The organism is Rubellimicrobium sp. CFH 75288 (assembly GCF_009904055.1).
Taxonomy (GTDB): Bacteria; Pseudomonadota; Alphaproteobacteria; order Rhodobacterales; family Rhodobacteraceae; genus Rubellimicrobium.
The window spans coordinates 1-107,323 of the sequence record NZ_WYDP01000010.1 but is presented as its reverse complement, the minus strand read 5'-3'; the positions used below and the strand labels follow the sequence as shown (position 1 = coordinate 107,323).

Annotated in this window: 117 protein-coding genes and 1 tRNA gene (1 of these 118 cut by a window edge); 59 read left to right on the top strand and 59 right to left on the bottom strand. The window is 73.9% G+C overall.

What is annotated here, in order from left to right; genetic code table 11:
- Together GT358_RS10965 and GT358_RS10960 are read right to left on the bottom strand one after the other, a co-directional pair.
- Positions 1-531, bottom strand: the 5' end (the start) of a protein-coding gene (locus tag GT358_RS10965) for a peptide ABC transporter substrate-binding protein (protein ID WP_166582653.1). The gene continues 1,101 nt to the left of window position 1, outside the view; the window shows 531 of its 1,632 coding nt (coding positions 1-531); the start codon lies at positions 529-531; the stop codon falls past the left edge of the window.
- Between the two features lie 273 nt (positions 532-804).
- Positions 805-1,437, bottom strand: coding sequence for an SGNH/GDSL hydrolase family protein (locus GT358_RS10960; protein WP_166582652.1), 633 nt, complete (start codon positions 1,435-1,437; stop codon positions 805-807).
- Between the two features lie 123 nt (positions 1,438-1,560).
- On the opposite strand from GT358_RS10960, the gene GT358_RS10955 reads away from it, so the two are divergent.
- The 3 genes from GT358_RS10955 to GT358_RS10945 all read left to right on the top strand — a co-directional run bounded on the left by GT358_RS10955 (position 1,561) and on the right by GT358_RS10945 (position 3,357).
- The gene (locus tag GT358_RS10955; protein WP_166582651.1) at positions 1,561-2,448 is read left to right on the top strand and encodes a co-chaperone YbbN; all 888 of its coding nucleotides are present in this window, start codon (positions 1,561-1,563) and stop codon (positions 2,446-2,448) included.
- A 40-nt stretch (positions 2,449-2,488) separates the two neighbouring features.
- Positions 2,489-3,130, top strand: a complete 642-nt coding sequence (locus GT358_RS10950; RefSeq protein ID WP_166582650.1) for an LON peptidase substrate-binding domain-containing protein — start codon at positions 2,489-2,491, stop codon at positions 3,128-3,130.
- 74 nt (positions 3,131-3,204) lie between these two features.
- Positions 3,205-3,357 (top strand): Trm112 family protein, encoded by a 153-nt coding sequence (locus tag GT358_RS10945; protein ID WP_243730841.1) that lies wholly within the window; start codon positions 3,205-3,207, stop codon positions 3,355-3,357.
- A 359-nt stretch (positions 3,358-3,716) separates the two neighbouring features.
- On the opposite strand, the gene GT358_RS10940 is transcribed toward GT358_RS10945, so the two are convergent.
- Both GT358_RS10940 and GT358_RS10935 read right to left on the bottom strand, forming a co-directional pair.
- Positions 3,717-4,463 carry a response regulator gene (locus GT358_RS10940; protein WP_166582648.1) on the bottom strand — a complete coding sequence of 249 codons (747 nt, stop codon included), beginning with the start codon at positions 4,461-4,463 and terminating at the stop codon, positions 3,717-3,719.
- A complete protein-coding gene (locus GT358_RS10935; RefSeq protein WP_166582647.1) occupies positions 4,460-4,981 on the bottom strand; it encodes a MarR family winged helix-turn-helix transcriptional regulator in 522 nt (173 codons plus the stop codon). Before GT358_RS10935 ends, GT358_RS10940 begins: the two co-directional genes overlap by 4 nt.
- 147 nt (positions 4,982-5,128) lie before the next feature.
- Here GT358_RS10935 and GT358_RS10930 point away from each other — a divergent pair, with 147 nt between their 5' ends.
- Positions 5,129-5,998 (top strand): branched-chain amino acid aminotransferase, encoded by an 870-nt coding sequence (locus tag GT358_RS10930; RefSeq protein ID WP_166582646.1) that lies wholly within the window; start codon positions 5,129-5,131, stop codon positions 5,996-5,998.
- Between the two features lies 1 nt (position 5,999).
- On the opposite strand, the gene GT358_RS10925 is transcribed toward GT358_RS10930, so the two are convergent.
- Together GT358_RS10925 and GT358_RS10920 are read right to left on the bottom strand one after the other, a co-directional pair.
- Positions 6,000-6,959, bottom strand: coding sequence for a DMT family transporter (locus GT358_RS10925; RefSeq protein ID WP_166582645.1), 960 nt, complete (start codon positions 6,957-6,959; stop codon positions 6,000-6,002).
- A 131-nt stretch (positions 6,960-7,090) separates the two neighbouring features.
- Complete coding sequence (locus GT358_RS10920; protein WP_166582644.1) at positions 7,091-7,285, bottom strand: hypothetical protein; 195 nt, start codon at positions 7,283-7,285, stop codon at positions 7,091-7,093.
- A gap of 387 nt (positions 7,286-7,672) precedes the next feature.
- Here GT358_RS10920 and GT358_RS10915 point away from each other — a divergent pair, with 387 nt between their 5' ends.
- From GT358_RS10915 to GT358_RS10885, 7 genes are all read left to right on the top strand, one after another.
- The gene (locus GT358_RS10915; protein WP_166582643.1) at positions 7,673-8,284 is read left to right on the top strand and encodes a ribonuclease D; all 612 of its coding nucleotides are present in this window, start codon (positions 7,673-7,675) and stop codon (positions 8,282-8,284) included.
- Entirely contained in the window at positions 8,274-9,260 is a 987-nt protein-coding gene (locus GT358_RS10910) for an SIS domain-containing protein (protein ID WP_243730834.1), read from the top strand. The genes GT358_RS10915 and GT358_RS10910 overlap by 11 nt, the downstream gene beginning before the upstream one ends.
- Positions 9,261-9,309: 49 nt before the next feature.
- Complete coding sequence (locus GT358_RS10905) at positions 9,310-9,975, top strand: hypothetical protein (protein ID WP_166582642.1); 666 nt, start codon at positions 9,310-9,312, stop codon at positions 9,973-9,975.
- A 38-nt stretch (positions 9,976-10,013) separates the two neighbouring features.
- Complete coding sequence (locus tag GT358_RS10900) at positions 10,014-10,490, top strand: LptA/OstA family protein (RefSeq protein WP_166582641.1); 477 nt, start codon at positions 10,014-10,016, stop codon at positions 10,488-10,490.
- Between the two features lie 80 nt (positions 10,491-10,570).
- Positions 10,571-11,368 carry an LPS export ABC transporter ATP-binding protein gene (lptB, locus tag GT358_RS10895; RefSeq protein ID WP_166582682.1) on the top strand — a complete coding sequence of 266 codons (798 nt, stop codon included), beginning with the start codon at positions 10,571-10,573 and terminating at the stop codon, positions 11,366-11,368.
- A gap of 187 nt (positions 11,369-11,555) precedes the next feature.
- The gene (gene hpf, locus GT358_RS10890) at positions 11,556-12,185 is read left to right on the top strand and encodes a ribosome hibernation-promoting factor, HPF/YfiA family (RefSeq protein ID WP_166582640.1); all 630 of its coding nucleotides are present in this window, start codon (positions 11,556-11,558) and stop codon (positions 12,183-12,185) included.
- Between the two features lie 11 nt (positions 12,186-12,196).
- Positions 12,197-12,661: a PTS sugar transporter subunit IIA gene (locus GT358_RS10885; RefSeq protein WP_166582681.1), complete on the top strand. Its 465-nt coding sequence runs from the start codon at positions 12,197-12,199 to the stop codon at positions 12,659-12,661.
- Between the two features lie 46 nt (positions 12,662-12,707).
- Here GT358_RS10885 and GT358_RS10880 read toward each other — a convergent pair whose 3' ends face one another.
- From GT358_RS10880 to GT358_RS10865, 4 genes are all read right to left on the bottom strand, one after another.
- On the bottom strand, positions 12,708-14,189 hold the full coding sequence (locus GT358_RS10880) for a nodulation protein NodH (protein WP_166582639.1): 1,482 nt from the start codon (positions 14,187-14,189) through the stop codon (positions 12,708-12,710).
- A gap of 6 nt (positions 14,190-14,195) precedes the next feature.
- Positions 14,196-15,902 carry a beta-1,6-N-acetylglucosaminyltransferase gene (locus GT358_RS10875; RefSeq protein WP_166582680.1) on the bottom strand — a complete coding sequence of 569 codons (1,707 nt, stop codon included), beginning with the start codon at positions 15,900-15,902 and terminating at the stop codon, positions 14,196-14,198.
- 86 nt (positions 15,903-15,988) lie between these two features.
- Positions 15,989-16,975, bottom strand: coding sequence for a glycosyltransferase family 2 protein (locus GT358_RS10870; RefSeq protein ID WP_208103480.1), 987 nt, complete (start codon positions 16,973-16,975; stop codon positions 15,989-15,991).
- A 152-nt stretch (positions 16,976-17,127) separates the two neighbouring features.
- Complete coding sequence (locus GT358_RS10865) at positions 17,128-18,156, bottom strand: glycosyltransferase family 2 protein (RefSeq protein ID WP_166582637.1); 1,029 nt, start codon at positions 18,154-18,156, stop codon at positions 17,128-17,130.
- An 87-nt stretch (positions 18,157-18,243) separates the two neighbouring features.
- Between GT358_RS10865 and GT358_RS10860 the strand changes: the two genes are divergently transcribed.
- The 5 genes from GT358_RS10860 to GT358_RS10840 all read left to right on the top strand — a co-directional run bounded on the left by GT358_RS10860 (position 18,244) and on the right by GT358_RS10840 (position 22,815).
- A complete protein-coding gene (locus tag GT358_RS10860; protein WP_166582636.1) occupies positions 18,244-18,849 on the top strand; it encodes a glutathione S-transferase in 606 nt (201 codons plus the stop codon).
- A 7-nt stretch (positions 18,850-18,856) separates the two neighbouring features.
- On the top strand, positions 18,857-20,284 hold the full coding sequence (locus GT358_RS10855; RefSeq protein ID WP_256371820.1) for an MFS transporter: 1,428 nt from the start codon (positions 18,857-18,859) through the stop codon (positions 20,282-20,284).
- Positions 20,254-21,189, top strand: coding sequence for a penicillin-insensitive murein endopeptidase (gene mepA, locus GT358_RS10850; protein ID WP_166582635.1), 936 nt, complete (start codon positions 20,254-20,256; stop codon positions 21,187-21,189). Before GT358_RS10855 ends, mepA begins: the two co-directional genes overlap by 31 nt.
- A gap of 4 nt (positions 21,190-21,193) precedes the next feature.
- Complete coding sequence (locus tag GT358_RS10845; protein WP_166582634.1) at positions 21,194-22,102, top strand: esterase-like activity of phytase family protein; 909 nt, start codon at positions 21,194-21,196, stop codon at positions 22,100-22,102.
- A gap of 83 nt (positions 22,103-22,185) precedes the next feature.
- Positions 22,186-22,815, top strand: a complete 630-nt coding sequence (locus GT358_RS10840; protein WP_166582633.1) for a queuosine precursor transporter — start codon at positions 22,186-22,188, stop codon at positions 22,813-22,815.
- A 256-nt stretch (positions 22,816-23,071) separates the two neighbouring features.
- Here GT358_RS10840 and GT358_RS10835 read toward each other — a convergent pair whose 3' ends face one another.
- On the bottom strand, positions 23,072-24,958 hold the full coding sequence (locus GT358_RS10835) for a hypothetical protein (protein ID WP_166582551.1): 1,887 nt from the start codon (positions 24,956-24,958) through the stop codon (positions 23,072-23,074).
- A gap of 51 nt (positions 24,959-25,009) precedes the next feature.
- On the opposite strand from GT358_RS10835, the gene arfB reads away from it, so the two are divergent.
- Both arfB and GT358_RS10825 read left to right on the top strand, forming a co-directional pair.
- A complete protein-coding gene (gene arfB, locus GT358_RS10830) occupies positions 25,010-25,447 on the top strand; it encodes an alternative ribosome rescue aminoacyl-tRNA hydrolase ArfB (RefSeq protein ID WP_166582632.1) in 438 nt (145 codons plus the stop codon).
- A 281-nt stretch (positions 25,448-25,728) separates the two neighbouring features.
- Positions 25,729-26,094: a septal ring lytic transglycosylase RlpA family protein gene (locus tag GT358_RS10825; protein WP_243730840.1), complete on the top strand. Its 366-nt coding sequence runs from the start codon at positions 25,729-25,731 to the stop codon at positions 26,092-26,094.
- 7 nt (positions 26,095-26,101) lie between these two features.
- Here the strand turns inward: GT358_RS10825 and pncB are convergent, their stop codons facing one another.
- The 8 genes from pncB to mutM form a co-directional block, all read right to left on the bottom strand.
- Positions 26,102-27,391 (bottom strand): nicotinate phosphoribosyltransferase, encoded by a 1,290-nt coding sequence (gene pncB, locus GT358_RS10820; protein WP_166582630.1) that lies wholly within the window; start codon positions 27,389-27,391, stop codon positions 26,102-26,104.
- Positions 27,392-27,395: 4 nt separating this feature from the next.
- Positions 27,396-27,998 carry a bifunctional nicotinamidase/pyrazinamidase gene (gene pncA, locus GT358_RS10815; protein WP_166582629.1) on the bottom strand — a complete coding sequence of 201 codons (603 nt, stop codon included), beginning with the start codon at positions 27,996-27,998 and terminating at the stop codon, positions 27,396-27,398.
- 71 nt (positions 27,999-28,069) lie between these two features.
- The gene (gyrB, locus tag GT358_RS10810; protein ID WP_166582628.1) at positions 28,070-30,508 is read right to left on the bottom strand and encodes a DNA topoisomerase (ATP-hydrolyzing) subunit B; all 2,439 of its coding nucleotides are present in this window, start codon (positions 30,506-30,508) and stop codon (positions 28,070-28,072) included.
- Between the two features lie 180 nt (positions 30,509-30,688).
- On the bottom strand, positions 30,689-31,798 hold the full coding sequence (gene recF, locus GT358_RS10805; protein WP_166582627.1) for a DNA replication/repair protein RecF: 1,110 nt from the start codon (positions 31,796-31,798) through the stop codon (positions 30,689-30,691).
- A complete protein-coding gene (dnaN, locus tag GT358_RS10800) occupies positions 31,795-32,913 on the bottom strand; it encodes a DNA polymerase III subunit beta (RefSeq protein WP_166582626.1) in 1,119 nt (372 codons plus the stop codon). The genes recF and dnaN overlap by 4 nt, the downstream gene beginning before the upstream one ends.
- Positions 32,914-32,978: 65 nt before the next feature.
- The gene (dnaA, locus tag GT358_RS10795) at positions 32,979-34,442 is read right to left on the bottom strand and encodes a chromosomal replication initiator protein DnaA (RefSeq protein ID WP_243730833.1); all 1,464 of its coding nucleotides are present in this window, start codon (positions 34,440-34,442) and stop codon (positions 32,979-32,981) included.
- A 588-nt stretch (positions 34,443-35,030) separates the two neighbouring features.
- A complete protein-coding gene (gene rpsT / locus GT358_RS10790; protein WP_166582625.1) occupies positions 35,031-35,312 on the bottom strand; it encodes a 30S ribosomal protein S20 in 282 nt (93 codons plus the stop codon).
- Positions 35,313-35,395: 83 nt separating this feature from the next.
- On the bottom strand, positions 35,396-36,250 hold the full coding sequence (gene mutM, locus GT358_RS10785; RefSeq protein WP_166582624.1) for a bifunctional DNA-formamidopyrimidine glycosylase/DNA-(apurinic or apyrimidinic site) lyase: 855 nt from the start codon (positions 36,248-36,250) through the stop codon (positions 35,396-35,398).
- Between the two features lie 117 nt (positions 36,251-36,367).
- Here mutM and GT358_RS10780 point away from each other — a divergent pair, with 117 nt between their 5' ends.
- Entirely contained in the window at positions 36,368-37,150 is a 783-nt protein-coding gene (locus tag GT358_RS10780; protein WP_166582623.1) for a class I SAM-dependent methyltransferase, read from the top strand.
- 1 nt (position 37,151) lies between these two features.
- Positions 37,152-38,684 carry a 2-polyprenylphenol 6-hydroxylase gene (gene ubiB, locus GT358_RS10775; RefSeq protein WP_166582622.1) on the top strand — a complete coding sequence of 511 codons (1,533 nt, stop codon included), beginning with the start codon at positions 37,152-37,154 and terminating at the stop codon, positions 38,682-38,684.
- Between the two features lie 6 nt (positions 38,685-38,690).
- Here ubiB and GT358_RS10770 read toward each other — a convergent pair whose 3' ends face one another.
- Both GT358_RS10770 and GT358_RS10765 read right to left on the bottom strand, forming a co-directional pair.
- Positions 38,691-39,332: a flagellar hook capping FlgD N-terminal domain-containing protein gene (locus tag GT358_RS10770; RefSeq protein ID WP_166582621.1), complete on the bottom strand. Its 642-nt coding sequence runs from the start codon at positions 39,330-39,332 to the stop codon at positions 38,691-38,693.
- Between the two features lie 3 nt (positions 39,333-39,335).
- Positions 39,336-39,626: a hypothetical protein gene (locus GT358_RS10765; RefSeq protein ID WP_166582620.1), complete on the bottom strand. Its 291-nt coding sequence runs from the start codon at positions 39,624-39,626 to the stop codon at positions 39,336-39,338.
- An 803-nt stretch (positions 39,627-40,429) separates the two neighbouring features.
- On the opposite strand from GT358_RS10765, the gene GT358_RS10760 reads away from it, so the two are divergent.
- From GT358_RS10760 to GT358_RS10735, 6 genes are all read left to right on the top strand, one after another.
- Positions 40,430-40,708 (top strand): rod-binding protein, encoded by a 279-nt coding sequence (locus GT358_RS10760; RefSeq protein WP_166582619.1) that lies wholly within the window; start codon positions 40,430-40,432, stop codon positions 40,706-40,708.
- Positions 40,698-41,021, top strand: a complete 324-nt coding sequence (locus GT358_RS10755) for a flagellar protein FlgN (protein WP_166582618.1) — start codon at positions 40,698-40,700, stop codon at positions 41,019-41,021. The genes GT358_RS10760 and GT358_RS10755 overlap by 11 nt, the downstream gene beginning before the upstream one ends.
- Positions 41,022-41,220: 199 nt before the next feature.
- Entirely contained in the window at positions 41,221-42,513 is a 1,293-nt protein-coding gene (locus GT358_RS10750) for a flagellin (protein ID WP_166582617.1), read from the top strand.
- A 93-nt stretch (positions 42,514-42,606) separates the two neighbouring features.
- On the top strand, positions 42,607-42,987 hold the full coding sequence (flaF, locus tag GT358_RS10745) for a flagellar biosynthesis regulator FlaF (protein WP_371416272.1): 381 nt from the start codon (positions 42,607-42,609) through the stop codon (positions 42,985-42,987).
- Positions 42,984-43,391 carry a flagellar biosynthesis repressor FlbT gene (flbT, locus tag GT358_RS10740; RefSeq protein ID WP_166582615.1) on the top strand — a complete coding sequence of 136 codons (408 nt, stop codon included), beginning with the start codon at positions 42,984-42,986 and terminating at the stop codon, positions 43,389-43,391. The genes flaF and flbT overlap by 4 nt, the downstream gene beginning before the upstream one ends.
- Positions 43,388-44,170 carry a DUF1217 domain-containing protein gene (locus GT358_RS10735; RefSeq protein ID WP_166582614.1) on the top strand — a complete coding sequence of 261 codons (783 nt, stop codon included), beginning with the start codon at positions 43,388-43,390 and terminating at the stop codon, positions 44,168-44,170. The genes flbT and GT358_RS10735 overlap by 4 nt, the downstream gene beginning before the upstream one ends.
- Before the next feature lie 47 nt (positions 44,171-44,217).
- On the opposite strand, the gene GT358_RS10730 is transcribed toward GT358_RS10735, so the two are convergent.
- Positions 44,218-45,567, bottom strand: a complete 1,350-nt coding sequence (locus tag GT358_RS10730) for a FliI/YscN family ATPase (RefSeq protein WP_166582613.1) — start codon at positions 45,565-45,567, stop codon at positions 44,218-44,220.
- Positions 45,568-45,673: 106 nt separating this feature from the next.
- On the opposite strand from GT358_RS10730, the gene GT358_RS10725 reads away from it, so the two are divergent.
- The 9 genes from GT358_RS10725 to GT358_RS10685 are packed head-to-tail and all read left to right on the top strand — an operon-like array spanning position 45,674 to position 50,176.
- The gene (locus GT358_RS10725) at positions 45,674-46,042 is read left to right on the top strand and encodes a FlgB family protein (RefSeq protein WP_166582612.1); all 369 of its coding nucleotides are present in this window, start codon (positions 45,674-45,676) and stop codon (positions 46,040-46,042) included.
- Positions 46,043-46,045: 3 nt separating this feature from the next.
- Positions 46,046-46,423, top strand: coding sequence for a flagellar basal body rod protein FlgC (flgC, locus tag GT358_RS10720; RefSeq protein ID WP_166582611.1), 378 nt, complete (start codon positions 46,046-46,048; stop codon positions 46,421-46,423).
- Positions 46,424-46,440: 17 nt separating this feature from the next.
- On the top strand, positions 46,441-46,734 hold the full coding sequence (gene fliE / locus GT358_RS10715; protein WP_166582610.1) for a flagellar hook-basal body complex protein FliE: 294 nt from the start codon (positions 46,441-46,443) through the stop codon (positions 46,732-46,734).
- A gap of 4 nt (positions 46,735-46,738) precedes the next feature.
- Positions 46,739-47,017, top strand: coding sequence for a flagellar biosynthetic protein FliQ (locus GT358_RS10710; RefSeq protein ID WP_166582609.1), 279 nt, complete (start codon positions 46,739-46,741; stop codon positions 47,015-47,017).
- Positions 47,018-47,021: 4 nt separating this feature from the next.
- Positions 47,022-47,732 (top strand): flagellar hook-basal body complex protein, encoded by a 711-nt coding sequence (locus GT358_RS10705; RefSeq protein WP_166582608.1) that lies wholly within the window; start codon positions 47,022-47,024, stop codon positions 47,730-47,732.
- 10 nt (positions 47,733-47,742) lie between these two features.
- The gene (flgG, locus tag GT358_RS10700; protein ID WP_166582607.1) at positions 47,743-48,528 is read left to right on the top strand and encodes a flagellar basal-body rod protein FlgG; all 786 of its coding nucleotides are present in this window, start codon (positions 47,743-47,745) and stop codon (positions 48,526-48,528) included.
- Positions 48,525-48,944, top strand: coding sequence for a flagellar basal body P-ring formation chaperone FlgA (gene flgA / locus GT358_RS10695; protein WP_166582606.1), 420 nt, complete (start codon positions 48,525-48,527; stop codon positions 48,942-48,944). The genes flgG and flgA overlap by 4 nt, the downstream gene beginning before the upstream one ends.
- Before the next feature lie 19 nt (positions 48,945-48,963).
- Positions 48,964-49,674, top strand: coding sequence for a flagellar basal body L-ring protein FlgH (locus tag GT358_RS10690; RefSeq protein WP_166582605.1), 711 nt, complete (start codon positions 48,964-48,966; stop codon positions 49,672-49,674).
- A gap of 10 nt (positions 49,675-49,684) precedes the next feature.
- Positions 49,685-50,176 carry a flagellar basal body-associated protein FliL gene (locus tag GT358_RS10685; protein ID WP_166582604.1) on the top strand — a complete coding sequence of 164 codons (492 nt, stop codon included), beginning with the start codon at positions 49,685-49,687 and terminating at the stop codon, positions 50,174-50,176.
- Positions 50,177-50,192: 16 nt separating this feature from the next.
- Here GT358_RS10685 and GT358_RS10680 read toward each other — a convergent pair whose 3' ends face one another.
- The 10 genes from GT358_RS10680 to fliL form a co-directional block, all read right to left on the bottom strand.
- Positions 50,193-50,567 carry a hypothetical protein gene (locus GT358_RS10680; protein ID WP_166582603.1) on the bottom strand — a complete coding sequence of 125 codons (375 nt, stop codon included), beginning with the start codon at positions 50,565-50,567 and terminating at the stop codon, positions 50,193-50,195.
- On the bottom strand, positions 50,564-51,649 hold the full coding sequence (locus GT358_RS10675) for a flagellar biosynthesis protein FlhB (RefSeq protein ID WP_166582602.1): 1,086 nt from the start codon (positions 51,647-51,649) through the stop codon (positions 50,564-50,566). The genes GT358_RS10680 and GT358_RS10675 overlap by 4 nt, the downstream gene beginning before the upstream one ends.
- Positions 51,646-52,431 (bottom strand): flagellar biosynthetic protein FliR, encoded by a 786-nt coding sequence (locus tag GT358_RS10670; protein WP_166582601.1) that lies wholly within the window; start codon positions 52,429-52,431, stop codon positions 51,646-51,648. The genes GT358_RS10675 and GT358_RS10670 overlap by 4 nt, the downstream gene beginning before the upstream one ends.
- A 43-nt stretch (positions 52,432-52,474) precedes the next feature.
- The gene (locus GT358_RS10665; RefSeq protein ID WP_166582600.1) at positions 52,475-54,541 is read right to left on the bottom strand and encodes a flagellar biosynthesis protein FlhA; all 2,067 of its coding nucleotides are present in this window, start codon (positions 54,539-54,541) and stop codon (positions 52,475-52,477) included.
- A 4-nt stretch (positions 54,542-54,545) separates the two neighbouring features.
- The gene (locus GT358_RS10660) at positions 54,546-55,205 is read right to left on the bottom strand and encodes a lytic transglycosylase domain-containing protein (RefSeq protein WP_166582599.1); all 660 of its coding nucleotides are present in this window, start codon (positions 55,203-55,205) and stop codon (positions 54,546-54,548) included.
- 70 nt (positions 55,206-55,275) lie between these two features.
- Positions 55,276-57,252, bottom strand: coding sequence for a hypothetical protein (locus GT358_RS10655; RefSeq protein ID WP_166582598.1), 1,977 nt, complete (start codon positions 57,250-57,252; stop codon positions 55,276-55,278).
- Positions 57,249-58,115: a flagellar motor stator protein MotA gene (gene motA / locus GT358_RS10650; protein ID WP_166582597.1), complete on the bottom strand. Its 867-nt coding sequence runs from the start codon at positions 58,113-58,115 to the stop codon at positions 57,249-57,251. Before motA ends, GT358_RS10655 begins: the two co-directional genes overlap by 4 nt.
- 52 nt (positions 58,116-58,167) lie before the next feature.
- Positions 58,168-58,704, bottom strand: a complete 537-nt coding sequence (locus tag GT358_RS10645) for a MotE family protein (protein ID WP_166582596.1) — start codon at positions 58,702-58,704, stop codon at positions 58,168-58,170.
- Positions 58,701-59,057, bottom strand: a complete 357-nt coding sequence (locus GT358_RS10640; RefSeq protein WP_371416271.1) for a hypothetical protein — start codon at positions 59,055-59,057, stop codon at positions 58,701-58,703. Before GT358_RS10640 ends, GT358_RS10645 begins: the two co-directional genes overlap by 4 nt.
- 15 nt (positions 59,058-59,072) lie before the next feature.
- Positions 59,073-59,543 carry a flagellar basal body-associated protein FliL gene (gene fliL / locus GT358_RS10635; RefSeq protein WP_166582595.1) on the bottom strand — a complete coding sequence of 157 codons (471 nt, stop codon included), beginning with the start codon at positions 59,541-59,543 and terminating at the stop codon, positions 59,073-59,075.
- 123 nt (positions 59,544-59,666) lie between these two features.
- Between fliL and fliF the strand changes: the two genes are divergently transcribed.
- From fliF to fliP, 4 genes are read left to right on the top strand one after another with little or no spacing between them, the layout of a single operon-like run.
- Positions 59,667-61,175, top strand: coding sequence for a flagellar basal-body MS-ring/collar protein FliF (fliF, locus tag GT358_RS10630; RefSeq protein ID WP_166582594.1), 1,509 nt, complete (start codon positions 59,667-59,669; stop codon positions 61,173-61,175).
- 1 nt (position 61,176) lies between these two features.
- Positions 61,177-61,743 carry a hypothetical protein gene (locus tag GT358_RS10625; protein ID WP_166582593.1) on the top strand — a complete coding sequence of 189 codons (567 nt, stop codon included), beginning with the start codon at positions 61,177-61,179 and terminating at the stop codon, positions 61,741-61,743.
- Complete coding sequence (locus GT358_RS10620) at positions 61,736-62,005, top strand: FliM/FliN family flagellar motor C-terminal domain-containing protein (RefSeq protein WP_166582592.1); 270 nt, start codon at positions 61,736-61,738, stop codon at positions 62,003-62,005. Before GT358_RS10625 ends, GT358_RS10620 begins: the two co-directional genes overlap by 8 nt.
- A gap of 20 nt (positions 62,006-62,025) precedes the next feature.
- Positions 62,026-62,787 carry a flagellar type III secretion system pore protein FliP gene (gene fliP, locus GT358_RS10615; protein ID WP_166582676.1) on the top strand — a complete coding sequence of 254 codons (762 nt, stop codon included), beginning with the start codon at positions 62,026-62,028 and terminating at the stop codon, positions 62,785-62,787.
- Between the two features lie 160 nt (positions 62,788-62,947).
- Here the strand turns inward: fliP and GT358_RS10610 are convergent, their stop codons facing one another.
- The 12 genes from GT358_RS10610 to GT358_RS10555 form a co-directional block, all read right to left on the bottom strand.
- Positions 62,948-64,048 carry a flagellar basal body P-ring protein FlgI gene (locus GT358_RS10610; protein ID WP_166582591.1) on the bottom strand — a complete coding sequence of 367 codons (1,101 nt, stop codon included), beginning with the start codon at positions 64,046-64,048 and terminating at the stop codon, positions 62,948-62,950.
- Positions 64,045-65,040 carry a hypothetical protein gene (locus tag GT358_RS10605; protein WP_166582590.1) on the bottom strand — a complete coding sequence of 332 codons (996 nt, stop codon included), beginning with the start codon at positions 65,038-65,040 and terminating at the stop codon, positions 64,045-64,047. The genes GT358_RS10610 and GT358_RS10605 overlap by 4 nt, the downstream gene beginning before the upstream one ends.
- 39 nt (positions 65,041-65,079) lie before the next feature.
- Positions 65,080-66,507: a flagellar hook-associated protein FlgK gene (locus tag GT358_RS10600; protein WP_166582589.1), complete on the bottom strand. Its 1,428-nt coding sequence runs from the start codon at positions 66,505-66,507 to the stop codon at positions 65,080-65,082.
- 33 nt (positions 66,508-66,540) lie between these two features.
- Positions 66,541-67,845 carry a flagellar hook protein FlgE gene (locus GT358_RS10595; RefSeq protein WP_371416270.1) on the bottom strand — a complete coding sequence of 435 codons (1,305 nt, stop codon included), beginning with the start codon at positions 67,843-67,845 and terminating at the stop codon, positions 66,541-66,543.
- Between the two features lie 61 nt (positions 67,846-67,906).
- Positions 67,907-68,749, bottom strand: a complete 843-nt coding sequence (locus GT358_RS10590; RefSeq protein ID WP_166582587.1) for a flagellar motor protein MotB — start codon at positions 68,747-68,749, stop codon at positions 67,907-67,909.
- A 45-nt stretch (positions 68,750-68,794) separates the two neighbouring features.
- Positions 68,795-69,616 carry an FkbM family methyltransferase gene (locus GT358_RS10585; RefSeq protein WP_243730832.1) on the bottom strand — a complete coding sequence of 274 codons (822 nt, stop codon included), beginning with the start codon at positions 69,614-69,616 and terminating at the stop codon, positions 68,795-68,797.
- Positions 69,582-70,010 carry a DUF6165 family protein gene (locus GT358_RS10580; protein ID WP_166582586.1) on the bottom strand — a complete coding sequence of 143 codons (429 nt, stop codon included), beginning with the start codon at positions 70,008-70,010 and terminating at the stop codon, positions 69,582-69,584. Before GT358_RS10580 ends, GT358_RS10585 begins: the two co-directional genes overlap by 35 nt.
- Complete coding sequence (locus GT358_RS10575; RefSeq protein WP_166582585.1) at positions 70,007-71,380, bottom strand: tetratricopeptide repeat protein; 1,374 nt, start codon at positions 71,378-71,380, stop codon at positions 70,007-70,009. Before GT358_RS10575 ends, GT358_RS10580 begins: the two co-directional genes overlap by 4 nt.
- A 7-nt stretch (positions 71,381-71,387) precedes the next feature.
- A complete protein-coding gene (locus GT358_RS10570; protein WP_166582584.1) occupies positions 71,388-72,215 on the bottom strand; it encodes a hypothetical protein in 828 nt (275 codons plus the stop codon).
- Between the two features lie 85 nt (positions 72,216-72,300).
- A complete protein-coding gene (locus GT358_RS10565) occupies positions 72,301-73,488 on the bottom strand; it encodes a Gfo/Idh/MocA family protein (protein WP_371416269.1) in 1,188 nt (395 codons plus the stop codon).
- On the bottom strand, positions 73,485-74,273 hold the full coding sequence (locus tag GT358_RS10560) for a ThuA domain-containing protein (protein WP_166582583.1): 789 nt from the start codon (positions 74,271-74,273) through the stop codon (positions 73,485-73,487). Before GT358_RS10560 ends, GT358_RS10565 begins: the two co-directional genes overlap by 4 nt.
- Before the next feature lie 65 nt (positions 74,274-74,338).
- Positions 74,339-75,106: a sulfite exporter TauE/SafE family protein gene (locus GT358_RS10555; protein WP_166582582.1), complete on the bottom strand. Its 768-nt coding sequence runs from the start codon at positions 75,104-75,106 to the stop codon at positions 74,339-74,341.
- Positions 75,107-75,203: 97 nt separating this feature from the next.
- Here GT358_RS10555 and tal point away from each other — a divergent pair, with 97 nt between their 5' ends.
- On the top strand, positions 75,204-76,145 hold the full coding sequence (gene tal, locus GT358_RS10550) for a transaldolase (protein ID WP_166582581.1): 942 nt from the start codon (positions 75,204-75,206) through the stop codon (positions 76,143-76,145).
- A 52-nt stretch (positions 76,146-76,197) separates the two neighbouring features.
- On the opposite strand, the gene epmA is transcribed toward tal, so the two are convergent.
- Entirely contained in the window at positions 76,198-77,247 is a 1,050-nt protein-coding gene (gene epmA / locus GT358_RS10545) for an EF-P lysine aminoacylase EpmA (protein ID WP_166582580.1), read from the bottom strand.
- Here epmA and GT358_RS10540 point away from each other — a divergent pair.
- The 3 genes from GT358_RS10540 (at position 77,246) to efp (ending at position 78,919) form a co-directional block, all read left to right on the top strand.
- A complete protein-coding gene (locus tag GT358_RS10540; RefSeq protein WP_243730831.1) occupies positions 77,246-77,821 on the top strand; it encodes a DMT family transporter in 576 nt (191 codons plus the stop codon). The genes epmA and GT358_RS10540 overlap by 2 nt on opposite strands.
- Entirely contained in the window at positions 77,818-78,249 is a 432-nt protein-coding gene (locus GT358_RS10535; protein WP_166582579.1) for a DMT family transporter, read from the top strand. The genes GT358_RS10540 and GT358_RS10535 overlap by 4 nt, the downstream gene beginning before the upstream one ends.
- Positions 78,250-78,349: 100 nt before the next feature.
- Positions 78,350-78,919 carry an elongation factor P gene (efp, locus tag GT358_RS10530; RefSeq protein WP_166582578.1) on the top strand — a complete coding sequence of 190 codons (570 nt, stop codon included), beginning with the start codon at positions 78,350-78,352 and terminating at the stop codon, positions 78,917-78,919.
- Here efp and GT358_RS10525 read toward each other — a convergent pair.
- Entirely contained in the window at positions 78,895-79,935 is a 1,041-nt protein-coding gene (locus GT358_RS10525; RefSeq protein WP_166582577.1) for an NAD-dependent epimerase/dehydratase family protein, read from the bottom strand. The two genes, efp and GT358_RS10525, sit on opposite strands and share 25 nt — an antisense overlap.
- A 139-nt stretch (positions 79,936-80,074) precedes the next feature.
- Between GT358_RS10525 and GT358_RS10520 the strand changes: the two genes are divergently transcribed.
- Together GT358_RS10520 and GT358_RS10515 are read left to right on the top strand one after the other, a co-directional pair.
- Positions 80,075-80,830, top strand: a complete 756-nt coding sequence (locus GT358_RS10520; protein ID WP_208103466.1) for an SDR family oxidoreductase — start codon at positions 80,075-80,077, stop codon at positions 80,828-80,830.
- The gene (locus GT358_RS10515) at positions 80,827-81,762 is read left to right on the top strand and encodes an SDR family oxidoreductase (RefSeq protein WP_371416268.1); all 936 of its coding nucleotides are present in this window, start codon (positions 80,827-80,829) and stop codon (positions 81,760-81,762) included. Before GT358_RS10520 ends, GT358_RS10515 begins: the two co-directional genes overlap by 4 nt.
- On the opposite strand, the gene GT358_RS10510 is transcribed toward GT358_RS10515, so the two are convergent.
- The 3 genes from GT358_RS10510 to mnmD are packed head-to-tail and all read right to left on the bottom strand — an operon-like array spanning position 81,759 to position 84,240.
- Complete coding sequence (locus tag GT358_RS10510; protein ID WP_166582575.1) at positions 81,759-82,664, bottom strand: NAD(P)-dependent oxidoreductase; 906 nt, start codon at positions 82,662-82,664, stop codon at positions 81,759-81,761. The genes GT358_RS10515 and GT358_RS10510 overlap by 4 nt on opposite strands.
- The gene (locus tag GT358_RS10505) at positions 82,661-83,572 is read right to left on the bottom strand and encodes a DMT family transporter (RefSeq protein ID WP_371416267.1); all 912 of its coding nucleotides are present in this window, start codon (positions 83,570-83,572) and stop codon (positions 82,661-82,663) included. Before GT358_RS10505 ends, GT358_RS10510 begins: the two co-directional genes overlap by 4 nt.
- Entirely contained in the window at positions 83,569-84,240 is a 672-nt protein-coding gene (gene mnmD / locus GT358_RS10500; RefSeq protein WP_166582573.1) for a tRNA (5-methylaminomethyl-2-thiouridine)(34)-methyltransferase MnmD, read from the bottom strand. The genes GT358_RS10505 and mnmD overlap by 4 nt, the downstream gene beginning before the upstream one ends.
- Positions 84,241-84,318: 78 nt before the next feature.
- Between mnmD and GT358_RS10495 the strand changes: the two genes are divergently transcribed.
- Positions 84,319-85,326: an FAD-binding oxidoreductase gene (locus GT358_RS10495; RefSeq protein ID WP_166582572.1), complete on the top strand. Its 1,008-nt coding sequence runs from the start codon at positions 84,319-84,321 to the stop codon at positions 85,324-85,326.
- 23 nt (positions 85,327-85,349) lie between these two features.
- Here the strand turns inward: GT358_RS10495 and GT358_RS10490 are convergent, their stop codons facing one another.
- From GT358_RS10490 to rbfA, 5 genes are all read right to left on the bottom strand, one after another.
- The gene (locus GT358_RS10490) at positions 85,350-85,931 is read right to left on the bottom strand and encodes an N-acetyltransferase (RefSeq protein ID WP_166582571.1); all 582 of its coding nucleotides are present in this window, start codon (positions 85,929-85,931) and stop codon (positions 85,350-85,352) included.
- A 43-nt stretch (positions 85,932-85,974) separates the two neighbouring features.
- The gene (mobA, locus tag GT358_RS10485) at positions 85,975-86,571 is read right to left on the bottom strand and encodes a molybdenum cofactor guanylyltransferase MobA (RefSeq protein ID WP_166582570.1); all 597 of its coding nucleotides are present in this window, start codon (positions 86,569-86,571) and stop codon (positions 85,975-85,977) included.
- 6 nt (positions 86,572-86,577) lie between these two features.
- Positions 86,578-87,486 carry a tRNA pseudouridine(55) synthase TruB gene (truB, locus tag GT358_RS10480; protein ID WP_166582569.1) on the bottom strand — a complete coding sequence of 303 codons (909 nt, stop codon included), beginning with the start codon at positions 87,484-87,486 and terminating at the stop codon, positions 86,578-86,580.
- A gap of 73 nt (positions 87,487-87,559) precedes the next feature.
- The gene (locus GT358_RS10475) at positions 87,560-88,285 is read right to left on the bottom strand and encodes a phosphodiester glycosidase family protein (protein ID WP_243730837.1); all 726 of its coding nucleotides are present in this window, start codon (positions 88,283-88,285) and stop codon (positions 87,560-87,562) included.
- A gap of 68 nt (positions 88,286-88,353) precedes the next feature.
- Complete coding sequence (gene rbfA / locus GT358_RS10470) at positions 88,354-88,764, bottom strand: 30S ribosome-binding factor RbfA (protein WP_166582568.1); 411 nt, start codon at positions 88,762-88,764, stop codon at positions 88,354-88,356.
- 132 nt (positions 88,765-88,896) lie between these two features.
- On the opposite strand from rbfA, the gene dapB reads away from it, so the two are divergent.
- Positions 88,897-89,709, top strand: coding sequence for a 4-hydroxy-tetrahydrodipicolinate reductase (dapB, locus tag GT358_RS10465; protein ID WP_166582670.1), 813 nt, complete (start codon positions 88,897-88,899; stop codon positions 89,707-89,709).
- Positions 89,710-89,713: 4 nt separating this feature from the next.
- On the opposite strand, the gene GT358_RS16700 is transcribed toward dapB, so the two are convergent.
- Positions 89,714-89,872: a DUF1674 domain-containing protein gene (locus tag GT358_RS16700; protein ID WP_243730836.1), complete on the bottom strand. Its 159-nt coding sequence runs from the start codon at positions 89,870-89,872 to the stop codon at positions 89,714-89,716.
- Positions 89,873-90,059: 187 nt separating this feature from the next.
- Between GT358_RS16700 and GT358_RS10455 the strand changes: the two genes are divergently transcribed.
- The 9 genes from GT358_RS10455 to GT358_RS10415 all read left to right on the top strand — a co-directional run bounded on the left by GT358_RS10455 (position 90,060) and on the right by GT358_RS10415 (position 101,195).
- The gene (locus GT358_RS10455; RefSeq protein ID WP_166582566.1) at positions 90,060-91,499 is read left to right on the top strand and encodes an RsmB/NOP family class I SAM-dependent RNA methyltransferase; all 1,440 of its coding nucleotides are present in this window, start codon (positions 90,060-90,062) and stop codon (positions 91,497-91,499) included.
- Between the two features lie 43 nt (positions 91,500-91,542).
- A complete protein-coding gene (locus GT358_RS10450; protein WP_166582565.1) occupies positions 91,543-93,288 on the top strand; it encodes a heparinase II/III family protein in 1,746 nt (581 codons plus the stop codon).
- Complete coding sequence (gene purH / locus GT358_RS10445; protein WP_166582564.1) at positions 93,285-94,868, top strand: bifunctional phosphoribosylaminoimidazolecarboxamide formyltransferase/IMP cyclohydrolase; 1,584 nt, start codon at positions 93,285-93,287, stop codon at positions 94,866-94,868. The genes GT358_RS10450 and purH overlap by 4 nt, the downstream gene beginning before the upstream one ends.
- 1 nt (position 94,869) lies before the next feature.
- Entirely contained in the window at positions 94,870-95,454 is a 585-nt protein-coding gene (locus tag GT358_RS10440) for a signal peptidase II (protein ID WP_166582563.1), read from the top strand.
- A 76-nt stretch (positions 95,455-95,530) separates the two neighbouring features.
- The gene (locus GT358_RS10435; protein ID WP_166582562.1) at positions 95,531-95,716 is read left to right on the top strand and encodes a hypothetical protein; all 186 of its coding nucleotides are present in this window, start codon (positions 95,531-95,533) and stop codon (positions 95,714-95,716) included.
- A gap of 146 nt (positions 95,717-95,862) precedes the next feature.
- Positions 95,863-97,263 (top strand): M16 family metallopeptidase, encoded by a 1,401-nt coding sequence (locus tag GT358_RS10430; RefSeq protein WP_371416266.1) that lies wholly within the window; start codon positions 95,863-95,865, stop codon positions 97,261-97,263.
- On the top strand, positions 97,260-98,744 hold the full coding sequence (locus GT358_RS10425) for a pitrilysin family protein (protein ID WP_166582560.1): 1,485 nt from the start codon (positions 97,260-97,262) through the stop codon (positions 98,742-98,744). The genes GT358_RS10430 and GT358_RS10425 overlap by 4 nt, the downstream gene beginning before the upstream one ends.
- 43 nt (positions 98,745-98,787) lie before the next feature.
- Positions 98,788-100,620, top strand: coding sequence for a DNA mismatch repair endonuclease MutL (mutL, locus tag GT358_RS10420; RefSeq protein ID WP_166582559.1), 1,833 nt, complete (start codon positions 98,788-98,790; stop codon positions 100,618-100,620).
- 59 nt (positions 100,621-100,679) lie between these two features.
- Positions 100,680-101,195 (top strand): hypothetical protein, encoded by a 516-nt coding sequence (locus GT358_RS10415; protein WP_166582558.1) that lies wholly within the window; start codon positions 100,680-100,682, stop codon positions 101,193-101,195.
- Positions 101,196-101,205: 10 nt separating this feature from the next.
- Here the strand turns inward: GT358_RS10415 and GT358_RS10410 are convergent, their stop codons facing one another.
- Positions 101,206-101,787, bottom strand: coding sequence for a sigma-70 family RNA polymerase sigma factor (locus GT358_RS10410; RefSeq protein WP_166582557.1), 582 nt, complete (start codon positions 101,785-101,787; stop codon positions 101,206-101,208).
- 213 nt (positions 101,788-102,000) lie between these two features.
- Here GT358_RS10410 and GT358_RS10405 point away from each other — a divergent pair, with 213 nt between their 5' ends.
- Together GT358_RS10405 and GT358_RS10400 are read left to right on the top strand one after the other, a co-directional pair.
- Positions 102,001-102,336: a DUF3775 domain-containing protein gene (locus tag GT358_RS10405; RefSeq protein ID WP_166582556.1), complete on the top strand. Its 336-nt coding sequence runs from the start codon at positions 102,001-102,003 to the stop codon at positions 102,334-102,336.
- Between the two features lie 168 nt (positions 102,337-102,504).
- Positions 102,505-104,145, top strand: coding sequence for a peptidoglycan-binding protein (locus GT358_RS10400; RefSeq protein ID WP_166582555.1), 1,641 nt, complete (start codon positions 102,505-102,507; stop codon positions 104,143-104,145).
- Between the two features lie 48 nt (positions 104,146-104,193).
- Here GT358_RS10400 and GT358_RS10395 read toward each other — a convergent pair whose 3' ends face one another.
- The 3 genes from GT358_RS10395 to GT358_RS10385 all read right to left on the bottom strand — a co-directional run bounded on the left by GT358_RS10395 (position 104,194) and on the right by GT358_RS10385 (position 105,862).
- Entirely contained in the window at positions 104,194-105,447 is a 1,254-nt protein-coding gene (locus GT358_RS10395) for an ABC transporter substrate-binding protein (RefSeq protein WP_166582554.1), read from the bottom strand.
- 149 nt (positions 105,448-105,596) lie between these two features.
- Positions 105,597-105,722 (bottom strand): type B 50S ribosomal protein L36, encoded by a 126-nt coding sequence (gene ykgO / locus GT358_RS10390; RefSeq protein WP_166582553.1) that lies wholly within the window; start codon positions 105,720-105,722, stop codon positions 105,597-105,599.
- Between the two features lie 65 nt (positions 105,723-105,787).
- A tRNA-Val gene (locus tag GT358_RS10385) sits at positions 105,788-105,862 on the bottom strand.
- A gap of 230 nt (positions 105,863-106,092) precedes the next feature.
- Between GT358_RS10385 and GT358_RS10380 the strand changes: the two genes are divergently transcribed.
- Entirely contained in the window at positions 106,093-106,953 is an 861-nt protein-coding gene (locus tag GT358_RS10380; protein ID WP_166582552.1) for an N-formylglutamate amidohydrolase, read from the top strand.
- Positions 106,954-107,323: the final 370 nt, after the last annotated feature.

Below are 107,323 nucleotides of genomic sequence, written 5' to 3'. Positions count from 1 at the left end.
CAGGGGCGTGGTGATCCGCACCTCGAGCGTGTGGTCGTCGAGCGCGCGCACGCCCAGATCCTCCACCGGCCGGTCGCCGGTGATGACCTCGCTCACGTTCTCGAGCTGCATGAGCTCCATGTACCACGAATAGGGCGAGGCGAGTTCGGGGCTGGCCGCGCGCTGCCAGGCATAGACGAAGTCGTGGGCCGTCACCGGCGTGCCGTCCGACCAGGTCGCCTCGGGCCGCAGGCGGAAGGTGTAGGTCAGGCCGTCCTCGCTCACCTCCCATTCGGTGGCGACGCCGGGCTCGATGTTGCCCTCCGCGTCCTGGTTCAGCAGGCCCTCGAAGAGCTGGCGGGCGATGTGGCTGCCTTCCACGTCCTCCACGAGGCCGGGATCGATCGAGGGAAACTCGTCGAGGACCCGGTAGGTGAAGGTCTGGTTCTCCGCCAGCGGCTCGCCCGTGACCGGATGCGTCGCCTGCGCGAGCGCCCCGGTGGCGAGAAGCGCAGCCAGCGAGGCCGCGCCGATCAGGGTGCGAAAGGTCATGGGGGACTCCCTGTCTTGCGGCGGGGCCACTCCCTGTCCGGCCCCGCTCGGGTGGGAACGCGTCCGCCCCCTTCAACCGGGGGGCGAAACTGCGCGATCCTTCGTGGGGCGCGCGTCGCTTGGCAAGTCCAAAGGGTCGCGGAAGGCTCGTGACATCGCGGCACATCGCCGGTGCGGGACCCGCCGGGAGCGGCGGAGGGCCTCCGCCGCCCGTCCGGCCGGCGCGAAGGGGCAGGACGGGGCCGGGGCCCTGCCGCGCGCGGGCGGCAGCCTCTAGAGCGCGCGGATCGCGGCGGCCACGGTCTCGCCCAGCCGGCGATGGGCCTCGGCGTCGAAATGGATCGCGTCCACCGCGCTCGCCGCGATCGTGCGGCCCGCATCGAGAAACCCGCAGCCGCGCGCCTCGGCCAGCGCCCGGTAGAGGGGGGCGAGCGCGCGCGAGACGGCCTGGGCGCCCAGGAACTCGCCCGCGAAGGGGCCGCCCTCCAGAACCGGGGGCGGGCAGATCACCAGCACCCGGAAGCCGCCGTGGCGTGCCTGCATCTCGTCGCAGAGCGCGATGTCCAGAAGCGCGGCGATTCCGGCCGTGACGCGTTCGGGGCTGGGCGCGAAGCGGGCCTTGACGTCGTTGGTGCCGAGCATGATCGCCAGCGCGTCGAGGGGGCCGTGGCTCTCGAGGGCGATCCTGAGGCCGGTCCGTCCGTCCATGTGCGCCCCCATGACGGGGTCGGCGAACTGCGCCGTCCGTCCCGGCAGGCCCTCCTCCACCACCTCCCAGCCGGGCAGGGCGGCGGCCGCCACGCGGGGCCAGCGCGCCTCGGGCCCGAGGCGGCGGACCTCTCCCCGGGCGGACATGGGCGGGGTGCCGTGGGTGTTGCTGTCGCCGAAGCACAGGAGCACGGGCATGACGATCCTCCGCCAGGGGGCCTCGGCCCGAGGCTAGCGGCCGGCGGAGCCTCCCGGAAGGCCCCTTTCCCTTGCTACCGGCTCGGCCCATATAGGCGCGGAACCGGAAGGAGGTGCAGGGCGATGGCACAGGCGGCCGAGGCGCGGGACATCATCGACGGCACGGATGCGGGCTTCATGGCGGAGGTCGTGGAGGCCTCGCGCGCGGTCCCGGTGATCGTGGACTTCTGGGCCACCTGGTGCGGCCCCTGCCGCCAGCTCGGCCCCGCCCTCGAATCGGCGGTCCGCAAGCAGAAGGGCAAGGTGCGCCTCGTCAAGATCGACGTGGACAAGAACCCGGCCTTTGCCGCCCAGCTGCGCGTCCAGTCCATCCCGACGGTCTATGCCTTCTGGCAGGGCCAGCCCGTGGACGGCTTCCAAGGGGCGCTGCCGCCCTCGCAGGTGGAGCAGTTCGTGGGCAAGCTCGCCGCGCTGGCCGGGGACGGGGGACTCGGCGAGGCGCTGGACGCGGCCGAGGCGATGCTGGAGCAGGGCGCGGCCGTCGATGCGGCCGAGACCTTTGCCGCCATCCTGCGCGAGGAGCCGGAGAACCCCCGCGCCTATGCCGGCCTCGTGCGGGCCACGACCCTCGCGGGCGATTTCGACCAGGCGGAGGCGATCCTGAACGGGGCCCCCGCCTCCATCGCCACCAGGCCCGAGATGGAGGCGGCGCGGGCCCGGCTGGCGCTCGCGCGGCAGGCGAGCAAGGCAGGCCCCGTCGAGGAGCTGCGCGCCCGGGTCGAGCGCGACCCGTCCGATCACCAGGCCCGGTTCGATCTCGCCACCGCGCTGCATGCCCGCGGCGACGTGCAGGGGGCCGTGGACCAGCTTCTGGAGATCTTCCGCCGCGACCGCGAGTGGAACGACGGCGCCGCCAAGACCCAGCTTCTGCAGATCTTCGACAGCCTGCCGCCCAAGGACCCGATCGCGCTGGCGGGGCGGCGGCGGCTGTCGTCCCTGATCTTTGCCTGAGACACCTTTCTCTGCGGCGGCGGCGCCCTAGATCACCGCCATGCCCCTCCCTGCGGACCTGCCCGAGACGATTGCCGTCTTCCCCCTTCCGGGGGCGCTGCTGCTGCCGCGGGCGCGGCTGCCGCTCCACATCTTCGAGCCGCGCTATCTCGCCATGGTGGAGGATGCCCTCAAGACGCCGGCCCGCCTCATCGGCATGGTCCAGCCCTTCGATGCGCCAGACGGCCAGCGCCGGCTCCATGCGGTCGGCTGCGCCGGCCGGCTCACGGCCTTTTCGGAAACGGAGGACGGGCGCTACATGATCACGCTGTCGGGCGTCTCGCGCTTCCGCATCCTGCGCGAGGTGGAGGGGTTCACGCCCTACCGGCGCTGCGAGGTCTCCTGGGAGGGGTTCGAGCGCGACCGCGGCCCGGCCGAGCGCGATCCCGGCCTGGACCGGGCGCCCTTCCTGGAACTGCTCAACCGCTACTTCCAGTCGCAGGGCCTGTCCACCGACTGGGACGCCGTGCGCGAGGCCGAGGACGAGCTTCTGGTCAACTCGCTGTCGATGCTCTGCCCCTTCCCGCCCGAGGACAAGCAGGCCCTGCTCGAGGCGCCGACCCTGCCCACGCGGCGCGAGACGCTCGTGACGCTGATCGAGTTCGCGCTTCACGGCGGGCGCGAGGGGGAGATGATGCAATGACCGACTGGGACGGAGACGATCCCGCCGCCGAGGCCGCGGAGCCGGCGGGCGGATCGCGGGCCTTCGATCCGCGCATGCTGGAGGCGCTGGTCTGTCCCCAGACGCACGGTCCGCTGACCTTCGATCCCGCACGGCAGGAACTGGTGAGCCGGGCGGCCCATCTCGCCTTTCCGGTCCGCGACGGGATTCCCATCATGCTCCTGTCGGAGGCGCGCGCGCTCGACTGAGCGCGCGGTCCGTCCTCCCCCTGAGGGGCCTGAGGGTGCCGCCCCCGTGGGGGCGGGCGCGTTGCGACGCGCGGCGGCCGGGGATGTCCGCCTCCGCGCCGTGGACGAGCACCTGCGCAGCCAAGCGGCCCGGTGGGATGCGGCGGAACCTCGGGCATCTCGGGATGCCCCACCCCTGCAAAGAGCATGGGCGGCCGCCTGATCGTTGCAGGTCCCGCCCCGGTCGTCCGCGCCGCCCCTCCGGTCCGCCGGGACGGAAGGATCGGGCGCGTGGGGGCACCCTGCCACAGGGAGGTTAACGAAGCGTTACACCACCGCGCGGTGGTGTTGCGCCGCGCTGCGGCGGGGGGCTGAGGGTCTCAGTCGGGCAGGAGGCGGTAGCCCGCACCGCGGACGGTCTGGAGATAGCGCGGCTGGCGGGGGTCGGGCTCGATCTTGCGGCGCAGGCGCGTGATCTGGACATCCACGGCGCGCTCCTGCGCGAGGGTGGGCGCTCCGCGCAGAAGGCCCGTCGCCCCCCCTGCCGCCTCGACCAGCCGCGCGCGCGTCACCGTGGCGCCGGGCTCGGCCGCGAGCGCGCGCAGAAGCCCGGCCTCCGTCGCGGTCAGGCGCGGCGCCTCGCCCTCGTCGCTGCGCAGCTCGGCGCGGTCGGGATCGAAGCGGATGGCGCCCAGCCGCAGCACGCGCCCCCCGCCGCGCGGCGGCGGCGCGGGCGCGGCGCGGCGCAGGACGGCGCCGATGCGCAGGAGCAGCTCGCGCGGCTCGAAGGGCTTGGCGAGGTAGTCGTCCGCGCCCGCCTCGAGCCCGGCGATGCGGTCGCCCGTCTCGCCGCGCGCGGTCAGCAGCAGCACGGGCGTGCCCCATGTCGCGCGGATGTGGCGGCAGAGCGCGATGCCGTCCTCGCCCGGCATCATCACGTCGAGCACGACGAGATCGAAGGCCAGCCCCTCGAGCAGGCGCCGCGCCTGGGCGGCATCGCGCGCCGCCGTCACCAGAAGCCCCGACCGGCGCAGGAAGCGGCCAAGCAGCAGGCGGATGCGCTCGTCGTCGTCCACCATCAGAAGGTGCGGCGGCTCGCCCGAGGCGGTCTGGAGCGGCGCGGTCATCGGCCGGTGCGCCCCTCCCGCGCGGGACGGTCGCGCTCCTCCTCGAACAGGCGGCGCAGTTCGGGATCCATCATCGCCTCGAGCACCTGGCGGAAGCCCTGCACGGCCGCGGGCCCGGCGGCGCGGAAGGCCGCGCGCATCCGCTCGCGCTGGGCGTCCGACAGGGCGCGTTCGAGCGCCGCCCCCGCCTCGGTGAGGTGCAGGTGCCGCTCGCGCCGGTCCTCGCGGCCCACCTGCGCCTCCACGAGACCGTCCTGGACGAGGCGGCGCAGGACGCGGTTGAGCGATTGCTTGGTGACGCCGAGCAGCAGCAGGAGCCGCCCGACGGTCAGTCCCGGCGAGCGGGCGACGAAATGCAGCGCGCGGTGATGGGCGCGGCCGAGGTCGCGCTCGGCCAGGATGCGGTCGGGATCGGCGGTGAAGCCGCGATAGGCGAAGAACATCGCCTCGATGCCGCGGCGCAGCTGCTCGTCGGTCAGAAAGAGCAGCGCCTGGCCGCCGGTCGCGCGGTCGGGCATGGGCGCCTCCTGAACAGGGCCTGTCCGGGGCGAGGATAAGTCAGCCTCGTTGACATTCCAAGGGGGCAGGGCTAGTGCTGCCCCCCAGCGCGCAGGATCGTGTCGCCTCAGGCCGGCCATGCGCAACGAAGCCGGAGGGGGACGCGCATGGCCGGGGCCTACGACGATCGCGACGGGTGGATCTGGATGGACGGGCGGCTCGTGCCCTGGCGCGAGGCGCAGGTCCATGTGCTGACCCATGCGATGCATTATGCCTCGGCCGTGTTCGAGGGCGAGCGCTGCTATGGCGGGCGCATCTTCAAGGGCCCCGAGCACACGCTGCGCCTGATCCGGTCGGCCGAGCTTCTGGACATGGAGATCCCCTGGACGGCCGAGCAGATCGACGCGGCCAAGGACGAGATGCTGCGCGCCAACGGCTGGACGGATGCCTATGTGCGCGCGATCGCCTGGCGCGGCGCGGGCCCCGACATGGGGGTGAGCGCGCGGCGCAACCCCGTGCGGCTGGCGGTGGCGGGCTGGGAATGGGGCAATTATTACGGCGACGCCAAGCTGAAGGGCGCCAGGCTCGACGTGGCCAAGTGGAAGCGGCCCTCGCCCGAGACGATCCCCTCGGAGGCCAAGGCCGCGGGTCTCTACATGATCTGCACCATGAGCAAGCATGCGGCCGAGGCCAAGGGCTGCTCGGACGCGATGATGCTCGACTATCGCGGCTACGTGGCCGAGGCGACGGGGGCCAACATCTTCTTCGTCCGGGACGGCGAGGTGCACACGCCCCTGCCCGACTGCTTTCTCAACGGTCTGACGCGGCAGACGGTGATCGGCCTTCTGCGCGAGCGGCAGATCCGCGTGCACGAGCGCCATATCGAGCCCGCCGAACTCGAGGGGTTCGAGCAGTGCTGGCTGACCGGCACCGCGGCCGAGGTCACGCCGGTGGCCGAGATCGGGCCGTGGCGATTCGAGGTGGGCGCGCTCGCGCGCGAGATCATGGAGGCCTACGAGCGGCTCGTGCGGGCCTGACCTAGCCGCCGGGCGGCGTCAGCGGCTGGGTGCGGGCGCGGCGCAGGCCGAGCTGGCGCTCGCGCCAGATGATGAGCACGCCCGCGGCGATGACCAGCGCCGCTCCGGCGACCGTCGTGCCCGTCGGCAGCTCGCCGAAGATCCACCAGCCGATCGCGACCGCGAGCAGCATGGAGGCATAGTCGAACGGGGCGACGAGCCCCGCCTCGGCGTTGCGGTAGGCGGCCGTCAGCAGGATCTGCCCCAGCCCGCCCAGAAGCCCCGCGCAGACCAGAAGCAGCGCCTCGCGCGGGGCGGGCAGGACCCAGCCGAAGGGCAGGGTGAGAAGCGCCAGCACGGCGGAGGTGACCGAGAACCACCAGACGATGGCGGCCGTGCCCTCGGTCATCGTCAGGCGCCGCACGAAGACCTGCGCGAGCGCGGCAAAGACCGCGCCCATCAGCGTGACCACCGCGCCCAGCGCCTCGGCCGCGCCGGCGCCGGCCGACAGGCGGGGCCAGAGGACCACGAGCACCCCCGCCAGCCCCAGCGCGACCGCCCCCAGGCGCACCTTGCGCACCCGCTCGCCCAGGAACATCGCGCCGAACACCACCACGAGAAGCGGCGCGGCATAGCCCAGCGCCGTGACCTCGGGCAGAGGCAGAAGACCGAGCCCCGCAAAGCCCAGCCCCATCGCCAGCGTGCCCACGAAGGCGCGCCAGAAATGCCCCAGGGGATCGCGCGTGGCGAGCGCGCGCGGGAAGTCGCCGCGCCAGAGCAGCCAGACCAGGATCACCGGGGTGGCGAAGAAGGAGCGGAAGAAGACCGCCTGCCCCGCCGGGACATGCTCGCTCGTGGCCTTGATGAGCGCGGCCATGGCGGTGAACACCAGCACCGAGCCGAGCTTGAGCGCGATGCCGAGCAGCGGCCGTCCGGCCTGGGCGGCAGGGACCGGGGACGCGGCCGGCGGGTCCGAAGGCATGGAGGGCGCACCTCGACGGGATGGGACGGGACGGCCGTGGCCGCCTCCGCCCCCCGTCTAGCCCGGCAGGCCGCCGCCGCAAGCCCGCGCGGATGCAACCCCGCCCTGCCGCTGACGGGCGGGGCGTGCGGTCAGTTCGCCTCCTCGCGGCGGCCGCGCAGGAGCCGCAGGAGCGGGGCGAGCCGCCCTTCCGCCGGAGCGGCGGGCCGGCGCGCATGGAGCGTGCGCGTCGCCGGATGCCGCACGCCTTCCCGCTCCAGCCGCAGGAAGTGGCGCAGGCGCAGCGCCGCGTTCTCGGGGCCGGGATGGTCGATCGGATGACGCATGGGAGCCTCCCTCGTGCGTGGGACCTCCAATCTAGGCCGGATCGGCGCCGATTTCACCCCCGCGCGCAACGCCGGGGTCCGCCCGGCAGACCGCCGGAAGGGGCCGGCGGGCGTCCCGAACGGCAACCGCCGGAGAGCGAGGGGAACACTCTCCGGCGGGCCGGGCCGCGGAGGGGAAGCCACGGCCGGATGATCCGGTGCCCCGCTTCGGGACAGGCACAATGGGCACCGGCTGCGCAGGAAGAACGCGCCCCGCCCCCGCCGGTTCCGGGCGCGGCGGAATTTTCGAGGGGAGCGCGCCCGGACGGGGGGCGGATTGACCGGGGCAGGCCACCCCTGTAGGTCCGCCGGACGGCGCACGGCGCGCCGCGCGCGGGAGGGCCCGGCATGGCCAACCATCTGCATCGGGGCGATCTGCCCGAGGGGCTCGATCTGGGGCCCGCCGTGGCGATCGACTGCGAGACGATGGGTCTCAACCCCTGGCGCGACCGGCTCTGCCTTGTGCAGATGTCGGCCGGCGACGGGGAGTGCCACCTCGTGCAGGTCGCACCGGGCCAGCGGCGCGCGCCCCGTCTCGAGCGGCTGCTGGCCGATCGGGACGTGCTCAAGATCTTCCATTTCGGCCGCTTCGACATCGCCGCGCTGGATCACGCCTTCGGCGTGCTCGCGCAGCCGGTCTACTGCACCAAGATCGCCTCGCGCCTGGTGCGCACCTTCACCGACCGGCACGGGCTCAAGGACCTCCTGCGCGAGCTTCTGGGCATCGACATCTCCAAGCTCCAGCAGCAATCCGACTGGGGTGCGGAGACGCTGAGCCCCGCGCAGCTCGACTATGCGGCGGCGGACGTGCTGCATCTGCACCGGCTGCGCGAGGCGCTCGACGCGCTTCTGGCGCGGGAGGGGCGGACGGAACTCGCGCAGGCCTGTTTCGACTTCCTGCCCCACCGGGCGCGGCTCGACCTGGCCGGATGGCCGGAGGTGGACATCTTTGCCCACTGAGACCGCCGCCCCGGATCTGGCGCGCGCGCGCGCCACGGCCGCGCGGGTGATCCGCGAGGAGGGCGAGGCGCTGCGCCGCCTGGCCGACGCGCTGGACGAGGGCTTCGACCGTGCGGTGGCGCTCTGCCTCGGCGCGCAGGGGCGCGTGATCCTGTCGGGCATGGGCAAGTCGGGGCATGTCGCGCGCAAGATCGCGGCCACGCTCGCCTCGACGGGCACGCCCGCGCATTTCGTCCATCCCGCCGAGGCCAGCCATGGCGATCTGGGCATGATGCTGCGGGGCGACGTGGTGCTGTGCCTGTCCAATTCGGGCGAGACGCCGGAACTCGCCGATCTCGTGGCGCATACGCGCCGCTTCGGCATCCCGCTTCTGGCGGTGACCGCGCGGGCCGATTCGGCGCTGGGGCGCGCGGCGGATGCGGTGCTGGCGCTGCCCGCGGTGCCCGAAGCCTGCGGGGGCGGGTTCGTGCCCACCACCTCGACCACGATGATGCTCGCGCTGGGCGACGCGCTGGCCGTGGCGCTGATGGAGGCGCGGGCCTTCACGCCCGAGGCGTTCCGCCTGTTCCATCCGGGCGGCCGGCTGGGCGCGCGGCTGACGCGCGTGGCCGACCTGATGCATCGCGGCGACGCGGTCCCCCTGGTGGGGGAGGACGCGCCCATGGCCGAGGCGCTGCTGGTGATGAGCGGCCGGGGCTTCGGCGTCACCGGCGTGACCGATGCCGCCGGGCGGCTCTGCGGCGTCATCACCGACGGCGACCTCCGGCGCCACATGGCCGGCCTTCTGGAGCATCGCGCGGGCGAGGTGATGACGCGCCACCCCCGCACGATCGCGCCCGACGCCCTGGCCGAGGAGGCGGTGGGGGCCATGAACGCGCACCGCATCACCTGCCTCTTCGTCACCGATCCGGCCGAGCCGGACCGCGCGCTGGGCCTCGTGCATCTTCACGACTGCCTGCGCGCCGGCGCCGCCTGACATGCAGGAGGGGGAGGGCGCCCCCGGGGACCGCCCGCCGCGCGGAGGCGTGGGCGGGCCGCGCCCGGCGCCGCTGCGCATCCCCTTTCGCCGCCGCGCGCGCGTGGTCGCCTGGGCCAAGGTGGCGCTGCCGCTCGTGGCGCTGGGCCTGCTCTCGACGGTGTTCCTGCTGGCGCGCGGCCCCCGCGAGGGGGCGATCCCCTTCGGGCGGATCGAGGAGATCGCGCGCGAGCAGCGCATCGAGGCCCCGCGGCTGGCGGGGCTCGCACCCGACGGCACGGCCGTGGAGCTGTCCGCACGCCGCCTGAGCCCCGTGCCCGGCCGGCGCGACGTCTTCGTGCTGGAGGCCCCGGTCCTGCTGGCCGAGGGGGCCGACGGCAGCCGGGCGCGCGTGGCCGCCGCCCGCGGCGAGGCCGACGGGACGACGGGCCGGTTGCGGCTGACCAACGGGGTGCGGGCGACCGCCCGGGGGGCCGAAGGGGCCTGGAGCCTCTCGGCGCCCTCGGCCGAAGCCTCGCTGGAGACGGGCGAGCTGCGCCTGTCGGGGCCGGTCCGGGCCGAGGCGCCCTGGGGCCGGATCGAGGCGGGCGCGCTCGAGGTCGTGCGGGCGCCGGGCCGGCTGCTGTTCACGGATGGCGTGCGGCTGCTATATGTGCCCCGGAGCCGCCCCCCGCCGGGGGAGGCGCCAGACCCGTCCCGTCCGTCCGCACCCTGACGGACCCCGCCCGCGCCGCCTCCGACAGGATCCCCTCCATGGTCCGAGCCCTTCTCGCCCTTCTTCTGCTCCTTCCCCTGCCGGCTTTGGCCCAGCAGGTGGCGCTGGGGGCGCTGGCGCCCGACCCGGAGGCGCCGGTGGAGGTGGCGGCCGAGACGCTGGAAGTCGATCAGGAGACGGGATCGGCCGTGTTCGGCGGCGGCGTCGCCGTCTCGCAGGGAGGGTTGCGCCTGGCGGCCGAGGAGGTGGAGGTGGTCTATGCCGCCGCGACGGGCCGCATCGCCCGGCTTCTTGCGCGGGGCGGGGTGACGCTTGCCGCGCCGGATGCCGCGGCCGAGGCGCGCGAGGCGATCTACGACATCGACGCAGGCACGCTGCTGCTCGTGGGCGACGTGCTGCTCACGCAGGGGGGCAACGCGCTCGCCGCCGAGCGGATGGCGGTCGATCTGGCCGCCGGGACGGCGCGGCTCGAGGGCGGGGTGCGCACCATCCTGTCGCCCGGAGCGGCGCCGTGAGCCCGGCGGGCCCCGAGGGTGGAGCGGTCCGCGACCTGCGGGGTGCGGGGCCGGCGGCGGCGCGGCCGCCCCTCCAGCCCGTGGCCGCCGATCCGGGCCTGGTGCGGCGCGGGCTGTCCGTGCGGGGCCTGCGCAAGAGCTATCGCCGCCGGCCGGTGATCCGCGACGTGTCGGTGGACCTCTCCCCCGGCGAGGTGGTGGCGCTTCTGGGTCCCAACGGATCGGGCAAGACCACCTGCTTCTACGCCATCGCCGGGCTGGTGCCGCCCGAGGGCGGGCAGGTCGTGCTGGACGGCCACGACGTCACGGCGCTTCCCATGTATCGCCGCGCCCGGCTGGGGCTGGGCTATCTGCCGCAGGAGATGTCGATCTTCCGCGGCCTGTCGGTGGAGGACAACATCCTCGCCATCCTGGAGCTGTCCACCCCGCGCGAGGCGCGGCGCGTGCGGCTCGAGGCGCTTCTGGGCGAGTTCGGGCTGGCGCATCTGCGCGGGGCGCCGGCGCTGGCGCTCTCGGGGGGCGAGCGGCGGCGGGTCGAGATCGCGCGTTGTCTGGCCGCCAATCCGTCCTATGTCCTTCTGGACGAGCCCTTTGCCGGGGTGGACCCGATCGCCGTGGGCGAGATCCGGCATCTGGTCGAGGGGCTCAAGGGGCGGGGGATCGGCGTGCTCATCACGGACCACAACGTGCGCGAGACCCTCGGCCTCGTGGACCGGGCCTATATCCTCCATGACGGGCGGGTGCTGATGAGCGGCACGCCCGAGGAGGTGGTCCGCGACGAGACGGTGCGCCGCGTCTATCTGGGCCACGGCTTCGACGCGCCGCTGCCGGGCCTGTCCGCCGCGGCCGAGGCGCCGGCGGCGCGGCGGCGGCCGTGAGGGGCCGCGCGGGGGGAGCCGGACAGGGAGTCGTGCCGACGACACCCGGCCGGCCCGCCGGGGGGCACCGCGTTGACAGAGGGGGGCGGGGGCGCGAGAATCCGTCCTGCCGCCCCGGCTCCGGCAGCAGCCGGGGCCGATCCCGATCCGGCCGCCCCGGCGGCCGGACCTGATGCGAGGAGAGGACATGCGCATCGAAGTCAGCGGCAAGCAGATCGACATCGGTGAATCGCTCGCGGCCCATGTGACGCGCGAGCTGACGGAGACCGCGGGCAAGTATGCCGGCCGTCCGACCGATGCGCAGGTCACCTTCTCGCGCGATGCCCACCTCCTGTGCTGCGAGATCTTCGTGCACCTGTCCACGGGGCTTGTCGTCCAGGCCAGGGGGGCAGCCACCGAGATCTATGCCGCCTTCGAGGAGGCGCGCGAGCGCATGGCCAAGCAGCTGCGCCGCCACAAGCGCCGCCTGAAGGACCACCACAAGGAGCGCGTCCTGCCGGTGGACACGAGCCCGGCCTTTGCCGCCATCCTCGCCCCCTTCGCCGACGAGAGCGACGAGCCCGAGGCCCCGGGGGCCGACGGCACGGCCGCTGACGGCGCCCCGGCCATCATCGCCGAGACCGAGACTCGCGTCCCCTCGCTCACCGTGGGCGAGGCGGTCCTCCAGATGGAACTCGCCCATGCGCCGGTGCTGGTGTTCCGCAACGAGAAGGGCGGCGCCATCAACGTCGTCTATCGCCGCGAGGACGGCAACATCGGCTGGATCGATCCCCAGACGGAGGGCCGCGCCTCCAGCGGTGCGGGCGGGCGGGCATGACGGGCGGCGCGCTGCGACTCGACCGCATCCTGCGGCCGGACGGGGTGCGCGTGCAGTCCGCCGCCCCGTCCAAGCGGCGGCTGTTTGCGGACCTCGCCGAGATGGCCCAGTCCTGCTGGGGCCTCGATCCCGCCCGCGTGGCCGAGGCCTTGGCCGAGCGCGAGGCGCTGGGCCCCACCGGCGTGGGGCACGGCGTGGCGCTGCCGCATGCGCGCATCGACGGGCTCGACCGCGTCCGGGGTCTGTTCCTGCGGCTCGACCGGCCGCTCGACTTCGATGCGGTGGACCGCCTGCCGGTGGATCTGGTCTTCTGCCTGCTCGCCCCCGCCTCGGCCGGGGTGGAGCATCTGCGCGCGCTGGCCCTGGTCAGCCGGACCATGCGCAACCCCGCCATCTGCCAGAAGCTGCGCGCCAATTCGGACCCGGCGACGCTGCACACGATCCTGACCGAGGGGCCCACGGACTTGGCCGCCTGAGCGGCGGGTCCGACCCGGCCAGGCCCCCGGGCGGTCCGCGGCGCGTTCAGCCGGGCGGCCGCCAGCGGCCGAAGCCGAAGGCGGCATGGTCGCGCGCGCAGGCCTCCTCGGCGGCCTGTTCGAGGGCGGGATCGTGGATCTCGGCGAGGCGCCGCGCGAGCGGGTCCGGGTCGCGGAAGGGCGGCGGGTCGGCGGCCCCGAGCCGGCGGGCCAGCGCGGGCAGCGCCTCGGGCGCCTCCTCCTCGCGCAGCACGAGGTCGGGGGGCGCGATCTGGGCGAAGCCCTGGAGCGTGGCGATCTGGCTCGCCCAGGCGGGATCGGTGCGCAGCGCCGTCTGGCCGGACAGGTTGGCGCGGACGAACCGGAGAAAGGCGCCAAAGGCGGCGCGGTGGGCGGCGGCGTCCCAGCCGGGGGGCCAGCCCGCCTCCGGCAGCCGCACCCCTTCGGGCGGGATCGCCGCGCCCCAGAGCCGGACCAGCGCCTCGCGCAGCGGCGCGGCCCCGTCCGGCGCGAGCACGCGCGTGCAGAAGGCCGCATGGGCCCGGGCCAGGGGGTGGCGCAGGATCGTGACGCTGCGATGGCCGGGACGGGCAGCCTTCCACCGCGCCAGCGTGCGGTGGGTGAAGCCCTCGACCACGCGGCCTTCGGGGTCGAGCGCGGCCAGCCAGGCGAGCAGCGCCTCCTCCGGCCCTGCGGGGACGGGCATCGTCAGCAGCGGCAGGCCGAAGGCGGCGGCCATGCGCGGCACGGCGGGGCCGCGGCGCGGCTCGAAGTTGGGGGTGCGCGACAGGTCGAAGCGGTCCAGCGCGCCGCCGAGCGCGGCCTCCATCTCGGCGAAGTTGACGACCTTGTCGGAGAGCGGTTCGGGGTTCTGCTTCTTGAGGCGGCGGTCGAGCGCCTCGGGCGGCGGAAGGCCCAGCCAGCGGGCGAGGCCCTGGATCACGGCGAGGTCCTGGATGTCCTCGTAATCGACGAAGAAGGCGGTCTGCCCGGTCGTCTGGAGCGCGCGCAGGATGCGGAGCTGGAAGGCCTGGAGGCGATCCAGATGGGCGCGGAACTCCTCCGCGTCGAAGCGGACGGCGCCGGAGCGGGCATGGGCGGGGTTGGTCAGGCGCCACTGGCCGGTCCGGGCGGCGATCTTGAGGCTCACGTAGCTTTCGGCGGGATTGCGCGTGAGCACGATCTTGGCGCAGCGCGGGTCGAGAAGGACCGCCTCGATGGCGCGGGGATCGTGGTCGCCGAAGAGGCGGAAGCCGTTGAGCCCGGGGGCCGCGCGCAACGCCGCGAGCAGCGCGAGCGGATCGGCGTCGCGGCGCGCGCGGTCCACGCCGAGGAGGCTCTCGCCGCCCGGCTGACCCAGAAAGGCGGGGTTGAACGCCTCGCCGTGGACGGCCGTGCCGGGCAGCGCGGCGATCTGGGCTTCGAGGAAGTTCGAGCCGGTGCGCATCTCGGCCAGGATGGCGAAGAGGTCGAAGGCGGGCGCGCTCTGCGGACCGGGACCGGCGGAGGCCGGGGCGGGGGGGATCATGGCGCCTCAGCGGACAAGATAGGGGCGGCGGCCCGGCGGAGCCGCGGCGGAGGGGGCGGCGCCGCCGGCCTGCGGCGGATCGGGCGGCAGGTCGCCCATGAGATAGGGATGCATGCCGGCATTCTTGAGCCCCTGGAGGAAGGCCCCGAGCCCCGTCAGGTCGGCCAGCCGGGGCAGGCTGGCCAGGCGCGGGCGGGGCGCCGTCGCGGCGGCGCGGGCAGGCACCATGTCGTCGAGCGCGGACTGGAGCGCCTCGGCCGGGTTCTCGAGGAATTCCGCCAGGGTCCAGATGCGGATGCGGGCCTTGGCATGGGGCGAGCGCAGCGCGGCCAGGTGATCGGATTCGATGCGCTGGAGGCGCGCCGCCTCGGCCCGCAGGTCGGGGGGCGGGTCGCGGAAGAGCGGAACGATCCAGGCGCCCGAGATCACCGCGATCTGGGCGTTGGGGTCCTTGGCGAAGTCCCAGCTCAGCAGCTGGCTGTCGCGGGGGCCGAACTGGAAGCACTGCCGCTCGCCCCGGGTGTTCCAGACGAGGTTGCGCAGGAACATCTGGGCGTTGTGGTCGCGCCAGCGGGGATTGTCGGGCAGCGCCCCGGCGAAGGTGGGGCCGCGACCCTCCCATTCCACGCGGCCGGGGGCGAAGAGATGGCCGTGGACGCGCGCACCCGTGGCGCGGGCGAGCCACTCCTCCCAGTCCTCGAAGAGCTCGGCAAAGCCCTCGAACACGGAATAGGGCCCGGCGGTCGGGGGGCCGCCCCAGCCCTCGCGCGGGAAGCGGCTCTGCATCCAGAGACCCGGCCGCCCGCGCGTGCGCCGCTCGACCGCCTTGGCGAAGACGCGGTCGATCTTGGAGGGGTTGGGCTCCCGCGGCAGGCCGTGGCCCGTCTCCGACAGGAAGGCCTGGTAGAGCCCCTCCGCATGGGGCCAGATCTTGCGCGCCACGAAGCAGTCCGACCGGCGCAGGAGCGGCAGGTGGTCGTCGTAGAAGACGTGCGGCTTGCCCTGCCAGTCGAACTTGGAAAGCGTGAGCGAGCGGCTCTCGATCCGGGCGGTGTGGCGGCGCGCGAGGGTCTGGAAGTAGCTCTCGTCCGGGATCCAGACGCGGCGGAAGTAGCGGTCGAAGCGCGGCCGGTCGGGGTCCGTCAGGATGGCCGCGAGGGTCGCCCGCGTCAGGCACCACCACTGGCTGCCCATGTGGGGCACGATCCCGTCCGGGATCGCGCGGCGCAGGCCCAGCCGGCGCTGGATGGCCACCCAGCGGTCGAAGAGCCGGCGCTGCCGCCGCCAGGCGAAGGGGAAATGCAGCGTGAACCGCTCCTCCGACAGGCCGCCCACGGTCCAGGGCACGTCGGCGGTGGTGGCCGATTCGATGAAGTCGGTTCCCGGCCGCTCGGCCAGATAGGCGCGCAGCTCCGCGACGGGCCTGAGCGGCAGGCAGGAGCCCGAGGCGAGAAGGACGTGCCCCACCTCCGGATGCCGGGCGAGCATCGCCTCGCAGGAGGCGAGGGTGGCCGCGACGATCCCCCAGGTGCCCCATTCGCAGCGGTGCCGCCGGGAGAAGCTGACGCCCGGCAGGTCGCGCAGGCGCAGCACGAAGGCGTCGTGGGCCCGGCGCGGCACGACGCGGTCCACGTGCACGACGACCGGACAGCCCCCCCGGGCCCAGAAGCGGATCACCTGCTCGGCCCGGTCGAAGGCGGTGTGGACCAGCATGACGATGCCGAGCACCGTCCCGTCGGCCGCGGGGGTCCGGCCCGCGGCGGCGGAGGCGCGGCGGAGGCGACCCTGGACGGAACCCGTCATGCCCAGTTCCCCTTGGACATCAGACCGAGGATCTCGAGCTGGCGCCAGTTGATGTACCGCTCGCTCCAGGGTGTCCAGAGATCGGTGGAGGCGACCCCGCCCTCGGCGTAGGCGCGGTATTCGGCCCCGGCGCGGTAATGCTCGCCCCTCCGGGCCTCCTCCTCGGCGCGGGTGCCGAAGACGTGGAGGAACTTGGTGTGCAGCAGCAGACCCGAGGTCTTCTCCCCGCCCCATTCGTCGAAGACGAGGTTGAGGCCGCGCGGCAGGAGCATGTGCGTGGAGGAGGCATAGGCCGTGGTCCGGTCCCAGCGGACCAGGGGGATCTTGTTGAGCGCGGGGGCGCGCCACGGCTCGTCGGCGAAGAAGACGCGGGCCCGGGGGCCGCCCTGGATCCAGAGATTGCCGTAGCGGGGGTTGCGGTAGATCGAGTAGTTGCCCGGATCGAACCAGGGGGCGATCTCCAGCGGGTCCTGGCCGGGGCGGTAGGGCTGCGCCCCGATCGGCCCCTTGGGATACATGTCGAGCAGCATCGCGCCGAAGGACTTGATCCCCGAGGCGTCCAGCCAGTCCGTCAGCGCGCGCAGGGGCCGCGTGTCGCAGAAGGGATAGACCAGAAGCTCGTCGGGATCGACGGTCAGGCACCAGTGGCCCAAGCCATGGCGCATCGCGAGGCCGTTGAGCCAGTCCACCCCATAGCGCGCGGCCCGGTAGCTCGCCCCCGTGGTCCAGAGCGAGACGTCGGGCTCCTCGGCGAGCATCTCGCGCCCGCCATCGGTGCTGCCGTTGTCCACGACCAGGAAGTGGTTCACCCCCATCTCGCGATAGTAGCGCAGGAACCAGGGCAGACGCACCGCCTCGTTGCGCAGGCAGGTCAGCACGAGGATGTCGCTGCGCCGGATGGCGCGGGTCCGGTCGGCGACGGCCTGCAGGTCCCGCCGCCGGACAATGGCGCGGAGGCGGTAGCGCTTGCGGCGCAGACGCATCCGGTACGAGTGCCACCACCGCACGGAACCCCCTCCTCGTCACCTGCTTCGCGGGAGCCTATATCAGAGAGGTTGACGAAAAGTTGCCGGCGGGGTGCAATTTTTCGCGCAGCCCGCGGGTCGTTGCGGCCCCGTCACGCGCGCGCCGCCGCTCAGGTCCAGCCGCCGCGCTCCAGCAGGCCCAGCGCCTCGAGCTGGCGCCAGCCCTCGAAGCGGGCCGAGCCGGGATGCCGGAAGTCTGGCCCCAGGGCGATGCGGTCGTAATAAGGCTCGTGGGCGCGGGGGTCGGTGAAATGCTCCGCCCGCAGCCGCTCGGCCGCCGAACGGGGCAGCAGGTCCGGCAGCAGCTTGGTGTGCAGCAGCGCCCCCGACAGGCCCCCATCCTCCCAGACCAGGTTCGGAGCGGCCGGGAGCAGGAAATGCGTCGAGTTCACATAGACCCAGCCCCGCTGCCAGCGCACGAGCGGCGTCTTGCTCATCACGGGCGCAAGGCCGGGGCGATCGGCAAACAGGACCCGCCCGCGCGGCCCCCCGCGCACGAGCACGCAGCCATGGGTGCGCTGGCGCTCGGTCCAAAAGCCCCCGGGATCGAACAGCGGCAGGGCGGCCAGCGGGTCCGGGCCGCAGGCGGCCCCGGCAAGCGGGGCGTCGGGATAGAGTTCCACCATCAGGCAGGGCAGGGCAGGGCGCCCCGTCGCCTCGAGCCGCGCCACGAGGCCGGACAGGCCCCGCTCCTCCCAGAAGGGAAAGACCAGAAGCTCGTCGGCGTCGAGCGTGAGGCACCAGTGCCCTGGCCCCCAGCGCCCGAGCAGCGCGTTGGCCCAGTCCATCCCGAAGCGCGAGGCGCGATAGCTGCCCCCGGCGCGCCAGAGCGAGATGTCGGGCTCGGCGGCCAGCCGCTCGGCCGTGCCGTCGGTGCTGGCATTGTCCACGATCAGGAAATGGTCCACCCCGAGCCGGCGGTGATGCTCGAGCCAGTGGCCGAGGCGCAAGGCCTCGTCTCGCAGCACGGCGACCGCAAGGCGCGCGCCCGGGCGGATGCCGCCCGTCCGGTCGGCCACGGGCTCGAGCGCGGCCCCGGCGCGGCGCGCGCGGGCGAGCAGCCGCAGCCGCTTCCAGCCGAGCCGCAGGCGGCGGCGCAGCGTGGGTGGCGGCGGCGGCGGGATCGCAAGGGCGCGCACGGCAGGCACTCTCCGCAGCCGCGCGGCGGGCGCAAGGGGTCCGAAGGCGGCTGGACGGGCCTGTGGCCGCGCCCTAGGGTCGGCGCCATGCAGCTTCTGATGTCGCCCCTCTCGCCCTATGCCCGCAAGGTCCGCGTCCTGGTGCGCGAGGCCGGCCGCGAGGCCGAGCTGGAGGAGGTCGCGGTCACGACCACCGCGCTCGAAACCGATCCCGTGCTGGCCGCGCGCAACCCCTTGGGGCGCATCCCCGTTCTGGTGCGCCCCGACGGGCCGGCCCTGGTGGACAGCCGCGTGATCTGCCGCTTTCTCGATGCGCGCTGGGGCGCGGGCCTCTACCCCGAGCGGCGGCTGTGGGAGGTGCTGGCGCTCGAGGCGCTGGCCGAGGGGGTCATCGATTCGGCGCTCCTGATGAGCTACGAGGTCCGACTGCGTCCGGCGGAGGCGCGCTTTGCCGCCTGGATCGAGGCGCAATGGGCCAAGGTGGCGCGCACGCTCGACGCGATCGAGTCGCGCTGGACGAGCCACCTCGCCGGGCCTCTCGACATGGGGCAGGTCGCCCTGGCGGTGGCGCTGGGCTATCTCGACTTCCGCCACGGCGAGCGGGGCTGGCGCGAGGGGCGCCCCGCGCTTGCCGCTTGGGAGGCGCGCCTGTCCGCGCGGCCCAGCCTGTCGGCCACCCGGCCGCAGGGCTGAGGGCGTCTTGGCCTTCGCGCCGGGCCGGATCGCCGGGGACGGCGCGGCGGCGCGGCGGCGCATCTGGGGCTGGATGTTCTTCGACCTGGCCCAGCAGCCCTATGCGACCCTGGGGCTGACCTTCGTCTTCGGGCCCTATTTCGCGGCCGTGGCCTCGGGGCTGTTCCAGGCCGAGGGGGCGGACCCGGCCGAGGCGGGCGCGCGCGCCCAGAGCCTGTGGGGCCTCGCCCAGGGGATCGCGGGCACGGCGATCGCGCTCAGCGCGCCGTTCCTGGGCGCCTGGGCGGATGCGTCGGGGCGGCGGATGCCGTGGATCCTGGCGCTGTCGGTGCCTTACGTGCTGTGCGCCTGGAGCCTGTGGTTCCTGCTGCCCGACGGGACCAACCTCCTGCCGGTGCTGGCGCTGTTCTGGGTGGGGTTCGTGGCGGGCGAATCCGCGCTCAACGTCAACAACGCGCAGCTCCCCTCGCTCGCCCCCCGTTCGGAGATCGGGCGCGTCTCGGGTTCGGGGGCGGCGCTGGGCTACTGGGGCGGCGTCGTCTCGCTCGTGGCGGTGCTGCTCTTTCTGGCCGAGGGCGAGGGGGGCCGGACGCTTCTGGGCCTCGAGCCGGCCTTCGGCCTGCTGGACGGCGCCCTGCGCGAGGGGACGCGCGCGGTGGGCCCGTTCATCGCGATCTGGTTTGTCGTCGCGCTGATCCCCTTCGTGCTGTGGGTGCGCGACCCGCCCCCCGAGGCGAGGCGCGACCTGCGCCCGCGGAGCGTGCTGCGCGACCTGGGCCGGACCGTCCGCGACGCCTGGGAGAGACGGTCGCTGCGCTGGTTCCTGCTGGGCTCCATGCTCTACCGCGACGGGCTGGGCGCGCTCTACAGCTTCGGGGGGGTCTATGCGACGGTGGTGCTGGGCTGGGACGTGATCCTGATCGGCATCTTCGGCCTGGTCGCGGCCGTGGCGGCGGCGGCGATCACCTGGGCGGGCGGGCTGGCGGACCGCCGCTGGGGGCCCAAGCCGGTGCTGACCGCGGCCTGCTGGGCGCTGATCCTGGTCTGCCTGGTCCTTGTGGGGATGGGGCGCGAGGCCGCCTTCGGCCTGCCGCTTCCGCCCGGCTCCCGGCTGCCGGATGCGGTGTTCTTCGTCTGCGGCGCGCTGATCGGGGGGGCGGGCGGCGCGCTCTATGCCGCCTCGCGCACGATGATGGTCCGCCACAGCCGCGAGGCCGAGGCGGGCCGCGCCTTCGGGCTGTTCGCTCTGACCGGGCGGGCGACCGCGTTCCTGGCGCCGCTGCTGGTCGCGGGGGCCACGGCGGTCACGGGATCGGCACAATCCGGCCTCGTGCCGGTGATCGTCCTTTTCCTCGGCGGTCTGTGGCTGCTACGCTTCGTGAAGCCAGACGGAGACCGCGCCCCATGCCCCGCCGCCGCCTCGCCCTTCTCCTGACGCTTGCTCTCGCGGCCTGCGCGGCCTCGCCCGCGGCGGTGACCTCGCGCGGGGCGGTGATGGCGCAGGCGGCGCAGCCCGTCGCGGCGGGCGATCCCTCCGACCGGCGCGTGGCCAAGGAGCTGTTCGGGGCCCATGCACGCGCCTCCTCGCTGCCGCACGCGCCGATCGGCTTCTATTCGCGCGGCTGCATGGCCGGCGGCGTGCAGCTGCCCGAGACGGGCCCCACCTGGCAGGCGATGCGCCTGAGCCGCAACCGCAACTGGGGCCAGCCCGAGACCATCGCCTTTGTCCAGGACCTGAGCCGCTTTGCCGCCACGCTGCCCGGCTGGCAGGGCCTCTATGTGGGCGACATCGCCCAGCCGCGCGGCGGGCCGATGACCTCGGGCCATGCGAGCCACCAGACGGGGCTCGACGTGGACATCTGGCTCAGGCGGGCGGATCGGCTCGACCTGACGGTGGCCGAGCGCGAAAGCCTCTCCTCGACCGACATGCAGCGCGCCGAGGGGGCCTATGTCAATGCAAGCTGGACGCCGGCGCACGAGGCGCTGATCCGCGCGGCCGCGTCCGATCCGCGTGTGGACCGCATCTTCATCTTCGCCGGAGCCAAGGTGGCGATGTGCGACAGCGCCACGGGCGACCGGTCCTGGCTGGCCAAGGTGCGGCCCTATTGGGGGCACAACACCCATTTCCACGTCCGTCTGCGCTGTCCGGCCGGCGCGCGGGACTGCACCGCGCAGGACCCGATCCCGGCCGGGGACGGCTGCGCCGAGGCACGGCAATGGCAGCAGAACATCCTCAACCCCCCGCCGCCAGACCCGAACGCGCCCGCCCCCTCGCCCCGGCGCGACCTGACCATGGCGGAGCTGCCCGGCCTGTGCCGCGCGGTGCTCGAGGCGGACTGAGCCCTTGCGGCGGCGGACCCTTCTGGCGGCCCTCGGGGCCGGAGCGGGCGCGCTCGCGCTCGGCGGGCCGTTCCGCGCGCAGGGCTCGACCGGCGGGGCCGAGTTCCTGGGCCGCTACACCTGGACGGAGACCTGGCGCGGCTTCGGCGGCTTCTCGGCGCTCGACCTGTCGGCGGACGGGCTGAGCTTCACCGCGCTGAGCGACCGGGCCTTTCTGGTGCGCGGGCGGCTGGAGCGCGACGCGCTGGGCGCGGTGGCGGCGGTGGAGGCGGGCGGGCCCGAGCCGCTGCTCGACATCCATGGCGAACCCCTGCGCGGCCTGCGCGCGGACAGCGAGGGGATCGCGGTCGCCCCCGACGGCACGACTTGGATCAGCTTCGAGGGCAATGCGCGCGTCCGCCGCGAGGGCCGCCACCCCGGCGAGCCGCCCGAGCTTCTGCCGCGCCATCCCGACTGGGAGCGGCTGGGCTCGAACGCCTCGCTCGAGGCGCTGGCGATCGACGACGAGGGGCGCCTCTATACCCTGCCCGAGCGGCCCTTCTCGCGCGAGCGGGCCTTTCCCGTCTGGCGCTGGGACGGGACCGAATGGGCCGAGATCTTCCGCCTGCCGGTGCGCGACGGCTTTGCCATGGTGGGCGCCGATATCGGGCCGGACGGGCGGCTCGTGCTGCTCGAGCGGCGCTTCGCGGGCTGGGGATTCGCCTCGCGCATCCGCCGCGTGCACCTCGACGGGTCGGCCGAGGAGGTGCTGCTGACCACGGACACGGGCACCCACGACAACCTCGAGGGGATCGCCGTCTGGGAGGATCGCGAGGGCCGCTGGGGCGGGGGCCTGCGCGCGACGATGATCTCGGACGACAACCAGCGCTTCTTCCAGCGCACGGAGTTCGTGGACTACCGCCTGCCCGATTGACGCGCGCGCGGCGCGGCCCTAGGGAGCGGCGCCCCCGCCTTCCGGGGGCCAAGTGCCGCCCCTTGTCAAAACGGACCCGTTTCATGCCCGTCTCCGCCCTTGTCGCCGCCATGGCCGGGATCGTCCTGGCCTCCAACGTGCTCGTGCAGTTCGTGCTGCCGGGCGGCCTTCTGACCTGGGGGGCCTTCACCTATCCCTTCGCCTTTCTGGCCACCGATCTCGCCAACCGTCTGCACGGGCCGCGGGCGGCGCGCCGGGTGGTGCTGGGCGGCTTCGCGGCGGGGGTGGCCTTCTCGCTCGCGGGATCGCAGGTGATGGTGGGGGACGCGCCCCTCGTGCCCTTGCGGATCGCGGTGGCCTCGGGGACGGCGTTCCTGCTCGCGCAGGGGCTGGACGTGGCGCTGTTTGCGGCCTTGCGCGGAGGGGTCTGGTGGCGCGCGCCGCTCGTCTCGTCGCTGGCGGCCTCGGCGCTCGACACGGCGCTGTTCTTCGCCATCGCCTTTTCGGCCGCGGCGGGGGGCCTGTTCCCGCCGGGCGCGAACGCGGTCGTGGCCTGGGCGTCCGAGCCCGCACCGCTTCTGGCGCTGGGGCCGCCAGCCCCCCTCTGGGTCTCGCTCGCGCTCGCGGATTTCGGGGTCAAGGTCGCCCTGGCGCTGGTCGCCCTGGGGCCCTATCGCCTGGCTTTGCGGCGCTGGACGCAGGCGGGCACCTGACGCGACCCTCACACAAGATTTTCTTTGACAACCTCTCTGCACCCCCCATCTTTGGGGTCAGGTGCAACCCACAGAAAGGAGGTGATCCAGTGTCGAGAAAGATCCTGGAGCGAGGTGTCGGGACAGCACGGAGGGTCCGCGGCTGAGGCAGCCCTCGGCCCGGGGACCGTCCGGGTGGACCCTTCGGGTCTAACCGGCCCCACCTCCTGAACTTTCGGGGGCCGTCCTCACCGGGGGCGGCCCTTTTGCTGCGCCCTTACCCGCCAATGGCGCGCAGGATCTCGGCTTCCGACTCGTCGAGGGCCGACAGGATCGCCGTCCCCAGCGCCTCGCGCGAGACGGCCTCCTCCAGCCGCAGGAGCATCCAGTCCGTCGCCACACCGATCGCGAGGCCGCCAACGAGGCCGCCGACGACCGCTCCGGCTGCGGTTCCCACGAGCGGCACGACGCTGCCCGCGAGGGCGCCCGCCCCGGCGCCGGCCGCGGCGCCCCCGAAGCTGCCTGCGAGCTTGCCCGCCGCCAGCTTGGCCAGGGCCTCGGCGGCCAGACCCACCGCCTCCTTGGCAAGGATCTTGGCGAGAAGCGACCCGACCACGGCCCCGGCCACCCCGCCCGCCACCCCCGCCGCGCCGGCGGCCGCGAGGCGGTCCTGCAGCGTCGTGCGGGCCAGATCGGCCGGCAGCGTCAGCAGGGCGGCCGGAGCCGCGGCGGTGACGACCGGCCGCGCGAGATCGGAGGGCAGGTCCGAGCAGCCCGCGAGCAGGCGGTCGCGCGCGGCGATCAGGTCCGACGGCGGGTCCTGCGCGAGCGCCTCGAGCGCGGCCGCGAGCGGCGCAGTGGCGGAGGCGGTGCCAAGCGCCGCGTCGATCTCGCCGGCCAGGAAATCCTCGGCCCGCCCCGCCAGGAGGTTGAGCGTGCGCAGATATTCGGCCGACAGGCTGTAATAGCGGTCCAGAAAGACGGGCACGCGCGCGCGCAGGCTGTCGAAGCTCTCCATCGTGGCCGCCCGGGCGGCGGCGCGGCGCTGCGCAAGCGCCTCCGCCCAGTCGCGGTCGATCCGCTCGAGCGCCGCGATGGTGCCGGGGGCGCAGGTCAGCGCGCCGACCCGCTCGGCCTCGATCGCCGCCCGGAGCGCGCTGGGGTCGGGCAGGGCGGGCGCGATCATCCGTGGCCGGCCCTCGCGGTCGGGCAGGGTCGGGGCCGACCCCCCGAGGACGAGAGGGGCGAGGCCCGCGATCTGGGCCTCGACGGCGGGGCGCTGGCGCGCCAGGGCCCAGGCCTCGGCCCGGGCGAGGGCGCCCACGAGGACGAGGGCGAGGATCGTCAGGAGAAGGGCCGACAGGGCGACGCGCCCCGGACCGGGCGGCGGCGGCGCGTCGGCGTCCGAAGGCCGCAGGATGCGCCGCGTCTCTCCCCTGCCGGGCAGGCAGCCTGCGAAGATGAGCGCCAGCAGCCAGAACTGCCCGAACGCGCCCGCGAGCCGCCAGAGCGCGACAAGCGGTCCCGCGCCCCGTCCCTCTGCCTCGGCCTGGAGCCAGGCCCGCGTGCCGTTGAGGAGTCCGACGAGGTCCATCCCCCAGGCCAGGAGCGCCGAGCCGCCCCTGTAGCGCGGCTCGGCCGCGACCAGGGCCGCAAGGCTGCCCTCCGCTGGCGCCGCCAGCCCCGTCAGGGCGACCCAGAGGGCGGTGGCGGCGAGGGCGGCCAGCGTCGGTGCCCATCGCAGCACCACGCCGAGCCGGGCGAAGGGGCGGATCGCACCGGCCCGCCCGGCCGTCCAGCGGGCGGCCGCGAACACGCCTGCCGCAAGGCCGGCGAACCCTGCCAGAGCCGCGGGGCCCGCGGCGACGATCCACCAGCCGGCCGCGATGGCCGCCAGACAGGCGACCGGCACGGCGGCGATCTGCGCCCCGAGCGCGCCGCCCAGAAGCGGGGCCCACCAGACGGCGCGCGCGAGCATGGCCCGTGCGAGGATGCGCCGGATCGCCGCGCGCTGGGCGAGCGCCAGCCAGACCGGCCAGCCGGCCGCGGGGATCAGCACCAGGGCGAGGCCGAGCGACGGGGCCGCCCCGGCCGCCGCCACGGCACCCATCGCGGCGAGGATCGCGGCGGCGCGCAGGCTATATCGGAGGGACGAGGCCAGCATGGGGCGCAGTCCACCCCCCGCGGCCCGGCGAGTCAATTCCGGGGAGGAGCGATGCTGCGGATCAGCGACGAGGTGGCCATCGCGGAGTGGGAGATCACCGAAACCTTCGTGCGGGCGCAAGGCCCGGGGGGACAGAACGTCAACAAGCTGTCCACGGCGGTGGAGCTGCGCTTCGAGGCCGAACGCTCGCCTTCGCTCGATCCGGGGGTCAAGGCGCGTCTGCGGCGCCTTGCCGGGCGGCGCTGGGTGGGCGAGGAGGGCTCGGGCGCCGTGCTGATCCGGGCCGAGGACACGCGCAGCCAGGCCCGCAACCGCGCGCTGGCGCGGGAGCGTCTGGTCGCGCTGATCCGGGCCGCCCTCGTGCCGCCTCGCCGACGGATCGCGACCCGCCCGACCCCTGGCAGCGTCCGGCGGCGCCTCGAGGCCAAGGCGCATCGGGGTGCGATCAAGGCGGCCCGATCGCGTCCGGACGCCGAGGAGCCGGTCTAGGACCCGTCCTGGGCATCCCGAATCGGGCCGACCCGGCGTCCCCTCCCCGCCTGCAGGAGCAAGGAAGCTAGGAGCCGCAGGAGCCGTGACCATGCGTCACGCGGCCGGGACGCGCCCCGCCGGTGACTTTCCGCCGATGGCGCAAGCCGAAAAGCGGTGCGAAGGGACGATTCCTGCCGATTGCGGCCGAATCGCCACAGCCGTGCTTGCGCGGTCGAGGGGCGGCCCGCATGGCACCGCGCCATGAACGAGCCCAAGGAAGGGAAACGCCCGTGACCACGATGCGTTCCATGATGATCGGTTGTCTTGCCCTGGCTGCGGTGGCGGCGACGGCGCCTGCCGTCTCGGCCCAGGCCCTGTCCGGGCAGGCGTCCTGGTACGGTCCCGGCTTTCACGGCCGCACCACGGCCAGCGGCGAGGCGTTCAACATGCACGCCCTGACCGCCGCCCATCCGACCCTGCCGTTCGGCACCCGGGTGCGGGTGACCAACGAGCGCACCGGCGCCTCGGTCGTCGTGCGGATCAACGATCGCGGGCCGCATGTGCGCGGCCGGATCATCGACCTGTCGCGCGAGGCCGCCGGGGAGATCGGGATGCTCCGCTCCGGGGTGGCGCCCGTGCGGATCGAGGTGCTGGGCCGGGCCTGACGCCGCGTCAGACGCGGACGGCGCGACGGGCCTGTTCGCCCAGGCCGAAGATGCGCTTGTAGCGCTCGACCTCGCCGGGCGGTCCCATGGCCTTTTCGGGGTTGTCCGACAGCTTGACCGTGGGCCGCCCGTTGGCGGCGACGGCCTTGCACACGAGGCTGAAGGGGGCGAGCGCGTCGCCGGCCAGCCCCGCGAAGTCGTTGGTCAGCAGCGTGCCCCAGCCATAGGTCAGCCGGACGTGGTCGGCGAAGCGGGCGTGCAGCGCCTCGATCTCGGGCACGTCCAGCCCGTCGGAGAAGACGATGAGCTTGCGCCGGGGGTCCTCGCCGTGGGATTCCCACCAGCGGATGGCGAGTTCGGTGTTCTCCACCGGGTCGCCCGAATCGACGCGGATACCGGTCCACTTGGCCAGCCAGGCGGGTGCGCGCTCGAGAAAGGGGCGCGTGCCGTAGGTGTCGGGCAGGATCACGAGGAGGTTGCCGTCGTGCTCCTCCTGCCAGTCGGCGAGCACCCGGTAGGGGGCCTCGCGCAGGTCCTCGTCGGTGTCGGCCAGCGCGGCATAGACCATGGGCAGCTCGTGCGCGTTGGTGCCGATGGCCTCGAGGTCGCGGCGCTTGGCGATCAGGCAGTTGGACGTGCCGATGAACTTCTCGCCCAGCGCCTCGATCATGGCCTGCACGCACCAGTCCTGCCACAGGAAGCCGTGGCGGCGGCGCGTGCCGAAATCGGCCAGCCGCAGGCCGGGGATGCGGCGCAGCCGCTCGCCCTTTTCCCAGACGCGCGTCATGGCGCGGGCATAGAGCACCTGCAGCTCGAACCGCCCCATCCCCTTGAGCACCGCGCGCGAGCGCAGCTCCATGATGATGGCGAGGGCAGGGATCTCCCACAGCATGACCTCGGGCCAGGGTCCCTCGAAGCTGAGGCGGAACTGCCCCCCCCGCCGCTCGAGGTGGTAGGGCGGCAGGCGCAGCGCCTCGAACCATTCCATGAAGTCCGGTCGGAACATCTGGCGCTTGCCGTAGAAGGTGTTGCCGCGCAGCCAGGTGGATTCGCCCCGCGTCAGCCGCAGCGTGCGCACATGGTCGAGCTGCTCGCGCAGCTCGCCCTCGTCGATCAGCTCGGCGAGGCGGATGTCGGGCGAGCGGTTGATGAGCTCGAAGGTCACGCGCACGTCGGGGCGGTTGCGCAGGACCGACTGGCACATCAGGAGCTTGTAGAAGTCGGTGTCGAGCAGCGACCGCACGATGGGGTCGATCTTCCAGGTATGGTTCCAGACCCGCGTGGCGATGTCGATCATGGGATCAGGCCACCTGCACGCCGGCATGCTGCCAGCCCTTGCGCGCCGCGGCGAGGCTGCCGCCGAGGTCGATCGCGCGGGTGAGCCGTTCGATGACGGTGACGGCAAAGCCGAGCCGCGCGGCGTCGAGCGCGGAATAGCTCACGCAGTAATCCGTGGCGAGCCCCACGAGGGTGACCGCCTCCACCCCGCGCGTGCGCAGATAGCCCTCGAGACCGGTGGGCGTCTCGTGATCGTTCTCGAAGAAGGCCGAATAGCTGTCCACCTCGCGGCGGAAGCCCTTGCGGATGATGGCCTGACCGTCGGTGCGCAGGGCGGGGTGAAAGGCGGCGCCGGCCGTGTTCTGCACGCAATGATCGGGCCAGAGCACCTGGGGGCCGTAATCCGCCGTGATGACGTCGAAGGGCGACCGGCCCGGATGGGACGAGGCAAAGGACAGGTGGGCCGGCGGGTGCCAGTCCTGGGTCAGGACGACGACCTGGAACTCCTCCATCAGGGCGTTGATGCCCGGCACGATGGCGTCTCCGTCCGCCACCGCCAGGGCCCCTCCGGGGCAGAAGTCGTTCTGCACGTCCACGACGAGCAGAGCCTCGCTGGCCGGTCTCATGGCGCGTCCTCCCCGCGTCCTCTCGCGGGGCGGAGGCTTAGGCGGCGCAGGGGGCGCTGTCCAGCGCCGCGTCAGGCGTCCAGATTGGCGACCTGGAGGGCATTGTCCTGGATGAACTCGCGCCGCGGCTCGACCGCGTCCCCCATCAGGCGCGAGAAGATGTCCTCGGCCTCGGCCACGTCGTCCACCCGCACCTGCAGCAGCGTGCGCGCCTCGGGGTCGAGCGTCGTCTCCCACAGCTGCTCGGGGTTCATCTCGCCCAGACCCTTGTAGCGCTGGAGCGACAGGCCCTTCTCGCCCTCGGCCAGGATGGCGCGCAGGAGGTCCAAGGGGCCCATGATCGGCTGGACGCGATCCTTGCGCAGGAGCGTGGCGGGATCGCCGTAGGTTTCGGCGAGCGCATCGCTGTGGGTGCCGAGGCGGCGGCTCTCGCCCGAGCGCAGGAGCGCGCCGTCGAGCGTGCGCACCTCCTCCACGCCGCGCAGGGTGCGGCCGAGGCGGATGCCGTGGTCCTGCGTCACCCGGCCCTGCCAGCCGCGCTCGTATTCCGGCGCGATGAGGTCGAGCCGGCGGGCCACCGTGTCGGCCACGCCCTGGAGGTCGGCGTCCACGGCGCCTGCGCGGAAGGCTCCGGCGATGGCGGCCTGTTCGAGGATGTGGCGCGGATGGTGCGGCGGGTAGGCCTCGAGCGAGCGTCTGACGGCGCGCGCCTCATCGACCACGCGCACGAGGTCCGCGCCCGCGATCTCCGCGCCCGAACCGAGCCGCAGGACCGCGCCTTCCACGCCCTGCGCGATGAGGTAGTCGTCGAGCGCGGCCTGGTCCTTGAGATAGACCTCGGACTTGCCGCGGGTGACCTTGTAGAGGGGCGGCTGGGCGATGAAGAGGTGCCCCTTCTCGATCAGTTCGGGCATCTGGCGGAAGAAGAAGGTCAGAAGCAGCGTGCGGATATGCGCGCCGTCCACGTCGGCATCGGTCATGATGACGACCTTGCCGTAGCGCAGCTTGCCGATGTCGAACTCGTCCCGCCCGATCCCGGTGCCCAGGGCCATGACGAGGTTGCCGATCTCCTGGCTGGACAGCATCCGGTCGAAGCGGGCGCGCTCGACATTGAGGATCTTGCCGCGGAGCGGCAGCACCGCCTGGATGCGGCGGTCGCGCCCGGTCTGGGCGCTGCCCCCGGCGCTGTCGCCTTCCACGAGAAACAGCTCGGTCTTGGACGGGTCCCGTTCCGAACAGTCCTTGAGCTTGCCCGCCAGGTAGTTGACGTCGAGCGCGGACTTGCGGCGCGTCAGTTCGCGCGCCTTGCGCGCGGCCTCGCGCGCCAGAGCGGCCTCCACGATCTTGCCCACGATGGCGCGGGCATGGGCGGGGTTCTCCTCCAGCCATTCGGCCAGCCGCTCGGAGACGAGGCTGTCCACCGCGGGGCGCACCTCCGAGGAGACGAGCTTGTCCTTGGTCTGGCTGCTGAACTTGGGGTCGGGCACCTTGACCGAGAGCACGCAGGTGAGCCCCTCGCGCGCATCCTCGCCCGAGAACTCGACCTTTTCCCGCTTTGCCAGGCCCGACGAGGCGGCATAGGCGGTCAGCGTGCGCGTCAGGGCGAACCGGAACCCCTGCAGGTGCGTGCCGCCGTCGCGCTGGGGAATGTTGTTGGTGAAGGGCAGCACCGTCTCGTGGTAGCTGTCGTTCCACCACATCGCGACCTCGACCCCGATCCCGCCGCGCTCGCCCACGATGTGGATGGGTTCGGGCAGGGGGCTCGACTTGGAGCGGTCGAGATACCGGACGAATTCCTTGACGCCGCCCTCGTAGTGGAGCGTGACGTGGAGCGGCTCGGCCGGGCGCAGGTCCCGGAGCGTGATGCGCACGCCCGAGTTCAGAAAGGCCAGCTCGCGCAGCCGCGTCTCGAGCGTCCTGAAGGAATAGTCGAGGTTGGAGAAGGTCCCGTCGGGCCGGTTGGTCTTGGCCGAGGCGAGAAAGCGCACCTCCGTGCCGGTCTGGCCCTCCTCGGCCTCTCCGACGACGCGCAGCGGCTCGACCGTGTTGCCGTTCTCGAAGCGGGCGAAATGCTCGCGCCCGCCCCGCCAGATGCGCAGCTCGAGCCAGTCCGACAGGGCGTTGACGACCGACACGCCCACCCCGTGCAGGCCGCCCGAGACCTTGTAGGAGTTGTTGTCGAACTTGCCCCCGGCATGGAGCTGGGTCATGATGACCTCGGCCGCCGAGACGCCTTCGCCGGGATGGATGTCCACGGGGATGCCGCGGCCGTTGTCGCGCACCGAGACGGAGGAATCGGGGTGGATCGTGACGACCACCTCGGTCGCATGCCCCGCGAGCACCTCGTCGATGCCGTTGTCCACCACCTCGTAGACCATGTGGTGCAGGCCCGAGCCGTCCTCCGTGTCGCCAATATACATGCCAGGCCGCTTGCGCACCGCGTCGAGGCCCTTGAGGACCTTGATGGATTCGGCGCCATAGGCCGCGGCGGCGGCGGACTTCGGAGACATGCGGGAAGACCCTTCGGAAAGCCTGCGATCTTATAGAAAGGTAAGGGGGGAATGTCACCCCTCGGACCCTTTCCATATGGGGATCGGAGAACCGGATTGCCACCGCGGCGCCTCCGTTCCGCACGGGCGCGCGGCCGGATCCGCGCCCCGCCCCGCTCCGGCCAGGGGGGCGGGCGCGGCTCAGGGGGCGGCCGTCTCGGCCAGCGTGGTGACGCCCCCCGCCTCCGTCGCCTCCCAGCACTGGACCGACGCTCCCAGTCCGGCGAACAGGCCCGGCTCGGTCCCGGTCAGAAAGGCCTGAAGGCCCAGCGCGTCCAGTTCGGCATAGAGCGCGGCGCGGCGATGCGCGTCCAGATGGGCGGCCACCTCGTCGAGCAGCAGCAGGGGCGGGCGCCCCCGGGCGGCCAGGGCGCGCGCATTGGCGAGCACGAGCGACAGGAGCAGCGCCTTCTGTTCTCCGGTCGAGCAGTCGCGCGCCGGCACCCCCTTGGCGGCCCAGACCGCCTCCAGGTCGGCCCGGTGGGGCCCGGTCAGGGTGCGGCCCGCCGCCATGTCGGCGCGGCGCCCGCCCTCGAGCGCGGCGGCCAGGGCGGCCTCGGTGTCGGGTGCGGCCCCCTCCGGGTAGACGATGGCCAGATCGGCGGCCGGAAAGCCCGTCTCCGCCCGGTCCTGCGCGGCCGCCAGCGCCGTCAGCGTCGTGGCGCGGTTCTCGGCCAGACGCGCGCCGGCAGAGGCCATGCGCGCCTCGAGCGCGGCGTACCAGTGGGGGTCCCGGGCACCCTCGCGCAGCAGGCGGTTGCGCTCGCGCAGGGCCTTGTCGTAGGCGAGCGCGGCCTCGGCGTGATCCGGGATCAGGCTCATCGCGGCGCGGTCGAGAAAGCGGCGCCGCCCCTCCGCCCCCTCAGTCCAGAGCCGGTCCATCGCGGGCACGACCCACAGGACCGGCACCAGATGCGCAAGGTCGGTCTGGATCGCCGCCTTGCCGTCCAGACGCACGCTGCGCGGCTCGCCCGGCAGGGCGCCGGTCTCGACCTCGCGCACGGCCTCGGGCGTCTGGAAGAGGGCGGCGATGCGCCAGCCGCCCGAGCCGCCGCGCCGGGCGACCTCGGCCGCCGTGGCGCCGCGCAGGCCGCGGCCGGGCGAGAGAAAGGAGACGGCTTCGAGCAGGTTGGTCTTGCCCGCACCGTTGGCGCCCCAGATGGCGACGGTGCCCCGGCCCAGCTCGAGCCGCGCGCGGGCATGCGAGCGGAAGTCCGACAGGGCCAGCGTGGACAGGCGCGCGCCGCTCACACCCGCATCGGCATGACGACATAGAGCGCCGAGGGGTCGTCGCCCTCGCGCATCACCGTGGGATCGGCCGAGGAGTTGAACAGGAACACGGCGTTGTCGCGGTCCACCTGCCCGGCGATCTCGAGCAGGTAGCGGGCATTGAAGCCGATCTCGAGCCGGTCGTCGCCATAGGCGACGGCGAGCTCCTCCTCGGCGGTGCCCGAGTCGGGGGCGTTCACGGTCAGAAGGAGGCGGTCCTCCTCGAGCGCGAGCTTCACCGCGCGGGAGCGTTCGGAGGAGATGGTCGCGACGCGGTCCACGGCGGCGGCGAACTCCCTGGCATCCACTTCCATGCGCCGCGGATTGGCGGCGGGGATGACGCGCGCATAATCGGGGAAGGTGCCGTCGATCACCTTGGAGGTCAGCGCGATTAGGGGAGTCTCGAACCGGATCTTGGTGTCGGAGACCGAGACGCGGATCACGGCCTCGTCGTCGTCCAGAAGCTTGCGCAGCTCGTTCACGGTCTTGCGCGGCACGATGACGCCCGGCATCCCGTCGGCGCCGACGGGCAGGGGGGCGTCGATCCGCGCGAGGCGGTGGCCGTCCGTGGCGACCGCGCGCAGGACGGGGCCGTCCTGCCCCTGGGCCACGTGCAGATAGACGCCGTTGAGGTAGTAGCGCGTCTCCTCCGTGGAGATGGCGAACTTGGATTTCTCGAACAGGCGGCGCAGCAGGCCCGCCGGCGCCTCGAAGCGCGTGGCGTAGTCGGCCGAGGCCATCTGGGGGAAGTCCTCGACGGGCAGCGTGGCCAGCTGGAAGGTCGAGCGGCCGGCCGAGACGGTGAGCCGGCCCGTCTGCCCTGCCGTGGACAGCGTCACGAGCGCACCGTCGGGCAGCTTGCGGACGATCTCGTTGAGCATGACGGCCGGGACGGTGGTGCCGCCGGGCTGGTCCACGCGGGCGGGCGCGCGGTCCACCACCTCCATGTCGAGGTCGGTCGCGCGGATGCTCACGCCGTCCTCGCCCGTCTCGATCAGGAGGTTGGCGAGGATGGGGATGGTGTTGCGCCGCTCCACGACCGATTGGGCCTGGGCCACGGCCCTGGCCAGGGCCGCACGCTCAATGCTGACCTTCATCCCCGTTCTCCCTCCGCTCCGGGACGCCGACCCTGACAGGCTTTGGGAGCCTGCTCAAGGGGGGCTCAGCCCTGCCTCTCGATGGCGCGCCGCAGCTGGGCCACGTCTCCGGCCAGCGTCTGGTCCTCGGCGATCAGCGCCTCGATGCGGCGCACCCCGTGCAGCACGGTGGTGTGGTCGCGCCCGCCGAAGCGGCGTCCGATATCGGGCAGCGAGCGGCTGGTCAGGGTCTTGGCGAGATACATCGCCACCTGCCGGGGCCGGGCGAGCGGCCGCAGCCGGCGCGGGCCGACCAGGTCGGCCAGACGGATGCCGTAATGCTCGGCCACGCGGCGCTGGATCTCCTCCACCGAGACCCGCCGTTCGGCGGCGCGCAGAAGGTCCGCGAGGCCTTCGCGCGCGAGGTCGGGGGTGACCTCGCGCTGGACGAGCTGGGCCTGCGCGATCAGCCGGGTCAACGCTCCTTCGAGCACGCGGAGATTGGCGGTGATGCGCGCGGCCAGGAACTCGAGCACGCCGTCGGCGATGCGCAGCTGGGGATCGGCCTCCTGCGCTTGGGCCAGCTTGAGACGCAGCACCGCGAGGCGCAGCGCCTCGTCGGCGGGACCCATGCCGACCACCAGCCCGGCCTGGAGCCGCGAGGCCACGCGCTCCTCGAGGTGGGGGATCTCGGCCGGGGGGCGGTCGGCCGACAGGACGATCCGCCGGCCCTGGTCGAAGAGCGCGTTGAAGCTGTGGAAGAATTCCTCCTGGGTCGAATCCTTGCCGGCGAGGAACTGGACGTCGTCCACGAGCAGCATGTCGAGGCTGCGGATCCAGGCCTTGAACTCGACCATGCGCCGCTCGCGCAGGGCGCTGACGAAGCGGACCATGAACTGTTCGGCCGACAGGTAGAGGACGCGGGCCCCGGGTTCTCGCGCGCGCAGGGCCTGGGCGACGGCCTGGAGGAGGTGGGTCTTGCCCTGGCCCACCCCGCCATGGAGGAAGAGCGGATTGAACGCCGCGCGGCCCTCGGCCAGCCGGCGCGCGGCGGCGTGGGCCAGCTCGTTGGGCGCGCCGACGGCGAAGCGCTCGAAGGTCAGGCGGGGGTCGAGACGGGTGCCCTCCTCCTCGGGGGCGGGGCGCGGCGGAAGGGTCCGCGATGCGTCCGCGGCCGCCGGGGCAGCGGCTCGGGGGGGTGCGGCAGGGCGATCCGCCAGCGCCATCTCCAGCCTCTGTGCGGGCCAGCCCGCGGCTGCGAGGGCGGCGAGGATGTGCTCGCCGAAGGCCCGCAGCGCATAGGAGCCCAGAAAGGCCGTGGGCGCCCGCAGGACGGCCACACCGTTCTCCACGCCCTCGAGCGACAGGGGCGCAATCCAGCTGCGGAAGCTGCCTGCCCCCACCCGGTCGCGCAGCACGGCGCTGGCGCGGGCCCAGGCCGCCGCCGCGTCGCCGCCTTCGGGCGGGCGGCCGGTCGGCCCCCCGCGGGCGGGTGACGCGCCGGAGCCGAAGCCCGCACCGATGCCTGCCATGCCTGCGCCGTCGGCCATTGCCGTTGTCCTTTCCGTCAGGACGGGCCCCAGGCCCGCCGGTCCGCACCGGACCATGCCCCAGTTCGCAGCGCCGGCTGGTCTCGGGGGACGACGAAAGGACGCTCCTGCGCCAAGGATGGCGCAAGGCGTGGCCGACCCCGTGCCGCCGAAGCCGCACGGTGGTCCGCAGGAGGACCGGACAGCCTGCCCCCTTCGCAGACCGCCTGGCAGGGCGGCGCCGCGAAACTGTCGCTCCGGCCGTGGCAGCGGCCGTCGCAGGGGCGTGACATGCCGATCCTGATCCATTCCCCCAGGAACGACCGGAATCGCTTGAGACAAGCTGCCAAGAGGGCGCACGGCTCGCAACCGAACATCGCGCTTGACGCGCGCGGCGGGTGGGCGAATCGGCCGGGGCTGCCAGAGGGCGCCGATGATCGGGCGGATTCTCGCGGGTCCTGTCACAGCCGTGTGACAATCACCCCTCAGATAGGAAATTTTTTTCGGCTGCGCGGAACATGGCGCGGCGTCAGGGCGGAAACGGTCCCCTTCGGACGACAAAAGGCGCGCCGGCCGGGGCGCGCCTCGATTCGGTGCGGGGAATGGATGTCAGACCGGCGCCGCCGTGGCCCCGACGGCCTTCACGCGCGCGGACAGGCGCGACATCTTGCGGGCGGCCGTGTTCTTCTTGACCACGCCCTTGGAGACGCCGCGCATGAGTTCGGGCTGGGCGGCGCGCAGGGCCTCCTGGGCGGCGGCATGATCGCCCGAGGCGATCGCCTCCTCGACGCGGCGCAGGAAGGTGCGGATGCGCGAGCGGCGCATCTTGTTGATCTTGTAGCGGGCCTCGCTCTGGCGGGCGCGCTTGGCGGATTGGGGCGTGTTGGCCATGGCTGTGCTGGGGTCCCGCTCGATGGGCGCTGCAAACTGAAGCCGCGTCACTAGACGGGAAGGCGCACAGTGTCAACCGACCCTCAGCGCTGGCATTTCGGGCAAAAGAAGGTGGACCGGCCGGCCTGGACGATGCGGCGGATCGGTGTGGTGCAGGTGCGGCAGGGCTGGCCCTCGCGCCCATAGACGCCGAAGCCGTGCTGGAAGCGCCCGATCTCCCCGTCCGCCCCGCGATGGTCGCGCAGGCTGGAGCCTCCCGCCGCGATCGCCTCGTGCAGGACGGCGCGGATGGCCTCCGCCAGCCGGTCGAGCCGCGCCCGTCCGATCCGCCCGGCCGGCCGGGCAGGGTGGATGCCGGCGCGGGCCAGCGCCTCGCAGGCATAGATGTTGCCGATCCCCGCCACGGTCGCGGCATCGAGCAGCGCCGCCTTGATGCTCGTGCGCCGCCCGGCCAGCGCCCGCTGCAGGCTGGCGCCGCCGAAGCCCTCCTCCAGCGGCTCCGGCCCCAGTCCGGCCAGCAGCCGGTGCCCGGACAGCGCGGCCGTGGGCCACAGGTCGATCATCCCGAACCGCCGCGCGTCGTTGAAGGTCACCCGCGTGCCGCCCTCCAGATGCAGCACGACATGATCGTGGGGCGAGTCCGGGGCGCCCGCGCCGGACCCGTGCACATAGGTCCCGAGCACCTCTCGGCCGAGCAGCATCCGGCCCGACATGCCCAGATGCGCCAGAAGCGTCTCGCCCGTGTCGAGATGGATCAGCAGGACCTTGGCGCGCCGGTCGATCCCGACGATCCGGGCCCCCGCCACCCGTCCGGCCAGGTCCGGCGGAAAGGGCCAGCGCAGGCCGTCGCGGCGCAGCTCCAGCCGCTCGATCCGCCGCCCCTCCAGCGCGGGGAGCAGTCCGCGGCGCACCGTCTCCACCTCCGGCAGTTCGGGCATGGCGGTCCTTTCGGCGGCAGCCGCCCTCCTATATGGACCGCGCGACGGGCGGACAAGGCTTGGCGACCCCGGCCGGCGCCCCATCTGTCCGCACCACAGCCGACCGAGGACGAGCCCGTGACCAATGCCCCCCCGCCCGCTTCCGGCCCTGCCCCTTCCGGCGAGGGCCGCGTCACCCATTTCGGGTTCGAGACGATCCCCGAGGGGGACAAGGCGTCCCGCGTGCGCGGCGTGTTCGAGCGGGTGGCGGCGCGCTACGACCTGATGAACGACCTCATGTCGGGCGGGCTGCACCGGCTCTGGAAGGATGCGATGGTGGACTGGCTGGCCCCGCGCGACGGGATGCGCCTGCTCGACGTGGCGGGGGGGACGGGAGACATCGCCTTCCGGGTCAAGCGGCGCGCGCCCGGCGCGTCCGTGACCGTGCTCGACCTGACGGAGCCCATGCTTCTCGAGGGGCGCCGGCGCGCGGAGGCGCGGGGGATCGCGGGGCTCTCCTGGGTCGTGGGCGATGCCATGGCGCTGCCCTTCGCGGATGCGAGCTTCGACGCCTGGACGATCGCCTTCGGCATCCGCAATGTCACCCGCCCCGAGGCGGCCCTGGCCGAGGCCTTCCGGGTGCTGCGCCGGGGCGGCCGGCTTCTCGTGCTCGAGTTCTCGCACGTGGCCCCGCCGCTGCTCGAGCGGGCCTACGATCTCTACTCGTTCAACGTCATCCCCGCGCTGGGCGGAGCGGTGGCGGGAGACCGCGACTCGTATCGCTATCTCGTGGAGTCGATCCGCCGGTTCCCCGACCAGGAGGCGTTCGCGGACCTTGTCCGGCAGGCGGGATTCGAGCGGGTCGGCTGGCGCAACCTGACCTTCGGTGTGGCCGCGCTCCATTCGGGCTGGAAGATCTGACATGCGCGGCCCCCTGAACATCGTCCGGCTCGTCCGCATGGGCGCGACCTTCGAGCGGACGGGCGCCATGGGGATCCTGCTCGAATCGTTCAACGCCCCTCCGCTGCTGCGGGCGGCGGCGCGCACCCTCGCCTGGCCCTTCCGCTGGATGGGGCGGCCCGGCGATCCGGGCCTTCCGCCGGTGCCGCGCGCGCTGGTGGCGATGGGGCCGGCCTATGTGAAGTTCGGCCAGATCCTGTCCACCCGCCCCGACGTGGTGGGTGCGCCGGTCGCCGAACAACTGCGCTTTCTCCAGGACCGGCTGCCGCCCTTTCCGACCGAGCAGGCCCGGGTGGAGATCGCGCGCGAGCTGGGGCAGACGGCGGAGTCGCTGTTCTCCGAGTTCTCGGGCCCCGTCGCCGCCGCCTCGCTGGCGCAGGTGCACCGCGCGCGGCTGCGCGCCACGGGCGAGGCGGTCGCCGTCAAGGTCCTGCGCCCCGGGATCGAACGCGCCTTCCGCCGCGACATCGACGCGCTGCGCTTCACCGCGCAGGTGATCCATGCGCTGGTCCCCTCGGCGCGGCGGCTGCGCCCGCTCGACGTGATTGCCCATTTCGAGGGCGTCGTGCGCGGCGAGCTCGACCTGCGGCTCGAGGCGGCGGCCTCCTCCGAATTCGCGGCCAACACGGCGCGGGACGCGGGCTTTCGCGTGCCCGCCGTCCGCTGGAGCCTGACGGCGCGGCGCGTGCTGACCATGGACTGGGTCGAGGGGATCGGCGCGGCCGACACGACCGCCATCCGCGCCGCAGGCCACGACACGGCCGAACTCGCGCAGCGGGTGCTGCGGCTGTTTCTCAGCCATGCGCTGCGCGACGGCTACTTTCACGGCGACATGCACCAAGGCAACCTCAAGGTCGCACCCGACGGCGACCTCGTGGCCTTCGACTTCGGGATCATGGGGCGGATCGACGACTACACCCGCCGCGTCTATGCCGAGATCCTGTGGGGCTTCATCCGCCGCGACTACCGCCGCGTGGCCGAGGTCCATTTCGAGGCGGGCTATGTTCCCCCCGACCGCTCGGTGGACGCCTTCGCCCAGGCCCTGCGCGCGGTGGGAGAGCCCATCTTCGGCATGGACGCCTCCCACATCTCCATGAGCCGCCTCCTGGCCTATCTCTTCGAGGTGACCGAGCGGTTCGGGATGCGCACCCGCACCGAGCTGATCCTTCTGCAGCGCACCATGGTCGTGGTGGAGGGGGTGGCGCGCTCGCTCGATCCGCGCATGAACATCTGGGAGGCCGCGCGCCCCGTGGTCGAGGCCTATATCCGCGACAGCCTCGGCCCCCGGGCGCTGGCGCGCGACATGGCGCGGACGGCGCGGGTGCTCGCGGCCTTCTCGCCGCGGCTTCCCGATCTGGTGCGCGAGGGGCTGACCCGGGCCGACGAGGCGCTGCCCCCGCCGCCGAGGGCTGCGGCCCGGGCCGCCATGGCGGCTTGGGCGGCGGCGGGGCTGGCGGTCGGCATCCTCGGCACCCTGGTGCTGACGGGACCCTGAATCCGGTCACGGGCGCAACGCCGTGACGGCCGAGGCGGGCACGACTGCGCCCCCCCGCAGGACGACCGCGGCCTCTCCGCCCTCCCAGCGCACCTCCGTCACGCGGGCGTAGATCTCCGCCGGATCGACGGCGACGACCTCTCCACGGACGAGGCTTGCCACCTCGATCCGGTAGGCGCCGCGCGGCAGGGGCGCGCCGTCTGCCGCGACGCCGGCCCATTCGACCGGCTCGCCCGACAGGCCGATCGGGGCGCGCGTGACCTCGCGCCCCTGGGCGTCGCGCACGACGATCTCGGCCGCGTCCGCCTCGGGGCGCGGACGGGCCGCGAGCGTGACCGGGCTGCCGTCGAAGAAGGCCGGCGCCGCGGCCCGCACCTCCCGGCCGACCCAGCCTGCGATCTCGGCCAGACCGGCCAGGGCGAGTCGGGACGACAGCGTCTCGAGCAGGGCATTGGTGCGGACCTGCTGCTCGACGCCGGCAAAGGTGGCGAGCTGCACGGCATAATCGCTCGAATCGATGGGATCGAGCGGGTCCTGGTTGCGCATCTGGGTCGTCAGGAGCCGCAGAAAGGACTGGAAGTCCCCCAGTCCGGTGCGGGCGGGGAGGGGCGGCGCGGTGGTCGTGGCTGTGGTGCGGGCGATTTCCATGGCTCAGACCCGCAGGTCGACCGGACCGGGCGCCATCGCGACAAGGTCGGGGTGCGCAGGATGGGAGGGTGTCCCGGCCAGCGGGTCTGCCCGCCCGGAGCGTCCCGGACCGGGTTCAGGAACGGGGCGCCGGGTGCGGCCCTGTCCGCCGCCCCCTGTTTCCACCGACACGGCCAGCCCCCCGAAGCCTTGGGCGCGCAGATCCTCGCGCAGCAGGTCGAGATGCCGGCGCAGCAGGACGGCCAGGTCCTCCCCCGGCGCCTCGATGACCAGCACGCCCGCTTCCAGCGTCACGCCGACCGCATCGGCCGCGTCAGCCGGCGGCGCCGGCCGATCTCCGGGCGGCATGTCGGGCGGCGCGGGTCGGGAGGACGGCGCAGGACCGGTGTCGCGCGCCGGCGCCCGGTCGGCGGCTGCGGCCGGGATGGTGGGGCCGGCCTCCCCGAAGGTCGGGCCCTCGGCCGCGGAGGGCGGCGCGGCCAGGCTCTCCGGGGGGGCAGGCGGGTCCGCCCCTGCATCGTCCGGGGGCGGCGCGGCAGGAGCCGCCGGGTCCCGGGGCCCGGCGACGGCCGGGAGGGCCGCCGAAGACGCGTCGGCCTGCAGCGGGCGTGGCGGGGGCATCGCCGCGCCGGGTCTGCAAGGCGGCCCGCCGGAGCCGTCCTCCCGGTCCGCTGCAGCATCCCGAGGATCGTCCGCCCCGCCGCGCACCGGCGCGCGGCCGGTGCCGGCCTCTGCCGGCGGGGGGGCCTCCGCCCGGGGGCCGGACCTGCGCCCCGCAGGCACGCGCTCCTCCGTCCCATCCCCGCCTGCCCCGCCCGAGGCCCCGTCAGCGGTCGAGACGGCGGACGGGACCCCCGCGGCCGCGAGCAGGGCGGCAAAGGGCGTCTGCCCGGGGTCCTCTGTCTCCCCCGCGGGAGAGGGCCGCCGACCGGGTGCCGCAGGCGGGCAGGCCGGTCCGGGCCGAAGGGCATCACCAAGCCGGCTGCGATCCATCCGCCACCCCGATTCGCTCCGTCGGGGTCCACCATGCCATCGGAAGCTTACGAAATGTTTACCCGCGGATGCGACCTTGCGCCCGTCGATCCGGAGAGGCCCGCATGCAGATCAGCTCTGTTCCCTCCCTGCCCGTTCCGCAGGAGACCACCCCACGCGAGACCGCCCTGCGCGAGGCGGCGCTCCGGCTCGAGGCCACGGTCCTGCGCGGCCTGCTTTCCGAGGCGGGTCTGGGCCGTCCGCCGGCCGGCTTCGGAGGCGGGGCAGGCGAGGACCACTTCGCCTCGCTGCTGCTCGACGCGCAGGCCGAGCGGCTCGCGCGGGCCGGCGGGATCGGGCTGGCCGAATCGATCATCCGCGCCCTGTCCCTCGATGGCGGCTGAGCCCGGATGGTCCGCGCTGCTCGAGGAGGAGCGTCGGGCGCTGCGCGAGGGGCAATGGGACAGGCTGGCCGACCTCGCGCGCCGCAAGGAGGATCTGGCCCGGCGGATGGAGGCCGGGCAGGTTCCGCCGGACCCGTCGCTGGCGGCGATGCTGGCGCGCAATGCGGCGCTGCTCGCCGCGGCCCTCGGCGGCGTCCGCAGCGCCCTCGGCCGGCAGGAGGCGCTGCGCACCGGTGCGTCGCTGGCCACCTACGATGCCCGGGGCGTCCTGGCGGCCGCACCCGCCGGTCCGCGGGTCGTCCGCCGCGCCTGAGCCGCACCGTCGGTTCAAGTTGCGCGCATTTCGCGCCGGCGCGTTAGGCTTCTGTTCACATCTGGTGATCCAGTCTGCCTCCGCATCCCGAACGGATGGCGCCCCGGGCGCAGGTCAGGACGGCCCTGCCTGCCGCGGCCTCCCGCCGCGGCGATCCGAAACCGCGGCGCAGCACGTGCCGCCGACAGAGGACGGACCCATGTCCAGCATCCTGACCAACACGAGCGCGATGGTCGCGCTGCAGACCCTCAAGGGCATCAACCAGAGCCTGGCGAAGACGCAGGACCAGATCTCGACCGGCAAGTCCGTGGCGACGGCCAAGGACAACGCCGCTGTCTGGGCCATCTCCAAGGTCATGGAATCCGACGTCCAGGGCTTCAAGGCAATCTCCGACAGCCTGTCGCTCGGCCAGTCCACCGTGGCCGTGGCCCGTCAGGCGGCGGAGACGGTGACGGACCTGCTCACGCAGATGAAGGGCAAGATCGTCGCCGCGCAGGAGCAGAACGTCGATCGGGTCAAGATCCAGACCGACATCGAGGCGCTCAAGCGTCAGATCGGCGCGGTCGTGGGCGCGGCCCAGTTCAACGGCCTCAACCTGCTGTCGAACACCGACAAGACGGCCGGAACGGGCACGGTGAACGTGCTTTCGTCGCTCGACCGCACCGCAACTGGTGTCGTCACCAGCGCGATCGGCGTCGCCAAGCGCGATCTGGGCCTTGCGGCCTCCAACATCACCGGCACGGCAGAGGCGTCGGCCACCAACCGGCTGTCGGGGGCGGCCGACGCCACCGCGGCGGCCTTGGCGGGCGGCGCCGTTCCGGCCACCACCAGCGTGACCGTGGACAGCGCCACGGCGGGTTTCGGCTTCTCCATCGCGATCACGGCCGGGGCGGGCAGCCTGGCCACCGGGTTCAACACGACCGGCGCCAACCAGATCAGCTATGTCGCCCGCGACGGCGACACGGCCGAGGATGTGGCCAAGGGACTGGCGGCCGCGTTCAACCGGCATGTCCAGGCCTTTGCCGACGCCAATCCCCAGGCGACGGGCCTCGGCAGCATCCGGGCCAGCGTGACGGGTGCGACCGTCACCTTCACCGGCGCCAACACCACCGGCGACGATTTTTCCGTGACAGCGAACGGCTATGCGGCCGCCGGCAACACGGTGGGCGGCGGACTCGCGCAGGCGGCGTCCATCGACGTCTCCACGACCAACGGGGCCCGGGCCGCCCTGCGCGAGATCGAGGGGCTCATCCAGACCTCCGTCGCCGCTGCGGCCTCCTTCGGCTCTGCCCAGAGCCGCATCGAGACGCAGGCCAAGTTCGTCTCGGGGCTGTCGGATTCGCTGCGGGCCGGGATCGGCTCCATGGTCGATGCCGACATGGAGGAGGCCTCGGCCCGGCTCCAGGCCCTCCAGGTGCAGCAGCAGCTCGGCATCCAGGCGTTGTCCATCGCCAATCAGGCGCCCCAGTCCATCCTGTCGCTCTTCCGCTAGGGCCGGAATTCCCGTCGGTCCGCCGCTCCGGCGGCGGGCCCCATGCGGCGACCGCCGCGGTCGCCGCCTCCCTCCGCACCAGAAGGATGCCGCGTGAAACCGTTTCCCTCGCCGCCGGCCTATCAATCCCCGGACGCTGCCCTTCGGACCCCCCGGCAGATCGAGAGGCAGGCGATCGCCGCCGTCACGGCGCGCCTTCGCGTCGCCGCGGCCCGGCCCGATTCCCTCCCCCCCCTGGCCCAGGCCCTGCACGACAACCGTCGGTTGTGGACCCACCTGGCCGCCGCCGTGGCCGACCGGTCGAATGCCCTGCCCGCCGACCTGCGCGCCAGGCTCTTTGCCCTGGCGGAGTTTGCCGGCCGCCACAGCGCGCAGGTGCTGCGGGGCGAGGGCGACGTGCAGGTGCTGATCGACATCAACACGGCGATCATGCGCGGCCTCGACGACGCGCCGCCGGCGGGGAGGGCGGCGTGAGCGGCCTCGTCCTCAAGCTGGCCCCGCGCGAGCGTCTGCTCGTCAACGGCGCCGTGGTCGAAAACGGCGAGCGGCGGGCGCGGCTTGCCATCCTTACCCCCGGCGCGCATATCCTGCGCCTGCGCGACGCGATCCGCCCCGAGGAGGCCGACACGCCGGTGCGGCGGGTGTGCTATGTCGCGCAGCTCTGCCTGTCCGGCGACGCCGCACCGGATGAGGGGCGCCGCCAGCTCCTGAGCGGCATCGCGCAACTCTCGCAGGCGCTGCGCGATCCCGCGAGCCAGCAGCTTCTGGCCGAAGCGGCGGAAGCGGCCGCTTCGGACGACGCCTATCGCGCGCTCAAGCGGCTGCGCGCCCTCCTGCCTCTGGAGGCGCGTCTTCTGGCGGGGCGTGCGCCGCCGTGACGGTCTCCCTTGCCCTGCCGACAGGCGGCTATGCCGGCTGGCGCCACCTGCAGCGCACGCGCAGCCTGCAGGAGGCGGTCGTTGCCGCCTCGCCCTCCGTGTCCCGGCTGGCCGACCACTTCCGCGCCCGGATCGGCGGGGTTCGCACGGCCGAGGCGCTGGTCGCCGACCCCCGCCTTCTCGAGGTGGCGCTCGGGGCTTTCGGACTGGGCGGCGATCTGGGCGCGCGCGCCTTCGTCCGCCGCGTGCTCGAGGGCGGCACGCTCGATCCGCGGTCTCTGGCCAACCGCCTCGCCGACAAGCGTTATGCGGCGCTCGCGCGCGAGTTCGGCTTTGGCGATCTCGGAGCGCGGACGGACCTGCCCGGTTTTGCCGACCGCATCCTGGCGCGGTTCGAACGGCAGGTCCTGGCCGAGGCGGCCGGCGCGCGCGATCCGGCGCTGCGGCTGGCCGTCCATCTCGGCCCCGCGCTGGAGGATCTGGCGGCGCGGGCGGGTAGCCCCAATGCGCAATGGTACGGCGTGATGAGCGAGCCTCCCCTGCGGGAGGTGTTCGTCACGGCCTTCGGTTTTCCCCCGTCCTTCGGGGCGCTCGACGTGGACCGCCAGCTGGCTGCCTTCCGCCGGAGCGCAGCCGCGCTCGGCGCGGAGGCGCCGGCGGACTTTCGCGATCCCGCGCTCCAGGATCGCCTGATGCGGCTCTTCTTCCTGCGCCGCGAGAGCGGGGCTGCAGCCCCGGCGGCGGCGCCGATCCTCGCCCTGCTGCGGGGCGGCGGCTGAGCGGGACGGACCGGCCGGGGACAGCCGCCGGCCAGCCCTCAGGCCGATCACGTCTCCGGCCGTCCGGAGCGGCGGGCAAGAGCGTCGCGCAAGGCGCGAAACGCCATCTCCGGCGAGGCGACGTCCCGCAGCGCCAGAAACCGCTCCAGCGGGTCCCGGACGGCCAGGGCGGCATCGAGCGCGGGATCGCTGCCCGGCTGATAGAGACCGGCGCGCAGCATGGGCCCGGCCTCCTCGAGCAGGGCCCAGGCTGCCCGTGCCTCCGCGATCGTCTCCCGCTCTGCGGTGCTCGTGACCTGCGGCAGCGCGCGCGAGACCGACCGCAACGGATCGATCGCCGGGAAGCGCCCCCGCTCGGCGATGGCGCGGTCGAGCACCACATGGCCGTCGAGCACCCCGCGCAGCCAGTCCGCCACGGGCTCCTCCATGTCCGATCCCTGGACGAGAACGGAGTAGATCGCGGTGATGTCCCCCTGTCCCGGCCCGCCGGGTCCCGCCCGCTCGCACAGCGAGGCGATCAGGGCAGGGGTCGTGGCGGGAAACCCGCGCAGGCCGGCAGGCTCGCCCGCCGCCACGGCCAGTTCCCGATGCGCCTCGGCGAACCGGGTCACCGAATCGACCAGCAGCAGGACCTGCGCCCCCTCGTCGCGGAAATGCTCGGCCACGGCGGTGGCGGCCCAGACACAGCGCCGCCGTACCTGCGGCGCCCGGTCGGATGTGGCAGCGACCACCACCGCGCGCGCCAGGCCCGCCTCTCCCAGGACGTGGCGGAGAAAGTCCCCGAGCTCCCGCCCGCGTTCGCCCGCCAGGGCAACCACCACCAGGTCGGCCGCAACCCCGCGGGCAAGGTCGCCCAGAAGGGTGGACTTGCCCACCCCCGACCCGGCAAAGAGGCCGATCCGCTGCCCTCTCGCCACCGGCAGGATCGTGTCGAACACGCTCAGACCCGTGGCGAGGCGCGGTCCCATCCCGCGGCGCGAGCCGGCGGGGGGGGGAGCGGCCCGCAGCGGCCGCGGCCGCAGGCCCGGCAGGAGCGGCCGGCCGTCGAGGGGCCGGCCGTCGGGATCCATGACGCGCCCGACCCACGAGCAATCGGGCGCAAGACAGGGCGCCGGTTCCGCCGTCACCGGATCGCCCAGAACCAGTCCCTCTCCAGGGTCCTCGGGCAGAAGGTGGACCCTCTCGCCCTCGATGCGGACGACCTCGGCGGCCAGCGCCGGGCCGTCCCGGCGGTGCAGCCGGGCGCGATCGCCCAGCCCGACCGCCCGCGAGAGGCCCGTCACGGCGATCGTGCTGCCCCCGATCCCGGCCACCCGGCCGAGCGCCCGACAGGGCGAGAGGCGGGCCACGGCGGCGGTGGCCCGCTCCAGAAGCGGGTCGGTCCTGCCCTTTGTCATCGCATCTCCGGTCGTGGGACGGGCCGAGCCGATTCGGTCCCCGCGTGAACCGAATCTTAGGAAATTTCCCTTAAGGCTTCCTTTCGTTGCCCGAGGGAGAAGCCCCGTGTTCGAATCGCTCCAGATCTTCCAGCATTCCGCCGCGCTGATGCGCCACGCCGCCGCCCGTCAGGCCACGGCGGCCCGCAACATCGCCCATGCCGACACGCCCGGCTATCGGGCGCTGTCGATGCCTGCCTTTTCCGACATGCCGGGTTCGACGGCGCTGCGCGCCACCCGGCCGGGCCATCTCGCCGGGGGCGCGGCCTCGTCGCTCCGCCCGCGCGACGCGGGGGGGGAGGCTGCCCCCAACGGCAACACCGTCTCGCTCGAGGCCGAGATGTTCGCCTCCGTCCAGGCCACGCGCGAGCACAACCAGGCGCTCGCGGTCTGGCGCCACGCCACGGGCGTGCTGCGCGCGGCGCTGGGGCGATAGGCCATGGCCGACCTGACCGATGCGCTCGGGGCCGCGATGTCCGGCATGCGCGCCCAGGCGCTGCGCCTGCGCCTGTCGGCCGAGAATGCCGCCCATGCGGACACGCCCGGCTTTCACCGCAAGACCGTCTCCTTTCGGGAGGTGGCGGACGGCCTCGTGGGGACCGGCCCCGTCCGCCTCGACCCCACCCCGCCCGAGCGGCGCCACGACCCCTCGCACCCGCTCGCCGACGCCGAGGGCTATGTCGAGGGGTCCAACGTCAACCTCCTCCTCGAGATCGCCGACGCCCGCGAGGCGGGGCGCTCCTACGAGGCCAACCTCAAGATGTTCGAGCAGACACGCGCCATGTCCTCGGCCCTGCTCGACCTGCTTCGCCGCTAGCCAAGAAGGAGTCCAGAATGGACCTCAGCCGCACGATCGCCCAGGCGCTCGCCGCCGGGGGCTACGGGGCCGCCCGCCCCGCCACCGAACCCGCCCCCCGCCCCGAGGGGGCGCTGTCGGCCGCTTGGGACAGCTTCTCGCGCACCCTGGCCGAGGGGGAGCGCACGGCGCTGTCGGCCATGAACGGCGGGGCCGATCCCCACGCGCTCGTCCAGGCCCTGAGCCAGGCCGAACTGGCCGTCGAGGCGGCCGTGACGGTGCGCAACAAGGTGGTCGAGGCGTACCAGGAAATCCTGCGGATGCCGGTGTGACGCCATGAGCGGGTCCCTTTCCGAAGCGATCTTCCTTGACGCCATGCGCCAGGCGCTGTGGACGGCCACGGCGATGTCGTTTCCGATCCTGGGCGTCGCGCTCGGCGCAGGCCTCGCCATCGGGCTCATGCAGGCGCTGACCTCCGTGCAGGAGGCGACGCTGACCTTTGTGCCCAAGCTTGCCGCCATCGTCGTGGTGTTCTGGGCCAGCATGAGCTTCATGACCGGTGCCCTGGTCTCGCTCCTGCGCGACACGCTCGCGCCCCTGATCGCGGGGGGCTGAGGGGGTGGAGAACGCGGGCTACGTGACGCTGTCGCGCCAGACCGGCCTCTGGGCCGAGCTGCGCGCGGTCGCCCACAACATCGCCAATGCCGGCACCACCGGCTTCAAGGCCGAGGGCGTCGGCTTCTCCGAGGTGGTCCGCCGCGCGGGCGCGGGTCCGTCGCTGTCGCTCGCCGGCGCCCGCATCCGCGAGACCTCGCTTGCCCAGGGCGCGCTCGAGCGGACGGGCGGGCCCTTCGACCTCGCCCTCGAGGGCGAGGGGTTCTTCCAGGTGGACACGCCCGGCGGCCTCCGCCTGACGCGCGCGGGGCGCTTCGCCCCCGACGCCGAGGGAATCCTCGTCTCGCCCGAGGGCTTCCGCCTGCTCGACGCGGGCGGCGCGCCGATCCTCGTGCCCCCGGGATCGGGGGCCGTCTCCGTCGCGCCCGACGGCACGGTCTCGGCCGGCGGCCTGCCCCTGGGCCAGATCGGGATCGTGCGCCCCGCCGACCCGCTCGCGCTGCGCCGCGAGGGGGGGGTCCTCTTTGCCGCCGAGCCCGAGCCCGCCCCCGAGACGCGAGTCCTCCAGGGCTTTCTGGAAAAGAGCAACGTGGACCCGGTCCTCCAGATCGCCCGCATGATCGAGGTGAGCCGCGCCTACGAGGCGGGCCAGGCGCTCCTCGACCGCGAGGACGAGCGCATTCGCAAGACCATCCAGGCCATCCAGACACGATAGGAACACATCCATGCGCGCGCTCGAGATCGCGGCCGGCGGCATGTCGGCCCAGGCCCTGCGGGTCGAGGTCATCTCCAACAACCTCGCCAACATGAGCACGACCGGCTACTCGCCCCGCCGGGCCGAGTTCGCCGACCTCCACTACCAGCAGATGGCGCGCCCCGGCGCGATCGCGGCCTCCGACGGCACGCTCCTGCCCACGGGCATCCAGCTCGGGCTAGGCGTCAGGCCGTCCTCGGTCTCGGTGATGCTGGCGCAGGGCGCGCTCGCGGCCACCGGCAACGAGCTCGACATCGCCATCGAGGGGGCGGGCTTCATCGAGGTGACGCTGCCCGACGGGCGGGCGGCCTTCACGCGCGACGGGGCGCTCAGGCTGACGGGGGACGGGCTTCTGGTCACCGCCGACGGGTTTGCGGTGGCGCCGGGCATCACGGTGCCCGCCGATGCCCGCTCCGTCACCATCAACGCCGAGGGGCAGGTCTGGGCCCACTTCTCCGACCGGACCGAACCCGAGGAACTGGGCCAGATCGCGCTCGCGGCCTTCACCAACCCCAAGGGCCTCGAGGCGATCGGCTCCAACCTCCACCTCGAGACGGCGGCCTCGGGCCCGGCCCTGCTGGGCATGCCGGGCCAGGACGGATTGGGCACCCTGCGGCAGGGCTATCTGGAGGAATCCTCCGTCGATCCCGTCAAGGAGATCACCGACCTGATCGAGGCGCAGCGCGGCTACGAGCTCAACTCCAAGGTCATCGCCGCTGCCGACGGGATGCTGGCCGCGACGGTGCAGGTGCGATGAGCCGGCTCGTCCTTCCCCTTGCTCTCCTTCTCGCAGGTCCGGCAGTGGCGCAGTCGGTGGTGCCCGTGCGGCCGATCCCGGCCCGCGCGGTGCTCGGCCCGGACGATCTCGCGGTGGCCGAGGCGGCCCATGCCGGCGCGCTGCGCGATCCGGCAGAGGCCGTGGGCCTGGAAGCACGGGTGGCGCTTTATCCCGGACGACCCATCCGCCCGGAGGATCTCGCCCCCCCCGCCCTGGTCGAGCGCAACGCACGGATCACGCTCGTCTGGCGCAGCGGCCCGCTCGTCATCACGGCCGAGGGGCGCGCCTTGGGGCGTGCCGCCGCGGGAGAGGAGGTTCGCGTCATGAACCTCGCGTCGCGCACGACCGTCACGGCCCGGATGGGTGCGGACGGTGCCGCCCATGTCCAACCCTGATCCCCGAGGGGAATTCTCCATGACCCAGCATCGCACCATGCCCCTGATCCTCGCGCTGGGGTTGGCCGCCTGCTCCGGCACGCCGGTGGGCCGCCCTCCGCCCCTCTCGCCGCCGGCGGCCAACCCGGAGGCCCGTGCCATCGCGACGCCCGACCTGCCGCCTCCGCCCCCCCCGTCGGGCGTCCTGCGCGCGTCCACCTCCGGCTCGCTCTGGGCGGAAACCCCGGCGCCCCTTCTGGGAGCGCGGCGCGCCTCCGCGCGCGGCGACATCCTGACGGTGGTCATCGACATCGCCGACTCGGCCCAGATCAGCAACCGCACGGCCCGTTCGCGCCAGGGCGCCCAGCAGGCGGGAGCCGAGGCCCTGTTCGGCCTGGGCGGGGCCGCGCTGTCGCCGGGGGTGGATATCGGCTCGGGCTCGACCTTCTCGGGCGACGGCTCCGTGCGCCGGTCCGAGCGCGTGCTGCTGCGCGTCGCCGCCACCGTGACCGAGGTGATGCCCAACGGCACGCTCGCCATCGCCGGCAGCCAGGAGGTGCGCGTCAACAACGAGCTGCGCGAGCTTCTGGTGACGGGCTATGTCCGCCCCGCCGACATCTCGCGTCTCAACGAGGTAAGCTACGACCGCATCGCGCAGGCGCGCATCTCCTATGGCGGGCGCGGCCAGATCACCGACATGCAGCAGCCGCGCTGGGGTGCGCAGATCCTCGACGCGGCGCTGCCGTTCTGACGGAGCGACCATGATGCGCCTTCTCGTGCCGGCCGTGCTGCTGGTCCTCGGCCTCGGGGCCGGGGCCGGCGCCGGCCTCCTGCTGGCCCGCCCGGAGCCGGAGGAGGCTGCATCCTGCGCGCCCGCCTCCGAGCCGCCCTCGTCCGGTGTCCCGCCCGCTGCCCGTCCGCCCGGCAGCCCGCGCGACTATGTCCGCCTCAACAACCAGTTCGTCGTCCCCGTCCTGCGTGACGGCCTTGTGGCCTCGCTGGTGCTGCTGTCGCTGTCGGTGGAGACGGCCGACGGCCGGCAGGAGGAGGTGCTCGCCGTCGAGCCCAAGCTGCGCGACCTCTTCCTCCAGGTCCTGTTCGATCACGCCAATGCGGGCGGGTTCGAGGGGGTGTTCACGGCCGCGTCGGCCATGCGCTCGCTCCGCGGAGCCCTCCTGGCCGCGACCCGGGCCGATCTCGGCGACCTCGTCAGCGACGTTCTCGTGACCGATCTGGTGCGGCAGGACGCCTGACGGCCCGCCTCCCGGCTCAGCCCTCGCGCTCCAGCCGTCGAAGGCGGGCGGCCTGCCGGGCACGGGCCTCCTGCCGGGCGAGGAACTCGGCGGCGTCGCGACGACCCCAGGACCGGGCCAGGGCGGCGCGCGCCGCCTCGGCCTCGATCCGCAGCGCGAGGATCTCGCGCCGCAGCGCCTCGGTCCGGCCGGCCAGCCAGCGTTCCCAGCGCAGGTCGGCGCCCACGCGCCGCGCCGCATCCTTCGCGGTTGCCGTGCGGGCGCGGTCGGCTCGCGCCGCCTCGAGCGCCTGCAGCTGCGCCTGTCGCTCGTCCTCGCGGGCCTTCAGCGCCGCCAGACGCGAGCGGTCCCGCGCCTCGAGCAGCGCAGCCAGACGGCCGAGATCCCTCACCGTCGGGGCACTCCCTGCCGGACGCGCTCGGCAAAGCGCAAAGCGGCGGCGACGGCCTGCCATTCGGTCCGGCGCACCTCCTCGCCCAGGGCGACGGTGGCGTGGATGGCTCGCGCGGTGGGCGGATCGCGACGGATCGGCACGCCCGCCCCGGCGGCCCTCTCCCGGATGCGCGCGGCCATCTCGTCCACTCCCTTGGCGATGCAGACGGGTGCTCCGCCGCGCGCCGGGTCCCAGGCCAGTGCGACGGCATAATGGGTCGGGTTCACGATCACCACGCTGGCACGCGGCACCTCGGCCAGCATCCGGTTGGTGGCGATGGACTGGCCGCGGCTGCGCCGCTGCTGGCGCATGTGCGGGTCGCCCTCGTTCTCGCGCGTCTCCTCCGCGATCTCCCGGCGGGTCATCATCTGCCGGCGCCGGAAACGATACTTCTGCCAGAGCAGATCGGCGCCGCCGATCAGGGCCGCCACCAGGGCGATCCGCCAGACAAGATCCACGGCGAGATGGAGCGTCGCGCCGAAGGCCCCGCCGGGGCTGCGCCCTGCCAGCGCCGCGAGATCCGGCCCCGTCGCAGCCAGCATCGCGCCGAGGATCGCTCCGTAGGCCGCGACCTTGACCAGGCCCCGCAGGAATTCCCCCAGGCCCTCGGGGCCGAACCGGTGACGCAACTGGGCCAGCGGCGACAGGCGCGAGGCCTTGGGTGCCAGCCGGCCGGGCGCCGGCCGCAGGGCGCCTTGCGCCCCCGCCGCCAGAAGGGCCGCCCCTGCAGGCAGGAGCAGGAACGGCCAGAGCGCCGCCACGGTCCGGACCAGAAGCGTCGCCGCGGGGAGGCGGGCCGGTTCCGCAGCCCAGGCTCCGGCAGGGCCGATCGCGGCCAGATGGGCGGCCAGCGCGGTGCCGAGGCGTGCCAGCGCGCCGGGTCCGAAGGCCAGCGCGGCGACCAGAAAGCCGGCAAAGGCCGCGGCAGTGACGAGATCCTGGGAATGCGCCGCCTCGCCGCGACGCCGGGCCTCCTCGAGCCGGCGCGGTGTCGGCTCGAAGCTGCGCTCGGCTCCGTCCTCCTCCCTCCCGCCGCTCAAGGGAGTGCCTCGAAGGGTCTGGCCATGACGTCCCGGAGCAGCTCGGCCCAGAGCACGAGCAGGGCCGGTGCGGTCGCGAGCAGAAGGAGGATGCCTCCGAAGGTGAGCACCGGCGCGCCGACAAAGGTGACGGAGAGCTGCGGCATGGCACGGTGCATGGCGCCGAGCGCCAGGTTGTAGAGCAGCGCGGCGGCGAGAAAGGGCGCGGCCAGCGACACGGCCAGCGCGAAGGTGCGTCCGGCTTCACGCAGGCCGACTTCCAGCAGAAGGCCGGGATCGAGCATCGAACCGGCCGGGACAAGGGCATAGGTCGAGATCAGGAAGGCGCAGGCGTGCACATGGAGCCCGAGGACGCCCGCCAGAGCGAGCCCGCCCAGCAGCAGGAGCTGACCCATCGCCGGGGACGGCTCTCCCATCGGGGCGGAGCCGAGGATCTGCGACAGCGAACTGGCCTGGGCCATGATGGTCCCGGCCGTCTGGAGGGCGAGCACGACAAGGCGCAGGAGCGCCCCGAAGACCACGCCGCAGGCCGCCTCGCCCAGAAGGAGGACGAGGAGCCTCGCACCCTGGGGAGGGTGTGGCAGCGGCCCCAGGGCAGGGGCGACCAGGAGGCTGAAGGCGAGGGCCGCGGCCAGCTTCAGGCGCGGCGACACCCCCGCCTCGCCGAAGAGCGGCAGCAGCGCGACCGTGGCGCCGACGCGCAGAAAGACCAGAAAGCCCGTCCAGGCCGCAACGCCGGCCTGCGGCAGGATCGCCCCGAGCGCCTCGAGGACCGGCGGCATCAGGGCCGCTCCCGCAGGGGACGGGCGGAAGGGCGGGTCCCGCTCATGCGGGCACCGTGCCGACAAGGGCAGGCCGGGCCTCGGGGCCGATCTCCTCGAAGGAAAGCACGGGGCTCGGGATGGCGCGGGAGGCGAGCACGGTGCGCAGGAACCGCCGCCGGCGCTGGGACGTGACCAGCGCGGGCGAGATGCCCCCCTCGGCGGCCCGCGCGACCACCTCGGCGATGGCGGCGGCCAGGCGGTTGAAGGCGTCGGGCGGCAGCGCCACGTCGCTCGGGCCGGCGGGCGGTCCGATCTGATGCGCGGCAAAGACCTCCTCCCAGCCGGGGTCCAGCTGGATGAGCGGAAGCGTCCCGTCCGCCCGCCGAAGTTCGGCCACAAGCTGGAAGCCCAGGCGGGCCCGCACATGTTCGAGCACCCCCTCGGCTGTCGCGTGCAGGCTGCGCCCCTCGGCGGTCGCCTCGAGGATGAGCGGCAGGTTGCGGATCGACACCCGTTCCTCCAGCAGAAGCCGCAGCACGGCCAGAAGCAGGTCGGGCGGCACCCGCTCGGGGATCAGCTCGTCGAGCAGGCGACGGTTCGCCGCGGCGCGGGCCGGGTCGGAGAGGTTTGTCATCTCGTCGAGCAGCCGGCGGAGGGCGCGCAGCGTCATCAGACGGCCGAGATTGCCGCGCACCACCTCGAGCAGATGGGTCGCGAGGACCTCGGCCGGTCCGACCACCGTCAGTCCTGCGAGGGCGGCCTCCTCTCCGGCGGCGGAAGGGATCCAGCGCGCGGGGGCGCCATAGACCGGCTCGCGCACGTCGTCGCCGGCCGGGGCCGCCCCTCCCGCCATCAGGACCAGCAGATGACCGGGGCGGACCGTGTCGCGTGCCGCCTCGGCACCCTGGATGCGGATGCGGTACTGCCCCGCCGGCAGGGCGGCCGAGTCGGTCAGGCGGATCTCGGGCAGGATGAGGCCGTAGCCTTGCGCGACATGGCGGCGCATCGTCCCGATGCGGATGTCGAGCCCGGTCGCGGGGTCGAGGACCACCTCGACCAGGTCGGGGGCGAACTCGACATGGATCTCGTCGAGGTCGAGCAGATCCCCGAGCGACCCCGGCCGGAGGCCGGGCGGCTCCGCCGCAGGGGGCAGGGGCGCGGACAGACGGGCGGCCGCCCGCCAGGCCAGGGTTCCGAGCAGCGCCGACCCGGCCAGAAAGGGCGCAAAGGGCATGCCGGGCAGGACGGCGAACAGGGCCATGAGGCCGGCCACCGCACCGAGGGCTGCGGGGTGGCGGCCGAGCTGGCCCAGAACGGCCGCATCCATCCGCTCCCTGGCGCCGCCATGGGCCAGCAGGAGGGCTGCGCCCACCGCGATGATGACGGCCGGGATCTGGCTGACCAGACCGTCGCCGACGGTGAGGACGGCGTAGGTCCGCAAGGCATCGGACAGGGGAAGGCCGTGGACGGCCGTTCCCATGACCAGACCCATCACCAGATTGAGCGCCGTGATGAGAAGCCCGGCCACGGCATCGCCCTTGACGAACTTGGACGCCCCGTCGAGCGAGCCGAAGAACGTGGTCTCCTGCCCCTCGCGCTCGCGGCGCGCCTTGGCTTCCTCGTGGGTGATGGCACCGGACGCGAGGTCGGCGTCGATCGCGAGCTGTCGGCCCGGCATCGCGTCGAGCGCGAAGCGCGCGCCCACCTCGGCCATGCGGGCCGCGCCCTTGTTGATGACGACGAAGTTGACGATCAGCAGCACCCCGAAGACGACGACGCCGAGGAGCGGCTGGCCGCCCATCACGAACATGGCGAACCCCTCGATCACCTGTCCGGCCGCGTCGGTGCCCTCGTGCCCGCGGGAGAGGATCAGCCGGGTGGAGGAGACGTTGAGCGCCAGCCGGAGCATCAGCGCCCCGAGCAGGATGGAGGGGAAGGCGGAGAAGTCGAGCGGCCGCTCCACGAAGAGGGCGAGCGTGAAGATCAGGATGGCGAGCGCGAAGCTGGCCGCAAGGCCGATGTCGAGCAGCCAGGCCGGGACCGGCAGCACCATCATCACGATGACCCCCATCAGGGCGAGGGCCAGAAGGACGCGCGGCTCGGCCCGCAGGGCGGCGAGGGCGGGCATCGGATCAGCCGTCCAGGGGCACGAGCGAGCCCAGCCGCGGCGCGGCTCCGCCCGCGTGCAGCAGCGGCAGCGGGCCGCGCGCGCGTCCGGCGGCGGTCGGTGCGGGTCCGGCAGACCGCCCTCCCCTGTCCAGGGCGGCGAGCTGGGCGTCGAAGCGGGCACGGTAGCGCGCCGCATGGTCGGGCGAGCGCGAATGGAAGGCGCCGGCTGCCGCGGACCAGCCATCGGTCTCCGAGCGCAGGCGGTTCAGGAAGGCGGCCGCGTAGCTCGCATTGGCGAGGGGATCGAGCATCTGCGCGGGCGAGACGAAATGCTCGCCGTGCCAGCGCCAGTTGAGCTGGAAGCAGCCGATGTCGAGATTGGTCACGCCCGCCGCGACGCGCCCTTCGGCAAAGGCCACGGCCTCCTCCCGTGTGGGGAACCAGTGGCCCTGCCCCTCGGCGTGGACGGCCCAGGGCCAGGGGCGCAAGGGCGAGCCGCGCCCCGTCTCCGTCAGCGTGAGGGCCGCCAGCACCGCGGCCGGAACGCCGGACAGGCGCGCGGCATCCGCAGCCGCCCGGAGGCAGAGGTCGGATTCGTCCCCGAGCGCCGGGTCCGGTCCGGTCAGAAGACAGAGGAGCGCGACCGCAGCCAGGCGGCCGGGCGGCGCGGACAGGCGAATCATGCGTGGAACCCCTTCTGCGTTGCCGCCCAGACTGGCACGGAAAGGTTGAGAAACTGTTAACCCGCCCGGTTCATCCGTCCAGAAGCGCCAGGGCGCGAAGCCGCGCCGCCGCGGCCTGGTCCAGCGCGATCCGGCCTGCCGCAAGGGGGCCGTCGGGGGGCGGGGGCGGATCGGTCGGGGACGGTGCGGGGGGCGCCGGCGCGAGGGCCCCCCGGCGCAAGGCCTCCGCCCGCTCGCCGCGCAGGCCGTCGAGAGCGGCGAGCGCTCTCGCGGGGTCGCCGAGCGCCAGCGCCGTCTCGGCCAGGAGGAGGCGGCCCGCCCGCCCGGTCAGGGGGCCCGAGAGACGCTCCGCCGCCGCATCGGGAAACCCCATCGCCAGCAGGCGGCGGGCGACGGCGTTGCCGGCTCGTTCGGGCAGGCGCGGCGGCAGGCGCGTGAGCGCAAGCGTCAGGAAGTCCGTGTCCGGTGCCTGTCGCACCAGATCGGCGACCACGTCCGAGAGGGCCTGCTCGACCGCCGCGCCGGGGCGGTCGCGGCGGGCCTCTGCCAGCAGGTCGAGGGCGGCGTCCCACGATCCGGCGGCCGCCTGCAGGCGCGCCTCGCCGAGCAGGAGCGCCAGCGCTTCGGGCTCGTGGCGCAGTTCGGCCCGGCGGAGGCGCGCCAGGGCGAGCAGGTCTTCGGGCGCAGCGGTGCCGTTCGCCTCCAGGAGATGCAGAAGCCGGACCATTGCCCCGGCCGGAAGCCGCGGCTCGTGCCGGGCCAGATCGGACAGGGCGGCGATCTCGGCTCCGGGTCCGTGGCGGAGCCCGGCGATGCCCGCCTCCAGCACCGCGATCTCGACGCCGCCGATCCCCTCCGGCGCCGCCTCGAGCAGGAGCCCCGCCCCCGCGGCATCGCCGTCCGCCAGCGCCAGGCGGGCCAGCCGCGGGGCCAGGAGGCTGCGCAGGGGGGGCGGCAGCGCGCGCAGGGCGACGACGATGGCCGCCCGCTCGTGGGGGTCCGCCCCGGCCACGCTGCCGCGGGCGAGCGCGCCCCAGAGCGCCACCGGGCCAAGGCATCCGGCCTGATCGGCCAGCGCGCCGGCGGGCTGGTCCTCGCCCTCGATCAGGCGGGCGAGCAGGCGCAGCCCGTCGCGCTCGCGCGAGGCGGCGCCGTCGAGATCGAGGGTGCGTTCCGCCTCGCGCCCGAAACCGAAGGCCAGAAAGGTGCGCGCCAGGGCTTCGACGGTGTCCGGGTCGGGCTTGTCGCGCGCATCGGTGAGACGGGCCAGGAGAGGGGCGGTCTCCGCGCCGAAATCGGCCCCGGCCGCCCAGTCGGCGATGGCGAAGTCCGAAGGGGGCCGACAGCGCTCGCCCGAGCGGCCGAGAGCCGGCGCCGCGGCCGGGTCGTCCCGGTCCGCCCCGCTGCGCAGGGCCAGGCCCGGGGCGCGGCCGCCCGGTTCGGGCCAGGGCGGCGGAGGCGCTCCGTTCAGGCGGCCCGCCTGGGGGGGGACGGGATCGAGAAGGCCCCTCGATGCCGCATCGGCCACGCCGCGCAGGACGTCCCCCTCGGTCGCGACGGCGAGGGACGGCCGAGCCGGCCCGTCCGGCGCGGGCGGCGCGAGCGGCGGGGCGGAGGCGGCGGCATCGGGGGGCAGGGTCGGCTCCGGCCCGCCGGACGGCAGGGGCGCGAGCACGCCGGGCCCGTCATGGATGTCGATGACCAGACCGCCGGGGCGGAACAGGAACGCTTCGGCATGGCAGTCGCAGGGAACGTGAAGGTGCAGACGGCCCGTCCCCTCGTCGGTCAGCGCGGCGATCCGGGACCGGCCGATCCGGTCGAAGGCGCGGCGGAGGTCGAACGGAGCGCCTGCGGAGAGGTGCAGCACGAGCCCGCCCGCCACCGGTTCGAGATGCCAGTCCGCTCCGGGCGGAATGGTCAGCACCAACCGGGTGAAGGGGCCATGCTCGCCGCCCCGGACGGTCACCGGAAGGGCTGTCGCGGGGGCGGCGGACAGAAGTCCGAAACCGGCCAGCGCGGCCGCACGGCACAGGCGGAGCGGGATCATGCGGCCTCCCGTGCGCTGCGCAGCGACTCCTCCAGATCGCCGAAGCCGGGCCGCAGCCGGCCCGGCATGGCCTGCCGTCCCGCCTCGATACAGAGTTGCGGCGGATGGGCATGGAGATTGGCGACCAGGACCTGGCGGATCAGGTCGTAGAAGTGGCCGTCCTCCTCCGCGAGGTGGCGCAGGCGCGCCGCCACCGGCCCGACGAACCCGTAGGCGAGGAACACCCCCAGAAAGGTGCCGACCAGCGCGCCGCCGATCATCTTGCCCAGAACCTCGGGCGGCTGGTCGATGGAGGACATCGTCTTGATAACCCCGAGCACCGCCGCAACGATGCCCAGCGCGGGCAGGGCGTCGGCCACCGATTGCAGCGCATGGGCGGAGTGCAGCGCATGCTGGCGATGCGCCTCGCGCCGCGCCTCGAGCACGGCCTCGACCTGGTGGGGGTCGTCGTAGTTCATGCTGCCCGCGCGCAGCGTGTCGCAGATCAGGCCCACGGCTTCGGCATCGGCGAGGATGCGCGGATAGCGCCCGAAGAGCGGGGAGCTTGCGGGCTGCTCGACATGCTGCTCGAGGGCGACGGGATTCGAGCGGCTCACCCGGATCAGGGCAAAGAGCAGGCAGAGCAAGTCGCGATAGTCGCCGGGGCGCCAGCGCGGCCCCGAGGCCACACGCGTCAGGTCGCGCAAGGTGTGGCGGATCGCCGCGCCGTCATTGGCCAGGGCGAAGGCGCCCGCGGCCGCCCCGGCGATCATCATGAACTCGAAGGGAAGGGCCTTGAGGATGATGGCGAGCTTGCCCCCGGCCAGAAGGTAGCCGCCGAAGACCATCACGACGACGAGCACGATGCCGACAAGGGCGGTCACGGGAGCCTCCATCCGGATCGGGGGGCAGGGTTGCCGCGGGGGCGGGCCGGTCTCATGGCGCCGGCGCCCGGGCGTTCCGGCCGGCGAGCACCGCGCTGACCGCGTGGGCCGCATCGGGTGCCATCTCGCCCATCAGGGCCGCGGCGGGCTCGGGCCGCATCAGCCCGAGAAAGCCCGCCGCGAAGGCCGGGTCCATCCGGGCGAACAGGGCCGCCGCGTCGCGCGGGCGCATGGCCTCGTAGACGCGGGCGAGGCGGGCGAGGTCGGCCTCGGCGCCGGCCTCGGCCCGGGCGAGGGTGGCAGCCAGGGCGGCCTCCGCCCGCTCCAGCGCGGCGATCTGGGCGGCGAGCGCCGCCTCGGCCTCGGCCAGGGCGGCCGCCCGCTCCGCGAGCGAGCGCTCGCGCCCGGCCAGCCGCTCCTCGCGCGCGGCGAAGGCGGCGAGGACCTCGGCAGGAGGCGGAGGGGGCGCGGGAGGGGTGGCGGCTCCGCCTTCGGCCGCGGCGAGCGTGCGCAGACCCGCCGACAGGGCGAGGCACAGCGCGGCCATGGGCAGGATGCGGCGCGGCGCCGGGCGGGCGGTCCGGCTCATGGGCGGCGCCCCGCCGCCTCGGGATGACGGACGAAGACGGGCAGGGCGGGCCCGTCGCCCTGGGGCAGGTCGTGCAGCGCCGCGAGCATCAGTTCGAGCCGCCGTCCCGCCGCCTCGGCCCGGTCGGAGGCCTGCGCCAGCGCCGCCGCCGAATCGCGCGCGGCCCCGTCGGCGCGTCCCAGCGCACGGGTGAGGTCGTCCACCTGCGCGGAGAGGATGGCGACGGCACCGCCGACCCCGCGTTCGAGGTCGGTGAACCGGCGCAGCCGGCGGCTCAGCACGAGACAGTAGAGTGCGGCCGCCAGAGCCCCGGCGGCCAGCAGCGTGTCGCTCAGATCGGACAGGATCGGCATGACGAGATCCGCGAATCAGTTGAGAACGAATTCCATCACCAGCAGGTCGCGCACGCGGCCGGGGCCGGCGACGACCTGAACCCGGTGCAGCATCTGTGCGCGCAGCCGCAGCAGCGCGTCCGCGGGTTCCAGCTCGCGCGGCTCGAGCGTGCGCAGATAGCCGTTGAGCACGTCGGCGACGCGCGGCACGAGGGCCTCGACCTCGGTGACGTGGGGAGGCGGCACCTCGAGCTGGGCCGCGAAGCGCAGCAGCCGCCGCCCCTCGCCCGGCAGGTTCACCACGAGGGCGGGCAGCGGCACGAACGCCATGGACGCGCGCGGAGGCGGAAGGGGATCCGCTCCGCTCCGCTCCGCCAGTCCCAGCCGCACCGCGCCGAACCCCCCGGCCGCACCGATCAGGGCGAGCGCGAGACCGACAAGAAGCGGCCGGCGAGACCGTGGCGGCGGCGTGTCCCCTGTGGGGGTGATGGTGGCGTCGGAGGTCATGGACGACTCGCCCCGGTGATGCGGCAGGGTCGTCATACACCCGCAGGTGCTAACCGAATCTTAAGACGGCCATGAGAAAACGCATCGGAGGCCAGAAGGCCGGTCTGGGGCCGGGGGATTCGGATGACGGGGTTGGCTCAGGTCTGGGGGGGTCTGGACGCGCGCCGCCGTGCCGCCGTGGTCGGTGCGACGCTGGCGATCCTTGCGGCCGTCCTGGCGCTGGCGCGCCCCACCGGATCGGGCGAGATGGCGCTGCTCTATGCCGGTCTCGAACCCGGCACGGCCGGAGAGGTGGTGGCCGCGCTCGCGGCGCGGGGGGTCGCGCACGAGGTGCGCGGCGATGCCGTCTGGGTCGCCGCGGCCGCACGCGACCTCGAGCGCGTCACCCTGGCGGCACAGGGTCTGCCCGCACCGTCCGCCCGGGGCTACGAGCTGCTCGACGGCCTGTCGGGCTTCGGGACCACGGCGCAGATGTTCGACGCCGCCTACTGGCGCGCCAAGGAGGGCGAACTGGCTCGGACCATCCTGGCCGTTCCGGGCGTCCGCACGGCGCGGGTGCACATCTCGGCCGGCGGGTCACGGCCGTTCCGCGCGCCCGAACGCGCCTCCGCCGCCGTCACGGTCGCCACGAGCGGCGGACCCCTTCCGCCGGGACAGGCGCGTGCCCTTCGCCATCTGGTCGCGGCGGCCGTGGCCGGGCTCGACCCCGGCCGGGTGGCCGTCATCGACGCGGCGACCGGCCTTGTCGCCGACGCCGCCGAGGCGGCCCCCGACAGCCGCGCCGACGCGCTGCGCGAACGGGCCCTGCGGCTGGTCGAGGCCCGCGTCGGACCCGGCAATGCGGTGGTCGAGGTAGCGGTCGAGACCGTCACCGAGACGGAAACGGTGACGGAGCGCCGGCTCGACCCGGAGAGCCGCGTCGCCATCTCCACCGAGATGGAGGAGACCGAGACCTCCAGCCGGGGTGCGGACGGCCCGGTGACGGTGGCCTCGAACCTGCCCGACGGCGATGCGGCCGGCACGGGGACGGCCTCCAGCGAGACGACGGCACGCACGACGACGAACTACGACCTGTCGGAGACGAGCCGCGAGGTGCTGCGCGCGCCGGGGGCCGTGCGGCGGCTCACGGTCGCCGTTCTGGTCAACGACCTGCCCCCGGAGGAGCCCGGCGGCAGCCCCCGTCCGCGTTCCGCCGACGAGCTGGCCGCGCTCGGGGCGCTCGTGGCCTCGGCCGTGGGGCTCGACGAGGGGCGGGGCGACGCGATCACCGTCCGCTCCATGCCCTTCGAGGGCGTGCTGCTGCCGGGTTCGGAGCCTGCTCTGCCGCAGGGCCCGGTGCGCAACGGCATGGCGCTGCTCCGCCCCCTTCTCCTCGCCGCGGTGGCGCTGGGCCTCGGTCTGTTCGTGCTGCGTCCGCTTCTGCGGCCGCCCGCGCCGACTCCGGCCCCGGCGGCTCCGCCGGCGGCTCTGGCCCCGATGCCCCTGCCGACCGCCCTGCCGTCGGCCCCATCCTCCCCCGAAGAGCCGGCTGCCCGTCTGCGCCGTCTGATCGAGGCCCGCGGAGAGGAGGCCGCCCGCCTCCTCGAGACCTGGATCGAGACGGGACCGGCCCGCGCGGGGGGCGAGGGCTGAGATGGGCCTGATGCTCGAGGCGTTCGATGCGGTACCCGAGGCGGCCGTTCCGGCGGTGCCGCCCGGATGGACCGAAGGATGGCGGGCAGGCCACGAGGAGGGTCTGGCCGAAGGCCGGCGCGCAGCCGAGGCGGAGGGCCGGGTCCTCGGCCATGCCCTCGCCGAGAGCCTCCAGGTCGCCGCCTTCTCCTTTGCCGAGGCGCGCGCGCTCGTCCTGGCCGCCCTCGGGCCGTTGTTCGCCCGGGTGGCCGACTCGCTCCTGCCGGCGCTGGCGGCGCAGGCGCTCGGACCCTGGCTCGCCACGCTGGTCGTGCAGGCCGCACGGGATGATCTGGCCTGCCCCCTGGTGCTCGGGGTCCATCCCTCGCAGGCGGAGGCCGTCCGCCCGTGGCTGCCGGCCGGTGCGCCCTACCGGCTGGTGGAAGATCCCGACATCTCTCCCGGCTCCGCGCGTCTGGCGCTGGGCGAAGGGGAATGCGCGCTCGATCTCGAGGGCTGCCTCGCAGCGCTGCGCGACGTGTTTGCCGCCCTCCAGCAACCCCAGGACCAGAAGGCCCGCCATGGATGATCCCGATCAAAGCCCCCTCCGCTCCCTCCCCATCGAGGTGGTCGTCTGCGTGGGCCGGGCCCGGCCGCTGCTGCGGGAGATCCTGGGGCTGGCCCCTGGCGCCGTGCTGCCGCTCGACCGCCGGGTGGACGATCCCGTCGAACTGTTCGTCGGAGACCGGCTGATCGCCCGGGGGGAGCTGGACGAGATCGGCGGCGGCGAGGGGCGCGTCTTGGCCGTGCGCCTGACGGATGTGGCGCCCCTGCGCGGCGGTGCGGCATGAACCGGGCGGGCACGACCGGGATGCCGGCACGGGCGTCGGTGGTCCCGGCCGGGGCGCCGCGCGGATGGGCGATCGCGGCGGTCTGCCTGCTGGCGGCCGCGGCGCCGGCACAGGCGCAGGAGATCACGCTGTCGCTGGGTCCGGGGGAGGGGCTGGCTGCCCGATCCATCCAGCTTCTGCTGCTTGTCACGGTGCTGAGCCTGGTGCCGGCCCTGGCCGTGATGGTGACCTGCTTTCCGTTCCTGGTCACGGTCCTGTCGATCCTGCGGCAGGCGCTGGGGCTCCAGCAGGCCCCCCCCAACATGCTGATCGTGTCGCTGGCGCTCTTTCTGACCTGGTTCATCATGGAGCCGACCCTGAACGCGGCGTGGGAAGGAGGGGTACGCCCCCATCTGGACGGAGACCTGCCGCTGGAGGAGGCCTTTCTGCGCGCGATCGAGCCGTTCCGGGCCTTCATGGGCGCCCGTGTCGATCCCGCCACGCTCGAGATCCTGGCGGAGCTGCGACGGGATGGCGGAGCGGCCGTTGCCGAGGGTGGACCGCCGCTGTCGCTGCTGGTGCCGTCCTTTCTGCTGAGCGAGATGGAACGGGCTTTTCAGGTCGGCTTTCTCCTGTTTCTGCCGTTTCTGGTCATCGACCTGGTTGTGGCAGCGGTCCTGATGTCGATGGGGATGATGATGGTGCCGCCCGCGATCGTCGCGCTGCCCTTCAAGCTCGCCTTCTTCGTTGTCGCCGACGGCTGGACGCTCGTCGCGGAGACGCTGGTGCGCAGCTACGGCTGATCGTGCGCGCCGGTCCCTCTCCCTCTGCCCGAGCGGAGGAGCGGACGGTCCCCGAGGCCGGAGGAACGACGGATCGGCCGGGATGCGCGGCCGCCCCGCCCGCCGGGGCGATCGCCGGCAGGAGCAGGGACGGGCGGTGCCGGGGCTGCGGGGCGGGGTCCTACTGGACGACGAACTCGGCGTGGAGTGCCCCGGCGGCGCGGATGCTCTTGAGGATGTCGATCAGGTCGTTGGGCGAGACGCCCAGCGCGTTCAGACCGGAGACGACCTCCGACAGGGTGGTGCCGGAGCCCAGTTCGGCCAGACCGCCCTGCGCCTCGGTGATGGAGGCTTCCGAGCGGGGAACCACGATCGTCTCGCCGGGGGCGAAGGGGTTGGGCTGGACCACGAGCGGCGCCTCCTCCACCCGCAGGGTCAGGCCCCCCTGGCTGACGGCCACGCGGCTGATGCGCACGTCCTCGCCCATCACGATCGTGCCGGAGCGCTGATCCACGACGACGCGGGCCCGTGCCTCGGGCTCGATGGCCAGACCCTCGAGGCGCGCCAGCGCATGGGCGGGTGAGGGCGCGCCCGTGGCGGCGATATCGATCGCGACCGTGCCGGCATCGAGCATGGCTGCCACCGGGCGGCCGAAGGCGGCGTTGACGGCAGCCTCGATGCGCAGCGCCGTGGTGAAGTCCGGCGAGCGCAGGGCCAGCCGCACCGTCTCCAGCGTGGCGAAATCGAAATCGACCTCGCGTTCGATGCGGGCGCCGGCCGGAATCGTGCCCGCGGTGGGAACGCCCTGCGTGATCCGCGCGGCCTCTCCCTCGGCGGTCGCGCCGCCCGCGATCACGCCGCCCTGCGCCACGGCATAGATGGCGCCGTCGGCTGCGTTGAGCGGGGTCATGACGAGCGTGCCGCCGCGCAGCGAGCGCGCGTCGCCGATGGCGCTCACCGTCACGTCGATGGTGGAGCCCGCCCGCGCGAAAGGCGGCAGTTCGGCCGTGACGAGAACGGCGGCCACATTGCGGGTGCGAAAGGCCTCGCCCGCGACGTTGACGCCCAGCCGCTCGAGAAGGCCGGTCATGATCTCCTCGGTGAAGGGGGTGTTGCGCAGCCCGTCCCCCGTCCCGTCGAGCCCCACCACGAGCCCGTAGCCCACGAGGTCGTTGCCCCGGACCCCGTCGAACTCCACGAGGTCCTTGAGCCGGACCGGCCCGGCCGAGCAGAGGGCCGGAGAGAGCAGGAGCGCCGCGAGGGCCGGATGCAGACGGATCATCGCAGGTGCCGGACCAGCGACAGGGCCGCCAGCCGTCCGGTCAGAAGATGGTGGGTCTCGAGCTGCAGGCGGACAGCCTCCAGGGCCGAGGCGGCGGCGTACGGATCGGCGGCGGTCGCCTGCTGCCGGAGGATCGCAAGCGCGCCGGCGCGGGCGGTGTGGCGCGCCTCGGCGGCTTCGGCCCGCGCCTCGGCCGCGCCGAGACGGCCGCGCAGCGCCACGAGACCGTCGGCGGCGGCGAGCGCCGCCTCACGGGCCTGCGCGACGAGGATGCGGCGTTCGCCCTCCGCAAGGAGGGGACTGGCGGCGAGGGAGGCGAGGGCCGCAGCCCGCAGGACGGCGCGCAGGGCCGGATCGTCGGCCCGCGCGGACAGGGTTACGGTCTCTCCCTCTCCGAGGGGGCGCACCGGATCCTCGCGGTTGCCGCGATAGGCCCCGGCGGCGAATCCGCCTGCGGGATCCTCGAACCAAGCGGTCACGCGGGCCAGCAGGCCGGCAGCCGTGGTCTCGCCAGCGGCGGCGTCGCGCAGGGCAGCCAGCATCTCCTCTGCACCGGCGAGGGCAGGGCTTCCGGTCGCCGTGCCGGCGAACAGGGACGCCTCTCCCCAGCGCGCGCCCAGAGCGTGGACCACCGCCTCGAAGGCCTCGCGTCCGAAGGCCTCGGCCGCCTGCGGGGACAGGCCCGGCGGCATCCCCGCGGCGAGACGGTCGAAGAGGGTGGCCCGCGCCCCCTCCACCCGCTCCAGCGCGAAGCCCATGGCGCCGAGCCGGTCGGCGGTGTCGCGCGCGGCCGAGGCGAGGCTTCCGGCCAGGGCCAGCCGTCGGTCCAGGTCGGCCAGCCCCCCCATCTCGGCCCGGCGGTGCCGGACGGGATCGGCGACCCGGCCGGTCGCCACCTCGCTGCCGAGGCGGGCGAGCCGCTCGCGCAGGGCGGCGTTGTGGCGCAGACCGACGAACAGGCCGCTGCGGTCGCCGGGGATGGTCGCACTCACGGGAGAGCACCGTCATGCGGGGTGCGGGTCGCTGGCATCCTAGATCTCCGTCAGGCGGCGCATCATCGCGTCCACGGCCGCGATGATGCGCGTATGGGCGGCATGCGCCTGCTCGATGCGCAGAAGCATCTGCAACTCGGCATCCGTGCTCACCCCGCGGGCGAGTTCGACCTCCCGGAGGGTGCTCCAGCGGGCTGCGGCGAACCCTTCGGCATCCTCCGCAGCCAGGCGCTGCCTGCCGAGGCCGGAGGCGACCGTCGCGGCCAGCCCGGCGGCCGGGGCCGGCTGACCATCCGGGCCGAGCGGCCGGGGGGCCGCGAGGGCGTCCAGCCAGCGCAGGATCTGGCCGCCCGCGCCGGGGGGTCCCGGCGAGACGGCGCCCGGACCGTCCCGCAGGCGCCAGAGCGCCCCGCCCCGCCCGGGATCGACCGCCGCGGTGACGGCGATCCGGCCCGCCAGCCCCGCCAGCCGCTCTGGCTGCGCCGGCCCGTCGCCATCGACCAGCAGGCCCGCCTGTGCCGCGGGCAGGAGGGGATCGGCCCCGGAGCCCAGCCGCTCGACGAGATCGGCGGCGAGCCGGTCGAGCCGGTCCCCCAGCGCGGGCAGGTCGCGGTCGCGGAGCCCCAGGGCCGCTCCCAGGACGCCTCCGCCCGGATCGGCCAGGGAACGCCCGTCGAGGGTCAGGGAGGACAGGCCGCCCGCTGCGGCGGTCTGCTCGGCCGTGACGGTCTGCGAGGGGGCAAGGCCGAGACGCGACGCACGCGTTCCCTCGAGCAGGGTGGCGCCGCCCGTCGTGAACAGCACGATCGCACCGCCGGGCCGTTCGACCTCGCGCAGGGGCAGGGCCCGGGCGATGCGGTCCACGAGGACCTGCCGCTGGTCCAGAAGACCCGCCGCATCGCGTCCGGCCGCCCGTGCGGAGGGGATCGCGGCATTGAGACGCGCCAGTTCCGCCAGAGCGGCATTCACCTCCTGCACCTCGTGCGCGGCGCGGGCATCGGCCTCGGCCCGGCGGGCCTGAACCTCTCCCGCCGCCTCCCGCAGGCCTGTCGCCACGGCCTCGAGCGCATCGAGGACGGAGCCGAGTCGCGGTTCGGAGGCGGGATCGGCGGCGGCCGCGACGAGAGCCGTCTCGAGCGCGGCGATGCGGTCGGCAAGACCGCCTCCGTCCGCGGGCACGAGGACCCCTTCCAGCCCGCGCAGGAGCCCGGCGCGCATCCTGTCCCCCTCGAGCGCCGTCTCGGCCTCGCGCCGTTCGGCGAGAAGCGCCCGGTCGGCGTGACGGGCGATTCCGTCCACGCGCACCCCCGCCCCGCGGCCCTCGAGAGAGGCGGAGGACAGCTCGACCGTGCGGCGGCCATATCCGTCCGTCTGGGCGCCGGCCAGATTGGCGGCGACGATCTCCGCCATCCGGGCCGTCGCCGCCAGACCGGACAGGGCGTTGCCGAGGGCGAGATGGAGGCTCATGACATCATCTCCGGATAAGGCCCGTGGTCCGGCCTAGCGCTTGATGTTGGTGGTTTCCTGCAGCATCTCGTCCACCGTTTGGATGACCTTGGCGTTGGAGGAATAGGCGCGCTGGGTCTTGATGAGGCTCGTGAGCTCCTGGGCCACGTCCACGGCCGATTCCTCCCGCGCGAAACCCTGGATCGCGCCGGTCGGCCCCTCGCCCGCGTTCCACAGCACGAAGCCGCCGGATTTCTCCGTCACGGCGTAGGCCTGCCCGTCCCGTGCGGCGAGTCCCTCCGGGTTCGGGACGTCGGCGACGGGCACCTGGAAGAGCCGTCGCGTATCGCCCGAATCAAAGCGGGCCACCACGAAGCCCTGCGCGTCCACCGCCACGTCGCGCAGCGAGGCGGCCGGTGCGCCGTCGCGCTCGGTCGCGGCCGGCGAGAAGGGGGCGGCGAGCTGCGTGAAGCCCTCCGCCTCGCCGGGGCGGCCGAGCGACAGCGCCAGGGGACCGCCGGCGGTCTGCACCACGGCCTGTCCGGTGGCGGGATCATAGGCACCCCCGGCGAGCGTGGCGACGGAGGCGAGCCGCCCCCCGCCCGCGCGATCGGCGGCAAAGCCGAGCCGGTATTCCGCGATCGTCGCCCCGTCCGAGGCGCTGTCGCCGATGCGCAGGGTCCAGGCGTTCGACGGAGGCGCGCCCGCCGCCGGCACGACCGGCTCGAAGGTCAGGATCAGGGTCTGCGGCTTGCCGAGGTTGTCGTAATAGGTGACGGTCATCTCCTCGGAGGTGCCGGAGGCGCCCGCCTCCGTCGCGGCGGCGGGCAGGTTCGCCGAGACCGCCAGGCGCGTGGTGGGCGAGCCGGCGACCGCCTGGGTCGGGATGCGGACGGGCGCCAGCCCCTCGGCCGTGGTGCGCGAGAAGCCGGGCGCATCGCCCCCCGGCCCCACGGGCGCGCCCAGCAGGACGAGACCGGACGGCGTCCGCAGATAGCCGTCGGCATCGGGCGAGAACGCCCCGGTCGGCGTCATCAGAAAGGGTCCCCCTGACCAGGCGCTGCCCCCCTCCAGCCGGGTCACGGGCAGCATGCCCCGGCCCGCGACGGCCAGATCGGTGGCGCTGGCGCTGGTGGACAGGGGGCCGCGCGCGCCGACGAGCCGCAGGTCCGCGGCGCGGACGCCGCCGGCCGTGTAGCGACCCACCCCCTCCCCCACCACGAGAGCGGCAAAATCGGTGGTGACGCGGCGGTAGCCGGGTGTCGCCGCATTGGCGATGTTGTCCGAGATCGCGGCGAGAGAACTGGCCTGGGCAAAGAGACCGGCCACGCCCGCATTGAGAGAGGAGGAGATCGACACGCACAGGTCCCCTTGGCGTTCGGGATGCATCCCGTTCTACCAGCCAGACCTTAAGAAACCCTTAACGGCCGCGGCGCAGCAGCGTGATCTCGATGCGGTCGTTGCGCGGCACGGCCGGATCGGCAGCGGCCGGAGAACGGTCGGCGTGGCCCGTGACGCGCCGCATCCGGTGGGGGGCGAGGCCGGCCTGCTCGAGCAGGGCCCGCGCCGCGTCGGCGCGGGCGGTCGAGAGGGTCCAGCCGCCGCCGCCAGCCTGCCGCCCCCCCGGCAGGTAGGCGGCGGCAGCGGCGGGGTTGGACACGAAGGCGGCCGCGCGCGCCACCGCCGCGAGGATCGCGCGCGTGACGGGAAGGGCCTCGGCCGTCCCTTCGGCCCAGAGGGGGGCGCCGGGGCGGGCGAACACCTCGATCACCAGCCCCTCGTCGGTCAGGCGCGTGACGACATGGCGCAGCGCCTCGTCCGACAGGAGCGATTCGCCCCCGCGGCCCAGAAGCACATCCTCCACCGCCATGAGGGCGGCCGTCTCGGCGGCCTCGGCCAGCGCCTCGCCCTCGGAGGCGTCCGCGGGGGGCAGACCGGCGAAGGGGCGCGAGGGCGTGCGGCCGTCGGAGGCCATGCTGTCCAGAGCGGTGGGCGAATCGCCCCCCAGCATCCCGTTGGCGCCGCCCGAGACGCGCGCGATCGGCACGTCCGGGGCGAAATAGTCGGCCAGGCCCTTGCGCTGCTGCTCTGTGGTGGCGTTGAGCAGCCACATGAGCAGGAAGAAGGCCATCATCGCCGTGACAAAGTCGGCATAGGCGACCTTCCAGGCGCCGCCGTGATGGCCGCCCGCCACCACCTTGCGCCGGCGCACGATCACCGGCGCCACCGGCGCGTTGGCGCCCCCGCTGTCCCGTCCGCTCATGGTTGCTGCCCCCGCCCGGTCGGGGGGTTTGTGCCACGGGGGCGCTCAAGGCGGGGTTAACGCCTCGGCTTGGAGGGAAAGGCCGCGCGCGCGCCACATTTCGTCGGGGCCGCAGAACTCGACGAGCTCGTAGCCGGCCGCGCGCATGATCCGCCCGATCGCGGGCGAGCCGGTGTTGTTCTCGATCGCCCAGAGGCCCACCCGGTGGCGCGCAAAGGGAAAGGCGGCGAGCACGGCCTCCTCTCCGCCCTCGATGTCGAGGGAGACGAAATGGGGATGGGGCAGGCCCGCCTCCTCGAGTAGGGCCGAGAGCGGACGGGTGCGCACGCGCAAGGTCCGCTCGCGGTGGCGCGGATCGGCGCGCACGCGTGCGAGGATGCGGGGGTCGTAGCTCTCGGCGAGGCCCGACATCTGGGTGAACCCCGCCTCGACGGCGAGAAGGTCGGCCTCGCCCTCCCGGGCGGCGACGGCGACGGGCAGGCAGGGGGCGCGACGGGCGGCGGCGGCGCGGGCGGCCTGGTCGGGGACGGGTTCGACGAGCACCCCCGTCCAGAAGCGGCGCGTCTCGAGAAACAGGGTGTTGGAGCCCGTGACCCCGTCATAGGCGCCGAGATCGGCAAAGGTCAGGCCCGTGCGGCCGCCGAAGACCCTGTCGGCGACGCGGTCCTGCCCGGCCTGCGAGGTGTAGGGGTAGAGGGGATCGAGCATGCGCTCGACCTCGTGAAGGCGCTGGACGAGGGGGCCGCGCCGGCGCGTGCGCTCGGTCGCCAGCGCCGCGCGCAGGTCGTGGCGCAGCGCGGCCAGCCCCTCGCGCAGCTGGCGCAGGCGGGCGTCAGGGTCCATCGGCGGTGCCGCCATGCGCGGCATAGGACTTCTCCTCCGTCAGGGCGGAGCCGGTCAGGCGGTTGATCGCCCGCTTGATCGCCGCGCGACGGTCGTTGGTGCGATAGACGGACTGGGCGAGGGCCACGAAGGCGGGGCCGAAATCGCCCGTCCGGTCGCGTTCGCGGATCGCGTCCTCGATGTCCCAGAGCGCGGCGTTCACCGCGTCGAGTTCGGCCAGAAGCGGGGAGAGGCCGGGATCGGGCCGGATGGCGCGCGCCGCGGCCTCCTCGAGCAGCGCAAGTTCGGTGGCGACGTTGGCCAGGGCCGCAGGATCGGCGATCCGCGCGGCCTTGAGGCGCAGGATGCTGATCTTGTCGAACAGCTCGCCCGCCGAGACGGGGACGAGGATGGTGCCGGCGGCCGACGGGTCGCTCATCGGGACCGCTCCGCGAGCCGGCGGCGGAGGTCCTCGCGCAGGCGGGCGAAGGGGGCGGCCCAGTCGCGCGGGCGCTCCTGGCGCAGAAGGCGCATGGAGGGATACCACGGCGTCGTCTCGCCCGTCTGGCCCCAGAGCCAGAAGGCGTCCCAGTGCAGGAGCGTCCAGACCGGCACCCCGAGCGATCCGGCGAGATGCGCCGTCACCGTGTCGGAGGTCACGACGAGGTCGAGTTCGGTCATCAGCCCTGCGCAATCGGCCAGATCGCGGTCCGACGAGCCCAGATCGGGGATCAGCGCGGCGGTGCCGTCGGAGCGGAAGGCCTCGGCCTCGGGGCCCTTGTAGAGCGACACGAGCTGGAGGCCGGGCAGGTCGAGAAGCCCGTGGAAGAGGGTGTGCGGAAAGGACCGGAAGGCATTGCCGCGATAGGTGACGGAGCCGCACCAGACCACGCCGACCGTCATCTTCCCGGCGAAGGGGGCGAGCAGCGCCCGCGCCCGGGCGCGCGAATCGGGCGGCACGTGGAGGCGGGCGGGGGGCGGGATCGCGTCCGTCCCGGAGAAGTGCAGGGCCGGCAGGTCCATCAGGTCGATCCAGAGATCGAAGCCGTCCGACGGCAGGCCGGGTCCCGTCCGGTCGGCCCCCGCGAGGCCCTGGAACAGCCGTGCCACGGGCCGTTCGGTCAGAAGCGACACCTCGCCTGCACCCCGCGCGCGGGCGACGGGAAGAAAGCGCGCAAAGCAGATGGCGTCGCCCATGCCCTGCTCGGGCAGCACGAGGAGCCGCCGGCCTCCGAGCGGCGAGCCGTCCCATCGGGGGGCGGACAGGCTGCGCGGCTTGAGCTCGCCCGTCCGCCAGCGGGCGGCGAAGTGGCGGAACCCGGCGGCCCAGTCGCCCGCCTTGAGACGGGTCAGGGCGAGCTGGATCTCGAGTTCGGCATCCCGGGGGAAGCGTTCCCGCGCCGCCTCGAGCAGGCGCGTCGCCTCCTCGAGCTGGCCAAGCGCGCGCAGGGCCTTGCCGGCCAGGGCCGGATGGGCCGGGTCGTCGGGTTCCTCGGCCATCAGGGCGCGGCGCAGGGCCAGCGCGCGGTCGTGCTGGCCGATATCGTTGAGGATGTTGGCGAGGTTGTTCCGCACGCCTCGTCCCTGCGGATCGAGCGCAAAGGCCCGTTCCTGGGCGGCGAGGGCGAGGTCGTGGCGGCCCGTCGAGCGCAGCAGCGCCCCGAGATTCGTCCAGGCGCCCGCATCGGACGGGGCGAGGGCCAGATGGGCGGCGTAAAGCGGCAGCGCCTCGGCATGCCGGCCGGCCCGGTGCAGCGCCACCGCCTGCGCCGCGGGCGGGACCGGGCCGGACCGGGGTGCCGCCTCCATGGGGCGCCTACTCGGCAGCCTGGTCCGCGGCGGGACCGGGAGAGCGGGGAGCGCGGCGCACGGGGCTGAGCAGCCGGGCGGGACGGCGCGCCTCGGCCGCCTCGAAGAGCGAGAAGGTCTGGTTGACGTAGTTCACGGCGCCCGACACGAATTCCATGTAGTCGCGGAGTTCGGCGGTCATCTCCGTCTCCACGAGGGCCACCCCGCGGTCGGGGGGGACGGTCTCGAAGAGGCAGTAGAAGAGCGGCTCGCCCCGGCGCAGCAGGAGCGGCCGGTCGGGGTCGTGCCATTCGAAGGCCCACATGAGCGGGCGCGGCCAGACGTCGATCGGGAAGCGGCCGCCGAAGATGGTGCCCGGCAGCCCCTCCCGCCGGTAGTGCATGAAGGGGGCGACCTGGCTCATCCAGACGGGTTCGTCGGCAATGAACAGATAGGGCAGCGAGAGCTGGATCGTGGGCACGCCGGGATGGCGCCATTCGCCCTCGGCCGTCAGGTGGAGCTTCTCGCCGAGCTTGGAGCCGCGGACGGCGCTGGCCTCGCCCGACAGGTTGCGCAGGGCGGGCCGGCCCTGTCCGTCGCGGCCGAAGCCCAGATGGATGTCGAAGGGACAGCGCACGAGGAAGTGGCGCGACTCGAGATTGAGGACGGCGGGGCAACGGGAGGCGGACTTGGCATGGCGGCGGTTGAGGTCGGCCGAGCGGACGCGTTCGGGGGGAGCGTAGATGACGCCGCCCTTCTGCTCGGTCAGGCACCAGCCCACGGTGACCGGGCCCCGGCCCGACTCGTGCTCGGGCCGCGGCGCCTCGCCGCGCTCGAAGGTGACGGTGATGCGCATGGCCTCCCCCTTCCGCCCGGCGCCAGACTAGGCGCAGAGCGGTCCGCCTCCAAGGGGATCGTGGCCGCGCCCGCGGGACGCGCCGTCACACCGCGAGGTCGATCGACCCGGCCTCGTCGGAGGCCACGGCAAGGTCCAGCACCTTCTGGAGCGCGGCCCCGCGGGCGAAGTCGGGCAGCACCCCCGTGCCCGCGCGGATCGCGGCGATGAAGCGGGCATAGTTGGTCGGCACGGGCGGGCAGTCGATATCGCGCCAGGTCCCCGTCAGCATGTCGCGCCCGAGCGAGCCGCGCAGATGGCTCGAGACATGGGAGCCGCGCACCTCGAGGCCGCCCCTGGTGCCGAAGAGCCGCAAGGTCAGGTCGTTGAGATGGCCCGAGGCGAAGCGCGTGGCGTGCAGCACCCCCACCGCCCCGTTGGCGAGCCGCAGGTGCATCACCGCCGAGTCGTTGGCATCGAGCACGTATTCGCCGATCCGCCCCCCCGGCGCCTTGTCGAAGGTCGCGAGCCGGCAGGAGACATGGCTGGGCGGCGAGCCTGCGGCATGCGAGGCATAGTCGAGGATGTGCACGCCCACGTCGCCCAGGACGCCCATCGAGCCGTGCGACTTGGACAGCCGCCACAGCCAGGTGGGCGAGGTGGTCCATTCGCCCCAGGCGGGCTGGGTCAGCCAGGACTGGAGGTAGGACGCCTCGAAGTGGCGGATCTCGCCCAGATGGCCCTCGGCCACGAGGCGGTGTGCCTCGTTCAGGGCGGCGACGTTGCGGTAGGTCAGGTTGACCATGTTGACCACGCCCGCCATGGCGGCGGCCTGCGCCATCTCGGCGGCATGGGCGTAGTTGGTGGCGAGCGGCTTCTCGCAGAGCACGTGCTTGCGCGCGGCCAGGAACGGCATGGTCGTGACGTAGTGCACCGCGTCGGGGGTGACGTTGGTCACGGCGTCGAACTCGCCCCAGGCCAGCGCCTCCTCGATGGAGGCGAAGCCCGTCTCGACGCCGTGCTCGGCGTTGAAGGCGCCGCGGCGCTCCTCGCTCACGTCCACGGTGGCGACGAGGCGGACGCCCTCGATGGCCTTGAAGCCGTTGGCCTGGAGATGGCCCATGTTGCCGGTCCCCACCATCAGCAGGCGGACGGGCATGGGCGACAGGGCGGCCGCGGGGACGGCGGCGGGCAGCGCCGCCTCCGGCGGGGCGGCGTCCCCGATCGGGGCCTCGGCGCCGACGGGTTCGGGCGGGGTCCCGTCGGGGTGGGTCGTCTTGTCGTCGGGGCTCACCGGTATCCCTCCTCGCCGGGCTGGTGGAGCTTGGGGCCGCGTTCGGTCACGGGCTCGGGGGCCTTGTCGGCCGGGACGTTGGGGGCGCGAGTCGGGTCGCCGGCGACGCGGGGGGCGGGGTTGTGCGCCCAGCGCACGGCGTTGCGCAGCACCTGCTGGACGGTGGCGTCGTGGTAGGTGGGGTAGGTCTCGTGACCGGGGCGGAAGTAGAACACGTTGCCCGCGCCGCGCCGCCAGGTCAGGCCCGAGCGGAACACCTCGCCGCCCTGGAACCAGGAGATGAACACGGTTTCCATGGGTTCGGGGATGCCGAAGGGCTCTCCGTACATCTCCTCGTGCTCGAGGACGAAGTGGTCGGGCAGGCCCGCGGCGATGGGATGGTTGCGGCTGGCGAGCCAGAGGCGCTCGCGCTCGCCGGCCTCGCGCCAGGACAGGTTGCAGGGGGTGCCCATCAGGCGCTTGAAGGGCTTGGAGAAGTGGCCCGAGTGCAGCACGATGAGGCCCATGCCGGCCCAGACGGCCTGGGCCACGCGCTCGGCCACCCTGTCGGAGACGGCGTCGTGGGCGGCGTGGCCCCACCAGAGCAGCACGTCCGTCCGCGCGAGCCGCTCGGCGGGCAGGCCGTGCTCGGGCTCCTGGAGGGTGGCGGTCTCGGCCATGATGTCCCCCTCCTGCGCGAGCGCGCGGGCGATGGTGTTGTGCATGCCGTCGGGGTAGATCGCGGCGACGACGGGGTTCTTCTGCTCGTGGACGTTCTCGCCCCAGACGACGGCGCGGATGGGCATGGCGGGCTCCCTGAGGGGGGTGTCGCGCCCGCCTACACGGGGCGTCGCGGGCGCGCAACGGGGGTCTAGAGCGCGAGCAGGCCGTCCCAGACGAGGCGGGCGCCCACAAGGGCCGTCAGCGCGTAGGTGACGGCGTAGAAGGGGCCCGGAGGCATCCGGCGGACGAGCCAGGCGCCGACGAGGGTGAACAGGACGGCGAGGGGCGCAAGGAGCGCCGAGGTCGCGAGGTTGGTCGCGTCGAACTGGCCCAAGGCGAGATAGGGGACGAGCTTGACGTAGTTGACGACCGCGAAGAAGGCGACCGAGGTGCCCGTCAGCGTCCGGGGGTCGAGCCCGAGGGGCAGCGCATAGACCGAGAAGGGCGGGCCGCCGGCATGGGCCACGAAGCTCGTGTAGCCGGCGAGGCCCCCCCAGAGGGTCGCGCGGGGGGGCGAGTGGGGGCGGGGCGGCGGCGGGCGGCGGCGCAGCATCCCCCAGGCCCAGCGGCCCACGAAGGCGATCGCCACGATGCCGATCACGAGGCGCACGGCCGCCTCGGAGACCAGAGCGGCGGTGAACCAGCCCGCCCCGATCCCGGCCAGGGCGCCCGGCAGCATCAGGGCGAGCGTCCGCGCGCTCCAGGACCGCCACCAGGCGGCCAGCGAGACGAGGTCGGTCAGGCACAGGACCGGCAGGAGGATCGCGGCCGCCTGGACGGGGGGCAGGACCAGCGCGAGGACGGGCACGGCGAGGACGCCGAGGCCGGCGAGACCCCCCTTGGCGAGGCCCACGACGATCGCGGCCGCGGCAAGCGCGAGAAGCGTGAAGGGGTCCGCGAAGGCCGAAAGGTCCATGCGCTGCCTCTCCTCCCTGGGGGAGGCGGGGTCAAGCGGTTGGCAGCGCGCCGGGCCTGCACTAGATGGGGGCCGTCCGGGGATGGGAGGGCCTGCCATGGCGTCGAAGCTGGATCAGCTGCGGGAGATGACGGTGGTGGTCGCCGACACGGGCGATCTGGAGGCGGTGCGGCGGCTCAGGCCCCAGGATTGCACGACCAACCCCTCGCTGGTGCTGAAGGCCATCGGCAGCCCCGCCATGGAGGAGCATGTCGCGCGCGCCGTGGCCGAGGGGCGGGCGGCGGAGGACCCGGTGGGGCGGATCGCCACCATCCTGACCGTGGGGCTGGGGGCGGAGCTGGCCGGGATCGTGCCGGGGCGCGTCTCGACGGAGGTGGACGCGCGGCTGTCCTTTGACACGGAAGGATCGGTGCGCCGCGCGCGCGAGATCGTGGACGAGTACGCCCGGCTGGGCGTGGGGCGCGAGCGGGTGCTGATCAAGCTGGCCTCCACCTGGGAGGGGGTGCGCGCCTGCGAGCGGCTCGCGCGCGAGGGGATCGACTGCAACATGACGCTTCTGTTCTCGCTCGCGCAGGCGCGCGCCTGCGCGGATGCGGGGGCCTGGCTGATCTCGCCCTTCGTGGGGCGCATCACCGACTGGTACTCCAAGAAGGAGGGGCGCAGCTTCGGGCCCGAGGAGGATCCGGGCGTGGCCTCGGTCCGGCGGATCTACGATCACTACAAGCGCCACGGGATCGCGACGGTGGTGATGGGGGCCTCGTTCCGCAACACGGGCCAGATCGAGGCGCTGGCGGGCTGCGACCGGCTGACGATCTCTCCGGACCTGCTCGACCGGCTGGCGGCCGACGAGGGGCCGCTCGCGCGGGCGCTGGAGCCCGTCGCGGCCGAGGCCGAGCCCGAGCCCATCGCGGAGGCCGAGTTCCGCTGGGAGATGAACGAGGACGCCATGGCGACGGAAAAGCTCGCCGAGGGCATCCGCAACTTCCACGCGGACGCGCTGAAGCTCGAGGCGCTGATCCGGGACCGGCTGGCGGCCTGACCCCCCCCTCCCGCTGCCGTCCCGTTCCCCGCTCCGGCGGCGGGAAAGGGTGTCACGGCACGGGGGCCCACAGCACGTCCTCGATCCGCGATGCGCCCGTGGCGAGCAGGAGCACACGGTCGAAGCCCAGCGCGCAGCCCGACGCCTCGGGCATCAGCGGCAGGGCGGCGAGGAAATCCTCGTCGAGGGGAAGGTCCTCGCCGTAGCGGCGGCGCTTCTCCTCCATCTCGGCCTCGAAGCGGCGGCGCTGTTCGGCGGCATCCGTCAGTTCGCCGAACCCGTTGGCCAGTTCCACCCCGCAGGCATAGAGTTCGAACCGCTCGGCCAGACGGGGGTCGTCGGGGTCGCGACGGGCCAGCGCCGCCTCGGGCGCGGGATAGCGGTCGAGGATGGTGGGGCGGCCCGATCCCAGATGGGGCTCCACCCGCTCCGTGAGGATCTTGGACAGGATGTCCGACCAGCCGTCGTCGGGGGCGAGCCGCAGCCCCGCCGCTTCGGCCTGAGCGCGCAGGGCCGCCGCATCGGGGATGCCGTCGCGATCCAGCGTGGCGAGCAGGTCGATGCCGGCATGGCGGGCGAAGGCCTCGGCCACGGAGAGACGCTCGGGTGCCGCGAACGGATCGCAGCGCCGCTCGCCCCGGCGCAGCACGGTGCTGCCTGCGGCCTCGGCGGCCAGCCGCAGGACCTGTGCGCAATCCTCCATCAGCCGCTCGACCGGCTCGCCCGCGCGATACCATTCGAGAAGGGTGAACTCGGGGTGGTGGAGCGCGCCGCGCTCGCGGTTGCGCCACACATGGCCAAGAGCGTAGAGCCGCGTCTCGCCGGCCGCGAGCAGCTTCTTGAGCGCAAATTCGGGCGAGGTGTGCAGATGGAGCCGCCGCCGCGCGCCGTCGGGGCCGATCGCCTCGGTCGAAAAGGCGTGCAGGTGGGCCTCGTTGCCGGGACTGGTCGCGAGCGCGGCGGGATCGGCCTCCAGAAAGCCTTCGGCATGGAGCCAGTCGCGCAGCAGGCGCATGAGGCGGGCACGGGCGCGCAGCAGGGGCGCGCGTCCCTCGTGCCGCGCGGGGTGCCACCAGGGGGTCTGCGGATCGGCGGGAGTCATGGCCGCTCCCTTAGCGCGCGGCGCGCGGCGCGGCGAGGGCTGCCTTGCGACGGCCGGACCGGCGGCGCAGGCTGGACCGGCGGCAGCGGGGGCAGGGAACCGGATGGAGACGGGCGGAGGAACGGAGCGGCGGGGGGGCGGATGGTGGCCGCGGACGGTCGCGCTCCTGGCGGGGGGCTGCCTCGCACTCATGGTGCTGTGCAATGCGGAGGTGGGGCGACAGGGTGGCGTGCTCTGGGCGTCGCTTGCGCCGCATCTGACGGGAAGCGCGGCGGCCCTGCTGCTCGTGACGCTGCTGGGCGCGCGGTGGCGGGCGCCGGGCGTGCCGCGCTGGGCCTTTCTGGGCGGCCTGTCGGGCGCGGCGACGGTGATGCTGACCTCGCTCGCCGCCACCTCGGCGCTGGCGCTGGCCGGGACGCTCGCCCTCGGTCTGGCGGGTCAGGCGGCCTTCGGTCGGGCGGCGGACCGCTGGGGCTGGCTGGGGCTGCCCCGCCGGAATACGGCGGCGCGGGACGATCTGGGCCTCGCGCTCGTGCTCGCGGGCAGCGGGCTGATCCTGTGGGGCGCGCGGTGATCGCCGCCGCGCTGATGGCGCTGGGGGCGGGGGTCCTCGTCGCGCTCTCGCGGCAGGTCAATGCGCGGCTGGCGCTGGGGTCCTCGGCCCTGGGTGCGTCGCTGTGGAACCATGCCACGGGGCTGGCCGCGCTGGTCGTGGCGGGCGCGGCCCTGGGCGCGGTCGGCGGTGCGGGGCTGCGGCCGCAGGGGTCGCTCGGGGCGGTGCCCGTCTGGGCCTGGGCCGGCGGTCCGCTGGGCGTGGTCTTTGTCGCCGCAGGGGCCTGGTGCGTGGCCCGGATCGGAGCGGGTCCGACCGCGACGCTGATGATCGCGGGGCAGATGCTGGGGGGCGCCGCGCTGGACCTTGCCGCCGGCGCCGCAGGAACGGGGTGGCGGCTGACGGGGGTGGGGCTGATCCTGCTCGGCGTGGCGGCGGCACGTCGGTGAGGCGGCGCTCCGGAGGGGTAGCGGGCGCGGACGCGATGGGGTAGGGGCGGACCGATTCCTCTTTCGCCCCCGTCAGGGGGTGCCGCCGAAAGGACAGACCGTGGTCAAGGTGATCGCCTCCTCGCTTCGCAAGGGCAATGTCGTGGACATGGACGGCAAGCTCTATGTCGTTCTGCGCGCCGAGAACTTTCATCCGGGCAAGGGAACGCCCACGACGAACGTGGACATGCGCCGCATCTCGGACGGGGTGAAGGTGACGGAGCGCTGGCGCACGACCGAGCAGGTCGAGCGCGCCACCGTGGACGAGCGGCCCTACGACTTCCTCTACGAGGACGCCGAGGGGTTCCACTTCATGGAGCCCGAGACGTTCGAGCAGGTCGTGGTGCCCCACGACGTCGTGGGCGAGGGGGCGCCCTTCCTGACCGAGGGGGTGCGCTGCCACGTCAAGACCTTTGAGGGCGCCGCCATCGGCATCGAGCTGCCGCAGAAGGTCGTGGTGGAGATCGCCGAGACCGAGCCGGTGGTGAAGGGGCAGACGGCCTCCTCCTCCTACAAGCCTGCCGTGGCCACCAACGGCGTGCGCGTCATGGTGCCGCCCCATATCGGCGCAGGCACGCGCATCGTCATCAACACCGAGGATCTGTCCTACGTCGAACGCGCCAAGGACTGATCCCAGCCGCGGAACCAGGCGACGAACCGCGCCACCCCCTCGGCGAGCGGTGTCCGGGGAAGCGGGCCCGCCAGCGCCCCCAGCAGCGTCGTGTCCGCCCAGGTCGCTGCGATCTCTCCGGGCTGGACAGGCAGGGCCCGGCGTCGCGCTGTCCGGCCCGTCGCCGCCTCCACCGCGGCGAGAAAGTCCAGAAGGGGCACGGGCTCGCCCAGTCCGACATTGACGCTGCGGAAGGGTGCGGCCGGAGACAGGCTGTCGAAGGGGCCGACGGGTGCCCCGGGGGCGGGCGGCCGGGCGGCCAGCCGCATCACCGCCTCGGCCAGGTCGTCCACGAAGGTGAAGTCGCGCCGCTGCATCTCGGCGCCGTAGAGGTCCACCGGTTCGTCCGCGAGCACGGCCCGGGTGAACCGGAACAGGGCCATGTCCGGCCGGCCCCAGGGTCCGTACACGGTGAAGAAGCGCAAGGCCGTGGTCGGGATCGCATGAAGATGCGCATGGGCGTGGGCCATCGCTTCGCAGCCCGTCTTGGTGGCCGCGTAAAACGACAGCGGTGCATCCGTGGTGTCGCGTTCGCGCCAGGGCAGGCGGGGATTGGCGCCGTAGACCGACGAGGTCGAGGCCAAGAGAAGGTGGGCCGGCGGATGGGGCCGCAGCGCCTCGAGCAGGCGGAACGTCCCCTCCAGATTGGCCGACACGTATTCGCCGGGCGCGTCGATGGAGTGGCGCACGCCCGCCTGCGCGGCCAGATGCAGCACGAGCGCGGGCCGTTCGGCCTCCACGAGGGCAGCCAGGAGCCCAGGCTCCTCCAGGCGGCCGTGCACGGCGCGAAAGCGGGCATGGCGTAGGAGGCGGGCCTCGCGCGCGGCCTTGAGGCGGGGGTCATAATAGGGGGAGTGCGCGTCGAGCCCGGTGACGGACCAGCCCGCGGCGAGCAGACGCTCGCTCAGGTGGTAGCCGATGAAGCCCGCCGCGCCGGTAACGAGGGCGCGTCCGGGAGGCGACAGGCGGTCGGTCATGCAGGGTCCCCTCGCCCCGCCTCATGCCCCGGCGCGGCAGCCGGCACAAGATGCGCCGGGCAGGTCTCGCGCCGCCGGCGGCCGCGCGCTATGGCAGGACATGCGGCCGGGGGCGGCCGGCAGGGCACGGGGAGGCGCCATGGCAGAAGGAGGCGGGGGCCGCGTGGCGGCCGTGACGGGTGCGGGGTCCGGGATCGGGCGGGCGACGGCCGCGGCGCTGGCGCGGGCGGGCTGGCGGGTGGCGCTGATCGGCCGACGCGAGGGACCCCTGCAGGACACGGCCGGGATGATCGAGGGGGAGTCCCTCGTGCTGCCTGCGGACGTGACGGACGAGGCGCAGGTCGAGGCGGCCTTCGACCGGATCGTGGAGGTCTGGGGGCGGGTAGACTTCCTGTTCAACAATGCAGGCCAGGGCTTTCGCGCCGCGCCCCCCGACGAGGTGCCCGCGGACGAATGGCGGCGCGTGATCGAGGTGAACCTGACGGGAAGCTTCCTGTGCGCCCGCGCGGCCTTTGCCCGGATGCGACGGCAGGAGCCGCAGGGCGGGCGGATCGTCAACAACGGCTCCATCAGCGCCCAGGCGCCGCGGCCCGGCTCGGCGGCCTATACGGCGAGCAAGCATGCGATCACCGGGCTGACCAAGAGCCTGATCCTGGACGGCCGCCCCTTCGGCATCGCGGCGGGGCAGATCGACATCGGCAACGCGCTCACGGACATGGCGCGGCCCATGCTCGAGGGGGTGCCGCAGGCCGATGGCTCCGTGCGGGCCGAACCGGTGATGGACCCGGACGTCGCCGCCGAGGTGGTCGTCCACATGGCCGGTCTCCCGCCCGGAGCCAACATGCCGTTCGTGACAGTCATGGCGACGGCCATGCCGCTCTACGGGAGAGGATGATGCGCGTTCTGATCACGGGTGCAGGGGGGATGCTGGGCCGGCGGCTGGCGGCCCGGATCGCGGCCGACGGTCTGGGCGGCCGGCCTGTCGAGCGGCTGTGGCGGCACGACATCGTGCCTCCGGACGGCGAGGGCGAAGCGCTCGGGGGCGATCTGGGCGACAGGGCGGAGGCGGCGCGGCTCGGCGCCCTGCCGGCCGATGTCGTCTTCCATCTCGGCGCGGTCGTCTCCGGCGAGGCCGAGGCGGATTTCGCCAAGGGCTATCGCGTCAACCTGGACGGAACGCGGGCGCTGTTCGAGGCGGTGGCGGCACGCGGCGGCGCGCGGGTGGTGTTTGCCTCCACCCTCGCGGTGTTCGGCGCGCCCTTCCCCGACACCATCCCCGAGGATTTCGCGCCCCGTCCGCTGACCTCCTACGGGACGCAGAAGCTGATCGGCGAGCTTCTTCTGTCGGATCTGTCGCGTCGGGAGATGCTGGACGGCGTGGCCGTGCGCCTGCCCACGGTCTGCGTTCGCCCGGGCCGGCCCAACCGCGCCGCCTCCGGCTTCTTTTCGGGGATCATCCGCGAACCCCTGCGCGGCGAGCGGGCGCTCCTGCCGGTTCCGCGAGAGACGGTCCATCCCCTCGTCTCGCCCGATGCGGCCGTGGGCTTCCTGCTGCACGCGGCGGAGATGGACACGGCGCCCCTGGGGGCCCGGCGGGCGTTGAGCATGCCCGCCCTGTCGGTGTCGGTGGGCGAGATGATCGCGGCGCTCGAACGGGCCGGGGGCGATCCCCGGCTGATCGAGGAGCGGCCCGATCCCGTCATCGCAGGGATCGTCGCCGGCTGGGCGAGGGCCGTGGAGGCGCGGCGGGCGCTGGAGCTGGGATTCCGTGCCGACCCGGACTTTGACTCGATCGTCGCCGCCCATCAGGCGGAGAGCGCGGGCTAGATCGCCCCCGGCAGGGGGCGGCCCTCCGCATGGGCGAGGATGTTCTCCGCCACCATCCGCGCCATGGCGACCCGCGTCTCCTGCGTGGCCGAGCCCGCATGGGGAGACAGGACCACATTGGGCAGCCCGACAAGGCGCGGGTCCGGGTCGGGCTCGGAGGCGAACACGTCGAGCCCGGCCGCGCCGAGCCGCCCCGCCGCCAGGGCTTCGATCAGCGCGGGCTCGTCCACTACGGAGCCGCGCGCGACGTTGACGAGGACGCCCCCCGGCCCCAGCGCGTCGATCACGGCATCCGAGACGAGTCCGCGCGTGGCCTCGCCCCCCGGCACCGCGACGGCGAGGATGTCGCTGGCGCGCGCAAGCTGGACGGGGTCCGCGACATGGCCCCAACGGACCGGGCGTGGGACGCGGCTGTGGTAGAGGACCCGCAGGCCGAAGGGTTCGGCCCGCCGCGCGATCGCGGTGCCGATGCCGCCGAGGCCGAGGATGCCGAGCGTCCGCCCGGCCAGCGCGCGTCCGAGCGGCGCGGGCCCCTCGCGCGACCAGGCGCCGGAGCGGACATGCTCGTGCCCCGCGAGAAGGCCCTTCCAGGCAGCGAGCAGGAGCATCATGGCGTGGTCGGCCACCTCCTCGGCCAGGGCGGGCCCGACATTGGACAACACGATGCTGCGCCGGGCGAGCGCCTCCCGGTCGATCCCCTCCATGCCGGCGGAGGCGGAGGCGACATGGGAGAGCCGCGGCAGGTCCGCGATCTCCGCGGCCGAGAGCCCCCGCGCACCGTCCGTGATGACGGCTTCGGCCGATCCGGCCTCCGGTTCGTCGGGCCGCAGGATGCGGGCGCGGCCCCGCAGGGCATCGCCGGTCTCCGGCGGAAGGGGGATCAGGGCAAGGACGGGGATCATGGCATCTCCCTGGGCCGGGGGGCGGCAAGACGGGCGCGGCGCTCGCGCCAGAGGGTGAAGAGGCCCGCCGCCACCACGATGACGGCGCCGAGGGCGACATGGGGGGCGATGCGCTCGTCGAACAGGGCGACGCCGAGGGCCGAGGCAAAGACGAGCTGGAGATAGGCGAAGGGCTGGAGCGCGGAGGCCTCGGCCGCCTCGTAGGCGCGGATGAGAAGCCAGTGGCCCAGCGCGGCCGTGAGGCACAAAACGCCCATCAGCGCCCAGTCCACGGCCCCCAGCGGCGACCACGCCCAGAGTCCGAGGGGCGTCAGCGCCGCCGCCCCGACCAGTCCCGTCCACAGGAAGCTGACCGAAGCCGGGTCCGAGCGCGAGGCGAGGCGGGTCGTCAGCCCGTAGAGCGCCCAGAGCAGCGCCGAGGCGAGCGGCACGACCGCGAGCGGGTCGAAGGCGCCCGCACCGGGGTTGAGGATCACGAGCACGCCCGCGAACCCGGCCGCGATGGCCAGCCAGCGCCGCCAGCCCACGCGCTCGCCCAGAAGCGGGCCGGAGAGGGCCGCGACCAGAAGGGGACTGACCGCGAAGACCGCATGGCTGGCCGCCAGGCCCAGAAGGGTGAAGGCCCAGACCATGACGCAGATCTCGGCCGCGAGAAGCAGGCCGCGCAGGATCTGGAGGCCGGGCCGGCGCGAGATCAGGGCGGCGCGCACGCCGCCGGGCCTTCGCGCGGCGAGCGCGAGCAGCAGCGCGGCAAGGAACCAGAAGCGCACCGTGACGACCATGAACACGCTCGCCGTCTCGGCGAGGTGGCGCGACAGGCCGTCCTGTGCGGCGAACACGGCAGTGCTCGCGACCATGAGCACGATACCCGAGCGCGGGGCCGCAGCGGGAAGGCTGCGCGCTGTCACGGGCGCCGCGCCACGGTCATGTGCCGCTTGCGGCCGAAGCCGGGACGCCGCTCGACCAGAAGGCCCGCCGCCTCGAGCGCGCGGCGCACCGCACCGGCCGCGCTGTAGGTGGCGAGCGTGCCGCCCGGCGCGAGGCGGGCGGCGAGAACGGCCAGAAGCGGCGCCTCCCACATCTCGGGATTGCGGGCGGGCGCGAAGCCGTCGAGATAGGCCGCATCGGCCTCGCCGGTCCAGGCGGGCAGCGTCTCGCGCGCGTCCCCCGTCACGAGGGTGAGCACCAGGGGGCCGAGCGCATGGGGCCCGCCCCCCCGGGCAAGGAGCCCGTCCAGTTCGACGGCCTCGCGGGACAGTTCGGGAAAGGCGGCAAGCGCGCGGGCGCGATCGCCGGGCGCGAGGGGATAGGCCTCGAAGGCGGTATAGAAGACGGGGCCGGCCTGTCCCGCTCGCCGCAGGGCCGCGAGCGTGGCGAGGCAGTTCAGGCCGGTGCCGAACCCCATCTCGAGGATGCGAAAGCCCGGACGGGCGCGCTCCGGCAGGCCGTTGCCGCCGAGAAAGACATGGCGGGCCTCCGCAAGACCGTCCTCGAGCGAGAAATACGGATCGCCGAAGCGCCGCGAGACCGGCACGGCGCCTCTCCATTCGACCGGGGCGCCGCCGCCCTCCACCATCGCACGCCGTCCCTTGTCACCGACAGACGCCGCGAGCATGGGGGGCGACGGGGGCGAAGGCAAGGTGCCGGAGGTGCGATGCGGGCAGAGGTCACGGTGCAGGGGGCGGGGGTCATGGGTCTCGCGCTCGGCTGGGTCTGCGCCGCGCGCGGGGCCCGCGTCCGGGTGATCGATCCCCGAGGGCCGGGCGCGGGAGCGAGCGGCGGCCTGGTCGGCGCGCTGGCGCCGCACGCCCCCGAGCGCTGGGACGAGGCCAAGGCGTTTCAGCGCGATGCGCTTCTGGCGGCCGGGACCTTCTGGGAGGGGGTGCGCGCCGCGGGCGGCGTCGATCCCGGCTGGGCGCGGACCGGACGGCTTCTGCCGCTCCCGGACCGGCACGCCGTGGCGATCGCCGAGGCGCGTGCGAAGGCCGCGGAGGATCTGTGGGCCGGTGCGGCCGTGTGGCGGCTCGAGGCGGCGCCGGACGGGTGGGGCCCCGTGTCGGCCTCGGGGCTTGTGGTGCGCGAGACGCTGTCGGGCCGCGTGGCGCCGCGCCGCGCGGTCGCCGCGCTGGCGGCGGCGATCCGCGAAAGAGGCGGGGAGATCGTGCCGGACGGACCGGAGGAGGGGCCCATCGTGGAGGCCACGGGCTGGGAGGGACTGGCCGCGCGAGGCTGGGGGGGTGCGGTGCGGGGGCAGGCCGCCCTTCTTCGCCTGGCCGGCCGCGAGACGGCGCCGCAGATCCACGGGCCGGGCCTCTATGTGGTGCCGCATGCGGATGGTACCGTGGCCGTGGGCTCCACCAGCGAGCCGGGAGAGACGGGACCCGCAACGGACGATCGTCTCGAGGCGCTGATCGCGCGAGCGCAGGCACTGGTGCCCGCGCTGGCCGGGGCTCCGGTGATCGAGCGCTGGGCAGGCGCACGGCCGCGCGCCGCCACGGGGCGGCTCGTGATGGGGCAGGCGGCAGACGGACGATACGTCCTCAATGGCGGGTTCAGGACCGGGTTCGGCCTGGCGCCTCTGGCGGCCGCGGTGATGGCGGACCTGATCCTGGACGGGAGGGACGGGATTCCGGCGACCTTCCGCCTGCCGGAGACGCGCTGAGGCGGCGCCCCGGGCGCCGCCGGTCAGGACAGCCGCAGGACCATGGTGGTGGCGGCCGAAAAGCCGAAGACATGGCGCAGCAGGCCGGTCGAGCGGCGCGCCACGGCGCGGTAGCCCAACCGCTCGTAGAGGGCGCGGGCGCGGGGGTTTTCCTCCACCACGTCGAGCCGGACCTCGCGGAAGCCGCGGGCGCGTGCCTCCTCGGCCACCGCTGCCAGAAGGGCGGTGCCTACCCCCTGTCCGCGGGCATGGGGGGCGACAAACAGGCCGTCCATCAGGAAGCGCGCGTTTTCCGTGTCGCGGGCGAGCAGCGCGAGCAGACCCATGCGCCAGAGCGCTCCCGGCCAGCCATAGACCGCCGCCATCTCGCTCAGGCCGCCGCCCACCAGCGCACCGTCATGGGTCTTGAATCCGGCCACGCCCAGAAGCCGCCCCGCCGCGTCGCGAGCGCAGAGGGCATGGCGCGGCGAGAGCACGGATTCGACAAAGCGCAGCGCGCGGTCCCGCGGGCCCAGGGCACGGCCGAGCTTGGTCCCGAACGCCTCCCAGTAGAGGGCGGCGATCTCGGGCCGCTCGGCATCGGTGAAGCCCAAGGCGATCTGCATGGAGCGATTCTGCGCCCGGCCGCGGAACTTGCCAAGCAGGCGGTCAGCCGGCGCGGGCAAGGGCCGCGTGCCACTCCTCGGGGCGGTTGAGATTGGCAAAGGGGTCGGGGCCTCCGGAGGGGACCGGAAACTCGGCCTGGCCTGCGCCGAGCGCATCCATCATCACCCCGACCCGCCGTTCGCCCGCCGCCAGTGCCGCGGCAAGGCGTGCTGCGGCCGCCACGGGCCAGAGCGCGACCACGGGGTGCACCCGCCCACCCGAGGCGGCCACGGCCGGCGCCCCTAGGGCAACAAGCCGCGCGACGAGGTCACGGGGCAGAAAGGGTGTGTCGCAGGGAACCGTCAGCACATGGGCAGCCCCCAGCGTTTCGGCCCAGCGCAGGGCGGCGAGCACGCCGGCGAGCGGCCCGGCATGGCCCGGAACAGGGTCGGGCAGGACCGGCAGCCCCCAGGGGGCAAAGCGGGCGGGATCCCCGTTGGCGTTCAGCGCGACCGGCTCCGCCTGGGGCCGGAGCCGGCCGAGGATCGCGTCGAGAAGGGTTCCGCCGTGCGGCCACGGCAGGAGCGCCTTGTCCCCCCCGCCCATGCGCCGCGCGAGCCCGCCCGCGAGGATCACCGCCGGCGGAGGGGGCGTCGGCATGGCTCGTCAGGCTCCGGTGCTGGCGAGCACGCGCGAGGGGCGCAGATGGCCGCCCTCCCAGGTGCCGATCGCGACCGCACGTCCCCCGGCCGAAGCCCAGGCTTCCTCGCCCCAGAGCAGCGGCCGCGGGGGGATCACGGCGCCGGGCCGGCCGTGGCGCAGCGCGGCCTCGGCCCCCGGTGCACAACGGCATTCGGGCAGCCCGGCCAGCGCCGCCTCAAGCGGCAGGAGGCGATCCTCGATCCCTGTGCCGGGGGCCAGCTCGTCCCACTCGAGGGCGGACGCCACCGTGAAGGGGCCCGACCAGAGACGGCGCAGGCTCTCGACATGCCCAAGGCAGCCCAGGGCGCGGCCGAGGTCGCGTGCGATCGCGCGGACATAGCCGCCCTTGCCGCAGACCATCTCGAGCACGGCGCGGTCCGGGTCCGGCCTCTCCACCAGATCGAGGCGCGCGACGTGGAGCGGCCGGGCGGACAGGTCCGGAGCCTGCCCCTCGCGCGCGAGGTCGTAGGCTCGCGCACCGGCGACCTTCACGGCCGAAAAGGCGGGCGGGGTCTGGAGGATGTCGCCCCGGAAGGCGGGCAGCGCCGCCTCGATGGCGGCGGCATCGGGACGGGCGTCCGTCCGGCGCAGGACTTCGCCCTCGGCATCGTCCGTCGTGGTTTCGGCGCCCCAGCGCACGGTGAAGCGATACGCCTTGAGGGCGTCGGTGACAAAGGGAATGGTCTTGGTAGCCTCGCCCAGCGCGATCGCGAGAAGGCCCGTGGCGGCGGGATCGAGCGTGCCCGCATGGCCCGCCTTGCGGGCGCCCAGTGCCCAGCGCGCGCGCCCCACCGCCGCCGTGGAGGTCACGCCCGCCGGCTTGTCGAGCAGGAGCCAGCCCGAAATGTCGCGTCCCGTGGATCTGCGCGCCATGTCGCACCCTCCCTTGTCGAAGAGTCGCGGCCCTAGGCCCGTGGGCCGGACCGGTCAAGACCGGCCGGTCGGATCAGCGCTCGCCGGCCTCGGCCGCTAGGACGCCCACGATCGGTCCCATGGCGCGGCCGAAATCGGACCGGCCGAGCGCGGGCGCGTGAAGCCGCGACACGCGCCCGTCGAAATAGAGCGCATCCGGCAGGCCGAGCCCGTCGCGGAACAGCCGCGCGAAGTCCCAGAAGGTGACCGGAACGCGCGAGATGGCGAACACCGCGCGCGTGCCATCCTCGCTGGTGCCAACCCCGTTGCGGACATGGCGCGACTCGGAATCGGGCAGGAAACGCGGATGGATGGTCCCCTCGATCAGCAGCATCGGACCGGATTGCGTCGCCTCGGTGCAGTCGGGACGGGACCGGGCGAAGGTCTCGGATTCGATCACCCGGGCGCGGTCCGGGCCGAGGCAGAGCACCCCGTTGGGCACCATGCCGAAATTGCCGGGACCGGGGCCGAGCACGAGGGGTGCCTTGTCCTCTCCCCTTTCGCGGTAGAGCCCGACCGGCCGGCGATCATGATGATACATCCCCGCGTTCATGGCGAAGGCGAGGGGGCCGTGCTCGGCCTCCACCGCGGCGAAATGCCCGAAGGGGCGGCCCTGGGCGTCGCGCAGGAACAGGCGCAGTCGCGATTCGGCCGGCCGGACTTCGCAGATGGTGTAGGGCACGTCTTCGAAGCGGATGTCGCGGCACTCGACGGCCGCGGCGGCGGTCGCGGCTCCCGCCAGGGCAGCCAGCCCAGCCAGGGATGCCGCAACACGGCGCAGCGCCCGGATCAGGGCCACCGACGCCGCGGGTCTCCGCAGGGCGAGGGTCACGGCTCCTCGCCCGGAGAGGATGCCTCCGGTCCCGCGCTGCCGTCCTCGATGTCCCGACGCACCCGCGGATCGGACAGGATCCGGCGGGTCGCGTCCATGCGGTCGAAGCTGTCGTCGCGCATGAAACGCAGGTCGGGCACATGCCGCAGATCGACCATCCGCCCGAGGCGATGGCGGATCTCGCCCTTCGAGCGGCGGAGCGCGTCCAGAACCTCCTCAGCGCCCCGGCCTCCGAGCGGCAGCACATAGGCCGTGGCGATGCTGAGGTCGCCCGAAACGCGCACCTCGCCCACGGTGATGGACACGCCGTCGAGCGCAGGCTCCCTCAGGCCGCCTTCGGACAGGATCTCGGACAGGGCGCGGCGGAGAAGTTCGCCCACGCGGAGCTGGCGCTGGGACCGGGTCATGCGGCCCCACATAGGCCGACGGGCCGGCGATGCCAAGCGCGGCTGGCCAGCACCCGCCCTGCCCGCTAGGAGGGGGCGGGACCGGAAGGGAGGAGCGTCATGGCGGCAGCGGGGCAGGGTGAGGGGGGAGATGTGCCCGGCCGCCCGGGGATCGTCGTGACCGGGGCGTCGGGCCGGATGGGACGCGCGGTGCTCGGCCTGCTCGCCGCCGACCCGCGCGCGCATGTCGCCGCTGCGCTGGAGCGGCCGGGCCATCCCTGGATCGGTCGGGATGTGGGCGAGGCGATGGGCGGTGCACCTCTCGGGATCACCGTGACCGACGACCCGATCGAGGCCTTCGCCCGCGCCCAGGGGGTGATCGACTTCACCGCACCCGAGGCGAGCGTCGGCTTCGCGGACCTCGCCGCGCAGGCGCGCGCGGTCCATGTGATCGGTACGACGGGCTTCGGCGAGGCGCATCTGGCGCGCATCAGGGCGGCCGCGCGCCACGCGGTGATCGTGCGGGCGGGCAACATGAGCCTCGGGGTCAACCTGCTCGTGGCCTTGGCGGGCAGGGTCGCGCAGGCGCTGGGCGAGGACTGGGACGTGGAGATCGTGGAGGCGCATCACCGCATGAAGGCCGATGCGCCATCCGGCACCGCGCTGATGCTGGGCGAGGCGGTGGCGCGCGGACGCGGCCAGAGGCTCGACGAGGCGGCCGAGCGCGGACGGGACGGCATGACGGGGCCGCGCGTCCAGGGGCGGATCGGCTTTGCCGCGATCCGCGGCGGCGACATCGTGGGCGAGCACGACGTGATCTTCTGCGGCGAAGGGGAGCGGGTGGTGCTGCGCCATGTGGCCACGGACCGCGCGATCTTCGCCCGGGGGGCCATCCGCGCCGTGCTCTGGGGACAGGATCGCAGCCCCGGCGAATACACGATGGCCGATGTGCTGGGGATCGGCTGAGCCGTCAGAAGTCTATGGCGCGGCCCTTGCGTTCCCAGTCACCGTAGCGGACGGGATCGGGACCGGCCGGTCCGCCCTTCTCGACCGGCGGAGGCGGCGCAGCTGCTGCGGCGCGGCGGCGCATGGCGGCCTCTGCCAGCGCGCGCTGCGCCGCGGGGGGCAGGTCACGCCCGGTCTCGTCCGCCGGCCCGGGCGGAGATCCGGTGTCGGACGATGTCGAGGCGTCAGGGCGGGACGGGTCTGTCACGGGGCATTCCGGGGCGGTGAGGGCCGGGCTGCGGCGCCTTGCAGGGGGGGCACGGGGCCCATATAGGGCGCGGCGTCGGACGGCGACAGGGAGGCCGAGCGTCATGGCGGAGGATCGGCCTGGCCGCGGTGGCGGTGCAGGCGGCGCCGGACGGGGCGGGAGCGGCGGGCGCGGAAGCGATCCCCGCCGGGCAGGCCGGCGCGGTCCCGGCCGTCCCGGTCCGGCCCGAGCCGACGGCGTCCGCCGGCCTGCTCCGCCCGCCGATCCGGCCGGACTTCTGCCCCGCCGTGCTGCCCTGCGCCTTCTCGGAGCGGTCACGGGGGACGGGATGCTCCTGTCGGACGCCCGCGTGGCCGGGCTTCTGGCCCCGCTGCCTCCCGAGGCACGGGCACGGGCCCTGCGGCTGGCCAGCGCCACGCTGCGGCATCTGGATCGGCTGGATGCCTGGATCGCGCCGCGTCTGCGCCGCGCTCCGCCGCCTCCGGTGCGCGATGCGCTGCGGCTCGCGGCGCTCGAGATCGCGATGGGAGAGGCGGCGCATGGCGCCGTCAATGCGGCCGTGACCCTTCTGGGGGAAGGCTCGCGTACCGCGGGCTACAAGGGTCTGGCCAATGCCGTGCTGCGCGCGCTCGCGGTCGAGGGGCCGGCGGGATGGGCCGCGCTGCCGCCGGCGCGGCTGCCCGCCTGGCTGCGAGAGCCCCTCGTGGCGGCTTGGGGCGAGGAGGTCGTCTGCGCGATGGAGCGCGTCCATGAGGCGCCGCCGCCCCTCGACCTGACCGCCCGGGACGATCCGGCCGGCCTGGCCGAGCGTCTCGGAGGGCGGCTGCTGCCCACGGGCAGCGTGCGCCTCGCGGCGGGCGGTGCGCTGACGGCGCTGCCGGGCTGGCACGAGGGCGCCTTCTGGGTCCAGGACGCCGCCGCGGCACTGCCGGCCCGGATGCTGGCGCCGCGGCGCGGCGAGCGGGTGCTCGACCTCTGCGCCGCTCCGGGCGGCAAGACCCTTCAGCTGGCCGCTGCCGGGGCAGAGGTCGCCGCGCTCGACCTGTCGCCGGCCCGTCTGGCCCTGCTGCGCGACAATCTCGCGCGGACCGGGCTTCAGGCGCGCGTGATCGAGGCGGATGCGCTCGAGTTCCGGGAAGGCGGGTGGGACGCGGTGCTGCTCGATGCACCCTGTTCGGCGACGGGAACCCTGCGGCGCCACCCCGACCTGCCTCATGCGCGCGACGGGGCCGAAATTCCCGGCCTGATTGAGGCGCAGGCTCGCCTTCTGGACCATGCGGCGGATCTGGTCCGGCCGGGAGGGCGGCTTGTCTTCGCCACCTGCTCGCTCCTGCCCGCCGAGGGCGAGGAGCAGGTCCGCGCGCTTCTGGCACGGCGCGGGGACCTGAGGGTGGAGCCGGTTCTGCCCGGCGGCGCCGATCCGTCCTGGCAGACGGCGGAGGGCGGGTTGCGCACGCGGCCCGATCACTGGGCGGCCGAGGGCGGTCTCGACGGGTTCTACATGGTCCGGCTGTGCCGGTCCGGCGGCCGGGACGCCACGTGATCGCGCGCCCGGCGCCGGTCTGAACCCGTCCGGAGGGCAGCCGATGCAGGACCGGATCGCATCCTGGCGGAGCCGGGCGAGGCTCTGGGGAGACCGGGCAGCCGCCCGGCTCGCTCCGCTGCGGGCGCCGCGCGCGGGCGACCTCCGCCTGCCCGAACCCCGACTGGCGGGAGACCCGACCCGCGGGCGCCGCCTGCTCGAGGGACGGATCGTGCTGGGAGGAACCGAGATCGCGCTGGGCGGCCGCTCGCCTTGGGATCTCGGCGGCTCGGCGGACGCGGCCGCGCTGCACGGCTGGGCTTGGCTTGACGATCTGGCCGCGCTGGGGACGGCGCCGGCGCGCACCCTCGCACAGGGCTGGGTGCGCGACTGGGCGCGCCGGTACGGCCGGGGAGCCGGCCCGGGCTGGACCCCCTCTCTCGCGACCTCGCGTCTGCTGCGCCTTCTCGGACACGGGGCGCTGCTGATGCGGGGGAGCGACGGTCTGCGCGAGACGGATCTGGCCCGCCTGGCCGGCCGCGAAGCGGCCTTCCTGCGCCGCCGCTGGCGCGTGGCGGCGGGCGCCGCAGAGCGGATCGCGGCGCTTCATGCCCTTGTGCTGGGCGGGCTCGCCCTGCCTGCGGCACGGCCCTGGGCCGAGGGCGCCGCCCGCGCGCTGGGACGCGAGGCGGCGCGCGCGGTGGGGCCGGACGGCGGCATCCCCTCGCGGTCGCCGGAGGAGCTCCTGGACGTGGTCGAGCACCTTCTGGGCGCGGTTGCGGCGCTTGAGCGCGCGGGGATCGCGCCCGATCCGGCCCTGGGCGGAGCGGTGGCGCGGGCTGCGCCGGTGCTGCGGACGCTCCGCCATGCCGATGGCGGTTTGGCGCGGTTCCACGGCGGCGACCGGGGCGAACCGGGCCGTCTCGAGGCGGTGCTCGCGGCCGCCGGTCGGCCTGGCCACCGGACCTCGGCGGGAGGGGGGCTGTCCATGGGCTATCTGCGCCTGGCCGCGGGCCGCACCACCGTGATCGCCGATGCCGCGCCGCCGCCTGCCGAGCGGGAGGCGGCCGGGGCGCATGCCTCCACTCTCGCGATCGAGGTCACCTCCGGCCGGCGTCCGCTGGTGGTCAGTTGCGGGCCGGGACGCGGCTTCGGGCCCGACTGGCGCCGCGCCGCGCGCGCCACGCCGAGCCATTCGGCGCTGTCGCTCGACGGGCTGTCCTCCGCGCGGCTGGGTCGGCACCGGCCCGGAGAGGAGGGCCCCCGGCTCGAGGCGCCGCCCCGACGGGTGATTGCCGAGATCACGCCCCTGTCGGAGGGGCTGCGCGCCGAACTGGCCCATGACGGGTGGCGCGCCAGCCATGGCCTGACCTGCGCACGCGTCCTGCGTCTGTCACCGGATGGGCGGCGCCTGGACGGCGAGGATCTTCTGACCACGCTGACGCGGGCCGACGGGGTGCGGCTCGATGCGGCTCTGGAATCCTCGGGCAGAGCGGGCCTGCCCTTCGCGGTCCGCTTCCATCTTCACCCCGACGCGGAAGCCGACTTGTCCGGCGGGGCCGTGGTGGTGGGCCTGCGCAGCGGCGAGGAATGGCTGCTGACGCAGGACGGAGCGGAATCGGTCGCGCTCGAGCCGTCCGTCTGGCTGGAGACGGGACGACCCGCGCCGCGGCCGACGCTTCAGGCCGTGCTGGGAGGCCGGGTTCGCGGCCCCACGACGCGGCTGCGCTGGACTTTGGCCAAGTCTGACGGCACACCCCTGGGCCTGCGGGACTGGGCGCCGGACGAGCCCTGGGAGGACGAGCGATGAGCACCCCGACATCCCCTGCCGCTCCGGCCGGTCTGCGGCCGGTCCGGCGCGCGCTCCTGTCGGTGTCGGACAAGACCGGACTGGCGGACCTCGCCCGTGCCCTGGCGGAGGGCGGGGCAGAGATCGTCTCCACCGGCAGCACGGCGGCGCATCTGCGCGACGAGGGCTTGAGCGTGACGGAGGTGGCGGCCGTCACGGGTCATCCCGAGATCCTGGGCGGCCGGGTCAAGACGCTGCATCCGCGCATCCATGGCGGCATCCTCGGCCGGCCGGACGATCCCGGCCATGCGGCCGAGATGGCCGCGCAGGGCATCGTGCCCTTCGACCTCGTGGCCGTGACCCTCTACCCGTTCGAGCAGGCACTGGCGGCCGGAGCCGAACCGGCGGAGCTGGTGGAGCAGATCGACGTGGGCGGGCCGGCAATGATCCGCGCGGCCGCCAAGAACCACGACACCGTCGCCGTCCTGACCGAACCGGCCGATTACCCTGCCCTGATCGGGGATCTCCGCACGCATGGCGGGACCACGGCAGCCTTTCGCCGGGCGATGGCCGCCAAGGCCTTCGGGCGCACGGCCGCGTATGACGGGGCCATCGCCGCCTGGTTCGCCGAGGCGCTGCAGACCCCTCCCGTCTGGCATATGGCGGCCGGGCGGTTGGCGCGCCCCCTTCGCTATGGCGAAAACCCGCACCAGCGGGCGGCTCTCTACCTCTCGGGCGATCCGGGCGGTCTTGCTGCGGTCGAGCCGGTCGGCGGCAAGCCGCTCTCCTTCAACAATGTCCTGGATGCCGACGCCGCCTGGGAATGCCTCGCCGAGTTCCGCGACGAGCCCGCCTGCGTCATCGTCAAGCACGCCAATCCCTGCGGCGTCGCGGTAGGAGGGTGCCTGACCGACGCCCATGCGCGGGCGCTCGCCTGCGACCCCGCAAGCGCCTTTGGCGGGATCGTGGCGCTGAGCCGGCCCCTGGACCGGGCGGCCGCCGAAGCGGTGACGGCCCTGTTCACGGAGGTGATGATCGCGCCCGACGCCGACGAGGAGGCCCGGGCCGTGTTCGCACGCAAGCCCAACCTGCGCCTGCTGCTGGCCGGCGAGCCGCCGGACCCGACGCGGCCGGGTCTGCTGTGGCGGCAGGTGGGGGGCGGCTTTCTGGCCGGCGACCGGGACGGGGGTCGCATCCTGCCGCAGGACTGGCGCCTGGTGACGCGACGCGCACCCACCGAGGAGGAACTCCGCGACCTCTGGCTCGCCTGGCGCGTGGTCAAGCATGTCCGATCCAACGCCATCGTGCTGGCGGCCGGAGGGGCCACGGTGGGGGTGGGAGCGGGCCAGATGAGCCGCGTGGATGCGGTGCGGATGGCCGTCTGGAAGCTGCAGGGCCGCTCCACGCCGCCGGAGGGTGCGGTCGTCATGGCCTCGGACGCCTTCTTTCCGTTCCCCGACAGCCTGGAAGCGGCTGCCGCAGCGGGTGTCACGGCGGTGGTCCAGCCCGGCGGATCGGTCCGGGACGAGGCCGTGACGGAAGCCGCCGATCGGCTGGGTCTGGCGATGCTGACGACCGGCATGCGGCACTTCCGGCACTGACATGGGCCATCGTTCCCCCCAGCGATCCGCCCTCCGTCCCGGTCTGCCGCGGCTGCTTCTGTGGACGGCCCTGTGGGTCTTTCTCCTGGACCAGATCACCAAGTGGCTTGTCGTGCATGTCATGGACCTGGCCACGCGGCTGCAGATCGACCTGCTGCCCCCCGTGGTCACGCTTCGGATGGCCTGGAACAGCGGGGTCAACTTCGGCCTTCTGTCGGGTTTCGACCTGCGCTGGCTGCTGGTCGTCCTGGCCCTCGTCATCGCCGCAGCGGTGGTGGTCTGGATCTGGCGCGAAGGCGGCGGGCGGCGCGTGCAGGTCTCGGGCGGGCTTCTGGTGGGCGGGGCGCTGGGCAACGTGGTGGATCGCGTCCTCTACGGAGCCGTGGCGGATTTCGTCAACTTCCCGCTCTTCGGCGAGGCTCTGGGCTGGCTCGTGCGGACGCTGAGCTTCGGACGGCTGTCCTTCGAGGCGCAGTATTCCTTCAACGTGGCCGACATCGCGATCTTTCTGGGCGCGGTCGGCCTCGTGCTCTTTGCGGGAGGCACGGGTGCCGCGCGGCCGCGCCGGCCCGCACGGCGCGGGTGACGCCGCCGCGGGCAGACCGCCGCAGGCCCTTCAAACGGCGGGTGACGGCGCCGCGCGCTTGCGCTAAGGGAGAGGCATGACGGCGAAGATCCCTGTTCCGCGCGCCCTGGCGCTTGTGGCTCTCGGCCTGCTGGCCGCCTGCGGCGGCCCGCGGGGCGACTGGCGCGCCGAGGTCAGGCGCCCGACGCCCAACCCCGTCGTGCTCACCCCCGCACCCCCGCTGGTGATCCCGCCCAGACTCGATCTGCCGCCCCCGGTCTGACGCCGCAGGACCGGAGGAATCCTCGAGGAGGAGCGGAGCGCCGAGGGCCGGCCGGACCTCCGGCCCGGTCACGTCGCCGTGGCCCCCGCTTGCGGATGGCGCGGCCCTCCGCGAAGCTCCGCCCGCAAGCCGCAGGGGAGATCCACGTGCCCAGCCGCTCCTTGTCCGTTCCGGCCACCATCCTGCTCCTGCTGGCGGCCGCCGCGCCTGCCCCCGCGCAGGAGGTAACCACCGCAACGCTCGACAACGGTCTCGAGATCGTGGTGATCGAGGATCATCGCGCGCCGGCCGCCGTCCACATGTTGTGGTACCGGACGGGCTCGGCCGACGAGCCGGTGGGCCGGTCGGGCGTGGCGCACTTCCTCGAGCATCTGCTGTTCAAGGCCACCGAGACGCGCGAGGCGGGCGAGTTCAGCCGCGTCGTGGCCGAGCAGGGCGGGCGCGACAACGCCTTCACGAGCTACGACTATACCGCCTACTTCCAGCGCGTCGCCGCCGACCGGCTGCCGCTGATGATGGAGTTCGAGGCCGACCGCATGAACAACCTCCGCCTGACCGAGGAGGACATCGTGACCGAGCGGCAGGTGATCCTGGAGGAGCGCAGCCAGCGCGTGGACAGCGACCCCAACGCCATCGCGCGCGAACAGATGCGCGCGGCGCTGTTTCTCAACCACCGCTACGGCGTGCCCGTGATCGGCTGGCGCCACGAGATGGAGGCGCTCGACATGGAGGCGGTGCTCGAGACCTACGATCTGTGGTATTCGCCCAACAACGCCATCCTGGTCGTCGCGGGCGACGTCGAACCCGAGGCGGTGATCGCGCTGGCCGAGGAGCATTACGGACCGCTGCCCTTTGAGCCCGACCTGCCCCCGCGCCTGCGGGCCCAGGAGCCTCCTCATCTCGCCGAACGGCGCGTCCTCTACGAGGACGCCCGCGTGTCCCAGCCGTATCTGGCGCGAAGCTATCTCGCGCCCGCGCGACGCGCGGGCGACCAGGACGAGGCGGCCGCGCTGTTCGTGCTCGCGCGCATCCTCGGCGGGTCGTCCTTCACCTCGGTCCTGGCGCGCGATCTCACCTTCGAGGCGGATGTCGCGCTGTTCTCCAGCGCCTCCTATGATGGGGTCGCGCTCGATGACGGCATCTTCTCGCTCACGGTCGCGCCCGTGCCGGGGGTGACGCTGGAGGAGGCGGAGGCCGCCCTCGACGCCGCGCTGGCCCGCTTTCTCAAGGAGGGGGTCGATCCCGGCCAGCTCGAACGGATCAAGACGGGGATCCGGGCATCCGAGATCTACGCGCTCGACAACGTGGAGGGCCTGGCCAACCGCTACGGCGCTGCCCTGGCGACGGGACTGACTGTGGAGGACGTGCAGGCCTGGCCCGAGATCCTTCAGGCGGTCACGCCGGAGGCGGTCGAGGCCGCGGCAGCCCGGGTTCTCGACCGGCGCCGCTCGGTGACGCTGTGGGTCCGGGCGCCCGCGGCCGACGGCACGGCGACGGTTCCGGCCCTGCAGGGTCCCGATCTTTCCGGGGGAGAAGACAGACCATGATCTCCGCTCTCGCCATCGCGGCGCTGGTGGCGCGCGTCCCGGCGCTCCGACCGCTGCTGCGCCTCGCCCTCCGTCTCGGTCCGCGTCTGGCCGCGCTCGCCCTCGTGCCCCTTCTTCTGCTCTGGAGCCTGCCGGTCCGCGCGGCGGTCGAGATCCAGGAGGTCGTCTCGCCCGGGGGCATCGAGGCGTGGCTGGTCGAGGAGCGCTCCATCCCCTTCGTCGCGCTGGAGATCCGCTTCCGCGGCGGTGCATCGCTCGATCCCGAGGGGCGGCGCGGAGCCGTCAACCTGATGGTGGCCCTTCTGGAGGAAGGCGCAGGCGACCGCGACGCGCGGACCTTTCAGGAAGCCCGCGAGGCGCTGGGTGCCCTGTTCCGCTTCAACGCCACGGACGACACGGTTGCCATCTCGGCCAGCATCCTCACCGAGAGCCGGGACGAGGCGGCGGCGCTTCTGCGCGATGCGCTGGTGGCGCCGCGGTTCGATCCGGACGCGGTGGAGCGCGTGCGCGGGCAGGTGCTGTCGATCATCGCGCAGGATGCGCAGAACCCCTCGGCGCTCGCCAGCGAGGCGCTGTCGGCCTTGGCCTTCCCGGACCATCCCTATGGCAGCTCGCTCAATGGCACCGTCGAGTCGGTCTCGGCGCTGACACGCGAGGATCTGGTGACGGCCCATCGGGCGGCACTCGTCCGCGACCGGGTCTATGTGGGGGCGGTGGGGGATATCGGGCCCGACGAACTGGGCCGTCTGCTGGACGACCTGCTGGGCGCGCTGCCCGCCGAAGGTCCGTCGCTGCCGCCGCGCGCGGAGCCGGCCTTTGCGGGGGGCGTGACGGTGGTGGAGTTCCCCTCGCCGCAATCGGTCGCCGTGTTCGGGCAGGTAGGCATCGCGCGCGAGGACCCCGACTGGTTCGCGGCCTTTGTGCTCGACCACATCCTCGGCGGTCCCGGCTTCCAGTCGCGGCTGATGCGCGAGGTGCGCGAGCGGCGTGGCCTGACCTACGGGATCGGCACGGCCCTGGTGCCGCGCGATCTCGGTGCGACCTGGCTCGGCTCCGTGGCCTCGTCCAACGCGACCGTGGCCGAGGCCATCGAGACCGTGCGCGCGATCTGGGCCGATGTCGCGGAGGAGGGGGTGACGCAGGCGGAACTCGATGCCGCCAAGACCTATCTGACGGGGGAGTATCCCCTCCGGTTCGGCGGCAACGCCCAGATCGCCACCATGCTGGTCGCGATCCAGATGGTGGGCCTTCCTCCCTCCTATGTCACCGAACGCAACGCGCTCGTCGAGGCCGTGAGCCTCGAGGATGTTCGCCGGGTGGCCAGGCGTCTGATGGACCCCGACCGGTTGACCTTTGTCGTCGTGGGCCAACCGCAAAGCCTCGGCAGCGGGTCTCCGGTCGGGTCCGCGCCGGGCCCGGAAGGGATTGCGCCGCCCGGTCCGGCCGGGGAGCAGCCGGTCCTTCTGGCGCCCGCCGAATAGGGCCGCTGGTCTCCCCGCGGGCGGGGGTGCTAGGCTCACCCGCATGCTGCGCACCGATCCGCTCGTCGATCCGCCACGTCGGCCGATCCGGCCCCTCGCGCCCGAGGCGGTGGACCGCATCGCTGCGGGCGAGGTGGTCGAGCGGCCGGCTTCGGCCGTCAAGGAGCTGGTGGAAAATGCGCTCGACGCGGGCGCCCGCCGCATCGAGGTGGCGCTGTCGGACGGGGGGAGACGGCTGATCCGGGTGGCCGATGACGGCTGCGGAATCCCTGCCGAGGAGCTGCCCCTCGCTCTTGCGCGGCACGCCACGTCCAAGACGGACGGTCGCGACCTTCTGGACCTGCGCCATCTGGGCTTCCGGGGAGAGGCGCTGGCCTCCATCGCGTCCGTCTCGCGCCTGTCGCTGACGAGCCGGGTGTCGGGGCAGGAAGGCGCGCGCATCGTCGCAGAGGCGGGCCGCGTCGGTCCCGTGGTGCCGGCGGCGATCGAGCGCGGGACCGTGGCGGAGGTGCGCGACCTCTTCTTCGCCGTGCCGGCCCGGCTGCACTTCCTGCGCGGCATCCAGGCCGAACGGCGCGCCACCCTCGATGCGCTGCGCCGCCTCGCCCTCTCGGCACCGGCAGTGGCGTTCGTGCTGCGCGAACTCGGCGACGAGGGGGAGCGTCTGCTGCTGCGCCTCGATGCCGAAAGCGGAGACGACGCGGCCGCCCGCCGGATCGCCGCCGTGCTGGGCCAGCGCTTCGCGGCCGGTTGCATTCCCGTCGAGGCCGAGCGGGATGGCTTCCGGATCTCCGGTCTTGCCGCCCTTCCGGCCGAGGCGAGAGGAGCCGGCATGGCGCAGTTCGTCATCGTCAACGGTCGGGCGGTGCGCGACCGGCTGCTGCTTGGCGCCCTGCGGGCAGGCTATGGGGACCTGCTGCCCGCAGGCCGGCACCCGGCAGCGGTGCTCTTCGTCGACTGCGATCCAAGGCGGGTCGATGTGAACGTTCACCCGGCCAAGGCCGAGGTCCGCTTCCGGGAGCCGGATCTGGCGCGCGCGGCCGTGGTCTCCGCGCTGCGGCGGGCGCTCGGCGGGCCGCTGCGGCCCGGGCCGGGCCTGGCACAGGCGGCGCTGAACCGTCTGGCCCGCAGCCCTGCGACGGGGACCGCTCCGGCTCCGGCCGACAGCCTCCCGCCTCCGCGCGAGGGGACGTCCGGTCCGGTCCAGGCCGACGTCTCTCCCGCCTTGACCGGTTTCGCCGAGACCGCCCCTCCCGCAGGGCGCCGATGGGAGGGGGGGGGAACCCCGCCGGCGCATCCGCTCGGGGCCGCGCGCGCGCAGATCGGAGCCAACTGGATCATCGCGGAAACGCCCGATGGTCTCGTCCTCGTGGACGCGCACGCCGCCCACGAACGGATCCTTCTCGAGCGGCTCCGCAAGGCAGCGCGGAGCGGACAGGTCCCCTCGCAGCCGCTTCTCGTGCCGGTTGTGGCCGAACTGTCGCCCGAGGAAGCCGAACGCCTGCTCGATGCGGCACCCGCCCTGCTGGCGCTCGGCGTGGAGATCGAGCCCTTCGGCGGCGAGGCAGTCCTGCTGCGGGCCCTCCCGGCTGCCTTGGCAGGGACCGACGGGACGCGGCTGCTGCGCCTGCTGGCCGGAGCGCTGGCCGAGGCGGGACAGGTCCGGGAAGCCCTGGAACGGCAGCTCGACGCGATCCTGGCTCGGGTGGCCTGCCATGCCTCCGTGCGGACCGGACGGCGGTTGCGCCTCGAGGAGATGGACGCCCTGCTGCGCGAGATGGAGCGCACGCCGGGCGCCGGCAGCTGCAACCATGGTCGCCCCACCTTCGTGGCCCTCTCGCTCCGCGAGATCGAGGCCCTGTTCGGCCGTCGATAGGGATGGACCCGGAACGGCAGCGGCCTAGTGTCCGATTCAGGATCGGCAGGGAGGGGGCGATGAGCGCCACACGGGTTGCGGCAGCGGGCCTGACGGCCCTGTGGCTCTGGAGCCCGTCCGGCGAGGCCGGTGGCCTCGCCGATCCCCCCGCCGCGTCTGCGGCTCCGCTCCGGCCGCCCCCTGCCATGGGCGAGGCTCTCGACTGGGGGCGGCTGACCGCATCCCTCGACCGGGCGGTGCAAGGCGGATTCCGCGAACAGCCGTTCGAGAACGGGGACATGGCCCTGGTCTGGACCGACGGCACCGGGGCGCTGCGGACCGGGCGGCTGGTGCCCTGCCGCCACGGGCAGGCCATCTGTTCGGGCGGCGAGCGCGGACCGGCAGGACGGCTCGACCGGACGCCCGACTGGTATGTGGTCAGCGGATTGCCGCAGGGACGGTTCTGGCTCCACCCCGGCGGGGAAGGCTTTCTGGAAGTGTCCGGCACATTCCTGCCGCTGGCGTGGAATGCGCGGCACAACGGGACCGGCCCGGGAACCGGCCCCTCGCTCGAGTCCGGCGCGCCGCACCGTTGAGGCAGTGCGCTCAGCTCAGCTCGGCCCGCAGACGTCCGAGCGCCAGGCGCAGGCGGGACTTGACCGTACCGAGCGGCAGGCCCGTCTCGGCCGCGATCTCCGAATGGGTCCGGTCCGCCCAGTAGGCCCGCTCGACCAGCAGGCGCTGGGGCTCGGGCAGGACGCGCAGGGCATCAACGAGGCGCGCTCCTTCCTGCCGCAGGGCGACGATCTCCGCCTGGGGCGGCTCGGCCTCGGGTCCCCAGGGCAGTGCATCCGGGGCAGGCCGCTCGCGCCGTACGAGGTCGATGCGCCGGTTGCGGGCAATGGCGAAGATCCAGGCCGTCACGCTGGCGCGCGCCGGATCGAACAGATGCGCCTTGCGCCAGAGCGAGGCCATCGCTTCCTGCGCGCAGTCCTCGGCGACTTCGGGCGGCGAGCCGGAGCGGATCAGGAAGGCCCGCAGGCGCGGTGCGAAATGCCGGAACAGGCGGGCAAAGGCGACTTGGTCGGCGGCATCGCGCACCCTGATCAGATCGGCGACAAAGGGATCGTGCCCGGACCCGGGCGGAGCACTCGGAGGGTGGGAGTCCGTCTGGAGGCTTGCGTCCATCGCTCATCTCCCTTGGCGGTGGCCTGCCTGCAGATAGAGGCGAGACCCGCTCCTGCTAGCCCGTCCGCAAGGGTTTTTCTGTGCATCGGCGCAGAATGGCTGCGGGAACCATCGCGCCGCCCCCTCGTTGCCGCGCCGGGGAGAACGGGGACGGGGCTTGCGCCGCCGGCGCCCGCCCCCCAGTCTCGAACCGGCGGCAAGGCGGAGGATCGCATGGACATCGCGGCGGACAAGGTGGGCGAGGTGATCCTGCTGGCGCGCGAGATCGCCCAGGAGATGCCCGGCGCCGAGGCCGAGTTCGACGGCCTCGTGGAAGCCATGGACGAGGACGAACGCGCCGATCTCGTCGCGCTGATGTGGGTCGGGCGGGGCGACTTCGAACCCGAGGAATGGGATGAGGCGCGGCGCACCGCGATCGAGGAGGCGACCACACCCACCGCGAGCTACCTGAAGGGCTCGCCCCATCTGGCCGACCATCTCGAGGCGGGCCTCGAGGCGATGGGCATCGACCCGCGCGAGGCCGAGGACGACGTCACCCGCCCCGTCTGAAACGGGATGCAGGCGATGAAGGCGCGGCGTTATTGCCTAGCAGCCCCGCCTGCGCCTCTGTCAGGGCGGGGCCCGCGCGGCAGACCCGTGTTCCCTCGCCGGGGCGCGGGCCCCGCCGCGATCCCGATGCGCGACTGCCGTCACCCATCCTGCCACGGAGCCCCGACCATGCGCCGCCTTGCCCTCGCCGCCTTCGCGCTCTGGCCTTTCGGGGCCTGGGCGGAGAACCTCGCCCTCGTGATCGGCACCGAGGATTATGTGAGCCTGCCCGACCTCCCCCGAGGCGCCGAGATCGCCGAGGCCGTGGACGGGATCGTGGCGCTGGGCTTCGATGTCACGGTGCTGGAGGATGCCCGCGCCGGAGAGGTGGCCGGCGCCCTCGCCGCCTTTCTCGAGGAGGCGCCCGAGGCCGAACGCCTTCTGGTCGCGCTGTCGGGCCGCTTCGTCACGGACGGCGAGCGCAGCTGGTATCTCACGCGCGAGGCGCCGGCGCCGGGGCTGATGACCCTCGATCCCCGCGCGGTCTCCGTCGAGAGCCTGTTGCAGGTCCTGGCCCGTGCGCCGTCGCGGGCGGTGCTGCTTCTCGGGGTCGAGGCGTCGGCCAGTGCCGCCTTCGATCCCTGGCTGTCCGAAGGACTGGGCCGGATCGAGGCCCCGCAGGGCGTGACGGTTCTGGTGGGCAGCCCGCGCGATGCCGCCGAGTTCCTCGCCGACGAGATGGCGCGCCCGCGCGCCGACCTGTCGCGCCTGGTCACGGAGAACGGGGCGATCCGGCCCGAGGGCTATCTGCCGCGAGGCTTCGTCTTCGCCCCCTCGGCCCCTGCCCCCCGTCCCCAGGCCCTGCAGGCCGACGAGAACGCGCTCTGGCAGGGGGCCAGCTCGCTCGACACGGTGGCGGCCTACGAGAACTACCTGCGGGCCTACCCGCAAGGCCGGTATGCCGCCCAGGCGCGCGCCGCCATCGAGTCCATCCGCGCGGAACCCTTCCGGGCCGAGAGACTGGCCGAGGAAGGGCTGGGCCTCACGGCCGAGGCGCGGCGCACGATCCAGCGCAACCTGACGCTTCTGGGCTTCGATCCGCGCGGCATCGACGGCATCTTTGGCCCCGGCACGCGTCGCGCCGTCACCGACTGGCAGCAGCAGAACGGCTTTGCGCAGACGGGCTATCTGACGGCCGAGCAGATCGGCCGCATCGAGGCCCAGGCCGCCCGGCGCGCCGCCCAGCTCGAGGCCGAGGCCGAGCGCCAGCGTCAGGCCGTGGAAGCCGCCGACCGGTCCTACTGGGAGGAGACGGGCGCGCGGGGCGACGAGGCGGGCCTGCGGGCCTATCTCGAGCGCTATCCCGATGGCCTCTTTGCCCGCAATGCCGAGGACCGGCTGGCCCGCATCGAGGAGGACAAGCGTCGCCAGGCGGAGGCCGCCGACCGCACGGCGTGGGATTCCGCTCGCGGCGCCGACACGATCCGGGCCTATCAGGGCTATCTCGAATCCTTTCCGCGGGGCCTCTTTGCCACCGAGGCGCGCGCCCGCATCGCCACGCTCGAAGCGGATCGCAGCGAGGTGCGCGCGCAGGGACGCGCTGCCGAGGAGGCGCTCGGCCTCAACGCGCTGACCGCGCGCGTGGTCGAACAGCGCCTGGCGGCGCTCGGGCTCGATCCCGGAGCGGTGGACGGGCGCTTCGATCCCGATACGCGTCGCGCCTTGCGCAACTTCCAGCGCGACCGCGGACTGCCGGTGTCGGGCTTTCTCGACGAGGCGACGCTCGTGCGCATCCTCGCCGACACCCTCCAGCGCGCGCTGCAGGACTGATGGGGGAAGGGCTGCCGGTCCTTGCGTCCCGCAGCCCGCCCTCCTGTCTCAGCGCGCGGGCTCGAAGCGCTCGAACAGCATCCGCGTCAGTGCGCTGCTGTCGGTCTCGAGCTGGCGCAGCGCCACCAGATAGGTGCCCGGCATCACGCGCGCGACGATCCGGCTGTCCAGCGTCTCGCCGTTGTCGTCGTTGAAGGCGATCTGGCGGCCGAAATCGTCAAACAGCGTGAGGGTGGGATCGCCCTGGCCGTTGGTCACCGTCTCGATCAGGACGAGCCCCGCCTCGGGCACGTCGAAGGCGAACCACAGGGCGGTCGAGGTGCTCTGGACGTCGCGGCGCAGCCGCGCCTCGAGGGCGCCGAGATCCTCGACCGGGTGCGAGCCGTCCAGGGGCGGCGACGCCTCGGCGCGATCGTAGAGCGCTGTCTGCGCCGCCTGCGCATCGAAGCGCGAAACGGTGACGGTGATGGGCTGCCCCCGGTCCGACAGGGCGTTCACCGCGAGGCAGTAGGTGCCGGCCGGCAGGGGCGCCGTCATCTCGAGCCGCGAATCGAGCCCGTCCCAATCGTCGTTTTCCCCGAGAAAGCTGCCGCCCTCGTCGTAGAGGGTGATGACCGGATCGGCCTGCGCGTTCTGCGCGGTGATGACAAGGGGGGCGGGCGCCGCGAGCCGGAAGCCCCAGAACGGCACCTCGTCCACGGAGGCCGTGGCCGAGACGCCTGCGCCCAGATCCGCATCGATCGGGGCACCATCGGAGAGAAAGGTCGAGAGCGTGGACAGATCGCACAGGTCGCCCGGCGCTGCGCCGCCGGGGGATGGAGGCTCGGGCGCGGCATCCATGCCGGCCGTCAGCGCCTCGTGCGATGTCAGGCCGATCCGCACCACCCCGGTCATGGGAGAGCCGTCATACGAGGAGACCGACAGGCAGTAGCGCCCCGGCTCGAGCCGCGTCTCCGCCCGCGCTGCCCGGTCTCCGCCCGAATCGTCGTCGGACAGCAGGATGCGTCCGTCCTCGTCGCGCAGGTCGATGACCGGATCGCCTGTCCCGCGTCCCTGGGCTTCCAGCCGCACCTCGGCCGCCTCCGAGAGCGAGAACAGGGCCACGTAGTCGCTGCCGCCCAGCACGAGCGCCATCTGCTCGAGCGCGGCCGGCGCGGCGGTCAGGTCGGAGGCCGCCTCGGTCCCGCCGATCCACTGCCCGCCCGCGCTCGCGCCGCCGCAGAAATCCTGCGCGGCCGCCGGCAGGGCCGAGGCGAGGATCAGGATCGCCGCCCCTCCTCCCGCAATCCCGGTGCGTCTCATGGGTCCGGCCCTCCCTCATGCCGTGGCGATGACGCGGAGCCTATGCGGACCGGTCCGCCAAGACCAGCGCGATGTGGTGGCCGCCGCGGAATGCAGAAAGGCCGCCGCGACCCCTCGCGGCGGCCCGGACCTTGCTCCGGTCCCGGCGCTCAGCCCTGACGGGCCTTGTAGCGGCGCTGGGTCTTGTTGATGATGTACACGCGGCCCTTGCGGCGCACCACGCGGCAGTCGCGGTGGCGCAGCTTGAGCGAGCGGAGCGAGTTGGCGACCTTCATCGTCGTCCCTCCTTTCGCGGCGCACACGCGCCGGGGTTGCGGCCTGGCAGGCGGACCTGCTGGAATGGTGGGCGGTACTGGGATCGAACCAGTGACCCCTACGATGTCAACGTAGTGCTCTACCGCTGAGCTAACCGCCCGTCCTGCCGCGCGACCCAAGGAGCCGCGCCGCGGGTGGGCGGTTCCTAGAGGCAACGGCCCTCGAGATCAAGGCCCCGTTGTCGCGTTGCGCCCGGGGTCCCGGAAAACGCTCCCGGACGGCATGGCTCCGCCGGAAGGCAGGGCGACGGAGCGGAGCATCTTCCGGCCTCGCCGCCCGCCGCTATATGCTGGCAGGCGGCGCTGCTGCAGAGGAGCTGGACCGGAGCCCATGACCTCGGCGTTTCACCTGTCCCGACCCTCGCTGCGCACGACATCCGTGGTCTTTGCCTCGCCGCATTCGGGACGGTTCTGCCCGGCCGGGTTCCTCGCGCGGGCCGAGCTCGACCCGCGAACCATGCGCTCGTCGGAGGATGCCTTTGTGGACCTTCTCTTCGGCAGCGCGCCGCGCCACGGGGCTCCCCTGATCGCCGGAGCCGCCGCACGGGCCTTTGTCGATCTCAACCGCGCCCCGGACGAACTCGACCCTGCCCTGATCGAGGGGGTGCGCCGTCCGGTGCACAACCCGCGCGTCGCTTCGGGACTGGGGGTGATCCCGCGTGTCGTGGCAGGCGGCCGGCCGATCCATCGCGGACGCATCGCGCTGGCCGAGGCGCAGGACCGCATCGACCTGTGGTGGCGCCCCTATCACGAAACCCTGGCCGGCCTCCTCGTCGAAAGCCATGCCCAGTTCGGCGAGGCCATCCTGATCGATTGCCATTCCATGCCTCACGAGGCGCTCGATTCGGTCGCGGTGGTCGGCGGCCGCAAGCCTGACGTCGTCCTGGGCGACCGGTTCGGGGCTGCCGCCTCGCCGGTGGTGATGGACCGGGTGGAAGCCGCCTTCACCGCGGCCGGGCTGCGCGTGCTGCGCAACATGCCGTTCGCGGGCGCCTACAGCGTCCAGCATTATGGCCGCCCGTCTCGACGTCAGCACGCCGTCCAGGTCGAGATCGACCGCTCGCTCTACATGGACGAGCGCCTCGTGGAGCCTCACGAGGGGTTCGAGCCCTTCCGAAGGCTTCTGGAGGGGGTTGTCGCCGATCTGACGGCCATCGGTCGCCCCGAGGGCCTTCGTCTGGCCGCGGAATAGTCTCCTTCGCCCGGTCTGCGGCGGATCAACCCGGACTGCCCGGCCCGGTGTCCCGGACACTCCCGGGATCGTCGGGCCGACCCCTTGAAACCTCGCCCACGGGGCCCCATCTGGGGGGTCCGGTCGGCGCTGCGGTGCCGGCCGGACGGGGCTGACGCCACGGCAGGACGGAGGGGGCGAAAAAATCCCTTGCACCCTCCGAAACCTCGCTGTAGAGACTGCCTCCACGGTCGGACGGCGGCGACGCGGAACGCGAAGCAGACGGACGGTCGGCCACAGCAGACGACGCTCTCTTCGGGACGCGCTTGAACGATCGGGCGCACCGGAGAGGTTTCTGTCTGTTGGGGCCTGCTCTTTGACAGTGATGGTA

What these genes read in the sequence shown, in the direction of transcription:
- GT358_RS10960 (WP_166582652.1), bottom strand. Translation starts at nt 1,437, where the DNA reads ATGCCCGTGCTCCTGTGCTTCGGCGACAGCAACACCCACGGCACCCCG.
- GT358_RS10955 (WP_166582651.1), top strand. Translation starts at nt 1,561, where the DNA reads ATGGCACAGGCGGCCGAGGCGCGGGACATCATCGACGGCACGGATGCG.
- GT358_RS10950 (WP_166582650.1), top strand. Translation starts at nt 2,489, where the DNA reads ATGCCCCTCCCTGCGGACCTGCCCGAGACGATTGCCGTCTTCCCCCTT.
- GT358_RS10945 (WP_243730841.1), top strand. Translation starts at nt 3,205, where the DNA reads ATGCTGGAGGCGCTGGTCTGTCCCCAGACGCACGGTCCGCTGACCTTC.
- GT358_RS10940 (WP_166582648.1), bottom strand. Translation starts at nt 4,463, where the DNA reads ATGACCGCGCCGCTCCAGACCGCCTCGGGCGAGCCGCCGCACCTTCTG.
- GT358_RS10935 (WP_166582647.1), bottom strand. Translation starts at nt 4,981, where the DNA reads ATGCCCGACCGCGCGACCGGCGGCCAGGCGCTGCTCTTTCTGACCGAC.
- GT358_RS10930 (WP_166582646.1), top strand. Translation starts at nt 5,129, where the DNA reads ATGGCCGGGGCCTACGACGATCGCGACGGGTGGATCTGGATGGACGGG.
- GT358_RS10925 (WP_166582645.1), bottom strand. Translation starts at nt 6,959, where the DNA reads ATGCCTTCGGACCCGCCGGCCGCGTCCCCGGTCCCTGCCGCCCAGGCC.
- GT358_RS10920 (WP_166582644.1), bottom strand. Translation starts at nt 7,285, where the DNA reads ATGCGTCATCCGATCGACCATCCCGGCCCCGAGAACGCGGCGCTGCGC.
- GT358_RS10915 (WP_166582643.1), top strand. Translation starts at nt 7,673, where the DNA reads ATGGCCAACCATCTGCATCGGGGCGATCTGCCCGAGGGGCTCGATCTG.
- GT358_RS10900 (WP_166582641.1), top strand. Translation starts at nt 10,014, where the DNA reads ATGGTCCGAGCCCTTCTCGCCCTTCTTCTGCTCCTTCCCCTGCCGGCT.
- hpf (WP_166582640.1), top strand. Translation starts at nt 11,556, where the DNA reads ATGCGCATCGAAGTCAGCGGCAAGCAGATCGACATCGGTGAATCGCTC.
- GT358_RS10880 (WP_166582639.1), bottom strand. Translation starts at nt 14,189, where the DNA reads ATGATCCCCCCCGCCCCGGCCTCCGCCGGTCCCGGTCCGCAGAGCGCG.
- GT358_RS10875 (WP_166582680.1), bottom strand. Translation starts at nt 15,902, where the DNA reads ATGCTGGTCCACACCGCCTTCGACCGGGCCGAGCAGGTGATCCGCTTC.
- GT358_RS10870 (WP_208103480.1), bottom strand. Translation starts at nt 16,975, where the DNA reads ATGCGTCTGCGCCGCAAGCGCTACCGCCTCCGCGCCATTGTCCGGCGG.
- GT358_RS10860 (WP_166582636.1), top strand. Translation starts at nt 18,244, where the DNA reads ATGCAGCTTCTGATGTCGCCCCTCTCGCCCTATGCCCGCAAGGTCCGC.
- mepA (WP_166582635.1), top strand. Translation starts at nt 20,254, where the DNA reads ATGCCCCGCCGCCGCCTCGCCCTTCTCCTGACGCTTGCTCTCGCGGCC.
- GT358_RS10840 (WP_166582633.1), top strand. Translation starts at nt 22,186, where the DNA reads ATGCCCGTCTCCGCCCTTGTCGCCGCCATGGCCGGGATCGTCCTGGCC.
- GT358_RS10835 (WP_166582551.1), bottom strand. Translation starts at nt 24,958, where the DNA reads ATGCTGGCCTCGTCCCTCCGATATAGCCTGCGCGCCGCCGCGATCCTC.
- arfB (WP_166582632.1), top strand. Translation starts at nt 25,010, where the DNA reads ATGCTGCGGATCAGCGACGAGGTGGCCATCGCGGAGTGGGAGATCACC.
- GT358_RS10825 (WP_243730840.1), top strand. Translation starts at nt 25,729, where the DNA reads ATGCGTTCCATGATGATCGGTTGTCTTGCCCTGGCTGCGGTGGCGGCG.
- pncB (WP_166582630.1), bottom strand. Translation starts at nt 27,391, where the DNA reads ATGATCGACATCGCCACGCGGGTCTGGAACCATACCTGGAAGATCGAC.
- pncA (WP_166582629.1), bottom strand. Translation starts at nt 27,998, where the DNA reads ATGAGACCGGCCAGCGAGGCTCTGCTCGTCGTGGACGTGCAGAACGAC.
- gyrB (WP_166582628.1), bottom strand. Translation starts at nt 30,508, where the DNA reads ATGTCTCCGAAGTCCGCCGCCGCCGCGGCCTATGGCGCCGAATCCATC.
- dnaN (WP_166582626.1), bottom strand. Translation starts at nt 32,913, where the DNA reads ATGAAGGTCAGCATTGAGCGTGCGGCCCTGGCCAGGGCCGTGGCCCAG.
- dnaA (WP_243730833.1), bottom strand. Translation starts at nt 34,442, where the DNA reads ATGGCCGACGGCGCAGGCATGGCAGGCATCGGTGCGGGCTTCGGCTCC.
- rpsT (WP_166582625.1), bottom strand. Translation starts at nt 35,312, where the DNA reads ATGGCCAACACGCCCCAATCCGCCAAGCGCGCCCGCCAGAGCGAGGCC.
- mutM (WP_166582624.1), bottom strand. Translation starts at nt 36,250, where the DNA reads ATGCCCGAACTGCCGGAGGTGGAGACGGTGCGCCGCGGACTGCTCCCC.
- ubiB (WP_166582622.1), top strand. Translation starts at nt 37,152, where the DNA reads ATGCGCGGCCCCCTGAACATCGTCCGGCTCGTCCGCATGGGCGCGACC.
- GT358_RS10770 (WP_166582621.1), bottom strand. Translation starts at nt 39,332, where the DNA reads ATGGAAATCGCCCGCACCACAGCCACGACCACCGCGCCGCCCCTCCCC.
- GT358_RS10760 (WP_166582619.1), top strand. Translation starts at nt 40,430, where the DNA reads ATGCAGATCAGCTCTGTTCCCTCCCTGCCCGTTCCGCAGGAGACCACC.
- GT358_RS10755 (WP_166582618.1), top strand. Translation starts at nt 40,698, where the DNA reads ATGGCGGCTGAGCCCGGATGGTCCGCGCTGCTCGAGGAGGAGCGTCGG.
- GT358_RS10750 (WP_166582617.1), top strand. Translation starts at nt 41,221, where the DNA reads ATGTCCAGCATCCTGACCAACACGAGCGCGATGGTCGCGCTGCAGACC.
- GT358_RS10730 (WP_166582613.1), bottom strand. Translation starts at nt 45,567, where the DNA reads ATGACAAAGGGCAGGACCGACCCGCTTCTGGAGCGGGCCACCGCCGCC.
- flgC (WP_166582611.1), top strand. Translation starts at nt 46,046, where the DNA reads ATGGCCGACCTGACCGATGCGCTCGGGGCCGCGATGTCCGGCATGCGC.
- fliE (WP_166582610.1), top strand. Translation starts at nt 46,441, where the DNA reads ATGGACCTCAGCCGCACGATCGCCCAGGCGCTCGCCGCCGGGGGCTAC.
- GT358_RS10710 (WP_166582609.1), top strand. Translation starts at nt 46,739, where the DNA reads ATGAGCGGGTCCCTTTCCGAAGCGATCTTCCTTGACGCCATGCGCCAG.
- flgG (WP_166582607.1), top strand. Translation starts at nt 47,743, where the DNA reads ATGCGCGCGCTCGAGATCGCGGCCGGCGGCATGTCGGCCCAGGCCCTG.
- flgA (WP_166582606.1), top strand. Translation starts at nt 48,525, where the DNA reads ATGAGCCGGCTCGTCCTTCCCCTTGCTCTCCTTCTCGCAGGTCCGGCA.
- GT358_RS10690 (WP_166582605.1), top strand. Translation starts at nt 48,964, where the DNA reads ATGACCCAGCATCGCACCATGCCCCTGATCCTCGCGCTGGGGTTGGCC.
- GT358_RS10685 (WP_166582604.1), top strand. Translation starts at nt 49,685, where the DNA reads ATGATGCGCCTTCTCGTGCCGGCCGTGCTGCTGGTCCTCGGCCTCGGG.
- GT358_RS10670 (WP_166582601.1), bottom strand. Translation starts at nt 52,431, where the DNA reads ATGCCGCCGGTCCTCGAGGCGCTCGGGGCGATCCTGCCGCAGGCCGGC.
- GT358_RS10665 (WP_166582600.1), bottom strand. Translation starts at nt 54,541, where the DNA reads ATGCCCGCCCTCGCCGCCCTGCGGGCCGAGCCGCGCGTCCTTCTGGCC.
- GT358_RS10660 (WP_166582599.1), bottom strand. Translation starts at nt 55,205, where the DNA reads ATGATTCGCCTGTCCGCGCCGCCCGGCCGCCTGGCTGCGGTCGCGCTC.
- GT358_RS10655 (WP_166582598.1), bottom strand. Translation starts at nt 57,252, where the DNA reads ATGATCCCGCTCCGCCTGTGCCGTGCGGCCGCGCTGGCCGGTTTCGGA.
- GT358_RS10645 (WP_166582596.1), bottom strand. Translation starts at nt 58,704, where the DNA reads ATGAGCCGGACCGCCCGCCCGGCGCCGCGCCGCATCCTGCCCATGGCC.
- GT358_RS10640 (WP_371416271.1), bottom strand. Translation starts at nt 59,057, where the DNA reads ATGCCGATCCTGTCCGATCTGAGCGACACGCTGCTGGCCGCCGGGGCT.
- fliL (WP_166582595.1), bottom strand. Translation starts at nt 59,543, where the DNA reads ATGACCTCCGACGCCACCATCACCCCCACAGGGGACACGCCGCCGCCA.
- fliF (WP_166582594.1), top strand. Translation starts at nt 59,667, where the DNA reads ATGACGGGGTTGGCTCAGGTCTGGGGGGGTCTGGACGCGCGCCGCCGT.
- GT358_RS10625 (WP_166582593.1), top strand. Translation starts at nt 61,177, where the DNA reads ATGGGCCTGATGCTCGAGGCGTTCGATGCGGTACCCGAGGCGGCCGTT.
- GT358_RS10620 (WP_166582592.1), top strand. Translation starts at nt 61,736, where the DNA reads ATGGATGATCCCGATCAAAGCCCCCTCCGCTCCCTCCCCATCGAGGTG.
- fliP (WP_166582676.1), top strand. Translation starts at nt 62,026, where the DNA reads ATGCCGGCACGGGCGTCGGTGGTCCCGGCCGGGGCGCCGCGCGGATGG.
- GT358_RS10610 (WP_166582591.1), bottom strand. Translation starts at nt 64,048, where the DNA reads ATGATCCGTCTGCATCCGGCCCTCGCGGCGCTCCTGCTCTCTCCGGCC.
- GT358_RS10600 (WP_166582589.1), bottom strand. Translation starts at nt 66,507, where the DNA reads ATGAGCCTCCATCTCGCCCTCGGCAACGCCCTGTCCGGTCTGGCGGCG.
- GT358_RS10590 (WP_166582587.1), bottom strand. Translation starts at nt 68,749, where the DNA reads ATGAGCGGACGGGACAGCGGGGGCGCCAACGCGCCGGTGGCGCCGGTG.
- GT358_RS10585 (WP_243730832.1), bottom strand. Translation starts at nt 69,616, where the DNA reads ATGCCGCGCATGGCGGCACCGCCGATGGACCCTGACGCCCGCCTGCGC.
- GT358_RS10580 (WP_166582586.1), bottom strand. Translation starts at nt 70,010, where the DNA reads ATGAGCGACCCGTCGGCCGCCGGCACCATCCTCGTCCCCGTCTCGGCG.
- GT358_RS10575 (WP_166582585.1), bottom strand. Translation starts at nt 71,380, where the DNA reads ATGGAGGCGGCACCCCGGTCCGGCCCGGTCCCGCCCGCGGCGCAGGCG.
- GT358_RS10570 (WP_166582584.1), bottom strand. Translation starts at nt 72,215, where the DNA reads ATGCGCATCACCGTCACCTTCGAGCGCGGCGAGGCGCCGCGGCCCGAG.
- GT358_RS10560 (WP_166582583.1), bottom strand. Translation starts at nt 74,273, where the DNA reads ATGCCCATCCGCGCCGTCGTCTGGGGCGAGAACGTCCACGAGCAGAAG.
- GT358_RS10555 (WP_166582582.1), bottom strand. Translation starts at nt 75,106, where the DNA reads ATGGACCTTTCGGCCTTCGCGGACCCCTTCACGCTTCTCGCGCTTGCC.
- tal (WP_166582581.1), top strand. Translation starts at nt 75,204, where the DNA reads ATGGCGTCGAAGCTGGATCAGCTGCGGGAGATGACGGTGGTGGTCGCC.
- GT358_RS10540 (WP_243730831.1), top strand. Translation starts at nt 77,246, where the DNA reads ATGGCCGCTCCCTTAGCGCGCGGCGCGCGGCGCGGCGAGGGCTGCCTT.
- epmA (WP_166582580.1), bottom strand. Translation starts at nt 77,247, where the DNA reads ATGACTCCCGCCGATCCGCAGACCCCCTGGTGGCACCCCGCGCGGCAC.
- GT358_RS10525 (WP_166582577.1), bottom strand. Translation starts at nt 79,935, where the DNA reads ATGACCGACCGCCTGTCGCCTCCCGGACGCGCCCTCGTTACCGGCGCG.
- GT358_RS10520 (WP_208103466.1), top strand. Translation starts at nt 80,075, where the DNA reads ATGGCAGAAGGAGGCGGGGGCCGCGTGGCGGCCGTGACGGGTGCGGGG.
- GT358_RS10515 (WP_371416268.1), top strand. Translation starts at nt 80,827, where the DNA reads ATGATGCGCGTTCTGATCACGGGTGCAGGGGGGATGCTGGGCCGGCGG.
- GT358_RS10510 (WP_166582575.1), bottom strand. Translation starts at nt 82,664, where the DNA reads ATGATCCCCGTCCTTGCCCTGATCCCCCTTCCGCCGGAGACCGGCGAT.
- mnmD (WP_166582573.1), bottom strand. Translation starts at nt 84,240, where the DNA reads ATGGTGGAGGGCGGCGGCGCCCCGGTCGAATGGAGAGGCGCCGTGCCG.
- GT358_RS10495 (WP_166582572.1), top strand. Translation starts at nt 84,319, where the DNA reads ATGCGGGCAGAGGTCACGGTGCAGGGGGCGGGGGTCATGGGTCTCGCG.
- GT358_RS10490 (WP_166582571.1), bottom strand. Translation starts at nt 85,931, where the DNA reads ATGCAGATCGCCTTGGGCTTCACCGATGCCGAGCGGCCCGAGATCGCC.
- mobA (WP_166582570.1), bottom strand. Translation starts at nt 86,571, where the DNA reads ATGCCGACGCCCCCTCCGCCGGCGGTGATCCTCGCGGGCGGGCTCGCG.
- truB (WP_166582569.1), bottom strand. Translation starts at nt 87,486, where the DNA reads ATGGCGCGCAGATCCACGGGACGCGACATTTCGGGCTGGCTCCTGCTC.
- rbfA (WP_166582568.1), bottom strand. Translation starts at nt 88,764, where the DNA reads ATGACCCGGTCCCAGCGCCAGCTCCGCGTGGGCGAACTTCTCCGCCGC.
- GT358_RS10455 (WP_166582566.1), top strand. Translation starts at nt 90,060, where the DNA reads ATGGCGGAGGATCGGCCTGGCCGCGGTGGCGGTGCAGGCGGCGCCGGA.
- GT358_RS10450 (WP_166582565.1), top strand. Translation starts at nt 91,543, where the DNA reads ATGCAGGACCGGATCGCATCCTGGCGGAGCCGGGCGAGGCTCTGGGGA.
- purH (WP_166582564.1), top strand. Translation starts at nt 93,285, where the DNA reads ATGAGCACCCCGACATCCCCTGCCGCTCCGGCCGGTCTGCGGCCGGTC.
- GT358_RS10440 (WP_166582563.1), top strand. Translation starts at nt 94,870, where the DNA reads ATGGGCCATCGTTCCCCCCAGCGATCCGCCCTCCGTCCCGGTCTGCCG.
- GT358_RS10435 (WP_166582562.1), top strand. Translation starts at nt 95,531, where the DNA reads ATGACGGCGAAGATCCCTGTTCCGCGCGCCCTGGCGCTTGTGGCTCTC.
- GT358_RS10425 (WP_166582560.1), top strand. Translation starts at nt 97,260, where the DNA reads ATGATCTCCGCTCTCGCCATCGCGGCGCTGGTGGCGCGCGTCCCGGCG.
- mutL (WP_166582559.1), top strand. Translation starts at nt 98,788, where the DNA reads ATGCTGCGCACCGATCCGCTCGTCGATCCGCCACGTCGGCCGATCCGG.
- GT358_RS10415 (WP_166582558.1), top strand. Translation starts at nt 100,680, where the DNA reads ATGAGCGCCACACGGGTTGCGGCAGCGGGCCTGACGGCCCTGTGGCTC.
- GT358_RS10410 (WP_166582557.1), bottom strand. Translation starts at nt 101,787, where the DNA reads ATGGACGCAAGCCTCCAGACGGACTCCCACCCTCCGAGTGCTCCGCCC.
- GT358_RS10405 (WP_166582556.1), top strand. Translation starts at nt 102,001, where the DNA reads ATGGACATCGCGGCGGACAAGGTGGGCGAGGTGATCCTGCTGGCGCGC.
- GT358_RS10400 (WP_166582555.1), top strand. Translation starts at nt 102,505, where the DNA reads ATGCGCCGCCTTGCCCTCGCCGCCTTCGCGCTCTGGCCTTTCGGGGCC.
- GT358_RS10395 (WP_166582554.1), bottom strand. Translation starts at nt 105,447, where the DNA reads ATGAGACGCACCGGGATTGCGGGAGGAGGGGCGGCGATCCTGATCCTC.
- ykgO (WP_166582553.1), bottom strand. Translation starts at nt 105,722, where the DNA reads ATGAAGGTCGCCAACTCGCTCCGCTCGCTCAAGCTGCGCCACCGCGAC.
- GT358_RS10380 (WP_166582552.1), top strand. Translation starts at nt 106,093, where the DNA reads ATGACCTCGGCGTTTCACCTGTCCCGACCCTCGCTGCGCACGACATCC.